Consider the following 106290-nt stretch of genomic DNA (forward strand, 5'->3'; position numbering starts at 1 on the left):
TCGGCGGCTACTGCATGGCGATGTTCCTGAAGCTGGAAGCGTCCAGCGTCGCCAACACCAAGATCCAGTCGACGCCCGGCATCCCGGACTTCATGGACTGGAATCAGCTGACCGCGCTGCCGTTCTTCTGGAAACCGTTCCAGAGCTTCCCGTTCGCGCTCGCCGCGATCATCCTGGTGCCCGCGATCTTCGCCTTCATCATCGGCGCCGCGATGTTCAAGCGCCGAGTCGGCGGCGTCTACTTCGCGATCATCACCCAGGCGATCGCGGCGATCATGACGATTCTGATCGTCGGGCAACAGGGCTACACCGGCGGCATCAACGGCATCACCGACCTGCGCACCTTGCACGGCTGGGACATCCGCACCGATCACGCCAAGTACATCCTCTACTTCGTCGAGGTGTTCTTCCTGTTCGCCGCGATCATGGTGGCGCAGTTCATCCGCCTGACCAAGCTCGGCCGCATCCTGGTTGCGATGCGTGAGCAGGAGGACCGCGTGCGCTTCTCCGGCTACAGCGTCGCCAACTTCAAGATCTTCGCCTTCTGCGCGGCGGCGGTGTTCGCCGCGGTCGGCGGTGCGCTGTTCACGCTTGAGGTCGGGTTCATGTCGCCGTCCTTCGTCGGCATCGTGCCGTCGATCGAGATGGTGATCTACACCGCGGTCGGCGGTCGTCTCTCGATCTTCGGCGCGGTCTATGGCTCGCTCCTCGTCAACTTCGCCAAGACCAGCCTGTCGGAGACTTTCCCGCAGCTCTGGCTGTTCGGCCTGGGTGCTCTGTTCATCGCAGTCGTGCTCGCTTTCCCGAATGGCCTCGCCGGCATCTGGGGCGACTACGTTCAGCCGCGCATCGACCGGCTGCTGGCCTCCCGCACGAAGAAATCCGGCAATGGCGGCCTGGTCGCCGACGGCGCCCCCGCAGAGTGAGGACACAGCGATGCTCATCGGTCATCAGCCCAAGGAATTCCTGCTCGCGGTCGAAGCGCTCACCGTCTCCTTCGACGGCTTCAAGGCGGTCAACGATCTCTCCTTCTACGTCGAGGAGAACGAGATCCGCGTCATCATCGGCCCGAATGGCGCCGGCAAAACCACGGTGCTCGACCTGATCTGCGGCAAGACCAAAGCGACCTCCGGCTCGATCCAGTTCCGCGGCAAGGAGCTGACCAAGCTGCGCGAGAACGAGATCGTCAAGGCCGGTGTCGGCCGCAAATTCCAGACGCCCTCGGTATTCGAGGATCTCAGCGTGTTCGAGAATCTGGAGATCTCGTTCCCGCGCGGCCGCACCGTGTTCGGCTCGCTCGCCTTCAAGCGCGACGCCGTGGTCAAGGACCGTGTCGAGGAGGTCGCCGAGATGATCTTTCTGAAAGATCGCCTCACGACCTCGGCGGCCGAGCTCAGCCACGGCCAGAAGCAGTGGCTCGAGATCGGCATGCTGCTGATCCAGAACCCCGACCTCCTGATGCTCGACGAGCCCGTCGCCGGCATGAGCGTCAGCGAGCGGGCGAAGACCGCCGAGCTGCTCAACCGCATCATCAAGGATCGCTCGGTGCTGGTCATCGAGCACGACATGAAGTTCGTCGAGGACATCGCCCACAAGGTCACGGTGCTGCACCAGGGACAGATCCTGTCCGAAGGCACGATGGACAAGGTCAAGAACGATCCGAAGGTCGTCGAAGTCTATCTGGGGCACTAATCCGATGCTGAGAACCTCACTGCATCCACGCCCTCGCTGCGCCCCCTCCCCGCAAGGGGGAGGGGAGCTTACCGCCATTGCCGCTCGATCGGCCGTCTCACTCCCTCTCGCATAGGAAGACATCCGATGCTCGCAATCTCCGATCTCCATGTCGCCTATGGCCAGAGCGAGGTGCTGCATGGCCTGAACGTCAAGGTCGCGCCCAATGAGATCGTTGCTATCATGGGACGCAACGGCATGGGCAAGACCACGCTGATGAAGTCGCTGATGGGCATCCTGCCGTCCAAGAGCGGCTCCATCGACATGAACGGCACCGAGCTGTCGGGCATGAAGAGCTACGAGCGCGTCGCCAAGGGGCTCGCTTATGTGCCACAGGGCCGCATGATCTTCTCGACCATGACGGTCAAGGAGAACATCGAGACCGGCCTCGTGGTCTCCGGCGAGTCCGAGGTGCCCGGCGACATCTACGAGCTGTTCCCGGTGCTGCTCGAGATGAAGGGCCGCCGCGGCGGCAATCTCTCCGGCGGCCAGCAGCAGCAGCTCGCGATCGCGCGTGCGCTCGCCACCAAGCCGAAGGTGCTGCTGCTCGACGAGCCGACCGAGGGCATCCAGCCGTCGATCATCAAGGAGATGGCGCGCACGCTCAAACGCATTCGCGACGAGAAGGGGCTGTCGATCGTCGTCTCCGAGCAGGTGCTGAGCTTCGCGCTCGATATCGCCGACCGCGTGCTGGTGATCGAGAACGGCGAGATCGTCCGCGACGATCCGCGCGAGTCCGTCGATGCCGCGCAGGTCTCGAAATATCTGTCCGTCTAACCACTCCGTCCAAGCAAAGGTAAAGGGGAGCTCTTGATGCCTGACACATTGATCAAGGTCGATCTGACCAAGTCGGCCTACGAGAACGACAAGGTGCACAACCGCTGGCACCCGGACATTCCGATGGTGGAGTGGGTCAACCCAGGCGACGACTTCATCATCGAGACCTATGACTGGACCGGCGGCTTCATCAAGAACAACGACTCCGCCGACGACGTGCGCGACATCGACCTGTCGATCGTGCATTTCCTCTCCGGCCCGATCGGCGTCAAGGGCGCCGAGCCCGGCGACCTCCTCGTCGTCGACCTGCTCGACGTCGGTCCGCTGAAGGAGAGCCTGTGGGGCTTCAACGGCTTTTTCTCCAAGCAGAATGGCGGCGGCTTCCTGACCGACCACTTCCCGCTGGCGCAGAAGTCGATCTGGGACATCAAGGGCCTCTACACCTCGTCGCGTCACGTGCCCGGCGTCAACTTCGCCGGCCTGATCCATCCCGGCCTGATCGGCTGTCTGCCTGATCCCAAGCTGCTCGCCACCTGGAATGAGCGCGAGACCGCGCTGATCGCCACCAACCCGACCCGCGTGCCGGGCCTTGCCAACCCGCCGTTCGCGCCGACCGCGCATGCCGGCCAGGCCAAGGGCGACGTCAAGGCCAAGATCGGGGCCGAGGGCGCCCGCACCGTGCCGCCGCGCGAGCATGGCGGCAATTGCGACATCAAGGACCTGTCGCGCGGCTCGAAGATCTACTTCCCGGTCTACGTGCCCGGCGGCGGCCTCTCGATGGGCGATCTGCACTTCAGCCAGGGCGACGGCGAGATCACCTTCTGCGGCGCCATCGAGATGGCGGGCTGGCTGCACATCAAGGTCGACATCATCAAGGACGGCGTCGCGAAATACGGCATCAAGAACCCGATCTTCAAGCCGTCGCCGATCACGCCGAACTATCGCGACTACCTGATCTTCGAGGGTATCTCGGTCGACGAGGCCGGCAAGCAGCATTATCTCGACGTCCACATCGCCTATCGGCAGGCCTGTCTCAACGCCATCGAGTACCTGAAGAAGTTTGGCTACTCCGGCGCCCAGGCCTATTCGATCCTCGGAACCGCGCCGGTGCAGGGCCACATCTCCGGCGTCGTCGACGTGCCCAATGCCTGCGCGACCTTGTGGCTGCCGACCGAGATCTTCGACTTCGACGTGATGCCGTCGTCGGCAGGTCCGATCAAGCACATCAAGGGCGATATCCAGATGCCGATCTCGCCGGACAAATAACGGTCTCCCTGTGCGACGGGGTGCGGGACGGCTGCGTCTTTGGCCGCCCCGCATCCGCCGCGCGGGAGGAGATGATGTTGCGCAGGAGACGAGACAATGCCGGTCTATGAATATCTTTGTGATGAATGCGGGCCGTTCACGGATATGCGCCCGATGGCGGAATGTGATGAGCCGCAGGTCTGCCCGCAATGCCAGGACATGGCGCCGCGCGTGATCCTCACCGCGCCCGCCTTCGCCTGCATGCCGGCGGAACGGCGCACGGCGCATGCCACCAACGAGCGCAGCCGCCACGCGCCGCAGGCGGTGGCCGAGTACAAGGCCAAGCACGGGGCGGGTTGCGGCTGCTGCTCGCCGAAGAAGTCGCCGCGGCTGATGACCAAATCCAAGAGCGGCGCCAAGGGCTTTCCGACGGCGCGACCGTGGATGATCAGCCACTGAACGAACGCGAGGGGCGGCGCGTCCGCCCCTCAGCGCGACGCCGGCACCCGGCGCGGTCCGGGGCCCGGCGGCTGGCCGCCGAACTTCGCGCTCATCGCGTTGGCGCCGTCGCTGATGTCGACCAGCGTCTTGCGGCTGTCGTCGATCACCTTGGCGGATTTGCGCCTGAAGCCGTCGACCAGCTCGCGCATCGACTTGATCTGATCGAACAGCTGGCCGGGATTGCCATCCGCGAAGCCAGGAATGGCGCCGTCGATCTTGGTGACCAGGGTATCGAAGCCCTTGAAGATGTCTTCGGCCTTGTCGATCGCGGAGTCGAAGGCTGCGGTCTTGTCCTGCAGCGCGGCGGTCTCGGTCTCGAAGCTCTGCAGCGCGTCCTTGATCGCCGGCGCGTTGCTGACGATGTATTTGTCGATGTTGTGCACCGTCTCGACCATCGTCTCCTGGTCCTTGAGATCGGCTGAAAGCACCGGCACCCCGTCGTGATCCAACGGCACCGGTGGGGCCGTCGGCGCGCCGCCCACCAGCGAGATCGCGGCGATGCCGGTGAGGCCCTGGAACTCGATGCCCGCGGTGGTGTCCTTGCGGATCGGCGCCGACTTGTCGAGCGTGATCATGGCGACGATCTTGCGCGGGCTTTCCAGATTGATCGACAGGATCTGTCCGGCCTGCACGCCGTCGAAATTGACCGGACCGCCCTTGCGCAGGCCCGCCGCCGAGCCGCCGTCGAACACCACGCGCATCGTGCTGCGTTGCTCGGCGATGCGGCGCTTCTGCTTGACCAGGACGCCGCTGATCCCGGCCGCCACGGCCGCGATCGTCAGGGTTCCCACGATGAGATTGATCGCGCGCATTCCGGGTCCGTGGCTGTCTCCGTGCGATTTTAGCGGCTAACGCGTCCGGTTGAAAGCTCAGCGCGCGAGGCCCGGGCGGGACGGGGCGGCGAGGCCCGCCAGCAGCACCGCGAGGATGCCGGTCAGGAAGACGCCGTCGAAGGTCCCGGCGCCGCCGATCGAGGCCACGGGCGCGCCGAGGCTGCCGATCTTGTCGAGGTTCATCAGGTCGGCGCCGACCAGCGTGCCCATCGAGCCGCCGATATAGGCCAATGGCGCAGCGTATTCGCGCGACAGCAGGAAGGCCAGGATCGCGGTGACGACCACGGGTGCGAACACCGGCACGGCGATGCCCACACCCTGCACCGGCGTCGCCATGGCATGGATGATCACGGCGATCACCAGCACAGCGATCGCGGCGCGCAGCCAGAGCTGGTAGCGCAGCACGAGATAGGTCGACATGATCGTCGGGATCACTGCACCGCCGACGTTCACGGCCAGCAGCGTGCCCGGCCATTGATGCACCAGCGGCACGACATATTGCATGCCGAAGAAGTCGATGACCTCGCCGGAGCGCGCCACTTGGCCGGGCAGCATCGTGATCGGGATGTTGAAATAGCTGCCGACCAGCGAGCCGAACAGCAGCAGCATTGCCGTGCCCGAGCTGACGCCGAGCTTCATGTAGGCATAGCGCAGGATGCCGAGCTGGATCAGGACGATCACGACGCCGAACGCCAGCACCAGGATGGCGAAGAAGGCGGGCGTAATCGGCAGATACTGGATCTGGGAATGCATCTCGGAAGCGCTTGGAATGTGAACCTTGCTGAACCCGTGGGATCATCCCACGAGAGCGGCAAGGTGACAAATGGGCATCCGGCGCTTGGTTCCCAAGGGGGCGATGGCTGGCGCGTCCTTCATTGATCGGCGATCAGCGTGGCGTGCAGGACGTAGCGCTCCGGCCCTTGTGTCAGCGCGTCGAACGGCCAGCACGTGGAGAGCACGAGCTCAGGGCGCTCGGTGCCCGGATCGATGCCGGACGCATCGAAGCGCACCACGCTGGTCCCGTCAGCGCGATAGCGGAAGGTCCTGCCGTCGCGCCCGACGACGTCGATCTCGTCGCCGATGCTGACGTCCTTCAGGAAACGGAAGTGCGTGTCGCGATGGGCCGAATAGACGGCGACGCCGGCCTCGCCCGGCTCGGCAGTCCCTTCGACATGCCCGGCGCCGAAGGCCAGTGCCTGGCCGCTGGAGCCGGCCAGCGCAATGGTGGAGACGCCGAGGCGTTTCACCTCGATGCGCGCCACCGGGACGGTGTCGGCCCAGGACCACGGCTTCACTGGCCGGCCAGTCGCGATGGTCTGGCTGAAGGCGCGGTCGAGCAGAACCTGCGCGACGATGGCCTTGGCGTGGATCAGGGCGCCGTGGCTGAACAGGATGAGGCCGACAAGCGCGACTGCGAGCGGGATGATAATTCGTGGCATTCTTCTCTCCTCCGTCATTGCGAGCGAAGCGTAGCAATCCAGAGTCGTCGTGCAGCCCCTGGATTGCTTCGTCGCTTCGCTCCTCGCAATGACGACATTGCTTAGTTGGCAGCTCGTCGCCTCAGTGCGACCAGCCAGATCAGTTCGAGCAGCAGCAGGCCCAGTCCCAGCAGCATGCTGAGCTCCGCGTCGGTCGCCGTCTTCGGCAGCGTGATCGTCGCGGGCGCCGTCGGCACCACGGGCCGCTTCAGCGCGGCAAGCTGGACGTCGCCGTCGGCCTCGGCGCGGCGTTCCTTCTGCGCAGCCGGCATCCGGGCGCGCTCGCCGAACACCTTCTCGAAATCCCAGCCGGCCGGCAGGTTGATCGGCAGCTCGGCGAGCCTGAGCGGCTCGCCGTCGGGGCGGCGCGGGGTCTTGTCGACCGCGACGAGGCTGGTCAGGCGGGTCACCAACTGATGCTCCAGCGCCAGCTTGAGGATTGCGCCGTCGGCTTCCTCCGGTGTCATCTGCCGCATCGTCTTCGCCACCTCGGCATCGCCGATCTTGCGTCGCGCCCACAGCTTCGACAGGCCCTTGCCTTCGGCGGCGCCGGACAGCGGCAGCGTGATGGTCCAGGGCTGGTCGCCGATGCGGCCCTTGAGCTGCAGCGATCCGGCGAGACGATCGATCTTCGCCGCCAGCACCAGTGGCTCGTTGCGATAGACGTCCGGCAGCACGGCGGGCGTGAGGTCGGCGGAGGCTTCCGAGAACGTCGCGGTCAGCCCCGTCACGACCGGATTCTCCAGCTTGGCGAACAGGTCCCGCATCCGCTCCTCGACCTGCTCGACCGAGCCGATATGGGTGAAGGCGCCGCGGCCGAGCTCGGCGGCGCGGCTCATCAGGTAGGTGTTCGGCGCCGAGCCGATGCCGACCATGAAGATGCGCGAGCGGCCGCGCATCGCGGTGATGGTCTCGAACAACTGCTGCTCGTTGCCGATGGCGCCGTCGGTGAGGAACACCACCTGGCGCACGCGGTCTGAGTCGCTGCCATCGTCGGTGAGCGCCGCGCGCATCGCCGGCACCATCTCGGTGCCGCCGCGCGCGTCCAGCGAACTGACGTAGCTGGTGGCGCTGCCGACATGCTCGGCATCGGCGGGGACCGAGGAGGGAAACAGCACCGTCATGGTGTCGTCGAACCGGATGACGTTGAAACGGTCGCCCGGCTGCAGCCGTCCCAGCGCATAGATCAGGCTGGCCTTGGCCTGGCGGATCGAGGTGCCGCCCATCGAGCCGGAATTGTCGATCACGAAGATCACGTCGCGCGGCTGCGGCCGCTGCGTGGTCGTGGCCACCGCCGGCGGCGTCACGAAGGCGAGCAAATAGTCGGCATCGCCGACCTGCTCGTGAAACAGGCCGACCGACGGCATCTTCTCCGACGCCGGCTTCCAGGTCAGCTCGAAATCACGATCGGCCGGCACCACGCCCTCGGCCAAGGTGACGACCCGCGTCTTTGCATCGGGGCTGTCGATCGTCACTTGGTGATGATGGCTCTTGACCTCGCCGACGACGAAGCCCGCCTGCAGCCGCACGGTGATGCGGGTCGGATTGACCGGAGCATCCTTGGCGGGGTCGAGCACCTCAGGCGAGATGCGGTCGCGATCCGGCACCGGATCATTGCTCGCGGCACCCCAGCCATCGCTGCCGGGGCGGAGATCAACGCTCTGCACGATCGGCTTGGGATTGTAGCGCGGCGCGACCACCAGCGGCACGAGGAGCGAGAACTCGCCGGCGACCTGCGCCACCGGCTGCTGATATTCGATCTGCACCAGCACGGTCTCGCCGGGGCCGATATTGGCGAGCGAGTTGGTGAAGATGTTCGGTCGTTCCTGCTCGGTCAGCGCGGCCGTCTTGCCCTCGCGCTTGGCCTGCTCGTAGATCACCTTGGCTTGCTGGCGCGGCTTGATGTCGCCGACCACGATTCGGTCGCCGACGATCATCTTCAAGGTGTCGACCGCGCTGTCCGTCGGCAGCGGATAGACGTAGACCGCCTCCATCCATTGCGAGCTGGTGTTCTTGAACAACTGCGTCACGCGCGCCCGCGCGGTCGGGCCGGAGACGACGATATCGACATCGATGCCAAGCCGCGGCGCCTCGGCATAGCCCGCGTCGGATTTGAACAGCAGCGCGCCGGAGCGGGCGTCGGCCGGCTTGGTCAGCGGGGCCAGCGGGCCTTCGGCCGACCAGCCCGGCGTGATGCTGAGAAACAGCGCGGTGAAGCCGACCAGCGCCACGGCGGCGGCTTGCAGCAGCAGGAACAGCAGCATGGTCACGATCCAGGACCGGACCGGATGGCGGCTGCTGCGGATATCATAGTCGATGGTGTCGCTCATCAGAGGCTCCGCAACGAGAATGGGGCAGGCTGAGATTGAGCGGGTGCCGCTGTCGTCGCGAGCGGAATGGTCGGTCTTGTTCGGCCGTCGCGCGCCCGGCTCCGTCCGGTGGTGCGGGAGGAGGCGGCTGATCTGTCCGGGTTTGTGCTGATTTGTCCGTCTGCTAGAAGGGGGAGTGACGCGGCAGGGGACAGGATGTCGAACCCGGACAACAACGAGCTATCGGACGAGCAGAGCCGGCAGGTGGCCGAGGCCGTTCGCGAGGAGATCGCGCGGCGGCGGATGTCGCGGCAGACACTGGCGGAGCAGGCGAAGCTGAGCCTGTCGACCCTGGAGAAGGCACTCGGCGGCCGCCGCCCGTTCACGCTGGCGACCATTGTTCGGCTCGAGCAGGCGCTCGGCATGTCCTTGCGCAAGGCGCCGAGCATGCCGGCGCCTGTGGCTGCTGCGAACGCCGGCATCGCGCCGGACAGCCTCGGCTCCTATTCGCGCCGCGCGGTCGAATGGATCGAGGGCACCTACGTCACCCTGCGGCCCTCGTTCGGCGACAAGGAGGCGATCTATGCCTACCGCACCGACATCGTGTGGGACGATGCCGCCTCGTCGCTGGTGTTCCGCGAGGGCGCGCGGCTCGATGCCGCCTTCTCGCAGTTCGGCGAGGTCGCCGTGCCCAACCAGTCCGGCTTCGTCTATCTCGTCACCAATCGCCACGGCCAGCACCGCCTGATCACGGTATCGCGCCCGACCATCACCGGCGAGATGTACGGCATCATCACGACGCTGCTGGCAGGGCGCGGCTCGCTGCTCACCCCGATTGCGGCGCCGATCGCACTGCTGCCGCTGCGGAACGTGGCGGAGCCGAGTTTCGGACGGCTCGGGGCCGATGATCCGCATTATGGCCTCTATCGCGAGCACCTGCGCAAGACGATCGAGGAGCCGTTTGCGCTGTTCGTGCAGGGCGTGCCGTGAGTTGTCAGGCACACGGCTAACCACCGTCATTGCGAGGAGCCAACGGGTCCGCGCAAAGCGCGGCCCGATGACAGGCTCCGCGACGAAGCAATCCACAGTCGCGACCTCGGCCCTGGATTGCCGCGCCGCGCTCGCAATGACGGAGCTTATGGGAGCCACCGTGTTTCATCAAACACAGTGTCGTCCCGGCGAACGCCGGGATCCATAACCACAGGGAGAAGTTTGAGGCAGGCGGCGGGTGGTTGGCATCTCGCATCTCACAGCGGCTGCGGAGTATGGGTCCCGGATCGGCGCCGCGATGCGCTGCGCGCGTCGCGGCTTGTCCGGGACGACAGCGGAGGGGGAGGTGAATTCACGGTTCAAACAACCAGGAACGTTCAGAGGCACGGCACATACGCGCACGGTCTCGCTGCCGAAACGGCCCGAGTGATGCGATCAGTTCGTCCCTCGCAAATCGTGCAGAGGGCGCAGGGAATGCCGGGTGAGGGCCTCACCCATGGCCCGCCTGCGAAAAAATGCAGGCGGCAGGTACCACAGGTGCAGCCGACATTCCGGCATTCCCTGCGCGATGGGCTTCACGCTTATACGCAGTCTCCCTGGTGCGCCGAGCTTGTTGGCCACCATGCCGCCGCACTGCTTGCGCATTGCGCGGGAGACACCAGCTTCGGGGTGTCAGGACGCTGCGACTTCACGTCCGCGATCAATCGTTCGTCCGCGCCCTCGTTAAGAAGACGCTGCGATCTCTCGCGGCCATCGCTCCCCGCCTCGCGTGTCGTGACGATCGCGCGCAACGCCCCTCCGCAGTGAGGCGGGATGGAGAGAGATAATCATGAATTCGGTAAAATAGCAAGTGTTGTTTTCGGTTTTCAGAATTCTCGGTGGGGCTGGGGTCCGGGGCCGCGTTAGCAGTCTGCTCCCTCTCCCCGTTCTTCACGGGGAGAGGGAGCGCAGCGCCTTCGGAGCTTCGGGAGTGCTTCATTCGCCTGCAGGTTTGCCCTCAAGCCACGACGTCAAGTGCGCCGCCTCCTACCTACCCTCCGACGTCCGCGCTGATGATATCTCCGAACAGATCCCACTTGCCGCCCTTGAACTGCATCATCTTGAGCTGCTCGATGGGTGCGAAGTCGTTCGGGCCGGTGTTGACCTTGATGCCGGGGATCAGGGTGTCCGGCGCGAAGTCCTTCAGGCTGGCGGCCTGCTTCATGACGTTCTCGCGGGTGAGATTGTCGCCGCACTGCTTCAGGGTCTGCACCATGGTCTGCGCCGCGGCGTAGCCATAGGCGAGGTTGGCGTCGGAGATGTTGGCGCCGGGCATGTATTTGTCGATGAAGGCCATGAACTTCTTCATGCCCTCGTCATCCTTCCACTGCGGGTCCGACGGGTCCTTGAGATAGCCGGCGGAGAGCACGCCCTCGGAGGCTTCGAGGCCCGCCGGCTTCATCACGGCGCCGATCGAGATCGACACGTCGGTCATCAGGTGCATCGGCTTCCATTCCAGCTCGGCGATCTTCTTGATCGCTTGCGCTGCAAATTTCGGCGTGGCGATGTTGACGAACACGTCGGCGCCGGTGCCCTTGACCTTGACGATATGGGCATCGATCGACGGCTCCGAGGTCTCGTAGCTCTCCTCGGCGACGATCATGGTCTTGGCCTTGTCGCCGAGCACCTCCTTGATGCCGAGCAGGTAGTCCTTGCCGAAATCGTCATTGGCATAGAAGATCGCGATCTTCGCGTTCGGCTTCTCCTTCAGGATGTACTTGGCGAAGATCCGCGCCTCGACACGATAGCTGGGCTGGAAGCCCATCGTCCACGGGAATTCCTTCGGCTCGTTCCACTTGCTGGCGCCGGTGGCCAGGAACAGCTGCGGCACCTTCTTGGCGTTGTGATACTTCTGCACCGCGGTCTGCGTCGGCGTGCCCAGCGCGTTGAAGACGAGGAACACCTCGTCGCTCTCGATCAGCTTGCGCACCTGCTCGACGGTCTTCGGCGGGCTGTAGCCGTCGTCATAGGAGATGAAATTGATCTTGCGGCCGTTGATGCCGCCCTGGTCGTTGATCATCTTGAAATAGGCGTCCTCGGTTTTGCCGATGATGCCGTAGGCCGAGGCCGGGCCGCTATAGGCCTCGACATTGCCGATCTTGATCTCGGTGTCGGTGACGCCGGTGTCGTATTTCTTCTGCGCGAGCGCGCTGTGGCTCGCCAGAACGGAGAGTGCGGCGGCGGCCGCGAAAGACAGCAGAGTCCTGGTCGTCATCGGCAACATTCCCTGGGCTTCCTCTGGTTGGTCTTGTGGGTCTTGGTGGTCGGCGACGCGCGATGTCGGCCGCGCATTCGAAATCACGATGCCTGCTGGACCAGATCGACCGCCGATGCGGTCGCAAAGCTCTTGCGCAGGGTCGGCTTGTGGATCTTGCCGGTGGCGTTGCGCGGCAGCGCGTCGACGAAGCGCACCGTCCGCGGGCATTTGAAGCGGGCGAGGTTCGCCTGGCAGTGCGCGAATATCTCTGCCTCGCTCAGGCTGTGGCCGGGCTTGACGGCGATGATCGCCATGCCGGTCTCGCCCCATTGCGGATCGGCGATGCCGATCACGGCGGCCTCCGCCACTGCGCTCAGCTGGTGCAGCACGCTCTCGACCTCGGCCGGATAGACGTTCTCGCCGCCGGAGATGTACATGTCCTTCCAGCGATCGACGATGTAGTAGAAGCCCTCGTCGTCGACGCGGGTCGCATCACCGGTGTGCAGCCAGCCGTCGGTGAAGGAGGAGCGGTTGGCGTCGGGCCGGTTCCAATAGCCGGGCGTGACGTTGGGGCCGCGCACCCAGAGTTCTCCGAGTTCGCCGATAGCGGCATCGCTGCCGTCGGGGCGCACGATGCGCACCTCGGTATGCAGCACCGGCTTGCCGGCTGAGCCGGCCTTGCGCCCGGCATCCTCGCGGTCGAGCGCGAGCACCGCCGGCGAGGTCTCGGTCATGCCATAGCCCTGCTGGAGCGCGACGCCGCGCGCCTCCCATGTGGCGAGCAACGGCACCGGCATCGGCGCGCCACCGACGCCCCCGATCACCAGCCGGCTGAAATCGGCGGTCGCGAACGCCGGATGCTGCGCCATGAACTGATAGATCGCGGGCACGCCGAAGAACACGTTGATGCCGTGCGCAGGATCGCCGATGAGCTGCAGCGCCTGGCCGGGATCGAACGCGCGCATGATCAGCACGGTGGCGCCGACATGCAGCACGGGATTGGTGTAGCAGTTGAGGCCGCCGGTGTGGAACAGCGGCAGCACCGTCAGCAGCACCGAGGACGGCGTGATGTAAGCGGGGCCGCCGAGATTGACGCAATTGTAGAACGTCATGCCGTGGGTGATCATCGCCCCCTTCGGCTGCCCTGTCGTGCCCGACGTGTACATGATGGTCGAGACGTCATCGAGCGTGACCGGCTCGACCGCGGTCAGCGGCTTGGCCGTGGCGATCGCCTGCTCGTAGCTGCCGCCGGGTCCGTAGCGCAGCGCGGTGGCGACGCCGCACAGCCGGCTCACGGCCAGCGCGGTGTCGGCGAGGTCGTCATCATGGATCATGAGTTTCGGCGCGCAATCGCCGACGATGAACTGTAGCTCGGGAACGGTGAGGCGGGTATTGAGCGGCACGAAGATGGCGCCGACGCGGAAGCAGGCGAATTGCACTTCCAGGGTATCGGTGGCATTCAGCGCCAGCACGGTGACGCGGTCGCCCTTGCTGACGCCACACGCGTCGCGGAGATGCCCGGCTAGGCGGGCGACGCGAGCATCGAACTCGGCATAGCTGAAACGCCTGTTGCTGCCGAGATCGACCATGGCGGTCTTGGCCGGCGTCCTCCGCGCATGATGCGCAATCCAGTCGTAATACCGTACTGGCACGCGTTCCCTCCTCGTGTCAGGCGATCTGATGCCGCCTTGACCGTGATTGTGTAGCGCGCTTGTCCGGATCGAACCGCGCGGCATCGTTTTGTCGCGAGTGGGCCGGTGTGTGCATTGCACTGTCTTGCGTCAAGGCGCTGTTGCTGGGTAACAAGAGCGTCCGGGCGGTACGTGATTTCGGCCAGCAGCGCCTCGACGCAAGGCGATCCCCCTGGCGTCCGGCCATTCTGGCGAAGCAGCAACCAGAGCCCGGTGACGATGACGAAAAGTCCGTTCTACACGGCCGAGCACGAGGCCTTCCGCGACGTCGTCAGGCGCTTCGTCGACAAGGAGATCGCGCCGTTCGCGAGCGCGTGGGATGAGGCCGGAGAGTTTCCGCGTGCGCTGTATGCGAAGGCTGCGGAGATCGGCTTGCTGGGGCTCGGCTTCCCCGAGGAGTTCGGCGGCGTCGCGGCCGATCAGTTCATGAAGATCGTGTCGTCGCAGGAGCTGGCGCGCGCCGGCGCCGGCGGCGTCAGCGCCAGCCTGATGAGCCACAGCATCGGCGCACCGCCGATCGCGCGCGCGGCGCGGCCGGAGGTGAGAGCGCGGGTGCTGCCGGAGATTCTCTCAGGGCGAAAGATCTCGGCGCTCGCCATTACTGAGCCGAGCGGCGGCTCGGATGTTGCCAATCTCCGCACCAAGGCGGTCCGCGACGGCGATCACTACGTCGTCAGCGGCGAGAAGACCTTCATCACCTCGGGCATGCGCGCGGACTACATCACCGCCGCGGTGCGCACCGGGGGCCCCGGGCCGGCCGGCGTCAGCCTGCTGCTCATCCCCGGCGACACGCCGGGCCTGACGCGAACCAAGCTGAACAAGATGGGCTGGTGGGCGTCGGATACGGCGACCCTGCATTTCGACGGCTGTCGCGTGCCGGTCGAGAATTTGATCGGCGAGGAGGGGCAGGGCTTCAAGCTGATCATGCACAATTTCAACTCCGAGCGGATGGGCATGGCGGCGAGCTGCACGGCGTTCGCGCGGGTCTGCCTCGACGACGCGATCGCCTATGCGAAGGAGCGCCAGACCTTCGGCAAGCCACTGGCGCAGCACCAGGTGATCCGCCACAAGCTGGTCGACATGGCGCAACGCGTCGCGGCCTCGCAGGCGATGCTGGAAATGCTGGCGTGGCGGCTCGAACAAGGCGACAATCCGGTCGCCGAGATCTGCATGATGAAGAACCAGGCGACGCAGACGATGGCCTACTGCGCTTCCGAGGCGGTGCAGATCTTCGGCGGCGCCGGCTTCATGCGCGGCATTCGCGTCGAGCGGATCTATCGCGAGGTGAAGGTCAATGCGATCGGCGGCGGCACCGAGGAGATCATGAAGGACCTGGCCAGCCGGCAGATGGGATTGTGAGCCGCGCCCTCTGCTCGTCATGCCCGGGCTTGACCCGGGCATCCACGCTGTGCGCCACATCTGAACAACGACGTGGATGGCCGGGACAAGCCCGGCCATGACGTCAAAGAAAAACGACCGGAGCCCGAGGACGAATGCTCTTCACCGCCGACCACGACGAACCGCGCCGCATCCTGCAGAAGTTCATCGCTGCCGAGATCAATCCTCATGTCGACGAATGGGAGGAGGCCGGCATCTTTCCGGCGCATGAGCTGTTCAAGAAGCTCGGCGACCTCGGCTTTCTCGGCCTCAACAAGCCGGTCGAGTACGGCGGCCAGGGGCTGGATTATTCCTACGCGCTGATGATGGCGGAAGAGCTCGGCGCCATCAATTGCGGCGCCATCCCGATGGCGATCGGCGTGCAGACCGACATGGCGACGCCGGCGCTGGCGCGGTTCGGCTCCGACGAGGTGCGCAAGGAATTTCTCGCGCCGGCGATCTCCGGCGACTACGTGGCCTGCATCGGCGTCTCCGAGCCGGGCGCCGGCTCCGACGTCGCCTCGATCAGGACCCAGGCGCGCTCCGATGGCGACGACTACGTCATCAATGGCGGCAAGATGTGGATCACCAACGGCACGCAGGCGGATTTCATCTGCCTGCTCGCCAACACCAGCGATGGCCCGGTTCATCGCAACAAGTCGCTGATCTGCGTGCCGATGAAGAGCAAGGGCGTGCAGGTCGCGCGCAAGCTCGACAAGATGGGCATGCGCTCGTCCGACACCGCGCAGATCTTCTTCGACAATGTCCGCGTGCCCAAGCGCAACCGCGTCGGCGAAGAGGGCATGGGCTTCACCTACCAGATGATGCAGTTCCAGGAGGAGCGGCTGTGGGCCGGCGCCGCCTGCCTGAAGGCGCATGAGGCGATCATCAACGCGACCATCGAGTACACCCGCAACCGGAAAGCCTTCGGCCGCTCGATCCTCGACAACCAGGTCGTCCACTTCCGTCTCGCCGAGCTGCAGACCGAGGTCGAACTGCTGCGCGCGCTGACCTATCAGGCGGCGGAGGCGATGATCGCGGGCGAGGACATGACGCGGCAGGCGACGATGGTGAAACTGAAGACCGGCCGGCTCGGGCGCGAGCTCACCGACGCCTGCCTGCAATATTGGGGCGGCATGGGCTTCATGAACGAGACGCCGGTCAGCCGCGCCTATCGTGATTCGCGGCTGAGCTCGATCGGCGGCGGCGCCGACGAGGTGATGCTGACGATCCTGTGCAAGATGATGGGCACCTTGCCGGGCATGGCCAAAGCGGGGAACGCCTGATGATCACGCTGTATCATTGCGACGGCGCCCGCTCGTTCCGCCCGCTGTGGATGCTGGAGGAGCTTGGAGCTGACTACGAGTTGAAGATGCTGCCGTTCCCGCCGCGGGTGCTGGCGAAGGAGTATCTCGCGATCAATCCGCTGGGGACGATTCCTTATCTGATCGATGGCGAGACGAAGATGACGGAGTCGTCCGGCATCTGTCACTATCTCGGCATCAGGCACGGCCCGACGCCGCTGATGGTCGGGCCTGAGGAGCGCGACTACGGCGCGTTCCTGAACTGGATGTATTTCTCCGACGCGACGCTGACGTTCCCGCAGACGTTGGTATTGCGATACACTCAGCTCGAGCCTGAGGAGCGGCGCTCACCGCAGGTCGCCGCCGACTATGCCAAATGGTTTCTGGGCCGGCTGCGCGCTGTGGAGGCAGCTACGGCCAATGCCGAATTCCTGAGCGGCGGACGTTTCACCGCTGCGGATATCGTGATCGGCTATGCGCTGCGGCTCGCCGACACGCTCGGGCTCGCCAAGGACTTCGGGCCGAATGTGGCCGCCTATTGGGCGCGCCTGCAGCAGCGCGATGGCTACCTCAGGGCGCGCGCCGCCGAGCAGCGTGCAGGCGTCGAGCAGGGCATCAAGCCGCGTGTCAGGCCATGAGTTGCGTACGTCATTCCGGGTTCGATGCTGGCGTATCGCCCCGGAATGACGATCTCTCAAAGCAGTGAGTTAACCGCGACAAAATTCGGCAGTCGTCACCGATGACAGCGGCGCGAATTGCGCTATGGTTCTCGTCCAAAGAAGCGGCCGACAGAGCCGCGCCTCAGGAGGAAGACCATGGATGTGACCCGCCGGGACTCCGGCCATCTCATGCTGATCACGCCCGAGCGCGTCTTCTACGCCGGGCTGCTCGGCCGACCGCGCCAGCGCTGCTCTGGCGCGTTCCATATCTATGTCGCGCTGACCGGCAGCCTGCGGCTGATCCCCGATGGCGGCGAGGCACGCTCCGGCGAGTTGCTCGTCGTGCCGCCGAACAAGCAGCACACGATCGAGAGCGACTATCGTACCGTCATCGTCGTGACGATGGAGCCGGAGAGCGTGCCGATCGGCACCCTCGATCGTTTCGCAGCCAAGGTCGCGCGCGAGGCGGAGGCCTATGCCTGCCGCATCCGTGCCGCCTATGAGGAGCTGGTGCAGCGGCCGCTCTCCGGCGACGTCACCAGCGCGGTGTTCGATCGTCTCTGCTTCGGCGAGGTCCTGCCGCAGCGGACGCTCGATCCACGCGTCGTCAAGGCGATCGGCCTGATCAGCCGCTTCTCCGGCGAGCCCGCCACCGCCGAGAGCTGCGCCGCCGCGGTCGGCTTGTCGACCTCGCGCTTCCTGCATCTGTTCAAGGAGGAGACCGACATCTCCTTCCGCTCGTTCCGCGCCTGGAAGCGCGCGCGGCATCTGCTCAACTATGCCAACCAGGATCTCAACCTCGCGCATCTCGCGCAGGACATCGGCTATCCCGATTCGACGCATTTCAGTCATTCGATCCGCCGCTTTTACGGCCTGAAGCCGCGCGCGATCTTCTCCGGCTCGCGTGATCTCGCGATCTATCGTGCCGGCGAGGCCGCGTTGACCTGATCATGTCCTGCTGCGCGCCGTGTCAGCGCCGCGCGCAGCGGGAACTTCGACAATTCGAGCACGATCAGCGTCGCGATGGCGGCCCCGGCCGTCAGCGCGAGATCGTCGGCGTGCAGCGGGCCGAACTTGAACAGCGCCGCGACCGGCGGCACGGTGAGGCTGGTCGCGAGCACCGCGATGACGATCGCGATCACCAGCAGCAGCACGCGATTCGGCCGCAGCAGCGCGTCGCGCAGCGAGCTTGAGAACGAGCGGTTGACGAAGATCAGGCTGACGATCACCGACACCAGGGTGAAGAACACCAGCGCGCGCAGCTCGTCGTCGGGCAGGCCGTTGCGATGCGCCAACAGCAGCACGCCGCCGGTGGTGATCACGGCGAGAACGCCCTGCAGCGCGCCCCACAGCACCAGCGGGCGCGGCAGCAGTGCTTCCTGCGGATCACGCGGCGGCCGTTGCATGATGTCGTCTTCCTCGGTCTCGGCCTCGAACACCAGCGAGCAGACGGGATCGATGATCATCTCCAGGAACGCGATGTGCACCGGGCCGAGCAGCAGCGGCAGGCCGGTGAGGAGCGGCAGCAAAGCGAGGCCGGCGATCGGGAAATGCACCGCGAGGATGAAGCTCATCGCCTTGCGCAGATTGTCGTAGATCCGCCGGCCCAGCCGGATCGCCTTGACGATCGAGCCGAAATCATCGTCGAGCAGCACGATCGCGGCGGCCTCGCGCGCGACGTCGGTGCCGCGGCCGCCCATGGCAATGCCGATATGCGCGGCCTTCAAGGACGGCGCATCGTTGACGCCGTCGCCGGTCATCGCGACGATCTCGCCATCGGTCTTGAGCGCCGAGACGATGCGCAGCTTCTGCTCCGGCATGATGCGTGCGAACGCGGTCGGCGTGCGCGCGGCCCGCGCCAGTGCGTCGTCGTCGAGATCGGACAGCTCGGCGCCGGTGATGACGCGTTCGGGATCGAGCCCGGCCTGCCGGGCAATCGCAGCTGCCGTGGCCGGATAGTCGCCGGTGATCATCAGCACGCGGATGCCGGCGGAACGGCATTCCGCGACGGCACTCGGCACCTCCGCGCGCAGCGGATCGGCGAAGCCGACCAGGCCGCAGAACGTGGTGGCGAAGCCCTGTTGTGTCTCGGGGAGCGCGCCGCCGCTCCAGCGCGCCTCGGCGACGCCGAGCACGCGCAGGCCTTCGGCGGCGAGCGTCTCGATGCGTGCCTTCAACGCGGCCATCTCGGTATCGTCGAGGCCGCACAGCTTGGCGATCGCTTCAGGCGCGCCCTTGGCCGCGACCATGCTGACACCGTCACGCGACCAGACGTTGGTCATGGCAAGCAGATCGGGCCGCAGGCCGTAGCGCCGTTGCAGGATGGCGCCGGTGGCCGCTCCCGGATCGAGGGCCTGCAGCGCCTTCTCCATCGGGTCGTGCGACTGCGGGTCGCAGGCCAGCACGGCGGTCGTGACGAGATCGCGAACATCCGCCGTCACCGCATGGGGCGATGCCGTGGCGGGTTGCAGCACCGTGCCATCGGCGCGCACCAGCCGCGCCACCATCATGCGGTTCTGCGTCAGGGTGCCGGTCTTGTCGGTACACAGCACGGTGGCGGCGCCGAGCGATTCGATCGCCGCAGCGCGCCGCGTCAGCACGCGTGCCTGCGAGATGCGCCAGGCGCCCATCGCCAGGAACACCGTCAGCACGACCGGGAATTCTTCCGGCAACATCGACATGCCCAACGCGATGCCCGCGAGGAGGCCTTCGAGCCAGCCGCCACGGTACAGCGCATACAGCACGACCGTGATGGCCACGACGATGGCGCCGCCGATCGCGAAAGCCATGACCAGCCGTTGCGTCTGCTGCCGCAGGCGCGGCGTCTCGGTCTCCAGCGCGCTGACCGACTGGCCGATCCTGCCGATCGCGGTGCGCGGCCCCGTCGTCACCACCTCGGCGATGCCGCCGCCGCGCACCACGAGACTGCCGGAGAACACGAACGGCAGATCGTCGCCGCCCGCTGTCGTCGTCGGGTCCATCGCCTCGCCGGCCGCCGGCCGCTTGCGCACCGGCACGGATTCGCCTGAGAGCAGCGATTCATCCGTCAGCAGATCATCGCATTCGCGCAGGACCGCATCCGCTGCAACACGATCGCCTTCGGCCAGCACGATGAGATCGCCACGGACGACCTCGCGGCCGGCAATGCGGATGCGCTCGCCGTCGCGGATCACCAGCGCACGTGGGCTGGAGAGATCGCGCAGCGATTCCAAGACGCGCTCGGTGCGCGCCTCCTGCACGATGGTGATGAACACGGAGGCCGAGGCGAACATGCCGAGCAGCACGGCTTCGGCCATGTCGCCCAATGCGAGATAGATGCCGGCGCCCGCGAGCAGCAGGAGCAGCATCGGTTCCTTCAGCACGTCCGCGATCAGCCGGATGATCGAGCGCGCGCCTGCCTGCGGCAGCTCGTTGAAGCCCTCCGCCTGCAGCCGGCGCGCCGCCTCGGCGGCGCTCAGCCCATTCGGAAAAGTCGGCGCGGGTTGTGTATCGCTTGACATTGCACGCTCGGTGAGGAGGCCGGACAGGAACCGCTTAGCGTCGATGGCAGGTCGCAGGCTTGATGCAAAGCAATAACGGGAAAGCGCCGTTCCAACCAGCGAGTCAACGCAAGCAGATGACGCCGCGACATCATCATATGGGCCGACATCTGCACAGCGCTGCTTGCGCGCAGGCCTTCATCGAACGAGTGCCAGCACTGCCATGAGCGACAAAGCCGTCATCACCTGCGCGCTGAACGGCGTGCTTACCGACCCCAGGCAGCATCACGTGCCGGTCACTCCGGAGGAGATGGCGCGCGAGGCGCGCCGCGCCTATGACGCGGGGGCGGCGATCATGCACATCCATCTGCGCCAGCAGGCGCCGGGCAAGGGCCACCTGCCGTCCTGGGAGGTGAACGTCTCGCGCGAGATCCAGCAGGCGATCCGCGAGGCCTGCCCCGGCGTCATCATCAATCACACCTCGGGCGTGTCGGGCCCAAACTATCAGGGCGCGCTCGACTGCATCCGGGAGACCCGGCCGGAGATCGCGGCCTGCAATGCCGGCTCGCTGAACTACCTCAAAGTCAAGGCCGACAACAGCTGGGCCTGGCCGCCGATGATGTTCGACAATTCGGTGGAGAAGATCGGGGATTATCTCGCCGTCATGAAGGGCGTGAACACGATCCCGGAGTTCGAGTGCTTCGACGTCGGCATCGTGCGCTGCGTCGGCATGTATCGCCAGACCGGCATGTATGCGGGGCCGCTCGAATACAACTTCGTGATGGGCGTGGCCTCGGGCATGCCGGCGGATCCCGAGCTGCTGCCGATCCTGCTCAAGCTGAAGCTGCCGGAGGCGAACTGGCAGGTCACGGCGATCGGCCGTGCCGAGATCTGGCCGCTGCACCAGCGCTGCGCCGAGCTCGGCGGTCATCTGCGCACCGGGCTGGAGGATACGTTCTATCTCGCTGATGGCGCCAAGGTGACCTCGAACGGCCAGCTGATCGAGGCGATCGCCGCCTGCGCACGGCGGGCCGGCCGCGACATCGCGAGCCCCGCCGAGGCGCGGCAGATGTTCGGCACGGTGAACTGAACACCAGTCACCGTCATTCCGGGGCGCGCGTGAGCGCGAACCCGGAATCTCGCAAGGCAATCTCTGGATTCCGGGTTCGCGACTGCGTCGCGCCCCGGAATGACGAGCATGAGGATGAAGATGACCTACCTCGACGCCACCGGCGGCGTAGCCGGGCCGGGCCGCATCGGCCGGGTCGCGATCGGCGATCTCCTGAGGCGTGCCGCGCGCCGGTTCCCGGAACGCGTTGCGATCACCGATGGCAGCCGACAGGTCACCTTCACCGAGCTCGAGCGCGACGCCAACCGGTTCGCGAACTATCTCGTTGCCAAGGGGCTGAAGCCGGGCGAGAAGATCTCCACGGTCTGCAACAATTCGATCGATTTCGTCAAAGCGCTGTTCGGTATCCATCGCGCCGGGCTGGTCTGGGTGCCGATCAACACAATGCTCGGACCAATCGATATGGATTACATCCTCGGCCATGCCGAGGTACGTTTCGCGATCATCGATGACAATCTTTACGCGCAGCCGGAGCGCCGCGCGGTGCTGGAGAAGCGCGGTGTCGCGCTGGTCGCCGTCGACCTCATCGGCACGGCGAAAGCTGCCGGGCTCGCGAGCTTCAATGACCTGATCCAAGGCTGCTCCGACGTCGAGCCGGAGATCGAGATCCACGATCGCGATCTCGCGATGATCATCTACACGTCCGGCACGACGTCGCGGCCGAAGGGCGCGATGCACTGCCATCTCGCTGTCGTCATGGCCGTGATGAGCAATTGCATCGAGATGCAGCTGTCGCGCGACGACGGCATCACCGGGCAGTTTCCGCTGTTCCACTGCGCCGGCCATGTGCTGCTCTTGAGCTATCTCTCGGTCGGCGGCCGCATGGCGCTGATGCGCGGCTTCGATCCGGTCGCCTGCATGGAGGCGATCGTACGCGATCGCCTCACCGTGTTCGTGGGCCTGCCGCTGATGTATCAGGCGATCCTCGATCACCCCAGGCGCAAGGAGTTCGATCTGTCGCATCTGCGCACCTGCCTCTACACCATGGCGCCGATGAGCCGGCCTTTGCTGGAGCGGGCGATCAAGGAGCTGTGCCCGAACTTCGTGCTGACCAGCGGCCAGACCGAGATGTATCCGGCGACGACGATGTCGCGGCCCGAGGTGCAGCTGAACAGGTTCGGCAATTACTGGGGCGAGTCGCTGTTCGTGAACGAGACCGCCATCATGGATGACGCCGGCAATCTGCTGCCTCCGGGCGAGATCGGCGAACTCGTGCATCGCGGACCCAATGTGATGATGGGCTACTACAAGGATCCGAAATCGACCGAGGACGCCCGCAAGTTCGGCTGGCACCATACCGGCGATCTTGCCGTCATCGACAACGGCGAGGTGCTGTTCCTCGACCGTAAGAAGGACATGATCAAGTCCGGCGGCGAGAATGTCGCCTCGGTCAAGATCGAGGAGACCTTGCTGGCGCATCCGGCGGTGCAGAACGCCGCCGTCGTCGGCCTGCCGCATCCGCAATGGGGCGAGGCTGTCTCGGCCTTCGTCAAGCTGAAGCCAGGCGCTGACGCGAGCGAGAGCGAGCTGCTGGAGCATTGCCGCAAATCGCTCGGCGGCTTCCAGGTGCCGAAGCTGGTGCGCGTGCTCGAGGAAATGCCGATGACCGCCACCGGCAAGCTGCGCAAGGTCGAGCTGCGCCAGGCCTATGGCGAGCATTTTGCTGCGAACAGCGCGTGAGTCGTCCGTTGACGTCCGGCGTCATTCCGGGATGGCCCGCGCGACAAACCAGCAAAGCTGGTTTGCGCGGAGGGCCGGCCCCGGAATCCATACTCCCGGTCGTGGTTATGGATTCCGGGCTCGCGCTTCGCGCGCCCGGGAATGACGAATAACGAAGAGATCGTTCGCTTATGGCCATCATCGACAACACCATCTCTCCCACCGGCGCCGCGTTCCAGGCCAACCGTGACGGCATGCTCGGGCTGATCGCGCGGATGCGCGATCTCGAGGCGCGGACGCGCAATGCGTCGGCGGCGGCGAAGGATCGCTTCCATCAGCGCGGCCAGCTGCTGCCGCGCGAGCGGGTGGCGCTGGTGCTCGATCCCGGCGCGCCGTTCCTGGAGCTGTCGACGCTTGCCGGCTACATGTTCGATACGCCGGATCCGGCCAAGAGCGTGCCGGGCGGCGGCGTCATCGCCGGCATCGGCTTCGTCTCCGGCGTGCGCTGCATGGTCTCGGCGAACGACGCCGCCATCGATGCCGGCGCGCTGCAACCCTACGGCCTAGACAAGACCTTGCGGGTGCAGGAGTTGGCGCTGGAGAACAAGCTGCCCTATGTGCAACTGGTCGAGAGCGCCGGCGCCAACCTGTTGCGCTACCGCGTCGAGGACTTCGTCCGCGGCGGCAACATCTTTCGCAACTTGGCGCGGCTGTCGGCGGCGGGCCTGCCCGTGGTCACGGTCACGCACGGCTCGTCGACTGCCGGCGGCGCCTACCAGACCGGCCTGTCGGACTACATCGTCATGGTCCGCGGCCGCACCCGCGCGTTCCTCGCCGGGCCGCCGCTGCTGAAGGCTGCCACCGGCGAGATCGCGACCGAGGAGGAACTCGGCGGCGCCGAGATGCACACCGCGATCTCCGGACTGGGCGACTACCTCGCCGAGGACGACCGCGATGCCCTGCGCATCGCACGCGAGATCATGGGCAAGCTGAACTGGGACCGGCCCTCGCATGTGGCGTCGCCGGCGAAGCCGCCGCGCTATGACCAGGAGGAGCTGCTCGGCATCATGCCGCTCGATCACAAGCGCCCCGTCGACATGCGCCAGGTGATCGCGCGGATCGTCGACGACAGCGACTTCGTCGAGATGTCGCCGAGCTACGGCCCGGCCACCGTCTGCGGCCACGCCCGCATCGAGGGCCAGGCGATCGGCATCGTCACCAACAACGGCCCGCTCGATCCGGCCGGCGCCAACAAGGCGACGCATTTCATCCAGGCCTGCTGCCAGAGCCGCACGCCGATCCTCTATCTCAACAACACCACCGGCTACATGGTCGGCCGCGCCTATGAGGAGGCCGGCATGATCAAGCACGGCTCCAAGATGATCCAGGCGGTGACCTCGGCGACCGTGCCGCAGATCACGATCTATTGCGGCGCCTCATTCGGCGCCGGCAATTACGGCATGTGCGGCCGCGGCTTCCATCCGCGCTTCTGCTTCTCCTGGCCGAACGCCAAGACCGCCGTGATGGGCGGCGAGCAGGCCGCCGAGACGATGGCGATCGTCACCGAGGCCGCCGCGGCGCGCCGCGGCAAGCCGGTGGAGCGCGAGAAGTTGGAGGCGATGAAGGCGCAGATCATCGGCGTGTTCGACAGCCAGATGGACGTGTTCGCGACCTCCGCGCGCGTCCTCGACGACGGCGTCATCGATCCGCGCGACACCCGGGCGGTGCTGTCCGAGGTGCTTTCGATCTGCCGCGAGGCCGAGGCGCGCGAGCCGCAGCGGATGCAGTTCTCGGTGGCCAGGCCATGACCGAAGCCGTGACCGAAGCCATGAGCGGAGAGCAGACGATGTCGCGCAGGCCGTTCCACAAGGTGCTGATCGCCAATCGCGGCGAGATCGCGCTGCGCGTGATGCGCACTGCGCGCCGGCTCGGTTACGGCGTGGTGGCGGTCTATTCCGACGCCGACGCCGGCGCGCCTCATGTGCGGCTCGCCGACCAGGCTGTCCGCATCGGCGCGCCGCCGCCTGCGCAATCCTATCTCGACATTCCCGCGATCATTGTCGCGGCCAAGGCGACCGGCGCGGATGCCGTGCATCCCGGCTACGGCTTCCTCGCGGAGAACGAGGATTTCGCACAGGCCTGCAAGGAGGCCGGTCTCGTCTTCATCGGACCATCGCCCGAAGCGATCCAGGCGATGGGCAACAAGGCCGGTGCCAAGGCGATCATGCAACGCGCCGGCGTGCCCTGCGTGCCCGGCTATCAGGGCGAGGACCAGGGCGACGAGGCGATGCTGCGCGAAGCCCGGCGCATCGGCTTTCCCGTGATGATCAAGGCGGTCGCAGGTGGCGGTGGTCGCGGCATGCGGCTCGTGAGCGATGCCGATGCATTCCCGGATCTGCTGCGCAGCGCGCGCTCGGAGGCCGCTGCGGCGTTCGGAGACGGCACCGTCATCCTGGAGAAGGCGATCGCCAACCCGCGCCACATCGAGATCCAGGTGTTCGGCGACAGCAGTGGCAACGCCGTGCATCTCGGCGAGCGCGACTGCTCGGTGCAGCGGCGGCACCAGAAGCTGATCGAGGAGGCTCCGTCGCCGGCCGTCAACGCGGAGCTGCGCGCGCGCATGGGCGCGGTCGCGGTGCAGGCCGTGAAGGCGCTGGGTTACGAAGGCGCCGGCACCTTGGAATTTCTGCTCGACGGAGATGGCCAGTTCTACTTCATGGAAATGAACACGCGGCTGCAGGTCGAGCATCCCGTCACCGAGGCGCTGACCGGGCTCGACCTCGTCGAATGGCAGCTCCGTGTGGCCGCCGGCGAGCCGCTGCCGCTGCGCCAGGAGCAGATCAGCTTCACCGGCCACGCCATCGAGGTTCGGCTGTGCTCGGAGGACGCCGCGCAGGACTTCATGCCGCAGTCCGGGCGGATGGCGCTGTGGCAGATGCCGGATGCGATTCGTGTCGAGCATGCGCTGGAGTCGGCAGCGGAGGTACCGCCCTATTACGACTCGATGATCGCCAAGCTGATCAGTCACGGCGCGACCCGCGAGGAGGCGCGGGCGAGGCTGATCGCCGGGCTGGAGCAGACGGTTGCGCTGGGTGTCGCAACAAATCAATCGTTCCTGCTGTCATGCCTGCGGCATCCGGCCTTTGCCGCCGGCAAGGCGACCACCGGCTTCATCGCGGCGCATCGTGACGAACTGCGCCCACCTCCGGCGACTGCCGGCGATGTGGCGCTTGCTGCCCTGCTGCTTTCCGTCAGCCATCCGCTTGCGCATCCCGTCCGCCGGGGACGCTCGCTCGCGGCCGCCTTTGCGACGCCGCTTCGCTTCGAACTCGACGGCGAGGTGTGCGACTGCGAGCTGCTGCGCGAACGCGACGGCAGCTACCGCGTGATGCAGGGCGGTGCCGAGCAGCGCTGCGAGATCGTCTGGATGGATGGTGACACGATCCGCATCCGCCGCGCCGACATCATCGACGGCGCCCGCTTCGTGCGCGACGGTGATCGCCTGTTCGTGCAGCATCGTGGCCGGGTGCTGGGGCTGCGTGACCTCACGCTGGCAGCGCCGCACTCCACCGCGGCCGCCGGCGGCGACGGCAAGGTTCGCGCCGCGTTGAACGGCCGCGTCGTCGCGGTGCTGGTCAGGCCGGGCGATCGCGTCGCACTGGGGCAGCCGGTCGTGACGCTGGAAGCGATGAAGATGGAGCATGTCCACACGGCCGGCCTCGCCGGCACGGTGAGCGCGATCGAGGTTGCCGAGGGCGATCAGGTGACGACGGGACGGATCGTGGTGGAGATCGGGGGTGAGTAGCTGGCCGGGGCGCATTGTCGTTGGGCAAGGTCATGAGGCCCTGACACATAGACTTCCCGTGCGGCTGCCCCTCACCCCGACCCTCTCCCGGTAAGAACGGGGCGAGGGAGCGCACCGACTTTGTGGCGAATGGCTCGTGTTGTGTTGACGATCCGAGCCTAAATCATTGAGGCAATCTCTTTCGGCATTGGCGGTGCAACCTCTCCCCGCTCTTTGCGGGGAGAGGTCGGATTGCGCAGCAATCCGGGTGAGGGGCATGGCACTCACATAGCCACGTCGGAGGTTTATCGGAGTCGTAGGTCGACACCACACACAAGCGCCGTCCGCAGCTGCCGCCACGCCTCAGTGCGCTCACTGCGCCACAGCCTCACCGCGGCAGTTGCCGCCGTAGCGTTGCAACCAGCCGCGATGTCTGAAACGGCTTCGATAGCAGCGGGGCGGTGGCGAATTCTTCCGGGCATTGGTCGAGGGAATAGCCGGTGACGGCGACGAAGGGGACGCCGGCAGCGCTGAGCGCGCGCGCGATCGGGGCCGAGGTCTCAAGACCGAGATTGACGTCGAGGACGGCGAGATCGCAGCGGTGACGCTGCAGCAGATGCAGCGCCTTGCTCACCGTGGGCGCCACGCCGACGATGGCAAAGCCTGCTTCCTCGAGCTCGATGGACAGATCGAAGCCGATCATGGGATCGTCCTCGACGATCAGAACGTTGATCTTGTCAGCGACGGGCATAGTTGCTGCTGCGGCTGAGGCGTTGCAGGGGGCACCGCAAGTGCCAGCGTAGTCCAGTTGGTGCGAAGTCGACCTCCACCTCCCCGTCGAGCCCGGCACGGACCATGTCCGAGATCACGCGGCTGCCAAAGCCCCTATGCTCGGGGACAGTGACCGGTGGTCCGCCACTCTCGCGCCAGCTCATGTCGAAATCGTCGCCGTCGCAAGACCAGCTGAGGGCGATCCGTCCTTCGTCGCCCGACAGCGCGCCGTATTTTGCAGCGTTGGTGGCGAGCTCATGCACAGCCATGCCGATCGCCTGAGCGGCCTCCGGCGTCAGCTCGATCTGCGGCCCCGCGATGGCGATGCGGTTGCCGATTAGGTCGCGGAAGGCGCCGAGTTGCGAGCGCACGAGGTCGGCGATCGGAATGAAGCGCCAGTCGTTCTGGATCAGCAGATCCTGGTTGCCAGCGATGGCCTGGAGCCGCTCGAGAAAGCGGTTCAGATCGAGCTGCCGGCCATGCCGCGTCATCTGCCGCGCGATGGCCTGCACCAGCGACAGCATGTTCTTGCTGCGATGATTCACCTCGGCGAGCAGGGTGCGCAGCTGTTCCCGCGTCTGGCGCTTGTCGGTGATGTCGCGCACGATCTTCGACGCGCCGATGATGCGGCCGGCGGAATCACGCACCGGCGAGACCGTCACCGAGACATCGATCAGCGCGCCGTCCTTGCGCAGGCGGACCGTCTCGAAATTGTCGATCATCTCGCCCGACACGACGGTGGCGAGGATGCGGTCCTCCTCGGCCTGGCGCTCCCCGGGAATGATCGTGCGGATCGAGCGGTTGATCATCTCGGCTTCCGAGAAGCCGAAGATGCGCTCGGCGCTCTTGTTCCAGCTGGTGACGGTGCCGTCCAGCGTCTTGCTGACGACGCCGTCCGACGATGAGGCGACGATCGCGGCGAGCATCGCCGCGCTGCGCTGCGCCGCCTTGATCGTGGTGACGTCGCGCATGATCCCGGAAACGCCGATGACCTGGCCGTGCCCGTCACGGATCGGCGAGTAGGTGATGGCGACTTCGATCGGACGGCCGTCCTTGGCCAGCCGCACCGTTTCGAAGCTCTCGACCGGATCGCCGCTGCTGACGCGATCGCGGATCGCCAATGCCTCATGCTTCAGCTCGGCAGGCACGATGTCCAGAATCGACTGTCCGATCATCTCTTCGGCGCTGTAGCCCAACATCCGTTCGCACGCCGTATTCCAGCTGCGAATGATTCCGTCCGTGGTCGTGCCGAAGATCGCGTCGGCCGACGCGTTCACGATCGCGGCGAGATAGGCCGTATCGTCATCGGTCACGTGGGGGGCGCCGGGCATTCCGTGCACGTCGCACGCTCCTTGCTAGCAGTTCGGCAGAGAAGATGCCGCGCACCGGATTACCAACTCGTTTGTGTGCGAATGCAAGTTCTATCTCGTTCGCTGCTTGTTGTTGGCTTTTTCGGCAACGAGGACAAGGAGCCCCGCCGTCGGCACACCGCGACGGGTCGTGCGACGTGCTCCAGCTCACGGCGGCGAGTACACGAAACGTCGACTTGACGGTTTTGTTCCAAAGGATCGCGCGGAAGACGGCGGAGGCTCTCCACGGCGCATCCACGTACCGGGTGCGGCGTACAGGGCCGTCGATCAGCGTGCTCGAGATGCGACCGATCACCTCCCCAGACTGAGGATGTAGCCGGCCAGATCGTTGGCGTCGGCGGCGCTCAGGGGGCTGTTCGCCATCGTGGCGTGCGGAAGCAGCAGAAACTTCACCAGCATCTCCCGGGTCAGGCCTTCCTTGGCGGCGATGGCCATGAACGGCCGGGCGCGACGGAATCGCGGCGTCTCGGCGCCGACCACATGGCACTCGGCGCACCAGCGTTCCGCGAGCCGGCGGCCATGGTCGAGATCATCAGCCGCCGCCGGTGTCAGGGGCAAGAGCAGCAACAGCGATATGGCCAGGAGCGGGCGCACGGCAAGGACTCCTCACAGCGGCTGGTCGTCGTCCGTCGAGGGCTGCTCCTGCAGCGAAACGATGTCGCCGCCGCCCAGTTCCTCTTCCGGGGGCGGGTAGACCCACATGTGGTCGCGGACGTCCCGGACACCCTGCACGCTCTTGGCCGCCACGATCGCCGTGGCCCGTTCCTTGTCATCGTGCACCGCGCCGGTGAGATGCGCGACGCCGTTGCGGACGACGACGTTGAAGCGGCAGTGCTTGCAGGCGGCGTGGTCGAGGGCATCGAGGATGGCGCTGCGGATCGCGTCGTCATCGCGGCTGGGCGCCGGCACGGCGTTGGCGAGATCGGCCAGGGTCTGGACGAAATCCGTGTGCGTCACCATGCCGGCCAGCTGGTCACCATTCATGACCGGCAGCCGCTTGATGCTGCGCTTCTCCATGATCTCGGCGAGTTCGGCCAGGCTGGCATCCGTGCCGACGGTCACCGCAGGCCGGCTCATGATGTCGCCGACCGTGCGGCCGTGGGAATGGACGAAGTCGGCGGCGATGCGGCCGCGCCCGACCAGCAGGTCGAGCCAGCGGCCCTGCTTGCGCTCGGTGCCGAGCTCGGCGCGGCGCAGGAAATCGCCATCGGTGACCATGCCGACAAGCCGGCCGGAGGCGTCGACCACGGGCAGGCCGCCGATGTGGTTGCGCAGCATGATCCGGGCTGCCTCGGCCACCGGGGTCCCCGGCGTCACCGTGATCACGGACCTGGTCATGATTTGATGAGCGCGCATGTCGTGTCTCGCGAAATCGCTGCGGTCGCAATTGACGAAGCATAGCGACGCGCCGCTGCGCGCGCTTGACCAGGATCAACGCCGGCCGCGCCGGCCTACACGATCCGCGAGGTCTTGTTGCCCCAATAGCGGTCGCGCAGCAGGCGCTTGTAGAGTTTGCCGGTCGGCAGCCGCGGCAGCTCCTTCTCGAAATCGATCGAGCGCGGCACCTTCTGCCGCGACAGCGACTGCCGGCAGAACGCGATCAGCTCCTCTTCCAGCGCCGGGCCCGGCGTGATTCCCGGCATCGGCTGGATCACCGCCTTCACCTCCTCGCCGAGATCGGCATTGGGCACGCCGAACACGGCGGCATCAGCGACCTTCGGGTGAGTGATAAGGAGGTTCTCGCATTCCTGCGGATAGATGTTCACTCCGCCGGAGATGATCATGAACGTCGCGCGATCGGTGAGATAGAGATAGCCGTCGGCATCGACATAGCCGACATCGCCGACCGTGCTCATCGTGCCGTCGGCCGAGCGCGCCTCCTTGGTGCGCTCGGGGTCGTTGAAGTACTCGAACGGCGATCCCGTCTTGAACCACACCGTGCCGGCGGTGCCGATGGGACACGGCTGCATGGTCTCGTCGAGGATATGCAGGTCGCCGAACAGCACCTTGCCGACGGTGCCGCGATGCGACAGCCATTGCTCGCTGTCGCAGGCGGTGAAACCGAGGCCTTCGGTGGCGCCGTAATATTCGTGGATGATCGGCCCCCACCATCGGATCATGTCCTCCTTGACCTGCGCGGGGCAGGGCGCGGCGGCGTGGATCGCGACCTCCAGCGAGGACAGGTCGTAGCGACTGCGGATCTCCTGCGGCAGCTTCAGCATGCGCGAGAACATCGTGGGCACGAGCTGGCTATGCGTGATGCCCCATTGCTCGACCAGCTGGAGATAGCGCTCGGGATCGAACGTCTCCATGATGATGACGGTGCCGCCGGAGCGGATGGCGAGGTTGACGGCCGCCTGCGGCGCCGAGTGATAGAGCGGCGCCGGCGACAGGTAGACCATGCCCTCGCGACAGCGCCACAGCTTCTCCAGAAAGTCGAAGATCGGCAGCTGCTGCACCGGCGGCTGCTCCGGCAGCGGACGCAGGATGCCTTTCGGACGTCCTGTCGTGCCGGAGGAATACAGCATCGCGGTGCCGACGCTTTCGTCTTCGACCGGCGTATCCGGCAGGCCCGCCGTGGCCTCTTGCAGGCCTATGATGCGCTCGCTCTCGCCCGGCGCGTCGGCAACGATGCAAAGCTCGATTCCGGGCGCCTCCTTCAGCGCCTCGCGCACGATGTCGAGCTTGGCGGTCGAGGTGATCAGCAGCCGGGACTGGCTGTTGTTGAGGATGTAGGCGAGCTCGCCGGGCGTCAGGTAGGAGTTCACGCAGGTGAAATAGAGCCCGGAGCGTTCGCCGGCGCCGCAGGCTTCGAGATAGCGGCTGTTGTTCTCCATGAAGATCGAATAGTGATCGAGCCGCTTCAGGCCGCGCTTGCGGAACAGATGTGCCAGGCGGTTCGAGCGCGCCTCCAGCTCGCGATACGTCACCGCCTCGCCGGTCGCGGCCATGATGAAGGCGGGCTGCAACGGGCGCAGCCTCGCGTGCCTGCCGGTGTACATGTCTGCTCCTCCCACGGCTGCCGTCCGGCGGAAGCTCGGGTGCACGGGAGGAAGAGAGGGCGAAGCGCGGACGATGCTCGCGTCACGTGCTCAGGCGGTTTCCGTCCCACAGCACCATCCTCGGGGGACGGCAGCTTGTTATTTGCCGGCCAGTCTAGCGGACGGGTTCCACGCTGATCAACCGTCGTCTCCGTCCTTTGGCTGAGGCGGGAAGGGATGGGCGCGGCCGGGGTTCTGGCATAACATGACCAAGGCATTCCAAAGCGAATGACGGCTCAAAACCAAGAAACTCCGGGAGAGATGATATGAAATCGCGCTTGTTGGCCTTTGCTGCTGTCGGTGCGTTGTTCGCGGCAGCGCCGGCCTCGGCACAGGTCAAGATCGGCATTCTCAACGACCAGTCCGGCGTCTATGCCGATTACGGCGGCAAATATTCCGTCGAGGCCGCCAAGATGGCGATCGAGGATTTCGGCGGCGAGGTGCTGGGCCAGAAGGTCGAGCTGGTCACCGCCGACCACCAGAACAAGCCGGATCTCGCGTCGTCCATCGCGCGGCGCTGGTACGACACCGAGGGTGTCGACATGATCACGGAGCTGACGACCTCTTCGGTCGCGCTGGCGGTGCAGGAGCTGTCCGCCGAGAAGAAGAAGATCGACATCGTCGTCGGCGCGGCGACCTCGCGCATCACCGGTGATGCCTGCACGCCCTACGGCTTCCATTGGGCGTTCGACACCCATGCGCTCGCGGTCGGCACCGGCGGCGCGCTGGTCGAAGCCGGCGGCAACACCTGGTTCTTCCTGACCGCGGACTACGCGTTCGGCTATGCGCTGGAAAAGGACACCAGCGACATCGTCACTGCCAAGGGCGGCAAGGTGCTGGGTTCGGTGCGCATTCCCCTGAACTCCTCGGACTTCTCGTCCTTCCTGCTGCAAGCGCAGAGCTCCAAGGCCAAGATCATCGGTCTCGCCAATGCCGGCCTCGACACCACCAACTCGATCAAGCAGGCGGCCGAGTTCGGTATCGTCAAGGGCGGCCAGAAGCTCGCCGGGCTCCTGATGACGCTGGCCGAAGTCAACGGCCTCGGGCTCGAGGCGGCTCAGGGGCTGATCCTGACCGAGGGCTTCTACTGGGACCGCGACGACAAGTCGCGCGCCTTCGGTGAGCGCTTCATGAAGCGCACGGGGCGCATGCCGAGCATGATCCACGCCGGCACCTATTCGGCGACGCTGTCCTATCTCAAGGCGGTGAAGGCGGCAGGCACCAAGGATTCAGACGCCGTGGCCAAGAAGCTGAAGGAGCTGCCGGTCGACGACGCGTTCGCGCAAGGAAAGGTGCAGACCAACGGCCGCATGGTCCACGACATGTACCTGTTCGAGGTCAAGTCGCCGGCCGAATCGAAGAAGCCCTGGGACTACTACAAGCTGCTCGCCACCGTGCCCGGCGACAAGGCGTTCTTCACGCCCAAGGAGAGCGGCTGCCCGCTGACGAAGTAGGCCCGCTCCACAACAGGTGTCGTCCCGGCCTTGCGCCGGGACCCATACCGCGTGATCTGTCACGGGGCACGCTGCGCGTTTAACAGTGGCGTGCGCAACGCCCGCCGGTGGTTATGGGTCCCGGCGCAAGGCCGGGACGACAGCGGAAGTCTGGGTTGTCAGCCGTGCAGCATCCGCCAGAGAATGGCGACGAGTGAGCCGACGAGCAGGGTGGAGGCGGCCAGCGCCTGGATGCCGAAGCCGGGGCCGCGCTTCTCCGCGGCCTTGGCGTAGGAGACCATGTACAGGGCGCGTCCGACGATCCAGACAAGGCCGATCAACGCCGCGATGGCGTCGCTGACATAGATCGCGAACAGCCACAGCGCCGGCAGGAAGATCGGCATCCATTCCAGCGTGTTCACCTGCACGCGATAGGTGCGCTCGAAATCGGCATTGCCGGTCACGGCCGGAGCCTTCACGCCGAAGCGGGCGCGCGCCTTCGCGACGCGGACGGCCATGTAGAAATACAGCATGAGCGCAAGCACAGTGACGAGCGCGGTGAAGTGATACATGCGTGGTCCCCCCTTGTATGCGCTTCTAATACCCCGTCAGCTCCAGATAGCCTACCCCGCTATGGCTGCCCTTGAAGCTGATCGGTCCTTCCCAGTAGGGCACACGGGTGCCCATCCAGGCGTTCGGATTGAGAGGCGCACTGTCGATCGCGATGCCAAGTGCTGATATCTCGACGTGCCAGCCGACCGGCAGCCTGCGCTCGCCGATTGCGACAATGTTCGTCGGCGTCATCGCGATGTCGCCGGGGCCGAGCGGGCGCGCGGCGCCGTCGGCCGTGATCCAGGTGCCCGAGGTGTAGTCGCCATTGCCCTGGCGCATCCGGTACAGCATCAGTTTCTCGCCGCCCGAAAAATGCAGCGCGAACCAGTCCCAGCCGCTCTGGTCGGAGGCCAGCGGCTGGCTGCTCCATTCGCGGTCGAGCCAAGCCATGCCGGTCACCTCGACCGGCTTGTCGTCGAAACTGATGCGCCCGCGCGCGCGGTAGAACGGCTGGCTGTAGTAGTAGGATGCCTGGCCGCGCTCCGACTTGCGGCTGTAGCCGCCGACGCCCTGCAGCACCACCGGACGATCCGCCTCCAAATGCAGCGCATAGGAGAAATCGGCGGCGCTCGCGCTCATGTCGAGCGGCGCCAGCGATTGATCGTCGATCGCTGCCGAGCCGCGCAGCTGCCAATCATCGATCCAGGCCTGGAACGGCTTGGCTTCGACGCCGGCCTGGCCGACGCCGCCACGCGCGAACTTCTCGGTCGAGCGATGGCTGTCGGCGCGGGTGACGGCGGCATGCGCCATCCAGAGCTGCTGATTGTCGAAGCCTTGCGCTTGCGGCCCCGGCCGCGCCGCCGATCGGAACAGCGTCCATTGCAGGCCGTAGGCCCTGCCGCCGGCGTCGCTGAGATTGGCGGTGATGTACCACCATTCGATGCGGAAATCGTCGTGCGGCCCATGGTCGGCCGGGAAGCTGAAGCTCTTGCCCGGCGTCACCGGCGTGAAGCCGTCGGCGTTGTCGGCGAGACCCGCAAAGCCCTGCGCCTGCGCGAGCCGCGGCAGCGCCAGCAGGCCGAGCCCGCCGATCAGGCCGCGCCGCGTGAGGAGGGCTCTAGCGCTCAATGGTGAAGGTCCTGACCAATTGTGCCGGCTGCATCCGCGCCAGCCGCAGCACGGGGAGCAGCGAGGCGATGAGCGCGGCGACGAGCGTGACGATCAACAGCCTTATCAGCTGCAGCGGAAACACGTCGAACGGCAGCCGCCAGCCGAACGCTTTCACATTGACGATTGCGATCAGGCACCACGCCACGACGAGCCCGAGCGGCAGGGCCAGCAGCGCGGTGAGGCCCGCGAGCGACAGGGTCTTCAGCAGCTCGACCTCGGCGAGCCGCCGCCGCGTCAGACCGATCGCCCAGAGCGGCGCAAGCTGCGGCAGCCGTGAATTGGCCAAGGTCAGCAGGCTCGTCAGCAGCGCGATCGCGGCGACGCCCAGCGTGAAGGTGTTGAGCGCGCCGGTCACCGCAAAGGTGCGGTTGAAGATCTGCTTGGATTCCTGCTTCACGGTCGCCTGGTCGATCACGTTGCGGCCGTCGAGCCCGAACTTGTCGGTGAGATCAGCGATCAGCTTGGGGACGTCGGCGGGAGCGGCGCGCACGGCCATCCGTGTGATCGGCGTCGCCGGGAAACGCTGCGTCAGCGCGGCGACGTTGACGGTGACCTGCCCCTTCGGATTGCCGTAGTCGGCATAGATGCCGGCCACCGTGATGCGCCAGTCGCCGGTCGGCGCAGGAATGTCGATGCTGTCACCGAGCGAGAGGTTGAGCCGTCGCGCCAGCTGCTCGCTGACGAAGCCGGCATCGCCGCGCACCAGCTGCTTCCAGGCGTCCGGTCCCGCCTGCAGCAGCGGCCAATGCTCGCGATAGGTGTCGTGATCGGGCAGGCCGAGCACGTCGATCGGCGCACCCGCCAACTGCGTCTCGGCGCGGCCGCCCGGCAGCACGGCCTGCGCCTCGGGCCGCGTCCGCAGCCAGCCTTGAATTTCGCGCGCCTGCGCCTCGTCGGCGGCGCTGATGTAGACGTCGGCCGCAAGCCGGCCGTCGAGCCAGACCAGGAAGGTGCGGCTGAACGTCTCCACCATGGTCGCGACGCCGACATTGACGGCGAGCGCCAGCAGCAGCGCCATCAGCGCCAGCGACAGGCCCGAGATCTGCTGCCGGCTGTCGGCCCAGAACCATTGCGCCAGCGCCGCCCGCGCGCCGCGTTCGCCGAGCCGCAACACGAGCTCGAGAATCGCCGGCAGCAGCAGCGCCGCGCCCAGCATCATCGCCGCGAGCACGCCGAAGCCGGCGAGCAGCGATTGCCCGAGCCACAGCAGCAGGCCGGCGGCGACGAAGAAGGCGAGCGCGACGGCGCTCTGCAGCCGCAGCCAGCGCCTCTGTGCTTCCTGCCACGCATAGGGCTGCGCGGTCGACAGGATCGGCAGCCGCATCGACTTGATCAGGCTGGTCGTGGCGGCCGCCAACGCGCCGGCGACGCTGATCACGAGTCCGGCCAGCCACCATTCCGGACGCAAGCTCAGTTCGCCCGGCACCTGCGCGCCATACAGGCCGCGCAGCGATGCGGCGACGTTGGGCAGCAGCGTCGCTGCGATGACATAGCCGCAGACCAGGCCGACGAACCCGGCGACCAGCGCGAAGGCGATGAGTTCACCGATCAGCACGGCGTTGAGCTGGCGCGCCGACACGCCGCAGGCGCGCAAGGTGCGCAGCACCGGCAGCCGCTGCTCGAAGGCGAGGCCGATGGCGGAGTTGACGATGAACAGGCCGACGACGAAGGACAACAGGCCGAACGCCGTGAGATTGAGATGGAAGCTGTCGGTCAGCCGCTCCAGATCGGTCTCGGCTTCGGGCTGGACCAGTTGCAGCCGGCCGCCGGCGAAGCTCTGCAATGGCTCTCGCGCGCCCGGCGTCTTGCCGACCAGGAGTCGCGAGATCTGGCCGGGCTTGTCGAGCAGCCGCTGCGCGTCGCTGATGTCGACCACGAGCACGCCGGGCGCGAGCTGCTGCTGCGCCATCAGCGGCGGCATCACGGCATCGTTGCTGAGCCGCGGCGTCGCGCCGTCCTTCAATCCGAAGTCCGCCAGCGTCTCCGGTGAAATCAAGGTGCGATGAGGCGGGGTGAGAAACGCCTCGAGCTCGCTGCGCCCGACCATCGGCGCATCGCCCACTTCGCGGGGGATGCTGAACGGCTCGATGCCGAGCAGCCGGATCGCGCGGCCGTCGATCTGCACGCGGCCTTCGACGACCGGCGACACCGGCCAGCCGGCGCGGCGCAGTTGCGCGAACACGCTCTGCGGCAGCATCTTGCCGTCCTTGGCAACCAGCATCGGCGTACGCGCGCCGCCGAAGATCGCGGCGGCGCGATCATAGGAGCTGCGCGCCCGCTGGTTCAGCGCCTGCACGCCGCTCCACAGCGCCGTCGCCGAGATCAGGCCGATCAGCAGGGTCGCGAGTTGCATCGGATGCCGCCGCCAATGGCTGAGCAGCACGGCGAGAATCCACAGCACGCGCCTCATGCGACACGGCCCGCATGCAGATGCACATGGCGGTCGAGCATCGCGGCGAGACGTGCGCTATGCGTCACCATCAGGAAGCCGCAGCCGGTGCGCGCGACGAGATCGCGCGTCAGCGCCATCACCTCGTCGGCGGTGTCCTCGTCGAGATTGCCGGTCGGCTCGTCCGCGAGCAGCAGCGCCGGCTTGATCGCCAGCGCGCGACCGATCGCGACGCGTTGCTGCTGACCACCGGAGAGCTGCTCGGGATAGCGCTTGAGCAGCGGCTTCAACCCGAGCCGCTCCACCAGCTCGGTGTGCCAGGCTGGATCATGCCGCCCGGCGAGCCGCGCCTGGAAGCTGAGATTGTCCTGCACCGACAGGCTCGGCACCAGGTTGAACTGCTGGAACACGAGGCCGAGCCGCTCGCGCCGGATCGCGGCGCGGCCGGCATCGTCGAGCGCACCCACGGCAGCGCCATCGAGCAGGATGTCGCCACCATCAGCGGCGTCGAGACCGGCAATGAGATGCAGCAGCGTGCTCTTGCCGGAGCCGGATTCGCCGGTCAGCGCCACGCGCTCGCCGGGGGCCACGTCGAGGTCGACACCGCGGAGGACTTTGATCGGCTCGCCGCCGGATCGGTAGGATTTGGTGAGATGACGAACGCTGAGCACGAGCATGTCTTGAGGTTGTTGCATCACAACATATCAAGCGCCAACGCGAACAGCACGTGCTCGTTCTTCGCAAAGCTCATGATGTGAAGACCGTTCGCTCGTGATCAGGTTGCGCGCATGTCGCCGTGCAGCCTTGAAGGGCAGATTCTCGCGTTGCAGCAATAACTTAGCCGTCAAGCCGGTTGCCTGCGGAGCCGCATCATGGGTAGCATTGTCGAAACGCCCGAACGATAGAGGCGGATCAAAACAGACGACGGGGAAGGACGATGGCCGCGCCCATGACGCTCACGAGCAAATCCCGCGCAAGCACCACGCCGACGCCGAAGGGCGCCTGGAAGATCACCTTCCTGCTGTTCCTGTTCATGCTGGTGAACTTCGCCGACAAGATCGTCGTCGGGCTCGCCGGCGTCCCGATCATGACCGAGCTCAATCTCACCGCCGAGCAGTTCGGCCTGCTCGGCTCGTCCTTCTTCTTCCTGTTCTCGATCTCCGCCATCGTGGTCGGCTTCGTCGTGAACAAGGTGCCGACCCGCTGGGTGCTGTTGGTGCTGGCGCTGATCTGGGCGGTGGCGCAATTCCCGATGGTCGGCACCATCGGCTTCACCACGCTGCTGATCTGCCGGATCGTCCTCGGCGCCGGTGAAGGGCCCGCGGCGTCGGTCGCCGTCCACGCGGTCTACAAGTGGTTTCCCGACGAGAAGCGGGCGATGCCCACGGCGATCCTCTCGCAGGGCTCTGCCTTCGGCGTGATTCTGGCCGTGCCTGCGCTGAACTTCATCATCGTCAGCTACGGCTGGCACTATGCCTTCGGCGCGCTCGGCGTGGTCGGGCTGATGTGGAGCGCGGCGTGGCTTTGGCTTGGCCGGGAAGGGCCGCTGGCCGAGGTCGAGTCCGCCGCCTTGCGCGAGCAGCGCGTGCCCTATCTGCAGCTGCTGACGTCGCGCACCTTCGTCGGTTGCGTCGCCGCGACCTTCGGCGCCTATTGGGCGCTGTCGCTCGGGCTGACCTGGTTCACGCCATTCCTGGTCAAGGGGCTCGGTTTCTCGCAAGCGCAGGCCGGCTTCATCTCGATTCTGCCCTGGATCTTCGGCGCCTGCGTCGTGCTGACCACGGGCTTCGTGTCACAGATGCTGATGGCGCGCGGCCTCTCCACGCGCATGGCGCGCGGCGTGCTCGGCGCCACGCCGCTCGTGATCGGCGGCGGTCTGATGGCGGCGATGGCGCATGTCGACGGCGCGGCGCCGCGGATCGCGTTGCTGGTGGTCGGATCGGGCTTGTGCGGATCGATCTACGTCGTCTGTCCGCCGATGATCGGTGAGTTCACACCGGTGGCGCAGCGCGGCGCGGTCATGGCGATCTACGGCGCGCTGTACACGCTCGCGGGCATCATTGCGCCGGTCGTGATGGGCAAGATGATCCAGGCCTCGGGCAGCATGGTCGAAGGCTACATGTCCGGCTTCACCATCAACGCGGTGATCATGGTGATCTCCGGCCTGCTCGGCCTGGCACTGCTCTGGCCGAACAGCGAACGCGCCCGCCTGCAGGCGCATCAGGCTGTCGCGCCGGAGTTTGCGTGATAGCGGGGAGCGCAACGCGAGCTGCCGGCACTCTGATCTTCGCGGCTCCAAGCGCCGCATGGCTTTGTCCGATGCGCGCCACACATTCGGTGTCGTCCCGGCCTCGCGCCGGGACCCATAGCCACCATTGGTAGTTTGCTGGGCGAGGTGGGACGGCGTTCGTGCCTAAAGCAACTTCCTGGGGGTATGGGTCCCGGATCGGCGCGCGCGTTGCGCGCTTGTCCGGGACGACACCGAGGATGTCGCTGGCGTCTCAAGGCATGGCGACGACGGCCCTATTGTACGCCAGCCCGCGCCCCCCTCACCAGCCGTCCCGGCCGCGCGCCGGTGGCTTCGCCGTGGCGGCGCGTGACCACGCCGGACACGATCGTCGCCTCATAGCCGTCCACCTCCTGCATCAGCCGGCGGCCACCGACTGGCAGGTCGTAATGCACCTTGGGCGGATGCAGGTGCAGCCGGTCGTAGTCGATGACGTTGATATCAGCCTTGTAGCCGGGAGCGATCAGGCCGCGATCGTCGAGGCCGACGGAGAGTGCGGTCTTGCGCGACTGCGCCGCGACCACGAAGGGGATGGACAGCTTGTCGCCGCGCTTGCGGTCGCGCGTCCAATGCGTCAGCAGATAGGTCGGAAAGCTGGCGTCGCAGATGATGCCGCAATGCGCGCCGCCGTCGCTGAGGCCCGGCACGCTTCTGGGGTCGCGCAGCATCTCGTAGGTGGCGTCGAGATTGCCGTCCGAATAGTTGAGGAACGGCACGTAGAGCATGCCACGCCCGCCCTCCGTGAGCATCGCGTCATAGGCCAGCTCCTCCGGCCGGCAGCCGCGCGCGCGGGCCTGGGAACCGAGCGATTGCTCCGGCGGCTGCTCGTAATCAGGCGGATCGCCGAGCAGGTACATCTTGTCGTAGTTCGGCTTGAAGAAAAGCGGATCGTCGGTCGCGCTGGCCTGCTCGCTGAGGATCGCCGCGCGCACCTGCGGGTCGCGCATCCGCGTGACGCGCTCTGCGAGCGGGAGATGCGCGATCGCCTGGTAGCTCGGATGCGTCTGCAGCGGATTGCGCGACAATTCGAGCCCGAGCAGCAGACCGACCGGGCGCGCCGCGATCTGCGCCGTCACCGACAGGCCGCGCTCAGCAGCCGCGTTGATCTCCGCGAGCGTCTGCCGCCAGCGCTGCGGCGCACGGTCGTTCTGCGTAACCGAGAACGAGATCGGGCACTTCGTCTGCTCGGCGATCCGCAGCATCATCGGCAGGTCTTCGTGGATGGTCGAGATGTCCAGCACGAATTGCAGCACGCTGCGGCCCGCGCCGTGCATCGCGCTTGCGATGGTCGTCAGCTCGTCCTCGCCGGCCTTTAGGGTCGGCGTGTAGTCGCCGGTCGATGTCCGGTGATTGAGCGTGCGCGAGGTGGAAAAGCCGAGTGCGCCGGACTTGACGGCATCGCGTGCTAGCGCGGCCATCGCGCGATTGTCGTCGGCCGTGGCCGGATCGCGCCGCGCGCCGCGCTCGCCCATCACATAGACGCGCAACGCCGCATGCGGCAGCTGCGCGCCGATGTCGAGATCGAAATTGCGCCGGCCCAGCCACTCCATGTAGTCCGGAAAGCTTTCCCATTCCCAGGGAATGCCGGCCTCGAGCACCGGCTCGGGAATGTCCTCGACACCCTCCATCAGCTGGATCAGCCGCTGGTGATCGGCCGGCCGGCACGGCGCGAAACCGACGCCGCAATTGCCCATGATCGCGGTCGTGACGCCGTTCTGCGAGGAGGGCGAGATGTCGTGGCTCCAGGTGACCTGGCCGTCATAATGGGTGTGGACGTCGACGAATCCGGGCGTGACGAGCTTGCCGCGCGCGTCGATTTCCTCGCGGCCGGAGATGGCGACCTTGCCGACCGCGACGATGCGGCCGTCGGCGATCGCGACATCGGCCTCATAGAGCTCGCCGCCCGAACCATCGGCAACGGTCCCGCCGCGAATCACGAGATCAGGCTGCGTCATGGCGTGTCTTCCCCGGATATGTTGTTGTTGGGGGCATCATCGGCCAGCAGGCGATGATGTCAACACGCGGGACGTGAGGGCAGCGTTGCGACAGCAGCCGATGGGAGTAAGCCGCAGCCATCGCGGTGCCGATGACTGCGCCCTCTCCCCTTGTGGGAGAGGGCATGCATGAGGGTTCGGCAAGCTCGGTTGGGTGAGGGGTATGTCTCCACGAGCGCCGCGTTCGGATAGATACCCCTCACCCAACCGAGCAATTGGATGAGCCGGTGATGCCCTCTCCCGCAAGGGGAGAGGGCGCTGCATCTGGCAGCGCTGACGAACTAACAATCGGTTGTCCGTAGGGCGGGCAAAGCGAAGCGTGCCCACCGTTCACGGCGGCGGTCTGAGTGACAATGGTGGGCACGCTTCGCTTTGCCCACCCTACGACGATAACTACGCCGTCTTCTTCTTCGGTTCGGTGAAGAACGCCAGCACGATGGTCAGCAGCATGAACACGACGGACGCGCCGAACACCCAGCGCGGCGCGTTCATGTCCATGATCCAGCCGAACAGCAGCGGGCTGACCACGCCGGCGAAGTTGAAGCCGGTGGAGACGATGCCGAAGGCGCGGCCGGCGGCGCCGGCGGGAGCGGCGTTGCGGACCAGCATGTCGCGCGACGGCGCGATGACGCCGCTCATGAAGCCGGCGGTCAGCATGATCGCGACCAGCAGCACGGGATGCAGGCTGACGAAGGTGATGATCAGCACAAGGACGGCGTTGATCGCGTAGGCGACTGCTGCAACCAGATTGTGATGCCGGATGCGATCGGCGAGCTGGCCGCCGGCGAGCACGCCGACCGCGCTGGCGCCGAGGAAGGCAGTGAGCGCGATGTTGGCGGTCGAGAACGAGATGCCGTAGCCGTTCATGAAGGCGACGACGCCGAAAGAGGAGATGCCGGCGTTGGACAGGCTGAGCAGCATGAAGAACACGGTCAGCAGCATCAGCATCGGCGTCAGCAGGCTCGGCTGCTTGACCCTGGTGCCGTCGGCCTTGGTCTGGTGCGGATGCGGCGGCACCTCCGGCACGTTGCCGACGAGCAGCAGCAGCGCCGCGAGCGGCCCGACGAAGCCGGCCGCGATCAGCGCGCCGGAGCCGCCGACGGTGGTGACCAGCGCCGCCATCACGGCCGGTGCGACCGCGCCGCCGAGATAGCCGGCGAAGGTGTGCACGCCGAACGCACGGCCCATCCGGCTCTCTTCCATATGCGCCGACAGCAGCGCGTAGTCGGAGGGGTGATAGACCGCGTTCGCAAGGCCGAGCAGCACCGCCGAGACGACGAGGCTGGTATAGGTGAGGTAGACGCCGAGCATCGCGAGCGAGAGACCGCCGAGCGTCAGGCCGAGCAGCAGGATGCGGCGCGCGCCGGCGCGGTCGACGAGATAGCCCACCGGGGCCTGGGTCAGCGCCGAGACGACTGCGAACACGGTCAGCGGAAAGCCGAGCTCGATATAGCCGACGCCGAGCTTCTCCTTCAGGTAGGGAAACAGCATCGGCAGCACCAGCATGTGCAGGTGGCTGACCCAATGCGCCAGCGAGACCAGCGCCAAGGTGCGCAGCGAAGAGGCGGCCCGGACCGGAGCGGCGGGGTGTTGCGATGCGGCGAGAACGTCAGCCATGCTCGATCCGTGTGGCTCCGGGCGTCAGTGATGAAACTGGAGAGCGCGTTGCCGGCAAACCGCCGGGACTCCCGCAATGAGGGCGCGCGACACAACGCCACACTATCGGATTGCGGTTCATTGTCCATGAACGCAGGCGCATGGCACCTGCGCGGACGGGCCGGCGGATGGGGCTACGGTGATGCTTAAGCCCGGCCTCCGGCCGTCGTGCATGGTGAGGCTCGGTGGCGCCACATCCAACAGTGTCGTCCCCGCGAAAGCGGGGACCCATAACCACCGTTGCCCGTGGCGAGATGCGATGCCGCTCCAGCGTGCTCAGGCCGTGCCTGCGGTGGTTATGGGTCCCCGCGTTCGCGGGGACGACAGCTGAGATTGACGCAGCTCCTGGGCACGTCGGCCAGCCAAACGAGGCTACTTACCCTCACGACTGCGACGCAAACCCCGGATTGCCGTCGACGCCGGAGAGCGTGACCTTGTTGGTTCCCGTCAGCACCAGCTGGCCGTTGCGCAGGTGGTTGGCGACGACGTCCCACACCGGCTTGCCGTCCTGCGCGTTCATCGAGGCCCAGCCTGCGACCTTGTAGGTCTTGTGGGCCTGCAACGGATGGCCGTCGTCGCGCGTGAGGTCGGTGATGCGGCGGCCGATCGGCTCCGACGGTGCGCAGCGATAGGAGAAGCCCCCGGTGCGGACCATATCGCCGCCCTGCTGCAGATAGGGATCGGCATTGAAAAGGTTGTCGCAGACGTCCTCGAGCACGTTCTTGATGTCGGCGCCGGTCATCCGCTGCACGTAGGTTTCCGGGTAAGTGATCGCGGTCTGCGCCAGCACGTCCTCCAGCATGATCGACTGGCCGGCGAGCACGGAGGGGCCCCAGCGGAAGCCCGGCGACAGCGCGAGCTCGGCATCGAGCTCACGGCGCAGCGCGGCGCAGATCAGGTCGTCGGTGGTGCCTTCGAAATTGCCGCGGCGATACAGCAGCCGGTCGGAGGTCGCGAGCTTCTCGCTCCAGGCCGCGACCTGCGGCTGTTGCGTCTGGTCGATCAGCGCCTGCATCGCCGGATCCGGCTTCAGAAGCTCCGAATAGACCGGCAGCAGCCGGTAGCGCGCATCTGCGATGCGGCCCTTGCCGACGTCGAGATCGAGCACGCCGACGAATTTGCCGTTCGAGCCGGCATTGGTCACCAGCGTCGTGCCCTTGGCGTTGCTGACGGCGACCGGCTGCGGGATCGCGTCATGGGTGTGGCCGCCGAGGATCACGTCGATGCCGGTGACGCGGCTTGCGAGCTTGAGGTCGACATCCATGCCGTTGTGCGACAGCAGGATCACCGCATCGACCTTGTCGGCGCCGCGCAGGGCATCGACCAGCTTCTGCAGCTCCTCCTCGCGGATGCCGAACGTCCAGTCCGGCGTGAAGCGGCGCGGATGGGCGATCGGCACGTAGGGGAAGGCCTGGCCGATGATGGCGATGCGCGCGCCGCCGATCTCCTTGATGGTCGCCGGCTTGAACACCCGGCCCGATCCGCGGTCGAACGCCTTGGCGTCGTTGAACGCGGCCTCCTCGGTCAGGAACACGTTCTGCGCCAGGAACTCGCCCTTGAAACGCGCGAGGTTGGCGCGTAGCGCCTCCTCGCCATAGGTGAATTCCCAATGCCCGGTCATCGCGTCGATGCCGAGCAGATTGGCCGCGCTGACCATGTCGGCGCCGCGCATCGCGTTGGCGAGCCCGGTGCCCTGCCAGAGATCGCCGCCGTCGAGCAGCAGCGAGCGATGGTCGCCGGCATCCGTGCGCAGCTTGTCGATCAGCGTCTTCAGTTGCGCGAAGCCGCCCATCTTGCCGAACCGGCCGGCGAATTTCTCGAACTCGAACGAGGTGAAGGCATAGGCCTCGGCGCTGTCGGGGCGGATGCCGTAACGGTCGAGGAAGGCGCGCTCGACCAGATGCGGCGGCTTGCCCCACATCTCGCCGATGCCGAGATTGACGCTGGGCTCGCGGAAATACACCGGCCGCAGCTGTGCATGCGTGTCCGTGATGTGCAGGATGCGCGCGTTGCCGAACTTCTCGACGTCGTAGAGGCTGACGGTGTCGGCGGCGCGGGCGTCACGCAGCAGCGCCGGCGCGGCGAGCACGACGGCACCTGATGCTTTGAGAAAATCCCGGCGCCGAATCATGCCACGCGTCCTACCGGATCTCCATGTCCTTCCAGCGCTGCTTCTCGCTGGTGGCCTGGACGATCGAGGCCTTGGCGAGCGCCTCGGCCTCCTGCGCCGACTTCAGTGCCTGGTCGAAATTGCCGGACTCCGCCGCCTTCTTCGCAGCATTCAGTGCGGCCTGGGTCACGGTCCATTGGTTGCGCAGACGTCCGGCTTCCTTGTTGGCGCTCTCGGCCGCCGCGAATGCCGTGATGTAGTCGGCTTCCGACGCGGCCCGCGCGGAGCCGGCGCAGACCGCAGACACCATCATGGCGAACACGATCTTTTTCATGACGTTTGTTGTTGCGATATGTCTTGCGACATTTCTCATGGCCGCGCTCCCGGACCTGAAACCGGCAGGCCATTCGACACGTAGGACAGATAGTATTCGAGGTTGCGATACTCGTCCGACTGCGGCTCCAGCGGCACGGCGCGGGTCTGGCTGTTGCAAGTGACGATGCGGCGGCTGATCGTGCCCATGCCGCTCCATTCGGAGCGGTAGATCGGCATCGCGTTGAGAATGCCGAGCGCCGGCGCCAGGATCTCGGCGCGGATGCGCTCGCCCGGGCTCTGCACGTGGCAGCTCGCGCAGGAGAAGTTCAGCTGGCCGCGGCGGGTGTAGAAATACTCCTTGCCCTTCTCATAGGCGTCCAGCGCGCGCGGATCGTCGGGGATCTTGATGTCGAAGCGCTTGCCGCGCGAGGTGAACGCCATGTAGGCGGTCAGCGAGGCCATCTCGTCCTTGACATAGGAATAGGGCGGCTCGCCATTGGCCTCGCGGCAGCGGTTCAGCGCCAGCTCGAGCGTGATGACCTTGCCTTCCTTGTCGTCGAAATAAGGATAGTTCTGCCGGATGCCGACGCCGCCATTGGGAAAGCAGTCGGCATAGGTCTTGCCGTTCTTGAACGGCTTGGCGAACATCTCCTTGCCGGCCTCGAGTGCGAACTCGTAAGGCGGAAACTGCTCCTTCTCCTCCCACTGCCGGCGCATGTCGGCGTTCATCGAATAGGGGCCGTTGACGAAGTCGTCGTACGCCACCTTCGGGAACTTCTTGACGAAGTAGTCCTGGAACGCCTTGGCGTCGGCGGCCGGGTTCGGCTTGTCCGCGGCAACTGCGGATGCGCCCAGACCAAACGCCGCCGTGACTGCGAGGAGCAGGCGCGCCGCGCTCATTGGATCGTCGCCGTCAGGCTGTCGGTCGCGCCCTTGTTGTCGACCCAGCTCACCTTGAGCTCGTCGCCCTTGGCCGCGCCCTTGAAGCCGAACTTGACGTAGGGATCCTTGGAGACCGCGGTGCCCCAATCCGCCAGGAACACGGTCTTGTCCTTGTGGGTGAAGGTGATCTGCTGGATGTAGTGCGCCGGGATGATCTCGCCCTTGGCGTCCTTGACCAGGCCGGTATCCATCGGGTGCTGGATGAGCGTCTGCACCTCGGTGATGTCGCCGTTCAGGATCGCGCGGACGCGAATGCTCGATGCCATGGTCGCTCTCCCCTTAGCCGCCGCAGCCGCCGACGGTGACCTTCACTTCCTTTGTCGCGCTGTAGAGCTTGCCGCCGGATTCGACGAGCGCGATGACGCTGGACGTCTTGGCCATCTTCAGCCGGTTCGCCACCGCCGGCACCGTGCCCTCGGGGATCTTGTAGGATGCCGCGAGCGCGTTCGGGTTCTCGGCGACGATGAAGGAAATCGAGGTGACGTTCGGCAGCGTCGTCGTGACCGCGATCGGCACCACGCCGCCGTTCTCGGCGATCTCCGGCGCGTCGAGCTTGATCTTGTCGGACGCCTCGTGGTCGCGGCCGTACAACGCCTTGATCGCGTCGCCGGCGTTCTTCTGCTTGAAGGCGTCGTCGGGATATTTGTTGTCGTTGGTCGCGGCATAAACCGACGCGGCGTGCAGCACGGCATTGCCGAGGCCGATCAGCGCGACGAGGCCGGCGCCTTTCAGGAACACGCGGCGGTTGGCCAACGGGCCGGACGAGGCAGTCATGAGGGTCTCCAAAACGGAATCAGAGGGTCTGCAGGAAATCGACGATGGCGCTGATTTCCTGCTCGGTCAGGATGCGGTTGCGGCCGAACGGCGGCATCACCGTCAGCGGGTTGCGGACCGTCTCGTCGTTGAGGATCGCGGTCAGCTCGGCACGGTCATACCGGCCTTTGAGGTTCTCCAGCTTCGGCCCGATCGAGCCGGGCAGGTCGCCGCCCTTGATCTCGTGGCAGGTCAGGCAGTTGCCCTTGCCGCGGTCGAAGGCCAGCTTCTGGCCCTCGGCGGCGCCGGACTGGGCCTGGGCGGCTGCCGACATGACAAACGAAGACGCGACAAGCGAAGGCATGGCGAGCGAAAGCCCCAGCGCCAGGGCGGTACGCATGACGGATGTGATCAAGATGAAGTTCCGACGTCTCGGTGATGTCAGCAATATAGGGGCTGCAAAGCATAAAGACCATCGGCTGACAATGCAGCTATGGTGGCCGGCGCAACGCGGTTAACGAGGGCCGTTCAGCGGCGGCCGGGAGAGTTGGAATGGCGGAGTATGTCGTGGAGTTCGGCCGGGATGGCCGGCGCGTGGAACCGGATGGACGGCTGGATGCGGCCGCGTTCCACCGCAACCATCAGCCGATCTGGGCCGTGCTGGCCCGGCTGCTTGACGGCCGCTCCGGCGACGTATTGGAGGCGGGCAGCGGCACCGGCCAGCATGTCGTTCATTTCGCCACGCAGCGGCCCGATCTCATCTGGTGGCCGAGCGATCTCAACGACAATCACCTCGCCAGCATCGCTGCGTGGCGCAAGCACTCGGGGCTGTCCAACATCCGCGACGCCCGGCGCATCGACCTGTCCGATCCGGCCTGGGTCGCCGGGTTCACCGCCGCCGGCGGACCGGCGGAGCTGACTGCGATCTTCTGCGCCAACGTCATCCACATCGCGCCCTGGCCGGTGGCGGAGGGATTGTTCGCCGGCGCCGGGCAGGTGCTGTCACAGGGTGGACTGCTGGTGCTCTACGGCCCGTTCAAGCGCGACGGCAAGCACACCGCCGTCAGCAACGCCGTGTTCGACACCTCGCTGCGCGAGGGCAATCCCGACTGGGGCGTGCGCGACATCACCGATCTCGAAGCGTTGGCCTCGCGCAATGGCCTCGTGTTGCGCGAAACAGTGGAGATGCCCGCCAACAACATGATCCTGGTGTTCGCGCGAGGCGCGTGAGTTTGCGGCGGCTGCGCGTAGGTTTGCGACCCGCCGAGTGAGTTGCCGATGACGCCGCGCCAACCTCCCGTGTCGTCCCGGCCTTGAGCCGGGACCCATAACCACAGGATTCGGTTGTGACGCGAGATCGTCGTGACAATCGTCATCGCCCCAAACTCCTGCCGCGGAGTATGGGTCCCGGCTCAAGGCCGGGACGACGGCGGTGGGTGTGGGGGGCGGACTGCCTGACGGCTGAAGGCCGCTACTCCATCTCCAGCCCCACATGCCGCGCCAGAAACCGCGTGCCCAGCGTGATGAAGCTGGCGCGCTCGCGGTTGTCGGTGCCGTAGCCGTGGCCGCCGGCAGCGGGCTCGTAGAACCAGCTGTCGTAACCCATGGCCTGCAGCTTGGCCGTCATCTTGCGCGCGTGGCCGGGATGCACGCGGTCGTCGCGGCGGGTCGTGGCGATCAGGATCGGCGGATAAGGCTGGCCGGGCTTGGCGGTGTGATAGGCCGAGTAGGTCGAAAGCCAGCCCCAATCCTCGTCCTTGTCTGGATCGCCATATTCGGCGATCCAGCTCGCGCCGGCGAGCAGCTTGGTGTAGCGGCGCATGTCGATCAGCGGGATGGTGCAGAACAGCGCGCCGAAGCGCTCGGGATAGCGCACCAGCATGTTGGTGATCAGGATGCCGCCATTCGAGCCGCCTTGCGCGGCGATGCGCTTCGGCACGGTGACGCCGCGCCGGACGAGATCGGCGGCCACGGCCGCGAAATCATCATGCGCGAGCCGCTTGCCGGCATAGCGGCCGGCATCGTGCCAGGCGGTGCCGAACTCGCCGCCGCCGCGGATGTTGGCCTCGACCAGGCTGCCGCCGCGCTCCAGCCAGAGCTTGCCGAGCGCTGCATTGTAACTGGGGCGAATGGTGTGGCCGAAGCCGCCATAGGCGCTCATATACACCGGCGCGTCGCCGGTGAGCTCGGCCGGGCCGGTCAGCGTGTAGGGAATGCTGGTGCCGTCGACCGAGATCGCCTCGTGCCGGGACACGACATAGCCCTCGGCGGTGAAGGTGCGCGGCGCCCGCTTCAGGATGACCGGCGCGCCGAACCCCTCGATGAGCTGGAGCGACGGCGGCGTCAGCGGATCCTGGACATTGGCGAGCAGGTCGCCATTGCTCTCGGTGTCCTCGATGTCGAGCCGCCAGACGTCCACGGTCGCAATCCCCGGCAATCCCGGCAGCCGCTCGCAATTCCATCCCTGTGGTGATGGCGTCCACAGCTCGAATTGCGGCCGGAGCTCGTCGAGGATCGACAGCACCAGCCGGCCACCGGCCCAATACAGGCCCTGTAGCGCGCGGCGTGGGCCTGGCTCGAACAGGCGAGCGAAATCGCGGGAGCCGGCAAGAAACGCCGACAGCCGGATGCCCAAGACGACATCGGCGGGATAGGTCGTCTCGCCGACCCTCCACGGCTGACGCAGCTTCACGGCCATCCAGTCGCCATCCGCCGTCATCCAGCAATCGGTCGGCAGATCGAGCCTGATGCGCGCGCCCTGGGCATCGCCGAGCCAGAGATGATGGTTGAAGAAGTCGAGCCCTTCGGTGAACCACACCCGCGCCGGCGTCACGCTGCGATCGATTCCGGCGCGCACCCAGACCGACTGGTCGTTCTCGACGGTGAAGATCACCTTCGCTGCCTCGACCGGCTCGCCCCGCCGCCACAGCCGCACCGTGCGTGCATAGCCCGACGGCGTCGCCATGCCCTGGCCGAACGCGCTCGACAGCAGCAGCGTGTTCTGGTCGAGCCAATCGACACTGCCCTTGGCCTCGGTGAGCGTGAAGCCGCCTTCGACGAAGCGCTTCGTTCCGAGATCGAATTCGCGCAGCACCACCGCGTCGCTGCCGCCGCGCGACAGCGACAGGATCGCGCGCTCATGCATCGGCGGCAGGGTCGAGACCCAGTTCAACGCCCAGTCCTCGCCTTCGTCGGCCGCGAGACGGTCGATGTCGAGCAGCACGTCCCATTTCGGCTCCGCTTTGCGGAACTCGTCCAGCCTGGTCCGGCGCCACAACCCGCGCGGATGCGCCGCGTCCTTCCATTGATTGTAGAGGCGACCGCCGCGCCGGCTGACGAACGGGATGTTGTCCGGGCGATCGAAGATCGCGGCCAGGGTGTCGCGATCCCTTTCGAAGCCGGCGCCGCCGAACGCGGCGAGCGTGCGCTGGTTCTGCGCCGCGACGAAGGCGAGCGCGCGCTCACCCTCGATGTCCTCGAGCCACAGATGCGGATCGTCGTCGGGGGCGGCGAGGGTCGGACGATCATCGATTGACATGGCTCAAGCTCCGCAGCCGCCGTTGACGCGAGAATACCACAGGCCGGATTAGCCGGGCCGGCCCGGCCTGTCGAATCACGCATCGCGCATGGCTTGTTTCCGTTGCGGCCGGTTGCCTCGATCGCAGGCATCCCGCAATAGTGCTGCGACTGCAGAGCAATGAGGCCGCGCGGGCACGCGCCGTCCGGATGACCCATGATCGATGTGACCGTGACCGAAGACACTTCCGATGATGCCCGCGCGCGCCGCAACGTCGCCCGCCTCGCCGCCGCGCAGGCGCTGACCGGCGCCAACTCGGCCGTGATCTTCGCCACCGGCGCGATCGTCGGCGTCACCATCGCGCCGAACATCGGGCTCGCGACCGTGCCGATCTCGATGTACGTCGTCGGGCTGGCCGCGGGCACCTTGCCCACGGGCGCGATCTCCCGCCGCTACGGCCGCCGCGTGGCGTTTCTCATGGGCACCGGCTGCGGCGCCGTCACCGGCGTGCTCGGCTGCCTCGCCATCCTGCGCGGCTCGTTCGCGCTGTTCTGCCTCGCGACCTTCCTCGGCGGCCTCTACGGCGCCGTCGCGCAGTCCTACCGTTTCGCGGCCGCCGACGGCGCCAGCGCCGCGTTCCGGCCGAAGGCGGTGTCCTGGGTGATGGCGGGCGGCATCTTCGCCGGCCTGCTCGGTCCGCAGCTCGTGCAATGGACCATGGACGTCTGGCAGCCTTATCTGTTCGCGTTCAGCTACCTGATCCAGGCCGCGGTGGCGCTGATCGCGATGGGCATCGTGGCCGGCGTCGATCTGCCGAAGCCCGCGGCCGCCGATCTGCATGGCGGCCGGCCGCTATCCGAGATCGTGCGCCAGCCACGCTTCATCGCCGCTGCGCTGTGCGGCACCATCGCCTATCCCGTGATGAACCTGGTGATGACCTCGGCGCCGCTCGCGATGCAGATGTGCGGCCTCACCGTGTCGGATTCCAATTTCGGCCTGCAATGGCACATCGTCGCGATGTACGGCCCGAGCTTCTTCACGGGATCGCTGATCGCCCGCTTCGGCGCGCCGGTCATCGTCGCGCTCGGCCTCGGGCTCGAAGCGGTCGCCGCGATCATCGGCCTCTCAGGCCTCACCGCGATGCATTTCTGGGCCACGCTGGTCATGCTCGGCGTCGGCTGGAATTTCGGCTTCGTCGGCGCCTCCGCTTTGGTGCTGGAGACGCATACCTCGGCCGAGCGCAACAAGGTGCAGGCGTTCAACGATTTCCTGATCTTCGGCCTGATGGCGCTGGGCTCGTTCTCGTCCGGCCAGTTGCTCGCCCATTTCGGTTGGTCGGCCGTGAACCTGGTGGTGTTCCCCCCGGTGCTGCTGGGGCTGTGCGTGCTCGCGCTGGTGTGGTCGTCGAAGCGGCGGGTGGCGGCGGATATCGTGGAGCGGGGATAGAAGCCGCGGGTTCGGTGAGCTCCCCTCCCCCTTGCGGGGAGGGGAGTGCACCGGTGTCGTGGCGACAGCGGCGCATCGCAGCTCACGCGCTGGCTACTTCAACTCCGACACCTCGCCCTCCGGCAGATCGAACTCGAACGCGTTCAGCGTCATCGAGACCATCGTGTAGTAGCCGCACAAGCCGATGATCTCGACCAGGCCGCGCTCGCCGAGCGTCGCGATCGCCTCTGCATAGAGCGCATCCGTCAGCCCGTGCCCCTCGTGCAGCGACTTCGCGACGTCGTAGATCATCTGCGCCTTGGGATCGGAAAACTCAGGCGTGCGGCGGTCGCGAATGTCGTCGATGATCTTGATGTCCAGCCCGCCCGCCAGCGCGAGGCGCTTATGCGCGTACCATTCGTAGTGTGCGGTCCAGTGCCGCGCCGTCACCAGGATCGCGATCTCGGAGAGCGCCGCCGGAAACACCGTGTCGTAGCGCAGGAAGGCGCCGAGCCGGGTCGCGTGCCGCGCCATCTCCGGGCTGTTCAGCCAGGCCATCATCGGCGGCGGCGGGGAGCCGCGCTTGCTGGCGATCGACTCGTCGTAGGTCTGGCGCTGGTCGGCGCTCATTTCGCCAGGCGAAAGAAGTTTCAGGCGCATGGTCGTTTCCTCGTATTTTCACGCGGCGGCATCATGACCATAGATCGCCTGATATAGCGAGGGCGCAGCCCGCGGCGGCGACATCGATGTTGAATTCCGGCTAGCGCTGAGGTTAGGTCGTTGCAACGACAGCAAACATGGAAACGCGCGAGGACTGGGCATGGCCGATCTCGACACATTCCGCCGCGAAACGAGGGCTTGGCTCGAGGCGAACTGCCCGCCCGAAATGCGCCGGCCGATGACCTCTGACGAGGACACGTTCTGGGGCGGCCGCAACGCCAAATTCTCTTCCGAGCCGCAGCGCATCTGGTTCGAGCGCATGCGCGACAAGGGTTGGACGGTGCCGCACTGGCCCAGGGAATATGGCGGCGGCGGCCTGGACGGCGAGCAGGCCAAGATCGTGCGCCAGGAGATGGCCGCGATCGGCGCCCGCGCCCCGATCACGTCCTTCGGCATCTCGATGCTCGGACCGGCGCTGCTGAAATACGGCACCGACGAACAGAAGCGCGAGCACCTGCCGAAGATCACCGCCGGTCTCATTCGCTGGTGCCAGGGCTATTCCGAGCCGAATGCCGGCTCCGACCTCGCCTCGCTGCAGACGCGCGCCGAGAGCGACGGCGACGACTACATCATCAACGGCCAGAAGATCTGGACGTCCTACGCCAATTACGCCGACTGGATCTTCTGCCTGGTGCGCACCGATCCCGCGGCGAAGAAGCATGACGGCATCAGCTTCATCCTGTTCGACATGACGTCGAAGGGCGTGTCGACCAAACCGATCCTGTTGATCTCCGGCCGCTCGCCGTTCTGCGAGACGTTCTTCGACAATGTCCGCGTGCCCAAGGCCAATGTGCTCGGCACCGTCAACCGCGGCTGGGACGTCGCGAAATATCTGCTGCAGCACGAGCGCGCGATGATCTCCGGCATGGGCGAGCGCGGCGGCAGCCGTCCGCTCGGCCAGGTCGCGGCCGACAGCGTCGGCAGCGATGCGCAAGGCCGGCTCGACGATGCGCTGCTGCGCGCCGAGATCGCCACCTTCGATGTGGACGAGGCCGCGCTTGCCGCGGCCGCGGAGCGCATGGTCGATCTTGCCAAGGCGGAGCAGGGCCATCCCGCATTCTCGTCGGCGATGAAGTACTACGGCACCGAGCTCAACAAGCGCCGCCACGAGCTGTTGATGTCATCGGGCGGCATTGATGCGCTGGAATGGGAGAGCGAACGCTCAAGCGAAGGCGCGCGTCCCCGCGCCTGGCTGCGCACCAAAGCCAATTCGATCGAAGGCGGCACCTCCGAAGTCATGCTCGGCATCGTTGCCAAGCGCATCCTCGATCTGCCGGGGGCGTAGTCCCGCCCCTCATCCTGAGGAGCGCGCTCTCTTGGCGCGCGTCTCGAAGGATGAGGCCCCACTGGCGGCCTCATGGTTCGAGACGGCGCAAGGGCGCCTCCTCACCATGAGGGTTGAGAGCGACCGGTCAGACGCAGTTTTCAAGGAGTTCGTCACATGCCTCTCCTCCTCACCGAAGAACAATCCATGCTGCGCGATAGCGCGCGCGGGCTGATCAGCGATCACGCGCCGGTCGCTCACTTGCGCAAGCTGCGCGACAGCAGAGACGAAGCCGGCTTCTCGCGCGAGCTCTGGGCGACCTTCGCCGAGATGGGCTTTGCCGGCCTGCTGGTGCCGGAGACGCATGGCGGCTCCGGTCTCGGCGCCGTCGAAGCCGGCGTTGTGATGGAGGAGATCGGCCGCACCTTGATGCCGTCGCCGTTTCTCGCGACGGCGGTGCTGTCGGCTGCCGCGCTGACCCGCGCCGGCTCGGCGGCGCAGCAGTCGGAATATCTGCCAAAGATCGCCGGCGGCGCGCTGCTCGCTGCGCTGGCGCTGGATGAAGGCGCCAAGCATCGGCCGCTGCACACCGCACTTCAGGCCGCGCGATCCGGCAACGGCTTCAAGCTCAACGGCGCCAAGGCGATGGTGGTCGACGGCCACGTCGCCGATCTCCTGCTGGTGGTCGCCCGCAGCGCCGGCGCGGCCGGCGAGCGTGATGGCCTGACGCTGTTCCTGGTCGATCCCAAGGCCAAGGGCATCGCGATCGAGCGCACCATCATGGTCGACGCGCACAACGCCGCGCGCATCACCTTCGACAACGTCGAGGTCACCGCGGATCACGTGCTGGGCGACGTCGATGGCGGCGCGGCCGTGCTCGGCGGCGTGCTCGATCTCGGCCGCGGCGCGGTGGCCTCCGAGATGGTGGGCCTGAGCGAAGAGGTGTTCGGCCGCACGGTCGCGTACCTGAAGGAGCGCAAGCAGTTCGGCAAGGCGATCGGCGAATTCCAGGCGCTGCAGCATCGCGCCGCGCACCTCTACATCGAGATCGAGATCACCCGCGCCGCCGTGCTGAAGGCGCTGCAGGCGCTCGATGCCGATCCCGCGGGCGCGGCTGCTGCCGTTGCCGTAGCGAAAGCCCGCGCCGGCGCCACCGCGACCCGCGCCGTGCAGGAGGGCGTGCAGATGCATGGCGGCATGGGCATGACCGATCAGTTCGACATCGGCTTCTTCATGAAGCGCGCGCGGGTGTGCGAGGAGCTGCTGGGTGATGCGAACTATCACGCGGCGCAGTTGGCGCAGCTGAGGGGATATTGAGTTAGGCTGCGCTCGCGAGACGTCACTCTCTTCGCAGGTCCTGCCCAGCGCCACACCCACGCCGTCGTCCCGGCGAACGCCGGGACCCATAACCAGAGGACGATGTGGTGGGCAGCGCAGGTAGCTCCAGTCTTCGCCAAATTCCGTACGGTGGTTATGGGTCCCGGCTCAAGGCCGGGACGACACCGGACTTGTTGCGCCGCCGTCGGCTTCAAGCAAGATCGAGGTGATGCTGCGACTCGCCCCTCAACGATGACGATCGCCGTCTTCAAGGTCGTAGCTTAGTACGTGACGACAAAGAGCGCGCCGTCATCGACGGCGCGCTCTCGCCTGATCAGTGATGCATCGGCGCCTTGGCCGGCGGCAGCAGCACCTTGTCGATGACGTGGATGACGCCGTTCGAGGCCATCACGTCGGCCTGCACGACATGCGCGTCGTTGACCTGCACGCCGAAGAAGGTGCCGTCGACGTCGACCTTCTGGCCCTGCGCGGTCTTGACGCTGAGTTTCTTGCCGGCGACGTCGCCTGCCTTCACCGCGCCCGGGATCACGTGATACTTCAGGATCGCGGCGAGCTTGGCCTTGTTCTTCGGCTTGAGGAGATCCTCGACGGTGCCCGGCGGCAGCGCGGCGAACGCAGCATCCGTCGGCGCGAACACGGTGAACGGACCCTTGCTCTTCAGCACCGGCACGACACCCGCGGCCTTGGCGGCGGCGACCAGCGTCTTGAACTGGCCCGCGCCAACGGCGGTATCGACGATATCGGCGGCGCGAGCGGCCGTGGCGGACATGGAGAGCGCGCCCAGCATCAACGCGCCGGCAACGAACGAACGGAATCCCAGCGTCATTCGAGTTTTTCCTTGTGAACTGAACTGATGAGTTGGCTGATGCGCAAACAGGATTTGCGGCCCTTGTTCTCCCCTGTGGTCCAGGGTCGCATCGCCCCGACCGGATTGGTCGAGATCGTTACGACCGCCATGATCGGATGGATTTGAAAGCGTGTTCACGAACTCGTGAGCATCGAATGCGGTCCTCCATGTGGATCGCGCAGGGCGCATGAATCCGCTGAACTAATCGCGCGGTATTCGCAGACGCCTGGCCCGTCGTGCCATTTTGTCGCAACCCGACGGGCGTTGTGTCGTCGGGCAAATCAGCTGCACAGTCCCGCTCGTCTTGGCCCACAAGAGGGACGCTTCGCGGTCGTCACGAGTGTCGGGCTGATGATGCGATGGCCGCATCGGATCGCAGCGCGCGTGATCGCGCCGACGAACGTTTCCGATGCGGACGTGAAAGCGCGTGGTCCCGGCATCCCGATGCCGATGCCAAGCCGGCGGGGATGATGATCCCGCCGGTGACGGTGGCTAACAAGCCGGACACCGAGGAGAGCGCGCCATAAGCGTTCACCCATCGCGCAGGGAAGGCCGGGCTGCTCCGGCTGAGCCTGTGGTTCTGCCGCCTGCATTTTTTTTGCAGGCGGACCGCAGGTGCCAGTCGGCACCTGGCCTTCCCTGCGCCCTCGATTTGGAGAGGGTGGAGAATTTTGGCATAGCTCGGGCGCGGATGGCGTCGCGAGAAGGAGATGGCTGCGTGCTTGCAATACTGAAGGTGCAGCAGGCGCGGTGCTCATGAATGTGCCCTCTCCCCCAATGCGAAGCGAAGCTTCGCCAGGGTGGGAGAGGGCTACACGAAAGCCAACTACGAGCTCACTCGGGTGAGGGGTTGGCTCAACACATTCAGGTCCGAGCCCGGGGCAACCCCTCACCCGGTTTCGATGCTGCGCATCGAAACCACCCTCTCCCACAAGGGGAGAGGGTGCACCGAGTTCTGCGTGAAATGGAGCAACGATAGGCGGAGATCGGATGAAGAGAGCCGGTTCCTACCTGATCGGCGGCGCGTACTGAATCCCGCCCGCGTTCCACAGCTGGTTCATGCCGCGCGGGATCTTCAGCTTGGACTCGCTGCCGACGTTGCGCTCGTAGACCTCGCCGTAATTGCCGACGTGGCGGATGACGCGCGCCGCCCAGTCCTTGTTGAGGCCGAGATCCTGGCCGTAGGTACCTTCGTTGCCGACCAGGCGCATCACGTCCGGCTTCTTCGACTTCAGCGCCTCGTCGATGTTCTTGGAGGTGATGCCGAGCTCCTCGGCATTGATCATCGCATACAGCGTCCACTTCACGATCATCATCCAGTCGTCGTCGCGCTGCCGCACCACGGGAGCGAGCGGCTCCTTGGAGATCAGATCGGGCAGGATGTCGTGATCGCCCGGCTTGGTCAGCACCAAGCGAAGGGCGTAGAGCTGCGAGACGTCGGCGGTGAAGGTGTCGCACTTGCCGCTGTCATAGGCCTTGAGGACATCGTCGAGCTTCGGCAGCTTGACCTCTTCGTACTTCATGTTGTTGGCACGGAAGTAGTCCGATACATTGAGCGCGTTGGTCGTCGAATCCTGCACGCAGACCTTGCTGCCGTTGAGGTCGAGCGCGGTCTCGAGCTTGCGCGCGCGCGGCACCATGAAGCCCTGGCCGTCGTAATAGGCGACCGCCGGGAAATACAGATCGTAGTTCTGCTCGCGCGCCATCGACCAGGTGGTGTTGCGCGAGAGGATGTCGACCTTGCGGCTCTGCAGCTCCTTGAAGCGCTCATTGGCGTCGAGCGGCACGAACCTCGCCTTCTTCGGATCGTCGAAGATCGCGGCGGCCACCGCGCGGCAGAAGTCGACGTCGAAGCCGGTCCAGTTGCCCTTGTCGTCGGGAATCGAGAAGCCCGGCAGGCCGGCATTGACGCCGCACAGCACCTCGCCGCGGCGGACGGTGCGCTTCAGGGTGCGGGTGTCGTACATCTCATAGGTGACGGCGAGCGCCGCGACGAGCACAGCAACGGCGAGCCCGATCAGCAGGCCGCCTCGGAAAGTGCGCATGATGAATCTCTTTCGGAAAATGTCAGAACAAAGCGATGGCTGAATGTCCGGCGGCAGGCGCCGCCGTCACAGTTCCGGCTTCTGCCGCACCACGACCTTGGTGCCGACGGGCACGCGATCGAACAGGTCGGCGACATCGGCATTCACCAGGCGGAAGCAGCCGGAGGAAATCTTGCTGCCGATGGTCCAGGGCTGGTTGGTGCCGTGAATGCGGTACACGGTGGTGCCCAGATACATCGCGCGCGCGCCCAAGGGATTGCCGGGACCGCCGGCCATGAAGCGCGGCAGATAAGGCTGGCGCTGGATCATCTCCGGCGGCGGCGTCCAGTCCGGCCACTCCGCCTTCTTGGTGATCGACAGCAGGCCCTGCCACTGGAATCCGTCACGGCCGACGCCGATGCCGTAGCGGATGGCGCGGCCGCCCGGCTGCACCAGATAGAGGTGACGCTCGGCTGTGGAGACGATGATCGTGCCCGGCGGCTCATTGGTGCGGAAATAGACGACCTGCTTGCGCCATTCCGGGTCGAGCTCGTAGCCGTCGTCGGCGACGAGACCGGGCTGGTCACCAGGATCCTCGGACTGGGCGAAGCTGTGCGATGTGGACAGCGCCAGCGCGATGATGGCGCTGGTCGCACACAGCAGGCGACGGAAACTCGGCATTCAAAGCTCTCCTCAACGGACCCCTGCGAAGCTTGCCCGATCAAATCCACCCGCCAAATTTCAGGGGCATATTCGACGCAAAGTCAAGCTGAGCGCGGGTCGTCCGCTGTCATCCGAGCTTCATCCAGAGTCGCAACAGGAAGGCGACGGTCCCGACCGTCGCGACGCCGGCCAGCCACAGCGCCACGAACCAGGCGAGGCGCCTGGCGAGTGGCGCGGGCTCGGGAGCGGCCATCAATGATAGCCGGCGTCGTGGCCGACCTTGCCGCGAAACACCCAATACGCCCAGGCGGTGTAGCCGAGGATCAGCGGCACCAGCACCAGCACGCCGGGCAGCATGATCAGCTGGCTGCGCTCGGGGGCGGCCGCCTGCCAGATCGTGATGCTCTGCGGCACGATGTAGGGATACATGCTGATGCCGAGGCCGGCATAGGACAGGAAGAACAGCGCGAGCGCGAGGACAAACGGCCAGACGTCGTGCTTCTGGGCCAGGTTCTTCATCAGCAGCACGGTGACGCCGATGACGGCGAGCGGCACCGGCGCGGTCAGGACGATCGCCGGCCAACTGAACCAGCGCTGCGCATATTGGATCGTCAGCAGCGGCGTCGCCAGGCTGACGGCGGCGATCGCGAGCAGCATCATGAACAACAGCACCCAGCTGATGCGATAGGCCTTGTCGCGCAGGTCGCCTTCGGTCTTGAGGATCAGCCAGGTCGCGCCGAGCAGCGCGTAGCCTGTCACCAGCGACACGCCGGTGAGGATGGAGAACGGCGTCAGCCAGTCCCACCAGCCGCCGGCATAGTGCCGGCCCTCGACATGCACGCCCTGCAGGATGGCGCCGAGCGCGATGCCTTGCGCCAGCGCCGCGACCCAGGAGCCGCCGGCAAACGCAATGTCCCAGAGATTGCGTTGTGCCCGGGTGCGCCAGCGGAATTCGAAGGCGACGCCGCGGAAGATCAGCCCGACCAGCATTGCAATCAGCGGCGCATACAGGGCAGGCAGCAGGACCGAATAGGCCAGCGGAAACGCCGCCATCAGCCCGCCGCCGCCGAGCACCAGCCAGGTCTCGTTACCGTCCCACACCGGCGCCACGGTGTTGGTGATGACGTCGCGATCATGCTTGCCCGGAAACAGCGGGAAGAGGATGCCGAGGCCGAGATCGAAGCCGTCCATCACGACATAGATGAACACGGCGAGCGCGATGATGAACGCCCAGAGGGTGGCGAGATCGACGGCGACGCTCATGATCCCGCTCCCTGCACGACGCCCGCGGCCGGGGTGACGCCGGCCGTGCGGATCGGCGGTTCGCTGCTCGGCCCCCGCTCGCCGGGATGCGGCGGTTCGGCCATCAGGCGCAGGATATACGCCACGCCGGCGGCGAAGATGATGAAATACACGATGATGAAGGCGAGCAGCGAGGTGCCGACCGCGGGCGCAGCCAGTGGCGAGACGGAATCGGCGGTGCGCAGCAGCCCGTACACGGTGAACGGCTGGCGGCCGGTTTCGGTGGTGATCCAGCCGGCCATGACGGCGATGAATCCCGCCGGTCCCATCGCGATCGCGAAGCGGTGCAGGCCGCGATTGATGTACAGCCTCCCGCGCCAGCGCTCCCACAGGCTGAACAGGCCGAGCGCCAGCATCAGCATTCCCAGCCCGACCATGATGCGGAACGACCAGAAGGTGATCGGCACCGGCGGCCAGTCCTGCCGCGGCACGGTGTCGAGCCCGGCCATCGGCGCGTCGATCTGGTGCTTGAGAATCAGGGAGCCGAATTTGGGAATGCCGAGCGCATATTTCAGCTCGCCCTTCTCCTGGTCGGGCCAGCCGAACAGGTACAGCGGCGCGCCGTCCTTGTGGCTCTCGAAATGGCCTTCCATGGCCATGATCTTCACCGGCTGGTGTTCGAGGGTGTTGAGGCCATGCTGATCACCGACCAGGATCTGGAGCGGGGCCACCAGCGCGGCCATCCACATCGCCATCGAGAACATCACCCGCGGTCCCGGCAGATGCGGATTGCGCAGGAGATGCCAGGCGCCGACCGCGCCGACCACCAGCGAGGTCGTGAGATAGGCCGCCAGCACCATGTGGACGAGACGGTAGGGGAAGGACGGGTTGAAGATCACCTTGAGCCAGTCGACCGAGACGAATTGGCCGTCAGCGTTGACGGCGTAGCCGGCGGGGGTCTGCATCCACGAATTGGCGGAGAGGATCCAGAATGCCGAGATCAGCGTGCCCACGGCGACCATGAGCGTGGCGAGGAAATGCAGCTTCGGGCCGACGCGCTTCAGCCCGAACAGCATGACGCCGAGGAAGCCGGCTTCGAGGAAGAAGGCCGTCAGCACCTCATAGGCCATCAGCGGACCGATCACCGGGCCGACCTTGTCGGAATAGACCGACCAGTTGGTGCCGAACTGGTAGGACATCACGATGCCGGAGACGACGCCCATCGCGAAGGCGATGGCGAAGATCTTGAGCCAGTAATTGAAGACATTCAGGTAGACGTCGCGCCCGGTCCACAGCCACAGCGCCTCGAGCACCGCGAGGTAGGAAGCGAGCCCGATCGAGAAGGCGGGGAAGATGATGTGGAAGGTGACCGTGAAGGCGAACTGCGCGCGCGCCAGCTCCACCGCATCCAAACCGAACATCGGCACCGTCCGTCATTGCGGGGCGCTCTGCCCCTCTCGCGCGGACCATTGCACCGGGACAAGGCGATATCAAATGGTCAAATCGCCCTACGCGGTCCCCACAAAAGACGAAGACCCGGCGGGGGCATCCGCCGGGTCTTCGGAGCAACCTTGGAGGTGGGAATTTGCTCGCTCGAAACCGAGTTCAGCTGGGGGACTGAGGCTCGGTCGATGGGGAAAGTTATAGAGGTCGAAGTTTTCGAGGTGATTTCGCCGATCGTTTCAATTGTTTCATTCAGCGAATTTCGTGCGTCGTCGTCTCGTGGAACCCGCCGGGACACCGGCCCCGACGAGGAAGAATGGCGATCAGGCCGCCAGGCTATGAACGCCGGCGCCGCGCAGCAGTTCCGCGAGATGCTTGCGGGCATAGAACATGCGGGTCTTCACCGTCGACTGCGGGATGCCGATGATCTGGCCGACCTCTTCCACGGACTTCTCGTGGTAGTAGATCAGGGTGATGATCTCGCGATGCGCCGGCGACAGCTTGGCGACGCAGGCGCGCAGGATGGCGCTGGTGGTGGAACGCTCCAACGAGGTCTCCGGCGTATCGGAGTCGTCGGCGATCTCGCGGACCTCGTCCTGATCGATGTCCTCGAAACGGCGCTGGCGCAGCGCGGTCAGCGCCTTGAAGCGGGCGATCGACAGCAGCCAGGTCGACACCTGGGAGCGGCCCTCGAACTGCTTGGCAGTACGCCACACGTCCAGGAACACCTGGCTGACGAGGTCCTCGGCGATCGTGGTGTCGCGGACGATGCGCAGGATGAAGCGATAGACCCGCACATTGTGGCGCGCATAAAGCGTGTGCATCGCGGTGCGATCGCCATCGGAAATGCTCTCCAGGAGCATGTCGTCCGTGGTCGCCTGGGCCGCGATGATGCCCTGGCTGGCTGCGGAATTGATGGCAACGACGTTCTGCATGGCACTCTCCCGTTCCGCCGCCCCCTTGCGGCGCTTCGACGGGTGGGATTGTTACGGAGTGCCCGTTTCGGGACGTCTGCACGAAAACAGGAAAATGGTTTCGTCGGACTGCAGAAATGTTTCGTCGGACCGCACATCGCGAAACACTCGTGGCGGAATTGTGCCTTATTCCAAAATGCGGAACTGAATCAGCGGCAAAGGCGCCTCCGGCCGCTCCGCAAGCCCTGTCGGGAAGGTGGTTCAGGCCTTCTCGCCGGCCGGGGAAAACAGGTACCCGCCGCCACGAATGGTGCGGATCACGGCCGGTTTCGTCGGGTCCGGCTCGATCTTGCGGCGGATGCGCATGATCCTGAGGTCCACCGCGCGGTCGAATGCCTCCGCGTCCCGAGCGTTGGCCAGCTCCAACAGCCGCTCCCGCGACAGCACCCGCTTCGGGTTGGCGGCGAACACCTTCAGCAGTCCGAATTCGGAAGCCGTCAGCGGATGCTCGTTGCCTTCGTCGTCGCGCAGCGCCTGGGCGTCGAGATCGAGCCATTTGGTGCCGAACCGCACCAGCTGCGGGTCCGGGGCCTTGGCCGGGGCCGGCTCAGCGACAGCCGCAGCGGCAGCCTTGGCCGGGACGCTGCGGCGCAGCACCGAGCGGATTCGGGCCATCAATTCGCGCAGCTCGCAGGGCTTGGCGACATAATCGTCGGCACCGAGCTCGAGCCCGACGACACGATCGATCGGGCTGGCGGTCGCCGTCAGCATGATGACGGGAATGTTGGTGCGGCCCTTGAGGTCACGGATGATCGAGAGGCCGTCCTCTTCTGGCATGTTGAGGTCGAGCACGACGAGATCGGCGGGGCCGGTCTCGATGGCGCTGCGCAGGCTCTTGCCGCCGTCGCACAAGGTCACGGTGAAGCCGTGCATCTTGAGGTAATCGCCCACCATCTCGCGGGCGGGGGCCTCGTCGTCGACGATGATGATGTGCTGGCTCTGACTCATGACAACTCGGCCGCCGGCAGTGTGATGGTGAAGGTTGACCCCGATCCCGGCCCATCGCTCCTGGCCGTCACCTCGCCACCATGCATGTCGACGATGCGTTTGACAATCGACAGGCCGAGCCCGGTCGAGCTCTCGCCGGCGGTCGGTTTGGCCGACAGCCGCTGGAAGCGGCCGAACAGACGGCCGAGATCCTCCGGCGACAGACCGGCGCCCTGGTCGGTGATGCCGATGATCGTGTTGTCGCCGTCACCGCCGACCTCGACACTGATGCGGCCGCCGATCGGGCTGTACTTGATGGCGTTGCTGAGCAGATTGTCGATCGCCTCGCGAATGCGGTCGATGTCGCACATGGTGGAGAGCTGCGGCGGCGCCGACACCGCGATGACCTGCTGCTTGTTGAGGGCCAGCGGCTGGTTGGCCTCCACGACCTCGTGGATCAGGGCGGCGACGTCGACCGGCTCACGGCGGATGGTGATGTCGAAGGCGTCAGCCATGGCATCCGAGATCAGATGGTCGACCATCGAGGTCAGCCGCTTGGCGGCATCCCTGATATGTCCGATCTGGCTGGTGATGCCGTCAGCCGAAGCGCCCGTCGCGATCAGCTCGGTCAGCATCTCCGTGCGGCCGAGGATGACGCCGAGTGGGTTCTTCAAATCGTGGGCGACGGTGCCCAAAATCTCGTTCTTGAATCCGTTGGCGCGCTGCAGCCGCAGCCATTGCGCCGATAGCCGCCGGTTGGCCTGCATCAGCGCGCGGGTGCGCTGGGCGACGCGGTCCTCGAGCTGGGTGTTGGCCTCATGCAGCTGCTGATAGAGGATCACATTGTCGAAGGCGATCGACAGGCGGCTGGAGAAGATCTCGACCAGCGAGCGGTCGGTCTCGGACAGCGGCCGCTCGGCCTGCAGCAGCACCACGACCTCGCGGCCGGAGCCGGTCCGCAGATACAGCACCGTCTTGTGGTCGGCGAATTCGTTGCTGCGCTGCCTGAAGGCGGCTTCGACCATGTCGCGCAGGTCGGGATCGAGCGATCGCGAGGTGACGGCGCCGGAGAAGCGGCTGTAGCAGCCGGAGCCGGCCAGCACCGAGAAATCCTCGCTCGGGCTGCCGTCGTCGCGCAGCACGAGAATTCCGGCGCAATCGACATTCAGCAGCGAGGCGATCTGCGTCAGCACGCCCTCGGCGAGCCGCTGCATCGACTTGAAGTCATACAGCGTGGAGGCCGCGTCGATGATGATCTCGAGGCCGCGCCGTGTCTGCACCATCCGCTCGAGCTGCTGATAGCTGCGCAGCGCCGCCGTGAGCGAGGTGAACAGCTTGTCGGCCGTGAGCTCGGTCTTGGCCTTGTAGTCGTTGATGTCGTACTGGACGATGACCCGCCGCTCCGGCGCCTGGCCGGGCTGTCCGGTGCGCAGGATGATGCGGACGGTCTCGTTCTTGATCTCGTTGCGGATGTATTCGACGAGCTCGAGGCCGGCGACATCGGTCTCCATGATGACGTCGAGCAGTACCGCGGCGATGTCGCTATGCTCCCGCATCAAGGTGCGGCCCTCGGCCGCCGAATAGGCCGAGAGGATCTCGAGCCCCTGGCCGTTCAGGCTGTAGTCCGACAGCGCAAAGCGGGTGCCCTCATGCACGGCATGATCGTCGTCGATGACGGCGATCTTCCATTTCCGGGCCGGTTTGGCGTCCTCGTCGAAGCCGGTGTCGTCGATCAGGTGGAGGACATCGTCCTGTTCGGCCATTGCGTCGTTCCGTCACCCATTGCTGTCTCGGTGCCGCCCTTGGCGACCCGTGGCATGATAATCCGAAAGGTGGTGCCTTGTCCCTCGCGGGATTCCAGCATCATGCGGCCGCCGAGCTGCTGCGTCACGAGATTGTAGACGATATGCAGCCCCAATCCCGTCCCGCCTTCGTTGCGCCGCGTCGTAAAGAACGGATCGAAGGCCTGACGCTGCACATCCGGGGTCATGCCGGCGCCGTTATCGGCGAAAATGATCTCGATGTCATCCGCGCCGCGCGCCCGTGCCGTGATCGAGATGGTGCCCGCGCGGCCGTCGGCAAAGGCATGGTTGACGGCATTCAGGAACAGGTTGGTCAGGATCTGGCCGTAGAAGCCGGGATAGCCGTCGATGAAGAGGCCCTCGGGGACATCGACCGCAAGCGTGATCGGGGCGCGCTTGAGCACCGGCTTGAGGCTGGTGATGATCTGGTCGGTGGCCTCGCTCAGCACGAAGGTCCGCCGCTCCGCATGCGAGCGGTCGACGGCGACCTGCTTGAACGACTGGATCAGCTCACCGGCACGCTGCAGATTGGCCACCAGCTGCTCGGAGGCGTCGCGCGAGGAGCGCACGAATTCCTCCAGCTGCGACCGGCGCAGGCCACCTTCGGGCGAGCGCAGCGCCGCCTCGAACATCTCGACCCGGCGCGCGAAGCTGGACGCGACCGTCAGGCTGATGCCGATCGGGTTGTTGACCTCGTGCGCGACGCCGGCGACGAGGCCACCCAGCGCCGCGAGCCGCTCGGCGTCGATGAGATTCCGCTGCGCGGCATTGAGCTCGAGCAGCGCGCTCTCGGCCTTTTCCTTTGCCGTGCGCAATTCGTCCTCGGTCTTGCGCTTGGCGATCGCGTTCTCGCGGAAGGTCTCGACTGCGCGAGCCATCGCGCCGACTTCGTCGCGCGCTTCGGTACCCTGGACCTCGCGGTCGTAGTCGCCCAGCATGATCGCGCGCATCGCGGCCATGATCTGCTGCAGCGGCAGCCGGATCGACAAGGCGATCAGCACACCGGCGGACAGAATGATGCCGAGGAAGATCACCGCGATCGAGAGCACGCGGCGGGAAATGTCGCGCAGCGTCTTGTCGAAGGTGGCCTGCGCCTTCTGCTCATGCTGGCGCATCTTCACCGACAGCCCGTCGATCGCGGCGATGGTTTCGGCCTGGCTGGCGTCGATGGTGTTGCGCAGCAGCTCGGTGCGGTTGGTCAGCTGGTCGGTCAGCTTCGAGAAGCCCGCGCGCAGCGCTGCGGTTCGCGCCGACAATCGCTGCAACGCCATGCGTTGCAGATCATTGTCGGCGAGGCCGGACATCACGGGAATGGTCTTTTCGATCGTCTCGATGTTGCGACGGGCGTCATCCGCGGAGGCGGGGGCCAGCGACAGATAATAGGAATTCGCCGCTACCAGCATCGCCGTGAAGGCTTCGCGCGACTTGCCGAGCGAGGGCCAGATCTCCGCATCGCGATGGCCGGTCGCACCCTCGATCACCGAATAGAGCGCGGCGATGTCGCGGCCGGGGCCGAGCACTTCCTCTTCGTAAGTCTTGGAGATCGTCGCCTGCAGGCCGCGCAACTCGCCGAAGCCGTCGAGGAAGCGGACGGTGACGCGCTCGAGCTCCTCGACCGATCCGGACAGCATCGGGTCGGTCGAAGCACGCGTCGTCAGCGTGCCGAGCACGGCTTCACGCAGCAGCAGGATTTCGGCGAACAGCTCCGGGCTCGGCTGATTGATGTAACGGTGGATCAGGTTCTGCAGCCGGCTGGTCTCGCTTTCCAGGAGCGCCAGCACCTTGTCGGACTCGCGCACCTGGCGGACGTCATCCCAGGCGGTTCCCAGCACCTGAGCGCCGTTCCAGATGAGTGCCGCCAGCACGATCACGACGGCCGAGTTCAGTGCGGCGATCGACAGAATGCGCCAGCGGATCGGCACGGCCCGCAGCACGCGGACGATCCGCGCTCGGCCGAGTGTAGCCAGGCTCAGCGGCCGCCCGACGGATCCGCGCTGCTTGGATCCCGCCACGATCGCTACCTCGAGACCGTGGCAGGGAACCATCCGGCCCGCGGGCCATCGCGCCCCGGCCGAGCTGGATGGTGCGGCGCATCGAACCCCGCCGGGACTCCCAGGGCGAGGCTTGAACGGCACGACAATGGCGAGTGGCATCCGACGCCTGCCACGGCCTGCGTCAGCACCGGCGTGGCGTCCACTCTCGAGCTTGACGAAAGACGGGCGCGGTACACAGGCAACAACTTTCCCCTTGATGATGAGGTCGGCCCGGAAACGAAAAGGTTCAACGCAATCCCAGTCAGGTGCTATAAGGCTATTCTGACGCCAAAGCGATACGCGTCAATGGTTTGCCCCAAAGTTGTTGCAGCCATGGGTTGCTGGGCCATGACGGCGGTCCGATTGCGATTTCAGCCCAGACGAATTCTTTGATCGATTTTGGAGACGGCCCGGTGATGGTCTTCTTGCGTTGCCTTTGGATTGCAGTTCTCGTCTGCGCGGCGTTGCCGGCCCACGCTGCGACCGAGATCATGTGGTGGCATGCGATGTCCGGCGAGCTCGGGCGACAGGTCGACAAGCTTGCCGCCGATTTCAATGCCTCGCAATCCGACTATCGCATCGTGCCGAGCTACAAGGGCAGCTACACGGAGACGGTCACGGCCGCGATCTTCGCGTTCCGCTCGCGCAGCCAGCCGGCCATCGTGCAGGTCAACGAGATCGCCACCGCGACGATGACGGCGGCGAAAGGGGCGATGTATCCGGTCTACGAGCTGATGCGTGACGAGAAGGAGAGCTTTTCGCCCTCGGCCTATCTGCCCGCCGTCACCGGCTACTATGCGGATGCCGACGGCAACATGCTGTCGTTCCCGTTCAACGCATCGACCCCGATCCTCTACTACAACAAGGATCGGTTCCGTGCGGCCGGACTCGATCCCGCCGTTGCGCCGAAGACCTGGCCGGAGCTCGGACAGGCCGCCAAGCGGCTGCGTGACCATGGCATGGCCTGCGGCTTCACCACGTCCTGGCCGTCCTGGGTCAACATCGAGAATTTCTCCGCCTTCCACAATCTGCCGATCGCGACGCGTGCCAACGGCTTCGCCGGGCTCGATGCCGTCCTGACCTTCAACAATCCGCAGGTGACGCGCCACATCGCCCAGCTCGCGGAGTGGCAGAAGAGCAAGGTGTTCGACTATGGCGGTCGCGGGCAGGCCGCCGAGCCGCGCTTCCAGAAAGGGGAGTGCGGGATCTTCATCGGATCTTCGGCGACGCGCGCCGACATCAAGGCGAACTCGAAGTTCGAGATCGGCTACGGGATGATGCCGTATTGGCCTGACGTCGCGGGGGCGCCGCAGAATTCCATCATCGGCGGCGCGACGCTGTGGGTGCTGCGTGACCGTCCTGCGGCCGAGTACAAGGGCGTCGCAAAGTTCTTCGCCTACCTGTCGCGGCCCGACATCCAGGCGGCCTGGCACCAGAACACGGGCTACCTGCCGATTACCCAGGCGGCGTTCGACCTGACCCGCGCGCAGGGCTTCTATGACCGCAATCCGGGAACGGCGATCTCGATCGAGCAGGTGACGCTGCATCCGCCGACGGAAAACTCACGCGGACTGCGGCTCGGCTCTTTCGTGCTGATCCGCGATACCATCGAGGACGAGATGGAGCAGGCGTTCAGCGGCCGCAAGCCGGCGCAGGCGGCGCTCGATGCTGCGGCCGAACGCGGCAATCGCCTGCTGCGGCAATTCGAGCGCGCGAGCCCGGACCGCTGATGGCAGGGTTGCCGGATGTCGCCGATGCCGCGCAGTTGCGGCGCCTGCGTTCTGATTCGGCAAGCTGGCTGCTGGCCGCGTCAGATATCGTCAGGTCCCATGGCTATGGCGCAACGCGGCTCGTGCCGTTCGATGCAGGCACAAATCTGGTCGCCTCGCTCGGCGACCGTGCGATCCTGAAGATCTTTCCTGCTCTCCTGCGTGGTCAGTTCTTGTCCGAGCGGGCGACGCTGCCGGCGGTTTTCCGGCGCCTTGCCGACGTCGCGACGCCCGAATTGCTTCACGAGGGCGAGCGCGACGGGTGGTCCTATCTGATCATGACGCGGCTCGACGGTATTCCTGCATCCGATGTCTGGCCGCAACTGGGGGAGCCTGGCAAGGAGGATCTGCTCCGGCAGCTCGGCCGCCTGATCGCCGATGTGCAGCGTGTGCCGTCGGGCAGTCTGCTGGAGCTCGGCCCGAGCTGGTCCGACTTCCTGCAGACGCAACTCACCGGAGCTCGTGATCGCCATCAACGGCTCGGCCTGCCGCCGCCGCTGCTGGCGCGACTGGATGATCTGCTGCAGGAGGCCGCCGTTCTGCTGCCTCGCAATCCCGATCCGGTCATCCTGACCGGCGAGTACATTCCGGAGAATTTCCTCGTCGCCCGCGACGGTGAGGGCTGGCGCGTGAGCGGGCTGTTCGACTTCGGCGACGTGATGACCGGGTTCGGCGAATACGACCTGCTCGGCCCCAGCGCGTTCATGGCCGCGGGTCATCCCGGACGCGTGCGCGCGTTGTTCGACGGCTACGGCCTCTCGCCTCGGGATATCGCCTGGCAGCTGAAGCGCCGGCTGCTCGCGCTGATGCTGTTGCACCGGGCCAGCGACCCCGTTCGGCACATCTGCATTCCGGACTGGCCGGCCAGAGTCCGCAGCTTCGACGAGCTGCAGGCGCTGATCTGGCCGGATTGAAACGCGGCTCAGCCTTTGGCCTGGATCAGCTTGGCGGCGCGCGCCAGCACGTCCGACACGGCCGCCAGGCCCGATCCACCGCCGGCGCCGCCGCCCCAGCCCGTGAGGTAGCCGCCACCGAGTGCACGAACCTTCGCGAGCGCGCCGGACACCAACGCCCGGCACTGCGTGACCGCCGACAAAGCCTGAGCCTTCGTCGTTGCCGCACGCAGCCCGGCTGCGGCATTGCTGAGCGCCCGGCGCGTCTCAGCTACACCGGGCGCAGTGATCTCGCTGCTCAGCCTGTCGAGCACGTTGGCGATGCAATCATACAATGCCTTTCCCGTGTTGGCGGAGCAGGCCGCGAGACCCCCATTCGCAGACACCGCTGCCGCGGCCATGCCGGCGTCGGCGCGCGCAGGCGTGCCGGCGACAGAGCTGAGCACCAGCAATGCCGCGATCACCGTCAGCAGGTGGAGAGGGGATAATCGTCGCAGAGCGGGCATGTTCGTTTCTCTGCTGCGTCAGCCTTTGCTCTGGATGAGCTGGATCGCGCGCGACAGCACGCTGGAGATCGAGGTCAGGCCAGTGTCACCCCACCCGGGGACATAGCGGTCGCCGGCCGCACGCACCTGTTTCAGGGCTCCCGATATCACCGACTGGCAACGCGCGATTGCAGAGATCGCCTGACTCTTGGAGGTCGCCGCGCGCAAGCCGGCGGCGGCGGTCTGTAACGCGCGCTGCGTTTCCGGCACGTTGGCGGCACCGATGCTGGAGGCCATGCGGTCGAGCACGTCGGCGACGCAGTTGTAGAGGTCCTTGCCCTTGTTGCTGCTGCAGGCCCCGAGACCGCCGACCGCCGTCGTCGACGCTGCATTGAGGATGGCCGACGCCATGACCGGCCGCAGCGGCAGGGAGCCGATGAGCATCGCGAGCGCCAGCGTCGCCATCAGCAGCCAGCGTCGCGGTCGCACCATGGACCTGCCGAGCGCTTCGTCGAAAACATTCCCGATCGTCATATCGTGCCCCTCACATGATGGCTCAGCCGCTCAGCTTCAGCCCTTGCTCTGAACGAGCTGGATCGCGCGCGACAGCACGCCCGAAATCGCGCTCAAGCCGGCATATTCGCCACCGGAGGCGCGCAGCCGTTGGATCACGGCGGATATGGCTGCCTTGCAGCGCGATAGAGCCGAGATGGCCTGCGGCCTCGACGTGGCGGCGCGCAGTCCCTCGGACGCCGCCTGCAATGCGCGATGGGTCTCGGGGACGTTGATGGATGCAATGCGTGAGTTCAGCCGATCGAGGACGTCGGCAACGCAGTTGTAGAGATCCTTGCCCTTGTTGCTGCTGCAGGCATTGAGCCCGCCGACGGCCTCGTTGGACGCCGCGATCAAGGCGCCCGACGCAGCCGCCGGCCGCACGGGCAGGGAGCCAACGAGCATGATCAGCGCCAGCATCGCCATGAAAAGCCAGCGTCCCGGTCGCGTCGCGGACCTGCCGGGCATCGTCTCGGAAATACCGGTGATCGTCATGTCGTCCCCCTGCTTTGCCGCTCAAGGAGCGGCTGATGGCATGATGGCGTTGCCCACGATGAATTCGCATGGCACCGTCATCATCTTCGGGTCACCCTTGAGCGCAAACAGCCTCTCCCAATGTGACTTGCGGCACACGACGCCGCTTGGTGCGTCCTCGACGATGACGACGGCATAGAGCCGGTCGCGCTTCTCGAAGGCCTTGAGGCTGGTGTCGTCGGGAAACGTCTGCAGCAATGTCAGGATGCCGTGGCCGCTGTCGCTGTCGGCGGCGATGCCGGCAATGCCGCTGACCATGCGCGGCTTGCCGTTCTCGATGGAAGCGCTGATGAAAACGCCCTCGACCATCGTGCTGCGCAGGATCTTCTGCTTGATGAAATCGGTACCCAGCTCCGGGCTCGCGCGCAATCTGTTCTTCAACGCAGGGGAGAAGAACAGTTTGTCCGTTCCTCCTCGGAAGACGATGGTCGTACCCTCCGGGCCGCCGGCCAGCAGGTTCTGGAATTCGCGACCGCTCAAGACCTCGGCGGTTGCCGAGGCACTCCACAGCAGGAAACTGATCGACAATATGATGGCAGATCGCGACATCGGGGCGCTGCGAAAAGGAAAGACCGAAGCGGATCATACGTGCCGTCTGCCGTCAATTCGATGATGGTGGTGGGCTGCCGGCGCTTCGGTATAATGCGAACATGCGAACAACATTTTTCCGGCAGCCGGTCCGGCTTCTCCTGTCTCTCGCTTTGTTGCTCGTCTTTCACGGGCTGGCGTCCGGCCTTGCTGCGGAAGCTCCGCGCAAGGCGATACCGGGTTCGGCGCCGCGCGTGGCGCTCGTCATCGGCAATGCCGCCTACGCCCGGCTGAGGCCACTCGACAATCCGGGCAAGGACGCCGACCTGATCGCAGACAAGCTGCGAAAGCTTGGCTTCGAGGTGACCCTGAAGGCCGATCGCGAGCTGAAAGCCATGGGCGAGGATGTCGAGGCGTTTGCGCAGGCGATCAAGCAGCGCGGGCCGGACGTTGTGTCGGTCTTCTACTATGCCGGCCACGGCCTGGAGAGCGATGGCATCAACTACCTGGTGCCGGTGGATGCGGAGATCAAGCGTAAGGCCGACATTGCGGGCCACGCCGTCAGCGTCAAGCGGATCGCGGACCGGCTGTCCTCAGCCGGCAATCGCGTGAACATTCTGATCCTCGATGCGTGCCGCGACAATCCGTTCCCTGAAGGCGCTGCGCCGGCCAGTGCCCTGCTCGGGCTGGCGCCGATGGGGGCGGTCTACGGCGCCTTCATCGCGTCGGCCACCGGCTCCGGCAAGGCCGCCTTCGACGGCGAGAATGGCCACAGCCCCTACACGCTCGCGCTCGCGCAGGCGATCGGCGCTCCCGGCGAAAAGCTGGAGGACGTCTTCAAGAGCGTCCGGCGCCAGGTGCGTCTGGCAACCGCCGAGCAGCAGATCCCCTGGGAGTCGACCTCGATCGAGGCGGACTTCTACTTCGTGCCGCCGGCGCCGCCGCCGAGCCCTGCAGCGCAGCTGTTCGCGGCGGCAACCGAGACGGACAACCCGGCCTTGTTCGAGTTGCTGGTCGACCGCTTTCCCGGGAGTGAGGAGGCCGCGCGGGCGCGTAACGTTCTGGCAAAACGCCAAGCGGCGCGCGCCGATCAGAAGCAGGCAGGGACATCCTCCGCGGCTGAGGTGCTGGCGAGGGCCCGACAGGTCCGAAGCCCGGATGCGTTCGACCTCGTGGCGTCGCTGTTTCCCGATTCGCCCGAAGCGGCCGAGGCCCGCGCTTCAGCGTCTCGGCTCCGCGAAGCGGCCGTGCTGGACAGCGCCGGACCGACATTCGACGGGCGCGAGCTGATTTCCCGCCTGCAGGAGGAGCTGACCCGGCTCGCCTGCGCTGGCGCCCCGGCGAGCGGGGTCTTCGACGCGCCGACGGTGAGCGGCCTGCGGCGGGCGTCACTGCTGACTGATGAGCACTATCTCTGGCATCGGCCGACAATGGCGGCGCTGCGCGCGCTGAGAAAGATCGATACCGTGGACGGTTGCGCGCGCCAAAAGGTCGCGGCGAGCCCGCGGTGCTCACGGATCAACAATGAGGACTTCTGTCCGTAGCGTCGCCGTGATGCCGACAGCGGGGACTGCTGCTCATAAGATAATCAAATCTCGCCATCTGTATGCAATGGGGCGGCGGGCCCACGTCGGCCATTTCTGAAAATAGCGGCATCTTCAAAGGCTTGGCTCCCCAGCGCGGTTTGGCACGAAGCTTGCGAAATCACCTCCTGCCGGTCGTACTCCGTGGGAGCATTTGATGAAGCGTCGCGATTTTCTGAAATCCGTCTCTGGTCTGGCCGCCGGCGCCGCGCTGCCGATGGCGCCGGCGGTGATGTCCTCCGCCAAGGCCGATGCGCGGTCCGAGACGCTGCTGATCGTGTCCGAAGGCGGGCCGAACAATCTCGACATCCATGGCGTCGGCACCAACGTGCCCGGCTACGAGGTGTCCTGGAATTGCTATGACCGCCTGATCGGCCACGAGATGAAGAGCGGCCCGGGCGGCGTGCCGTACTACGACCGCGACAAGTTCAGGCCCGAGCTCGCCGAGGACATGACCATCGGCGACATGTCCGCGACCTTCAAGCTGCGCAAGAACGCCAAATTCCACGACGGTACGCCGGTCACGGCCAAGGACGTCAAATGGTCGCTCGACCGCGCCGTCAGCGTCGGCGGCTTCCCGACCTTTCAGATGAGCGCGGGATCGCTGACCAAGCCGGAGCAGTTCGTCGTCGTCGATGACTACACCGTGCGGGTCGACTTCCTGAAGAAGGACCGCCTGACGATCCCAGACTTGGCCGTCATCGTGCCCTGCGTCGTCAATTCCGAGCTGGTGAAGAAGAACGCAAGCGAGAAGGACCCCTGGGGCCTCGAATACACCAAGCAGCAGACGGCGGGCTCCGGCGCCTACAAGGTGACGAAGTGGACCGCCGGCACCGAAGTCATCATGGAGCGCAATGACGACTGGGTGTGCGGGCCGCTGCCGAAGATCAAGCGGGTGATCTGGCGCATGGTGCCGCAGGCCGGCAACCGCCGCGCGCTGCTGGAGCGCGGCGATGCCGACATCTCCTATGAGCTGCCGAACAAGGACTTCCAGGAGATGAAGTCGAACGGCAAGCACACCGTGATCTCGCTGCCGATCTCGAACGGCATCCAATACATCGGCATGAACGTCACCAAGCCGCCGTTCGACAATCCCAAGGTCAGGCAGGCGCTCGCCTATGCGATGCCGTATCAGAAGATCATCGACGCGGTGATGTTCGGCCTCGCCAACCCCATGTTCGGCGCGCCCGCCGACAAGGCCACGGAAGTCGCATGGCCGCAGCCGACGAAGTACTTCACCGACATGGAGAAGGCCAAGGCGCTGCTGGCCGAGGCCGGCTACGCCCAGGGCTTCGAGACCACGATCTCCTTCGATCTGAACTTCGCGCAGGTCAACGAGCCCTTGTGCGTGCTGGTGCAGGAGAGCCTTGCCCAGCTCGGCATCAAGACCACCATCAACAAGGTGCCCGGCGCCAACTGGCGCACCGAGCTCAACAAGAAGGAGATGCCGCTCTTCACCAACATCTTCTCAGGCTGGCTCGATTACCCCGAATACTTCTTCTACTGGTGCTATCACGGCAACAATTCCGTGTTCAACACGATGAGCTACAAGTCGCCGGAGATGGACAAGCTCATCAACGGCGCCCGCGACGCCGCCGCGACCGGCGACAAGGCGGCGTACGATGCCGACGTGAAGGGGTTCGTCGACCTCGCCTTCGCCGATGTACCGCGCATCCCGCTGTATCAGCCGTTCGTCAACGTCGCGATGCAGAAGAACATCTCCGGCTATCAATACTGGTTCCATCGCCGGCTGGACTATCGCGCGCTGGTGAAGGGATGAGAACGGCGAGTGGCGAATGGGGAGTAGGGGAATGGTGAAAGACGGGGCGGAGCTCAGGCGGGGAAGCCGCTATTCGCCATTCGCTGTTCGCTATTCGCCGGCGCGCCACGCGGAGGGTCCGGCATGATCGCCCTCATCGCCAAGCGCCTCGCCTTCGCTATCCCCTCGCTGATCGGCGTGGTAATCGTCACCTTCCTGCTCACCCGCGCGCTGCCCGGCGATCCCGCTGCGTATTTCGCCGGTCCGGCCGCGACAAAAGAGGCGGTGGAGCAGATCCGCAAGAAGCTCGGCTTCGACAAGCCGCTGGTCGAGCAATTCTTCCGCTACACCGTCGATCTCGCGCATGGCGATCTCGGCAGCTCGCTCACGACGGGGCAACCGGTCGCCACCGAGATCCGCAACCGTCTGCCGGCTTCTGCGGAGCTGACGCTGCTCGGGCTCCTCGTCTCGGTCGCGATCGCGCTGCCGCTCGGCGTGCTCGCGGCGACGCGGCCGGGATCATGGATCGATCACACCTGCCGCGTTGTCACCACGGCAGGCGTCTCGCTGCCGGTGTTCTTTACCGGCCTGGTGCTGGTCTATGTGTTCTACTTCCGGCTCGGCTGGTCGCCGGCGCCGCTCGGCCGGCTCGACGTGTTCTACAGCGCGCCGAACAACGTGACCGGATTCTATCTGATCGACGCGCTGATCGCGGGTGACGGCGAGGCGTTCCGCTCGGCGCTGAGCCAGCTGATCCTGCCGGCGGCGACGCTCGCGATCTTCTCGCTGGCGCCGATCGCGCGCATGACGCGGGCCTCGATGCTTTCGGTGCTGTCGTCGGAGTTCGTCCGCACGGCGCGCGCCTCCGGCCTGTCGCCCTCGACGGTCACGGTGACCTACGCGTTTCGTAACGCGATGCTGCCGGTCATCACGACGCTGTCGATGGTGTTTTCCTTTCTGCTCGGCGCCAACGTGCTGGTGGAGAAGGTGTTCGCCTGGCCGGGCATCGGCTCCTACGCGGTCGAGGCGCTGATCGCCTCCGACTTCGCGCCGGTGCAGGGCTTCGTGCTGACCATGGCCGTGATGTACGTCGTCCTCAACCTCGTCATCGACATTCTCTATGGCGTCATCGACCCCCGTGTGAGGCTGGAAGGATGAGCACTGTCGCGCCGACTCTCGAACCCGCCGCCAACAGCACGTCCGGCGTGATGGCCCTGATCGGGCACACGCGTTATGTGCTCGCCGAAAACAAGGTCACGGGCTTTGCCTTCGGGCTGCTGGTGATCATCCTGTTCGCGGCGATCTTCGGGCCCTGGATCGTGCCGTATGATCCACTGGCCAGCGACACCGCGTCCGCACTGAAGCCGCCCTCGGCGGCGCACTGGTTCGGCACCGACCAGCTCGGCCGCGACATCTTCAGCCGCGTCGTCGTCGCGGCCCGGCTCGACACTTTCATCGCGGTCGCCTCGGTCGCGCTCGTGTTCTTCATGGGCGGGCTCGCGGGCGTCGCCGCCGGCTTCTTCGGCGGTTGGACCGACCGCATCGTCGGCCGTATCGCCGATACCATCATGGCGTTCCCTCTGTTCGTGCTGGCCATGGGCATCGTCGCCGCGCTCGGTAACACCGTGCAGAACATCATCATCGCCACCGCGATCGTGAACTTCCCGTTGTATGCCCGCGTCGCGCGGGCGGAAGCCAATGTCCGCCGCAATGCCGGCTTCGTGCAGGCCGCGCGGCTCTCGGGCAACAGCGAGCTGCGCATCCTGCTCGGCCACATCCTGCCCAACATCATGCCGATCATGATCGTGCAGATGTCGCTGACCATGGGCTACGCGATCCTCAATGCCGCCGGCCTGTCCTTCATCGGCCTCGGCGTCCGGCCGCCGACGGCGGAATGGGGCATCATGGTCGCCGAGGGCGCGTCCTTCATGGTGTCGGGCGAATGGTGGATCGCGCTGTTTCCCGGCCTCGCGCTGATGATCGCCGTGTTCTGCTTCAACCTGCTCGGCGACGGCCTGCGCGACATCGTCGATCCGCAGCGCAGGACGTGAGGCGATGGACGCGAGCTGCGCGGCTGGATCCTCCTTAACCTCTCCCGGCTTGCGGGGGCGCGACGAGCTGCGCTCGCGCTGTGAGGTCGGATTGCATCGGAGATGCAATCCGGGTGAGGGGGTACAGGTCTCTCAACACGCATCACTGGGTGTGGCAGCCCCTCACGCCAGCCCTCTCAGCGCGAGCGCAGCTCGTCGCGTCCCTGTAAGAACGGGGAGAGGGAGCGCACCAGACATGCGGAGCCGTTCATGACCGCCCAGCCGCTGCTCGACGTTCGCGATCTCACCGTCGAATTTTCCACCAGGCGCGGCATCGTCAAGGCGGTGCAGCATGTCGACATCTCCGTCGCCAAGGGCGAGACGCTGGCGATCGTCGGCGAGTCCGGCTCGGGCAAGTCGGTGACGTCCTACGCGGTCATGCGCATCCTCGATCGCGCTGGCCGTATCGCCGAGGGCTCGGTGATGTTCTCCGGCGTCGACGTCAAGGCGGCCGAGGAAAGCACGATGCGCGACCTCCGCGGGCGCGAGATTTCGATGATCTTCCAGAATCCACGCGCGGCGCTCAACCCGATCCGCAAGGTCGGCCAGCAGATCGAGGACGTGCTGAAGCAGCACGCGCAGGCCGCTGCCAGCGATCGCGCCGAGAAGGCGATCGCCGCGCTGGAGCAGGTCAAGATCGCGCGCCCGCGCGAGCGCTATCACGCCTATCCGTTCGAACTGTCCGGCGGCATGTGCCAGCGCGTGGTCATCGCACTGGCGCTCGCCTGCAATCCGCAGCTCCTGATCGCGGACGAGCCGACCACGGGTCTCGACGTCACCACGCAGAAGGCGGTGATGGATCTCGTCGTCGAGCTGACCAAGAGCCGGGGCATGTCGACGATCCTGATCACGCATGATCTGGGTCTGGCGGCCGCCTATTGCGACCGCGTCGTCGTCATGGAGAAGGGCCGGGTGGTCGAGACCGCCAAGGCCGCCGACATCTTCGCCAACCCGCAGCATCCGTATACGCGCAAGTTGATGCGCGCGACGCCGCGGCTCGGCGTCTCGCTGCGTGAGTTGCTGCCGGAGGAGGAGGCGTCTGCATCAACTCACACAGCTTCCGTCATGGCCGGGCTTGACCCGGCCATCCATCCGCTCGCGCAAGAGTCGTCCGGGAAGATGGACCCCCGGGTCAAGCCCGGGGGTGACGAGCGGAGGGGGGACGACGAGCGGAGTGCGAGCAGCAGCAGGCCACTTCTCCTCGTCGACAAGCTCGTCAAGGAATATCCTCGCCAGGGCGCCTCCGCGACCTTGTCGAAACTGTTCGGCCGCAAGCCGGCGATCGAACCCGAGATGTTTCGCGCCGTCGACGGCATCAGCTTCACGGTCGGCCATGGCGAGAGCGTCGGCCTCGTCGGCGAGTCCGGCTGCGGCAAGTCGACGACGTCGATGATGGTGATGCGTCTGCTCGACCAGACCTCGGGCCGCATCAGCTTCGACGGCGAGGAGATCGGCAACATCCTGCCGCAGGCGTTCGCGCGGCTGCCGCTGCGCAGCCACATCCAGATGGTGTTCCAGGATCCGACCGACAGCCTCAACCCGCGCTTCACGGCGGCGCGCGCCATCGCCGATCCGATCCTGCAGCTCGGCGAGATCAGAGGCCGTAACGCGCTGCGTGCGCGCTGCGAGGAGCTCGCGACCATGGTCGGCCTGCCGCTGAACCTGCTCGACCGTTTTCCGCACCAATTGTCGGGCGGCCAGAAGGCCCGCGTCGGCATCGCGCGCGCCATTGCGCTGCACCCGAAGCTCGTCATCCTCGATGAGCCGACGGCCGCGCTGGATGTCTCGGTGCAGGCGGTCGTGCTCAACCTGCTGCAGGACCTCAAGCAGAAATTGGGCATGAGCTATCTGTTCGTGTCGCATGATTTGAACGTGGTGCGGCTGTTGTGCGATCGTGTGATCGTGATGCGGTCGGGTCGAATCGTCGAGGAGGGCACGTCCGAACGTGTGCTAGGTGATCCACAGGACGCCTATACGCGTGAGCTGCTGACGGCGATTCCGCATCCGCCGCTACCGGCGCATTGAGGAGGAGATGCATGGCCGAGCCATCGCATGAGGACTGGGACGACTACATCGACGCCGTCGGGCGCGCGCTTGGCCTGCCCATCGAGGAGGCCTGGCGTCCGGCCATCCGTGCCAATCTCGCAGTCTCGCTGAAAATGGCGAAGCTGGTCGATGAATTTTCCCTTCCTGACGAAGCCGAGCCCGCCAGTGTCTTCACCGCTTGATCCCGCCGACCAGACCGCCGGTGCCATTGCCGCCGCGGTTGCCGCCGGCAAGCTCTCCGCCGTCGAGGCCACCGATGCCGTGCTGGCGCGGATCGCCGCACGCGATGGTGTGCTCAATGCGTTTACCGACGTCACCGCCGAGCGTGCGCGTGCGAAAGCGCGCGCCGTGGACGCGGACATCGCCGCCGGCAAGCCGGCCGGTCCGCTCGCCGGCGTGCCGTTCGCGGTGAAGAATCTGTTCGATGTCGAAGGGCTGCCGACGCGCGCAGGCTCCAAGATCAATCGTGACCGCGCACCTGCGGCGCGCGACGCCACGCTGATCGAGCGCATGGAGGCCGCCGGCGCCGTTCTCATCGGCGCGCTCAACATGGGCGAATACGCCTATGACTTCACCGGCGAGAACGTGCACGACGGTCCGTCGCGCAATCCGCATGATCCGACGCGGATGAGCGGCGGCTCGTCGGGCGGCTCGGGCAGCGCCGTCGGCGGCGGCCTAGTGCCGATCGCGCTCGGCTCCGACACCAACGGTTCGATCCGCGTGCCCTCGTCATTCTGCGGCATCTTCGGGCTGAAGCCGACCTATGGCCGGCTGTCGCGCGCGCGCTCGTTCCCGTTCGTGATGAGCCTCGACCACCTCGGTCCGTTCGCACGCTCGGTCGAGGATCTCGCGCTCGCTTACGATGTCATGCAAGGACCTGACGCAGGTGATGCCGCGTGCACGACGCGCGCGCCGGAGCCGGTCTCCGCAATGCTGTCGCAAGGGCTCGACGGCCTGCGCATCGCGATCGCCGGCGGTCACTTTCAGAAGAACCTGTTTCCTGAAGCGGCCGAAGCCGTCAGCCGCGTCGTCGCCGCTTTGAAGGTGACGCAGGTCATCGACGTGCCGGAAGCCGCGCGCGCCCGCGCCGCGGCTTATGTCATCAGCACGACCGAAGGTGCTTCGCTGCATCTCGATCGCCTGCGCACGCGTCCGCAGGATTTCGATCCCGCTGTGCGCGATCGCCTCATCGCAGGTGCGATGATTCCGGCGCCGATGGTCGACCGCGCGCAGAAATTCCGCCGCTGGTACCGCTCGCGCGTGCTCGACATCTTCAAGTCCGTCGACGTGCTGATCGCGCCTGCGACACCGTGCATCGCGCCGAAGCTCGGACAGGCGACGTTCGTGCTCGACGGCGTAGAGCTGCCGGTGCGCGCGAATATCGGCATTCACACCCAGCCGATCTCGTTCATCGGACTTCCCGTCGTCGCCGTTCCGATTCCGTTGGAGCCGATGCCCATCGGCGTGCAGATCATCGCCGCGCCCTGGTGCGAACACGTCGCATTGCGTGTGGCCCACGCCTTGCAACAGCTTGGCGTCGCCGCTGCGCCGGCCCCGAGAGGAGTTCTGGAGAATGGAAGTCGATCTGCCTGACGTCGTTGCGGAGGTGACCGCGCAGTTCCAGCGTTATGAACAGGCGCTGGTCAGCAACGACGTCGCCGTGCTCGATGAGCTGTTCAAGCAGGACTCGCGCACGCTGCGCTACGGCATCGGCGAGAATCTCTATGGCTATAGCGAGATCGCGGCGTTTCGCTCCGCACGCTCGCCGGTCGGACTGATGCGGCGCACCGCACGCACCGTGATCACGGCCTATGGCCGCGACACCGCGGTCGCCTCGACGCTGTTCTACCGCGACAGCGCACCGGGCAAGGTCGGACGTCAGATGCAGACCTGGGTCCGGTTTCCCGAGGGCTGGAGAATCGTTGCCGCCCATGTCAGCGTCATCGACGAAGCAAAGGGCGGCTGAGGCATGAGTCTGGACGATCTTCCGCCGCGGACGCATCAGCGGCTCCCGCGCGATTCCGAGATGCCGCGCAGCGATCGTGCACCACCCGCCGTGGCGAAGATCACGCGCGCGGAGGAATTGCGGCTCCAGCTCGCCGACGACATCGTGCGCGGCGCGTTGGCGCCCGGCGCTTCTTTGGACGAGACCGAGATTGCCAAGCGCTTCAACGTGTCGCGCACGCCGGTGCGCGAGGCGCTGCGCCAGCTCGCGGCATCCGGACTGATCGAGGCGCGCGCGCATCGCGGCGCGGTGGTGGCGCGGCCCTCGGTCGACCGCCTCACCGGCATGTTCGAGGCGATGGCCGAGCTCGAAGGCCTCTGCGCCGGCCTCGCCGCGCAGCGCATGACGCCGGTCGAGCGGCAACGGCTGGAGGCCATTCACGAGGAGTTGCGCAATCTCAGCCACGCCGGCAATCCCGAGCGTTTCCACGAGGTGAACGAGCGCTTCCACAACGCGATCTACGCCGGCGCGCACAACGCCTACATCGCCGAGATCACCCTGGCGACGCGGGTCCGCGTGCAGCCGTTCCGCCGCGCCCAGTTCCGCAATCTCGGCCGCCTCGCCAAGTCGCACGCCGAGCACGACCGCGTCGTCGTTGCCATCCTGCGCGGTGACAAGGCCGGCGCGGCCAATGCCATGAAGGCTCACATCGAGCTGGTGCGCGGCGAGTATGAGATCTACGCGGTGTCGGTGTAGATGGAGCCGCCGCCCGTAGGGACGGCAAAGCGGCCGCCGTCAGGCGGCAGCGTCCCCACCGTGGTACGGCGGGCGGATCAGCCGGCGGCACGGCGCCACTGCTGTCTCATTGTGCGATAGGGCTCGGATGCGCCTTTGCCCACCCTACGTTCTCGAACGAGGTCAGGTCTTCCGCGCCATGTAGGCGCGCCAGCCGCCGAACTCCGAGATGTCGCGCGCGCCATCGAGCGCGGCCGGCTCGACGAGGAAGCCCTTGGCGCTGCGGCCGTCAGCCAACCGGATCGTGCCGATCGACAGCGGCGGCGGGATGAGGTTGACGAACTTTCCGAAACTCGCGGCCGACAGCGCCCAGAGCTCCACCGCCATTGCGGTGCCCTTGCCGTCCTCGATACGCAGCATGCCAGGCTTCGGCGGCGTCGTCGACAGCGCATAGAGCTTGTAGTCCGGCGCGGTCGATGCCGCCTCCAGCAGCCGGCCGCCGAGACCAGTCAGCTCGTGATTCAGCGCCATGCCGGAGAGATGCGCACCGACCACGACGATGGCGATCTCGTCGCCATGCAGCGCGGGTGACACCGGCGCGAGCGGCGGCTGCGCGATCGATTTCGCGCCGACCGGCAGCGCCGTGTCGGCATGGAACGCGCGGCCGAGGCTGGCGAGGGCGGCGTCGCGTCCGGCGGGCGCCAGCAGCGTGATTCCGAACGGAATGCCGTCGCTACGCATCGCGGCCGGCACCGCCAGTCCGCACATGTCGAGCAGGTTGACGAAGTTGGTGTAGGTGCCGAGCCGGCTGTTGAGCAGGATCGGGTCGGCCAGCACCTCGGCGGTCGTGTAGGCGGTCGGCGCCGTCGGCAACACCATCGCATCGATCTCGCCAAAAGTGCGCTCGGCCACCTTGCGCAGCGCCTGCAGGCGATACAGCGCCGCGAACGCATCTGCCGCGCTGCCGCGCGCGCCGCCGATGGTGATCTCGCGCGTCACCGGATGGATGGCGTCGGGATCCGACGCCAGCAGATCGCGGATGACGAGGTAGCGTTCGGCGACCCACGGGCCTTCATAGAGCAGCCGCGCCGTCTCGTAGAACGGCTCGAGGTCGAACTCGACGAGCTCCGCGCCGAGCTTGACGAAGCGCGCGACGGCGGCGCCGTAGGCCGCCTCCGCCGCCTTGTCGCCGAAGAAGATCAGTTGTCCAGAGCGGGGAATGCCGAGCTTCACCCCCTTGGGAAACGCGGTCACCGCCTCCAATGGCCGGTCGCGCGAAAATGCATCGAGCGGATCGGGCGCGGCCATCACCGAAAGTGCGGCGACGGCATCATCGACCGTGAGCGAGAACACAGAGATGCAGTCGAGCGTGCGGCACGCCGGCACCAGCCCCGCCGTCGAGATCATGCCGAGGCTCGGCTTAAGCCCGACGATGTTGTTGAGCATGGCCGGCACGCGGCCGGAGCCCGCGGTATCCGTCCCGAGCGACAACGGCACGAGACCGGCCGAGACCGCGACCGCCGAGCCCGAGCTCGATCCGCCCGGCACGAGATCGCCGTGAACCGGATTCTTCGGGATGCCGTAGGGCGAGCGCACGCCCACCAGGCCGGTGGCGAATTGGTCGAGATTCGTCTTGCCGATGACGATGGCTCCGGCCGCGCGCAGCCGTGCCACGGCGGTCGAATCCCGCGTCGGCGTGGAGGCGAAGGCCGGGCAGGCGGCCGTGGTCGGCAGGCCCGCGACGTCGATATTGTCTTTGACCGCGATCGGCACGCCGTACAGCGGCAGGGCCGCGGGATCCTTGCCCGCGAGCGCCTCGGCCTCGGCGAGCGCATCCGCTTCGTCGCGCAGGCTGATGAAGATGGCGGAGTCGCCGTGCGCGCGGATCCGGTCGAACGTCCGCGCGACCGTCTGCTTCGGCGTCATCAGGCCGGCACGGTGGGCGGCAACGATCTCGGCGACGGTCTCAGTCACGCGGCGCTCCGGATCTGTCCTGAGCCTGATGTCTGGGGTGCCATGTCGTCGTGCTCCGCTTCGCCGATCTGCTGCTGGTGTAGCAAGGCACGTGCCATTGTGTACACGATAGCTGCCCGGCGCTGTGACCGAAAAATATTGCATATCAGAGGCTTGGGCCGCGATTTGCCCCGTGTTGCGGGAGTTGGGCGTCAAACTGCTCAGCATTTTGCCTGATTTGTAGGCAGGCGAGATAGCGGCTGGCGACGCAAGCAAGGCCGATGACCGCTGGACGTCTCCTCTCACCATTGCCTGCGCCAAAGCGTCGTCGGTCGGGGCCGTCGAACCAGGGCTGAGGTCGAGGTTGCGAACGGCAAAGGTGTCGAGTTGCGACGAGCTGCGCGCGCCCCGAAGACGGCAGCCGGATTTATGGTTGCCAGAGCAACTAATCTATGGAACGATGGTCTCGTGAAAAATGAAGGCGCAGGATGGCTTGCGCTCTGCATGGGATGGAAACGCTATGCGCAGCCTGCTTGCCGCGGGCGCGGCCGTTTGCGCGCGCGCGAGCACGTGGTCTCTTCGACTTGGTCAGCCGTTCCGCGGAGCGCGTTGCCTGGCCTCAGCTCGCGCCGGTGACGGCGTCGAGATTGTCGTGGATGCGGCGCAGCAGCGTGATCAGAACTTCCTGCTCGTCCTTGTCGAGACACGCCAGGAGTCGCCGCTCACGCTCGAACGCGGCGATGATGACCTTGTCGTGCGTCGCGCGCCCCTTCGCCGTCAGCGAGATCGAATGGCTGCGGCCATCCTCCGGATCGTTGCGGATCGCGATCAGGCCGCGGCTCTTCATCAGCGCCAAGGTGCGGCTGACCGGGCCCTTGTCGAAGCCGATCACGCTGCAGATGCGCGAGGCCGGAATACCCGGCTCGATCGCCAGCAGCGACATGATCCGCCATTCCGTGACGTTGACGCCGAAATTGCGCTGATAGAACGCGGTGGCGCTGTTCGACAGCTTGTTGGCTATGAAGGTGATGAAGGCCGGCACATAGCGGTCGAGATCGAGCGTGAGGCCGTGGGCCCGATCTTGGGCCTCAGGCTCGCGCGGCGGTGCTTTGCGCGGCGTTCCCTTGGTCTCGCTCATGATCCCCAGCATCCATGCATCGCCACTCATACGGATACGAAAAGCCGCATGACAAGGTCAAACTTCGGGAGGGCCGCGTGAACCCAACAAATCATTCCCAGAATTCCGGCGTAGCGCCGGGCATCCCGCATCTCGCGATCGATCCGTTCTCCTACGACTTCTTCGACGATCCCTATCCGGCGCACCAGGAGATGCGCGAGGCCGGTCCCGTCGTCTATCTCGATCAGTGGAACGTCTACGGCGTCGCCCGCTACGCCGAGGTCTACGCCGTCTTCAACGATCCCCAGACCTTCTGTTCCAGCCGCGGCGTGGGCCTGAGCGACTTCGCCAAGGAGAAGCCGTGGCGGCCGCCGAGCCTGATCCTCGAGGCCGATCCGCCGGCGCATACGCGGACACGCGCGGTGCTGAGCAAGGTACTGTCGCCCGCGGTCATGAAGCGGCTGCGCGACGGCTTCATGGTCGCGGCCGAAGCCAAGATCGACGAGCTGTTGGCGCGCGGGTCGTTCGACGCGATCCCTCATCTCGCCGAGGCCTATCCGCTGTCTGTGTTTCCCGACGCCCTCGGGTTGCAGGCCGCGGGGCGCGAGCATCTCATTCCCTATGCGAGCCTCGTCTTCAACGCGTTCGGTCCGCCGAACGAGCTGCGCCAGCAAGCGATCGAACGCTCGGCGCCGCATCAGGCCTATGTCACCGCGCAATGCCAGCGCGACAACCTGACGCCCGGCGGCTTCGGCGCCTGCATCCATGCCTTCAGCGATACCGGTGAGATCACGCCGGCCGAAGCACCTTTGCTGGTGCGCTCGCTGTTGTCCGCCGGGCTCGACACGACCGTTTATGGCATCGGTGCTGCGGTCTACTGCCTCGCGCGCTTCCCCGATCAATGGGCGCGGCTGCGCGACGATCCTTCGCTCGCCCGCAACGCGTTCGAGGAGGCGGTGCGGTTCGAGAGTCCGGTGCAGACCTTTTTCCGCACCACGACCGTTGACGTCGAACTCGGCGGCGTCGTCATCCCCGAGGGCGAGAAGGTGCTGATGTTCTTGGGGGCCGCCAATCGCGATCCGCGCCGCTGGGAGCAGCCGGACAGCTACGACATCACGCGAAAAGTCTCCGGCCATGTCGGCTTCGGCTCGGGCATCCACATGTGCGTCGGCCAGCTCGTCGCCCGGCTCGAAGGCGAGGCGGTGCTGACCGCGCTCGCGCGCAAGGTCGGCGCCATCACGATGAGCGGCGAGCCGACGCGCCGCTACAACAATACGCTGCGCGGACTCGAGAGCCTGCCGGTCACATTCACTCCAGCCTGAGCGCGCCATGACAACGATCACCTTCATTCATCACGACAACCGCAGCCAAAGCGTGGAGGCGGCGGACGGCGACAGCCTCATGCTCGCTGCGCTCACCCACGGCGTCGACGGCATCACCGCCGAATGCGGCGGCAACGCCGTCTGCGCCACCTGCCACGTCTATGTCGACGAGGCCTGGACGGCGAAGCTCGATCCGGTTTCCGACGACGAGGATGCGCTGCTCGACGGGACCGCCGCCGAACGGCTGCCGAACAGCCGGCTGTCCTGCCAGATCAAGGTGCAGCCGGCGCTGGCCGGGCTGGTGGTGCGCATCCCGGACAAGCAGAGCTGACGGCTTCGACGACAATCAGAACAAGAACGACACGGGGAGGAATTTCATGAGAAAGCTCAATACAAGCGTCATCGCGATCGCCACGTCGCTCGGTTTCGCCGCCACGGCGTCCGCCGGCGAGATCTCCGACAATGTCGTGCGCGTCGGCGTGCTCAACGACATCTCCGGCATCTTCCAGGACACCAACGGCATGGGCTCGGTCGAGGCCGCGCGCATGGCTGCGGAGGATTTCAACGGCGGGGCTAAGGGCATCAAGGTCGAGATCGTCTATGCCGACCACCAGAACAAGGCCGACGTCGGCTCGGCCATCGCGCGAAAATGGCTCGATGTCGACAAGGTCGATGCCATCGTCGACGTGCCGAATTCGGCCGTGGGCCTGACCATCAACGAGCTCTTGCGCAACAGCCGGATGACGTTCCTGGCCTCATCCACCGCAAGCTCCGATCTCACCGGCAAGGCCTGCTCGCCGAACACCATTCAATGGGTCAACGATGCCTGGGCGACCGGCAACACCACGGCCGCCGCGATGATGGGCCGCGGCGGCAAGGACTGGTACTTCATCACGGTCAACTACGCGCTGGGACAGGGCATCGAGGCCGAGGCTACCAACTACATCGAGAAGCATGGCGGCAAGGTGCTTGGCTCGGCCAAGCATCCGCTGGGGACCACCGACTTCGCCTCGTTCCTGCTGCAGGCACAGGGCTCCAAGGCCAAGGTGATCGGGCTCGCCAATGCCGGCGGCGACACCATCAACGCGGTCAAGCAGGCCGCCGAGTTCGGCATTCAGCAGGGCGGCCAGTCGCTGGTCGCGTTCCTGCTGTTCATCAACGACATCCACGGCATGGGCCTGAAGGCGGCGCAGGGCCTGCAACTGCTCGAAGCCTTCTATTGGGACATGGACGACGACACCCGCGCCTTCGCCAAACGCTTCGCGGCGCGTCCCGGCATGAACGGCAAGATGCCGAGCGGCAACCAGGCCGGCGTCTACGCCTCCACGCTCGCCTATCTCAACGCGGTCGCGGCGACCGGCAGTGACGACGCCAAGGACGTCGTGCCGCAGATGAAGACGGTGAAGGGCAAGGACCGGCTGTTCGGCGACGTCACCATCCGCGCCGACGGCCGCGTGGTGCATCCGATGTATCTGTTCGAGGTGAAGAAGCCCGAGGAGTCGAAGTACCCTTACGACTATTATCGCTTGGTCTCGACGATCCCGGCCGAGCAGGCGTTTCGGCCGATGGCTGACGGTGGTTGCGCGCTGGTGAAGTAACGCCGTCCGGGTGATACGCACGAGCGCGAGCGGGCGGTGTCACATTGACACGGCCCGCTTGTGCTGTGCTGCGGTATCGTTAACAGGCACTATAGTTCTTGCCTTTGCCCGTTTCCGGGAATTATGGTGCATGGGTCGATGGTGCGCGGAATGTCATTCGCGCGATGGCGTGCTGCGGCGAAACGCCGCCGCTCGCCGTGCTGCTGCGCGCCGGTTAAGAAACAACGATAAGAACTGACCGTGATCAGGGGAGGGACGACCATGAAGACGAGCTTCTGGCTGGCAGGCGCGGCGGCGCTGCTGTTTTCGAGCACGGCCTTTGCCGGCGACACCATCAAGATCGGCTTCGTCTCGACGTTCAGCGGCCCGACCGCCGTGATCGGCAACGACATGCGCAACTCGTTCGAGCTCGCGCTGGACCATCTCGGCCGCAAGATGGACGGCAAGCCGGTCGAGGTGATCTACGAGGACGACCAGCAGAAGCCTGACGTGGGCAAGCAGAAGACCGAGAAGCTGGTGCAGTCCGACAAGGTCGATTTCATCGTCGGCTACATCTGGTCGAACGTGCTGCTGGCCTCGCTGAAGACCGCGGTCGACTCACAGACCTTCCTGGTCTCCGCCAATGCCGGCCCGTCGCAGCTCGCCGGCGAATTGTGCTCGCCTTACGTGTTCTCGACCTCCTGGCAGAACGACCAGACGCCCGCCGCCATGGGCCTCTATATGAACCAGAAGGGCGTCAAGTCGGTGTTCCTGATCGGCCCGAACTATGCGGCCGGCAAGGACATGCTGGCGGGCGTCAAGAGCACCTTCAAGGGCCAGGTCGTCGGCGAGGAATACACGGTCTGGCCGAGCCAGCTCGACTTCTCCGCCGAACTCTCCAAGGCGCGCGCCTCCGGCGCCGAGTCGATCTTCGTGTTCTATCCGGGCGCTGCCGGCGTGCAGTTCCTCAATCAATACGCGCAGGCCGGCCTCAAGGAGAAGATGCCGCTCTACACCGCCTTCACCGTCGACGAATTGTCGCTGCCGCTGCAGAAGGACAATGCGATCGGCGTTCCCGGCGCCCAGGAATGGGTCAACGACCTGCCGAACGAGCAGAACAAGACCTTCGTTGCCGACTACCGCAAGAAGTACACCGGCCTGCGTCCGACCTATTACGGCGCTCAGGCCTATGACGCGGCGCAGCTGATCAATAGCGCGGTGGTCGCGGTCAAGGGCGACACCTCCAAGAAGGACGCGATGAAGGCCGAGATGGAGAAGGCCAACTTCAAGTCGCTGCGCGGCGCGTTCAAGTTCGGCAACAACCACATCCCGATCCAGAGCTTCTACCTCCAGGACGTGGTCAAGGACGCCGACGGCCAGCTCTCGCTCAAGACGGTGGCCACGATCGTCGAGAACGACCAGGACCGCTTCCACGACAAGTGCCCGATGAAATGAGCGGAAAGAATCCAGGCCGGGCGCGGACCGGCCTGGAATTTGCTTGAAGCTTAAAACATCTTCGTCCTAAGATCGGGGGCGGACATGGCGGCAGCGCCTGCAACGGTTCTGCCGCCGTCTTTTTGAGCGTGAAGTGAGGGGCATGCTTCTCGTCGTCGAACAATTCCTGAACGGGCTGCAGTTCGGACTGCTGCTGTTCCTGCTGGCTGCCGGCCTCACGCTGGTGTTCGGCATCATGGACCTCGTCAATCTGGCCCATGGCTCGCTCTACATGATGGGCGCCTATTTCGCTGCGACCTTCGTGGCCTGGACCGGCAGCTTCGTGCTCGGCGGCGTCCTGGCGCTGGGTGCCACGCTTCTGCTCGGCATAGTGCTCGAATTCACGGCACTGCGCCATCTCTATGGGCGCGACCACCTCGACCACGTGCTGGCGACCTTCGGCCTGATCCTGTTCTTCAACGAAGCGGTCAGGCTGATCTGGGGTCCCGCAGGCCTCGCGCTGCCGCTGCCGTCCTGGCTCGCCTTTCCGGTCACGATCCTGCCGGGCATCCAATATCCAGCCTATCGCCTCGCGATCATCGTCGTGGCTCTGCTGGTCGCGCTGCTGCTCTATCTCGGCGTGATGCGCACGCGGATCGGCATGCTGATCCGCGCTGGCGCCTCCAACCGCGAAATGATCGGCGCGCTCGGCATCAACATCAAGCTGCTCTACACATTGGTGTTCGGCCTCGGCGCCGCGCTCGCCGGCCTCGCCGGGCTGATGCAGGCGCCGATCCTCACCGTGCAGATCGGCATGGGCGAGAACATCCTGATCCTCGCCTTCGTCGTCATCGTGATCGGCGGCATCGGCTCGATCCGCGGCGCCTTCATCGCCGCGATCATGATCGGCCTGATCGACACCATGGGCCGCGCCTTCCTGCCCAATCTGCTGCGCCAGGTGCTGAACTCCGCGTCGGCCTCCACCGCGGCGCCGGCGCTGTCCTCGATGCTGATCTATCTCCTGATGGCGATCGTGCTGGTGGCGCGGCCTGAAGGTCTGTTTCCGGCCAACCGCAGATGAAATTCTCACTCAACGTCTCAAGCCTCGTCGCTGCGCTCGTCGTGGCCGGCCTCGTGCTGCTGCCGGTCTACTCGAACCTGAGCGGCAACATCTTCATTCTCACGCTGTTCACGCGCATCGTGATCCTGGCGCTCGCGGCGGTCAGCCTGAATTTGCTGATGGGCTATGGCGGCATGATGAGCTTCGGCCATGCCGCCTATCTCGGCATCGGCGGCTACGCCGTCGGCATCCTGGCGCAGGAGGGCATCGGCTCCGGCTGGGCACAGTTCGCCGTCGCGATCGCGGTGTCGGCGCTGTATGCGCTCGTGATCGGCGCGCTCTCGCTGCGCACGCGCGGCGTCTACTTCATCATGATCACCTTGGCCTTTGCACAGATGGCCTATTACGTCGCCTCGGGCCTCGCCCGCTACGGCGGCGATGACGGTCTCACCGTCTACAAGCGCAGCGATTTCGGCGGCCTGATCTATCTCGGCAACCGCGTGCAGTTCTATTATCTCTGCCTGTTCTGCCTACTCGCCGTCGTCGCGCTGGTCTGGCGCATCGTCAATTCGCGCTTCGGGCTGGTGCTGCAGGGCCTGCGCTCCAACGAGCAGCGCATGCAGGCGATCGGCTTTCCGTCGAAGCGCTACAAGCTCGCCTGCTTCGCCATCGCCGGCATGCTGTGCGGACTGTCAGGGGCGCTGCTCGCCAACAACACCGATTTCGTCAGCCCGGCCGTGATGTACTGGACCCGCTCCGGCGACCTGATGGTGATGGTGATCCTCGGCGGCATGGGCACCCTGATGGGTCCGGTCGTCGGCTCCGTGGTGTTCCTGGTGCTGGAGGAGGTGCTGTCGCAGCTCACCGAATATTGGGCGCTGATCATGGGGCCGCTGTTGCTCCTGATCGTGCTGTTCGGCCGCGGCGGCATCATGGGCATGCTCGGGAGGTTGAACCGTGGCTGAACCGCTGCTTCGCGTCGACAATCTCGTGCGCCGCTTCGGCGGCATCATCGCGACAGATCACGTCTGCCTGGATGTCTCCAAGGGCGAGATCCACGCCATCATCGGCCCGAACGGCGCCGGCAAGACCACGCTGATCAGCCAGCTCACCGGTCATCTCGCGCCGCATGGCGGACGCATCTTCCTCGGCGGACGCGACATCTCGCACTTCCCGGCCTACAAGCGGAGCGCGCTGGGGCTCGCGCGCTCCTTCCAGATCACCTCGCTGCTGACCGACTTCACCGCGGCCGACAATGTCGCGCTCGCGGCCCAGGCCCATGACGGCCGGCATTCGTTCCGCTTCTTCGCCAATGCGCGCAAGGACAAGCCGCTGCGCGATGCCGCGCGTGCCGCGCTGGAGCGCGTCGGCCTCGGCCATCGCGCCGACGTGCTGGTGTCGCGGCTCAGCCATGGCGAGCAGCGCGAGCTGGAGCTCGCCGTCGCGCTCGCGACCAAGCCGCAGATCCTGCTGCTCGACGAGCCGATGGCCGGCCTCGGCGTGACGGAATCCCAGCGCATGGTGAAGCTGCTCGCCGAGCTGCGCAACGAGGTCTCCATCGTGCTGGTCGAGCACGACATGGAAGCGGTGTTCGCGCTCGCCGATCGCATCTCCGTGCTGGTCTATGGCCGCATCATCGCTTCGGGCAAGCCGGACGAGATCCGGCAGAACGAGGAGGTCAAGCGCGCCTATCTCGGTGATCAGCACGTGGTGGTCGGCCATGGTTGATCAGGGGACAAGCGCCATGCTGCTGGAGGTCGATGGCATCGAGACCTGCTACGGTCTGAGCCAGGTTCTGTTCGGGTTGTCCCTGGCGATCCGTCCCGGCGAGATGGTCTCGCTGATGGGCCGCAACGGCATGGGCAAGACCACCACGATCCGCTCGATCATGGGCCTGACCCAGGCGCGTGCCGGCCAGATCCGCTTCAGCGGCCACGAAACCCGCAAGCTGCCGTCCTACCGGATCGCGCAACTCGGCATCGGCCTGGTGCCGGAGGGACGGCAGATCTTCCCGAACCTCACCGTCACCGAGAATCTCGTGGCCGCCTCGACCAACCGGCTCGGCGCGTCCGATCCATGGACGCTCGACAAGATCCACGCGCTGTTTCCGCGGCTCGCCGAGCGCGGCGGCAACATGGGCAATCAGCTCTCCGGCGGCGAGCAGCAGATGCTGGCGATCGGCCGGGCGCTGATGACCAATCCGAAACTGCTCATCCTCGACGAGGCGACCGAAGGCCTGGCGCCGCTGATCCGCGAGGAGATATGGAACTGTCTGTCGCTCTTGAAGTCGCGCGGGCAGTCGATCCTGGTGATCGACAAGAACGTCGAGCATCTCACCCGCATCTGCGACCGCCACTACATCATCGAGCGCGGCCGCACGGTGTGGCACGGCACGTCGGAGCAACTGATGGCCGAGCCGGCGCTGCAGCACCGCTATCTCGGGATTTGATGCCAGCGCGCTGTCGGCTATAACGCCGTGGACCCGGATTGACTCACATCAAGATGGTGTGCCGCGCGATGCGTAGATTTGGCAGTGATACTGACATGCGCCGATTTTTCGCATTGAGGCGCAGCTCGGATGGGACTATCGTCACAGGTAGTAGTTTGTTTTGCCTTTTATCAAAGGTTGAGCAAATGCGTACGCCTCATATCCGCCTCGAAGCACCGAAGAAGGCCGCGGCGAGTCTGCGCGGTTTCTGGTCTGAGCATTCCGACCTCGAGACCGCGTTGTGTCTCGCTTTCATGTTGATCGTCGCGTTCGTCGTCAAGCTGACGCCGCCAACCTAGGCGCCGTCGATCACCGCACTCGCGCTCAGCGATCGAACGGAATGTACTTCTGGTACTCCTTCGGCACCCGGCTGCGATAGCGCGAGGGCACCTTGCCGCTGCGCAGGGAGTCCTCGACTTCCTGCCGGGTGGTCTTCGTTCGCTTCTTCTTTTTTGTCCCCGCCGCGTCGGCCGCGGGCTTCGTCTCGGCCGGTTTTTCGGCGGCGGACGCCGGTGCTGAAGCGGGGGTTGCCGTTGCGGGAGAGGGATTCGGCGTCGGGGAGGGCGTGGCGGCCGGCGCGGGCTGGGCTGGCGTATCCGCCGCGGGTGCGCTTTGCGCGAGCGCCGTTGCGGACATCAGGCCAACAGCCAGCAGGCTTGCCGCTGCGATCCCGGACAGCTTGATCATGACGAAGAGACTCCAAACCACGGTCACGTTTGTGCCGGCCTGATGAGGTCTCCGGCGTGCGCCAACCGGTTCATGCTTTCGATGCATGGCCGTTGCCCCCGCCATCAGCCTATCGCCCAAGATGAATTCGGACTGCCAGCTTTTTGAGCACAGGCTGCCGTGCGATCCGTTGAATCGCAAGCATTTTCCTCTGGCACGCGGCTTGCTCACCCCATTGCTCAGAGTTGGCAGCTAGGGTTCCGGTTCTCGATCGAGAATGCTGGTCCGAGAGCAGCCGCCAGGGGAGAGCCCTGGTGCACGGCGGGATAAAAACCCGGGAGACCTCAGTGGCCGCGCTTGGCAGGCTCGAGGTTGTTTTTGCCAGTCCGCAGGTCACAAAACCGATGAGGGACTGGATATGGGAAAAGCACGAAATCTGTTTGTTGCCCTGCTCGCGGCATCCACGCTGGCGACCGCTTCGCTGTCGCCGGCTCTCGCCGAGAAGAAGAAGGAATTCAACATCGCCTGGACGATCTATGTCGGCTGGATGCCGTGGCCCTATGCCGCGGAATCCGGGATCGTCAAGAAATGGGCCGACAAATACGGCATCTCGATCAAGGTCACGCAGATCAACGACTACGTCGAGTCGATCAATCAGTACACCGCCGGCAAGTTCGACGGCGTGACCGTCACCAACATGGATGCGCTGACGATTCCCGCCGCCGGTGGCGTCGACACGTCGGCCATCATCATGGGCGACTACTCCAACGGTAATGACGGCGTGGTGCTGAAGAAGGGCAAGACGCTGGCCGACATCAAGGGCCAGAAGGTCAATCTCGTCGAGCTGTCGGTGTCGCATTATCTGCTGGCGCGCGGGCTTGAAACCGTGAAGCTCTCCGAGAAGAGCATCAAGACGGTCAACACCTCGGACGCCGATATCGTCGCCGCCGCGAAGTCGCCGGACACGACGGCCGTGGTCACCTGGAATCCGCAGCTGCTCGAAGTGAAGGCCGAGCCGGGCGCGAGCCTGGTGTTCGACTCCAGCAAGATCCCCGGCGAGATCGAGGATCTGCTGGTCGTCAACAGCGCGACGCTGAAGGATAATCCCGAGCTCGGCAAGGCGCTGACCGGCATCTGGTACGAGACCATCGCGCTGATGAAGGACCAGAGCGAGAAGGGCAAGGCTGCGCGCGAGGCGATGGCGAAGCTATCCGGCACCGATCTCGCGGGCTTCGAGACCCAGCTCAAGACCACCTTCATGTATTACGAGCCGAAGGACGCGCTCGCCTTCATGACGGGGCCGGAGCTGCCGAAGATCATGGACCATGTCCGCACCTTCTGCTTCGACCACAATCTGCTCGGCGAGAACGTCAAGTCGAAGGATGCGGTCGGGATCTCCACGCCGTCGAAGGCCTTGGGCTCCACGACGAACGTGAAGCTGCGCTTCGACCCCACCTACATGAAGATGGCGGCCGACGGGAAGCTGTGACGTTGGGTCTGCTGAGCAACCAGCATCTCCCCTCGTCCTGAGGAGCTTGCGCAGCAAGCGTCTCGAAGGAGAAGGCCCCAGTTCGGGCCTCATGGTTCGAGACGGCGCTTTCGCGCCTCCTCACCATGAGGGTCAAAAGCCGAAGGCGGCACTGCACACCGACCATGAACACGCCGAGAGGCGTGTTCATGGAGAGGTTCAGCTCTGAAGCCGGCGCTAGACGTTGATCATGGGAGTGTCGCAATGCCGCGTGCGATGAACGTCGTTCCGAACCGGGGCAGCCGGCTGCTGCTGGCGTTGCTGCCGTTCCTGCTGATCGCGCTGATCTACGTGGTCGGCTCGGCGCAGCGGCGCGCTGACAATCCGGACGACAAGCTGCTGCCGCCGGTCTCGGAAATGGTCGCAACGTCGAAGCGGCTCGCGACCGAGCCGGATCGCCGCTCGGGCGACTACGTGTTGTGGGCCGACACGGCGGCGAGCCTGCAACGGCTCGCCCTCGGGCTCGGCATTTCCGCCGTCATCGGCCTCACGCTCGGCCTCGCCATCGGATTGCTTCCGATCGCCGGCGCGGGCTTCGGCACCTTGGTCGCGGTATTGTCCATGATCCCGCCGATGGCGGTGCTGCCGGTGCTGTTCATCGTGTTCGGCCTCGGCGAATTGTCCAAGGTCGTGCTGATCGTCATCGGCGTCACGCCGACCCTGGTGCGCGATCTCTCGCTGGAAGTGCAGAACATGCCGCGCGAGCAGCTGATCAAGGCGCAGACATTGGGCGGCTCGACCTGGCAGGTCGCGATCCGCGTGGTGCTGCCGCAGATCATGCCGCGGCTGATCCAGGGGCTGCGGCTGATGATCGGGCCGGCCTTCTTGTTCCTGATCTCGGCGGAGGCGATCGCCTCGGACGTCGGGCTTGGCTATCGCATCTTTCTCGTCCGCCGCTATCTGTCGATGGACGTGATCCTGCCCTACGTCGTCTGGATCACCTTGCTCGCCTACGTCTTCGACTATGCGCTCGTCTGGTTCGGCCGGCGCGCGTTTCCCTGGGCCTATGCGCAAGGGAGTCGCTGATGAGCACGCTGTCCTTCCGCAACGTCTGGGTCGAGTACGGCAACCAGTTCGTGCTCGAGCGCATCAATCTCGAGATCGCCTCCGGCACGTTCCTGTCGATCGTCGGTCCCTCCGGGGCCGGCAAGAGCACGTTCCTGCGCCTGATCCTCGGCCAGGAGAAGCCGAGCCAGGGCGCGGTGCTGCTCGACGGCCAGCCGTTTCCAGCGGAGCCCGGTCCCGACCGCGGCATCGTGTTCCAGCGCTACTCGGTGTTTCCGCATCTGACCGTGCTGGGCAACGTGCTGCTCGGCTATGAGATGACTGCTAGTCCTCTCACGGCGCGTCTGTTCGGCACGGCGCGCAAGGAGGCGATCGAGAAGAGCCGCGCGCTGATCGAGGCCGTCGGTCTCGGACCTCACGCCGACAAATATCCGAGCGCGCTGTCCGGAGGCATGCAGCAACGGCTGGCAATCGCTCAGGCGCTGGCGAAACAGCCGCGCGTGCTCTTGCTCGACGAGCCCTTTGGCGCGCTCGACCCGGGCACCCGCGCGCAGATGCATGCGCTGATCAAGCCGCTGTGGCGCGAGCACAAGATGACCATCGTGATGGTCACCCATGACATCAAGGAGGCGTTCGGCCTCGCGACGCGGCTGATCGCGCTCGACCGCCCGCGCAAGGATCCGCAGGCGCCGGAGCGGTTCGGAGCGCGCATCACCTACGATCTCGATCTCACCCGCGACAGCGCGGTGCCCGTGCTCGGCTTCATCCGCGCCAGCGTCCACGTGGCGCAATAGCAAAACCCAGAAGAAACGAAGGAGAACTCCATGTCATTCCCCGCCATGCGGCGCACGCGCCGTGCCGGATTGCAGCCGCGGCGCCAGGCCCTGCGCCGTCACCATCCGGACTTCGACAAGATGGCCACCCAGGGCTGGCAGGCGCTGGAGGCCGAGGGCAAGCTGCCGACCAATGGCTGGCGCAAGGAGCGGCAATGGGCGCTCGACATGGGCCTGCCCGGCGCCGACACCCTGACCGATCGCGACATCCCGACCTTTGCACGCGGCGAGCTGCCGCATTTCGCGGGCATCAACACCTTCATGAAGGCGCCCTATGTCGAGAACGTGCGTGACGTCGGCAAATACGATGCCGCCGTGATCGGCATCCCCTTTGATTCCGGCACCACCTATCGTCCCGGCACCCGCTTCGGGCCGCAGGGCATCCGCCGCATCTCCGCGCTCTACACGCCCTACAACTACGAGCTCGGCGTCGACCTGCGCGAGCAGATGACCCTGTGCGATGCCGGCGACGTCTTCACCATCCCCGCCAATCTGGAGAAAAGTTTCGACCAGATCAGCCGCGGCGTGGCGCATGTGGCCTCGTCCGGCGCGCTGCCGATCATGCTCGGCGGCGACCATTCGATCGGCTTCCCCTGCGTGCGCGGCATCGCGCAATGCACCGACAAGCGCATCGGCATCATCCATTTCGATCGCCACATCGACATCCAGGAGAAGGATCTCGACGAGCGCATGCACACCACGCCCTGGTACTGGGCGACCAATCTGCCGAACGTCTCGCCGACCAACCTGGTGCAGCTCGGCATCGGCGGCTGGCAGGTCCCGCGCGAGGGCGTCGAGGTCGCGCGCAAGCGCAACACCAACGTGCTGACGATCGCCGACATCGAGAAGATCGGCCTGGAGAAGACCGCCGAGATCGCGCTGGAGCTGGCATGGAAGGATGCCGACGCCGTCTACATCTCGTTCGACGTCGACTCCATCGATTGCGGCTTCGTGCCCGGCACCGGCTGGCCGGAGCCCGGCGGCTTCCTGCCGCGCGAGGCCTTGAAGCTGCTTGGCCTCGTCGCCGCCGAGGGCCTGTGCGGGCTCGAGGTCGTCGAGGTCTCGCCGCCCTACGATACGTCTGATATCACCGCGCTGATCGGCGTCCGCGTCGTCGTCGAGGCGCTGGGCTCGATGGTCGCGCATGGCAAGCTCGGCAGCCACAAGCACATCATCAACAAGCCGGTCAGCTTCTGAGGCCCGCGATGCGACATCATCACCACCATCACGGCCATCATCATCACGATCACCACCACGATCACGGTCATGATCATCACCATGATCACGACCATCCGCCGCATGGCCCCGGCCACAACCATCCGCATGGCGGCCGCTCTCCGGTCCAGTGGCAGACGCCGCATCAGCCGGAGGGCGCCAAACCCGCGCCGGTGGTCGAGCCCGATCTCGACAAGGTCGAGGCCGCCTTCGTCGACGGCTTCATCGCCGCGCCCGACCCGACCAGCTTCCTGCGGCTGGCCCGGGTCCCGTTCGAGATCCTGCGCGACGGCGAGAGCCTGAAGCTGCTGCGCGTCGAGATCGATGCGCTCACCGACGTCGGCAGCCTGACCCCGCATCTCGGCGGCAGCACCTTCCGCTACGATCCCTTGCCGTCGAACTTCATCTCCCGCCGGCGCCGCCTGCGCTTCATCTATTTCGACGGCGCCGGCCTGACGCCACTGACTTACGCGGAGCTGCGGGAGATCGAGACCGAGCGCTGATCCTCTCCGTCATCTCGTTCCACACGGCCGGCCCGCTTGCGCGAGGCCGGCCGTTGTCGTTGGATCATCTCTCAATCAGGGGGCGAACCGGCTGGGGAGAGAACGATGGCAGACGGGCATGGGCAGGAGACCGGCGCGGACTTCGTGGCGCGCACGCTGAACGACGCGCTGCGCTGGAGCGGCCGGGGGCAGAAGTGGTGGAGCTTCGCCAACCACGGCTCCACTGTCTGCGTCGTTGTGTTCAGTGCAACGGCCGCGGTGCTGTCGCAGACCAGCAGCGCCATCGTCGGCTTTGATCCAAAGACCGTCGCGACGGTGCTGTCGCTCTGCGTCACGATCATTTCGACGGTGCAATCCAAGCTCGGCTTCGAGCGCAAATGGGTCGCCAACCGGCTGACTCACAGCGCGCTCAACGGCCTGCTGCTCGATGAGAAAACCGGCGCCGACGTGCAGGACACCAAGGATAAGCTGAAGACGATTTTGGAGGCTCACGATCGCGCCATCGCCGCAACCGGCGGTTAGCTCACCCGCGCGCGAACATCCGCGCTTCGTTGGCGATGACCGGCTTCACCGCCTCGCCGAGCCGCGCGGCCGCCGCGTCCACTGACAGTCCCGCGGTGTCCACCACCGCATTGGCCCGCGCGTAGAGCGGCTCGCGGCTTGCCAGGATGTTGCGCAGCTCGGCCATTGCCGAGCGGTCGTCGGCCATCGGGCGGAGGTCGCCCTGCTTGCGCACGCGCCCCATGTGCTCCTCGGGCTCGGCCTTCAGCCAGATCGTGTAGAACGCATTCAGGATGAGATCGAAGGTCACCGGCTCGGAGACGATGCCGCCGCCGGTTGCCAGCACCATCAGCTCCTTCCGTGCCAGCAGCTCCACCAGCGCGGCCTGCTCCATGCGGCGAAAGCCTTCCTGGCCGTAGAGCGCGATGATCTCGGCGACCGACAAGCCGTTCTGCCGCTCGATCTCCTTGTTGAGCTCGACGAAGCTCCAGCCGATGCGTTCGGCGAGCATCCGGCCCAGCGTCGACTTGCCGGCGCCGCGCAGGCCGATCAGCGCAATCCCCGAGAACGCGCGGCGCAGCGGCGCCGAGCCGCCGCCGGCGAGCAGCTCCTTGACCTGCGCGATCTGGCTCGGGCTCGCCTTCTTCAGGAGATCGCGGATGACCGGCCAGTCCGGCGACGGCTCGCCGCCGGGAATGATGTCGTCGAGCGGTGCGTTGATGGCGTTGGCGATGCGGCGCAGCAGCACGATCGATACGTTGCCCTTGCCGCTCTCGAGCTGGGCGATGTAGCGCTCGGAAATCCCGGAGACCTCGGCCAGCACCTTGCGCGACATGCCTGCGAGGCCGCGCATCCGCCGCACCCGCTGCCCCAGCTGGTCGAGGAAATCGGTCTCGGCCGCCGACTGGCCGGCATCATCCCTGGCAGCGTCGTTCTCTGGCGCCATGTCCCTCTGACTTCTTTTGAAGCGGAAACATAATGCCGAGAAGGATTGACAGCAAGCGATGTTGGTGGCCTTCTATGAATTATAATTCAAAAATCCGGGGAGAATGCCGTGAAGTCGTACAATGCGGTGTCGTGGCTGCTCGACCGCAATGTCGAGGCGGGCCGCGGCGACAAGCTCGCCTACACGGACACGATCTCCGAGCTGACCTATCGCGGGCTGCAACAGCAGACCTGCCGCGTTGCGAACATGCTGCGCCGCCTCGGCGTCCGCCGCGAGGAACGCGTGGCGATGATCATGCTCGACACGGTGGATTTCCCCGCGGTGTTTCTAGGCAGCATGCGCGCCGGCATCGTCCCGGTGCCGCTCAATACGCTGCTGACCTCGGAGCAATATGCCTACGTGCTGGCCGATTGCCGCGCCCGCGTGCTGTTCGTCTCCGAGGCGCTGTATCCGGCGGTGAAGGACATCGTCGGGCGGATGTCCGATCTGGACTGCGTGGTCGTCTCCGGCGGCAACGCGTTCGGCCACAAGCTGCTGTCGGAAGAGCTCGCGCGCGAGAGCGATCAGTTCGAGACCGTCGCGACGCATGAGGACGAGCCGGCGTTCTGGCTGTATTCGTCCGGCTCCACCGGCATGCCCAAGGGCGTCCGCCATCTCCACGGCAACCTTGCCGCCACAGCTGAGACCTACGCCAAGCAGGTGCTCGGCATCCGCGAAGACGATGTCTGCCTGTCCGCTGCAAAATTGTTCTTCGCCTATGGTCTCGGCAACGCGCTGACCTTCCCGCTGTCGGTCGGCGCCACCACCATCCTCAACTCCGAGCGCCCGACGCCGGCGCTGATGTTCAAGCTGCTCAACCGCTACAACCCGACCATCTTCTACGGCGTACCGACCCTGTTCGCCGCCATGCTGCACGATGAATCGCTGCGTCACGAGAAGGCCGGCTCCGCTTTGCGTATCTGCACCTCGGCCGGCGAGGCGCTGCCGGAATCGGTCGGCAATGCCTGGAGGGCGCGCTTCGGTGTCGACATTCTCGACGGCGTCGGCTCGACCGAGCTGTTGCACATCTTCCTGTCGAACGCGCCCGGTGACATCAAATACGGTTCCTCCGGCCGTCCCGTGCCGGGGTATCAGGTCCGTCTCGTCAACGAGGCCGGTGAGGGCGTTCCGGACGGCGAAGTCGGCGAGATGCTGGTGCATGCGCCCTCGGCCGGTGAGGGCTACTGGAATCAGCGCCACAAGACCCGCTCGACCTTCGAGGGCTACTGGACGCGCACCGGCGACAAATATGTCCGCGACGCCGAGGGCCGGTACACCTTCTGCGGCCGCTCCGACGACATGTTCAAGGTCTCCGGCATCTGGGTGTCGCCGTTCGAGGTCGAGAGCGCGCTGATCACGCATCCATCTGTGCTGGAAGCCGCTGTCGTGCCGGAGTCCGATCCGGAAGGATTGCTGAAGCCGAAAGCCTATGTCGTGCTGCGCCCGAGCGTCGATCGCTCGACCCTGCATGATCAGCTGAAGGATCACGTCAAGCAGAAGATCGGCCCGTGGAAATATCCGCGCTGGATCGAAGTGGTGGAGTCCTTGCCGAAAACCGCAACCGGCAAGATCCAGCGCTTCAAGCTGCGCGAGGGGACTAATTAGTAATTGGTTCGGCGCGGCATGGCATCGCCGCCAGGAGATGGACCCCATCTCTCGCCCAGTCGGCAGTGCGCTCCCTCTCCCCGTTCTTCACGGGGAGAGGGGTGGGGTGAGGGGCAGCCGCACGAGTGGTGTAAGTGCTGAGACCTGTACCCCCTCACCCGGATTGCATCTGGCGATGCAATCCGACCTCTCCCCGCAAGCGGGGCGAGGTACACCGCGCGCGCCGCAAGGACGTCGGATAACACTTTTTTCAGCGCGGAGATCGCGATGACCCTGGCTGCATCTGGCTTCCTCACCATCGACTCCGTCCAGCTCGAATATCGTCTCATCGGCCCGCAGCCGTCGGACGCCCCGTGCATCGTGCTGCTGCATGAAGGCCTCGGCTCGGTCGGCCTGTGGGGCGACTTTCCCGACAAGCTCCAGCAGGCGACCGGTGCCTCCGTGTTCGCCTATTCCCGCGCCGGCTACGGCGCCTCCAGCCCCGTCACGCTGCCGCGCCCGCTCGACTACATGCAGCGCGAGGCGAACGACGTGCTGCCGAAGCTGCTCGATGCGATCGGCTTCCAGCGCGGCATCCTCGTCGGCCATTCCGACGGTGCGTCGATCGCCGCGATCTATGCCGGCAGCCATGCCGATCATCGCCTCCAAGGCCTCGTGCTGATCGCGCCGCATGTCGTCGTCGAGGATGTGTCGGTGTCGTCGATCGCCGCCATCAAGACCGCCTACGAGACGACAGAGCTGCGCGCCAAGCTCGCGCGCTGGCACAAGGACGTCGACAACGCGTTTGATGGTTGGAACGGCGCCTGGCTCGATCCAGCGTTCCGGACCTGGGACATCACCGCCGACCTCGCCTACATCCGCGTCCCCGTCGCCGTGATCCAGGGCGTCGACGACCAGTACGGCACCGTCCGCCAGGTCGAGATCATCCAGGAGGAGTGCTACTGCCCGGTCGAAGTGACGATGCTGCTCCGGACCGGCCATTCCCCGCATCGCGAGGCGCCCGAGGCCAGCTTGCGGGTCATTGCCGAGTTCGCGGCGGCGATCCTGCCGGGGCGCCCATCACAAACATGAAATAAAATGCATGTTTCGGCTTTTCGCCGTAGACGTCTGCCAGAACATGCACTATTTTACATCTCAACGATAAGCACTCCAACGAAGGGTGACTCATGGCCGGGGAAGACCGCGTACTCGCGGGAGGCAAGACGTTCATCGATTTCCAGACCGATCCCTCCCGCTACAAGCATTGGAAGCTCTCGATCGACGGCGACGTGGCGACACTCGCCATGGACGTCGACGAGAATGGCGGCCTGTTCGAGGGCTACCAGCTCAAGCTCAATTCGTATGATCTCGGCGTCGACATCGAGCTCGCCGACGCCGTGCAGCGGCTGCGCTTCGAGCATCCCGAGGTCAAGGTCGTGGTGTTGCGCTCGGCCAAGCCGCGCGTGTTCTGCGCCGGCGCCAACATCCGCATGCTCGCGGGCGCCACCCATGCGCACAAGGTGAACTTCTGCAAGTTCACCAACGAGACCCGCAACGGCTTCGAGGACTCGTCCGAGAATTCCGGCCAGCGCTTCATCACCGTGGTGAACGGCACCGCGGCCGGTGGCGGTTATGAGCTCGCGCTCGCTACCGATCACATCATCCTCGCCGACGACGGCTCGTCCTCGGTGTCGCTGCCGGAGGTGCCCCTGCTCGCGGTTCTGCCGGGCACCGGCGGGCTCACCCGCGTCGTCGACAAGCGCAAGGTACGCCGCGATCGTGCGGACGCGTTCTGCACGACGGAAGAGGGCGTCAAGGGCAAGCGCGCCGTGCAATGGCGCCTGGTTGACGAGATCGCCCCGAACTCCAAGGTCGATGCCAAGGTCGCCGAGCGCGCCAAGGAGTTCGCGGCAGCCTCCAAGCGCAACGGCAGCGGCAAGGGCGTGCAGCTCACGCCGCTCAAGCGCGTGATCGACGCCTCGAGCGTCCGCTACGGCTTCGTCAATGTTGACATCGATCGCGCCTCCCGCATCGCCACCATCACGATCTCAGCGCCGGAAGCCGCGCCGCCGGCCGACATCGACGGCGTGATCGGGCAGGGCGCTTCGTTCTGGCCGCTGCAGGTCGCGCGCGAGCTCGACGACGCCATCCTGCATCTGCGCATCAACGAACTCGGCATCGCGATGCTGGTGTTCAAGTCGCAGGGCGAGAACTCCCAGGTCCTGGCCTACGACGCGTTCCTCGAAGCCCACAAGGCGCATTGGCTGGTCAACGAGATCAGGCACTATTGGAAGCGCGTGCTCAAGCGCATCGACGTCACGTCGCGCACGCTGGTGACCCTGGTCGAGCCCGGCTCCTGCTTCGCGGGCACCTTGGCCGAACTCGTGTTCGCCTCGGACCGCTCCTACATGCTGATCGGCACCATCCAGGGCGACAACCGCCCGGCGCCGGCGATCGAATTGTCGGCGATGAATTTCGGCCCGTATCCGATGAGCCACGGCCTGACCCGGCTGCAGTCGCGCTTCCTCGACGATCCCAATGGACTCGAGCGCGTGCACGCGCAGGTCGGCAAGCCGCTCGAGGCCGACGAAGCCGAGGAGCTCGGCCTCGTCACCTTCGCGCTGGATGACATCGACTGGGAGGACGAGATCCGCGTCTTCCTCGAGGAGCGCGCGAGCTTCTCTCCCGACAGCCTCACCGGTCTCGAAGCCAATCTGCGCTTCGCCGGTCCCGAGACGATGGAGTCGAAGATCTTCGCGCGCCTTACCGCGTGGCAGAACTGGATCTTCCAGCGCCCCAACGCGGTCGGCGAGGAGGGCGCACTCCGGCGCTACGGCACCGGCGAGCGGCCGCAATACGACATGACGCGCGTTTAATTCTCATCCGTCATGGCCGGGCTTGACCCGGCCATCCACGAGCGACGCAGCTCGAACGAATTCAGGGAGGCACGCCATGAACATGAACATCATGAACGTCGACTACTCGACCAAGATTCCCAACAATGTGAATCTCGCCGAGGATCGTCAGGTCCTCAAGGCGCTGGAAGGCTGGCATCCCGGCTATGTCGACTGGTGGAACGACATGGGCCCGGAGGGCTTCCAGCAGTCGCTGGTTTACTTGCGCACGGCCTATTCGGTCGATCCGCGCGGCTGGGCCAAGTTCGACTACGTCAAGATGCCCGACTATCGTTGGGGCATCCTGCTGGCTCCGCAGGAAGAAGACCGCAAGATCCCGTTCGGCGAGCATTACGGCGAGCCGGCGTGGCAGGAGGTCCCCGGTGAATATCGCGCGCTGATGCGCCGCCTGATCGTGATCCAGGGCGACACCGAGCCGGCCTCGGTGGAGCAGCAGCGCCATCTCGGCAAGACCGCGCCGTCGCTCTACGACATGCGCAACCTGTTCCAGGTCAACGTCGA

Annotated in this window: 94 protein-coding genes, 1 pseudogene and 1 riboswitch (1 of these 96 cut by a window edge); of the genes and pseudogenes, 51 read left to right on the forward strand and 44 right to left on the reverse strand. The window is 65.9% G+C overall.

The window, feature by feature from the left end:
• The 5 genes from urtC to NLR35_RS26680 form a co-directional block, all read left to right on the forward strand.
• Positions 1–926 carry the 3' portion of an urea ABC transporter permease subunit UrtC gene (gene urtC / locus NLR35_RS26660; RefSeq protein WP_257169511.1) on the forward strand. It extends 211 nt beyond the left edge of the window, so only the last 926 of its 1137 coding nucleotides appear in the window; its start codon lies beyond the left edge, outside the window; its stop codon occupies positions 924–926.
• A 10-nt stretch (positions 927–936) separates the two neighbouring features.
• A complete protein-coding gene (gene urtD, locus NLR35_RS26665; RefSeq protein WP_257169512.1) occupies positions 937–1692 on the forward strand; it encodes an urea ABC transporter ATP-binding protein UrtD in 756 nt (251 codons plus the stop codon).
• A gap of 126 nt (positions 1693–1818) precedes the next feature.
• On the forward strand, positions 1819–2508 hold the full coding sequence (gene urtE / locus NLR35_RS26670) for an urea ABC transporter ATP-binding subunit UrtE (RefSeq protein ID WP_257169513.1): 690 nt from the start codon (positions 1819–1821) through the stop codon (positions 2506–2508).
• Positions 2509–2544: 36 nt separating this feature from the next.
• Positions 2545–3774 carry a formamidase gene (fmdA, locus tag NLR35_RS26675; protein WP_257169514.1) on the forward strand — a complete coding sequence of 410 codons (1230 nt, stop codon included), beginning with the start codon at positions 2545–2547 and terminating at the stop codon, positions 3772–3774.
• Positions 3775–3870: 96 nt separating this feature from the next.
• Positions 3871–4212, forward strand: a complete 342-nt coding sequence (locus NLR35_RS26680) for a zinc ribbon domain-containing protein (protein WP_257169515.1) — start codon at positions 3871–3873, stop codon at positions 4210–4212.
• Positions 4213–4241: 29 nt separating this feature from the next.
• Here NLR35_RS26680 and NLR35_RS26685 read toward each other — a convergent pair whose 3' ends face one another.
• The 4 genes from NLR35_RS26685 to NLR35_RS26700 form a co-directional block, all read right to left on the reverse strand.
• Positions 4242–5066, reverse strand: a complete 825-nt coding sequence (locus NLR35_RS26685; protein WP_257169516.1) for an MlaD family protein — start codon at positions 5064–5066, stop codon at positions 4242–4244.
• Positions 5067–5123: 57 nt separating this feature from the next.
• A complete protein-coding gene (locus NLR35_RS26690; RefSeq protein ID WP_257169517.1) occupies positions 5124–5840 on the reverse strand; it encodes a DUF1614 domain-containing protein in 717 nt (238 codons plus the stop codon).
• A 119-nt stretch (positions 5841–5959) separates the two neighbouring features.
• The gene (locus tag NLR35_RS26695) at positions 5960–6526 is read right to left on the reverse strand and encodes a class GN sortase (RefSeq protein ID WP_257169518.1); all 567 of its coding nucleotides are present in this window, start codon (positions 6524–6526) and stop codon (positions 5960–5962) included.
• A 101-nt stretch (positions 6527–6627) separates the two neighbouring features.
• Positions 6628–8895 carry a marine proteobacterial sortase target protein gene (locus tag NLR35_RS26700; protein ID WP_257169519.1) on the reverse strand — a complete coding sequence of 756 codons (2268 nt, stop codon included), beginning with the start codon at positions 8893–8895 and terminating at the stop codon, positions 6628–6630.
• Between the two features lie 195 nt (positions 8896–9090).
• Between NLR35_RS26700 and NLR35_RS26705 the strand changes: the two genes are divergently transcribed.
• A complete protein-coding gene (locus NLR35_RS26705; RefSeq protein WP_257169520.1) occupies positions 9091–9864 on the forward strand; it encodes a helix-turn-helix transcriptional regulator in 774 nt (257 codons plus the stop codon).
• Positions 9865–10894: 1030 nt separating this feature from the next.
• Here NLR35_RS26705 and NLR35_RS26710 read toward each other — a convergent pair.
• Positions 10895–12127 carry an ABC transporter substrate-binding protein gene (locus NLR35_RS26710; RefSeq protein WP_257169521.1) on the reverse strand — a complete coding sequence of 411 codons (1233 nt, stop codon included), beginning with the start codon at positions 12125–12127 and terminating at the stop codon, positions 10895–10897.
• 74 nt (positions 12128–12201) lie between these two features.
• Positions 12202–13752 carry a long-chain fatty acid--CoA ligase gene (locus NLR35_RS26715; protein WP_257169522.1) on the reverse strand — a complete coding sequence of 517 codons (1551 nt, stop codon included), beginning with the start codon at positions 13750–13752 and terminating at the stop codon, positions 12202–12204.
• 258 nt (positions 13753–14010) lie between these two features.
• Between NLR35_RS26715 and NLR35_RS26720 the strand changes: the two genes are divergently transcribed.
• The 4 genes from NLR35_RS26720 to NLR35_RS26735 all read left to right on the forward strand — a co-directional run bounded on the left by NLR35_RS26720 (position 14011) and on the right by NLR35_RS26735 (position 18079).
• Entirely contained in the window at positions 14011–15150 is a 1140-nt protein-coding gene (locus NLR35_RS26720; protein ID WP_257169523.1) for an acyl-CoA dehydrogenase family protein, read from the forward strand.
• Between the two features lie 134 nt (positions 15151–15284).
• Positions 15285–16454: an acyl-CoA dehydrogenase family protein gene (locus tag NLR35_RS26725; protein ID WP_257169524.1), complete on the forward strand. Its 1170-nt coding sequence runs from the start codon at positions 15285–15287 to the stop codon at positions 16452–16454.
• Complete coding sequence (locus tag NLR35_RS26730) at positions 16454–17110, forward strand: glutathione S-transferase family protein (protein WP_257169525.1); 657 nt, start codon at positions 16454–16456, stop codon at positions 17108–17110. The genes NLR35_RS26725 and NLR35_RS26730 overlap by 1 nt, the downstream gene beginning before the upstream one ends.
• A 177-nt stretch (positions 17111–17287) precedes the next feature.
• Positions 17288–18079, forward strand: coding sequence for a helix-turn-helix domain-containing protein (locus NLR35_RS26735; protein ID WP_257169526.1), 792 nt, complete (start codon positions 17288–17290; stop codon positions 18077–18079).
• Here NLR35_RS26735 and NLR35_RS26740 read toward each other — a convergent pair.
• Positions 18049–20631 carry a cation-translocating P-type ATPase gene (locus NLR35_RS26740; protein ID WP_257169527.1) on the reverse strand — a complete coding sequence of 861 codons (2583 nt, stop codon included), beginning with the start codon at positions 20629–20631 and terminating at the stop codon, positions 18049–18051. The two genes, NLR35_RS26735 and NLR35_RS26740, sit on opposite strands and share 31 nt — an antisense overlap.
• 202 nt (positions 20632–20833) lie before the next feature.
• On the opposite strand from NLR35_RS26740, the gene NLR35_RS26745 reads away from it, so the two are divergent.
• The 4 genes from NLR35_RS26745 (at position 20834) to NLR35_RS26760 (ending at position 27203) form a co-directional block, all read left to right on the forward strand.
• On the forward strand, positions 20834–21700 hold the full coding sequence (locus NLR35_RS26745; RefSeq protein ID WP_257169528.1) for a 3-keto-5-aminohexanoate cleavage protein: 867 nt from the start codon (positions 20834–20836) through the stop codon (positions 21698–21700).
• 120 nt (positions 21701–21820) lie between these two features.
• Positions 21821–23419 carry an AMP-binding protein gene (locus tag NLR35_RS26750; protein WP_257169596.1) on the forward strand — a complete coding sequence of 533 codons (1599 nt, stop codon included), beginning with the start codon at positions 21821–21823 and terminating at the stop codon, positions 23417–23419.
• A 170-nt stretch (positions 23420–23589) separates the two neighbouring features.
• The gene (locus tag NLR35_RS26755; RefSeq protein WP_257169529.1) at positions 23590–25206 is read left to right on the forward strand and encodes an acyl-CoA carboxylase subunit beta; all 1617 of its coding nucleotides are present in this window, start codon (positions 23590–23592) and stop codon (positions 25204–25206) included.
• Between the two features lie 38 nt (positions 25207–25244).
• Entirely contained in the window at positions 25245–27203 is a 1959-nt protein-coding gene (locus tag NLR35_RS26760; protein ID WP_257169597.1) for an acetyl-CoA carboxylase biotin carboxylase subunit, read from the forward strand.
• A 367-nt stretch (positions 27204–27570) separates the two neighbouring features.
• Here NLR35_RS26760 and NLR35_RS26765 read toward each other — a convergent pair whose 3' ends face one another.
• From NLR35_RS26765 to NLR35_RS26785, 5 genes are all read right to left on the reverse strand, one after another.
• Complete coding sequence (locus tag NLR35_RS26765) at positions 27571–27933, reverse strand: response regulator (protein WP_257169530.1); 363 nt, start codon at positions 27931–27933, stop codon at positions 27571–27573.
• Complete coding sequence (locus tag NLR35_RS26770) at positions 27920–29293, reverse strand: PAS domain S-box protein (protein ID WP_257169531.1); 1374 nt, start codon at positions 29291–29293, stop codon at positions 27920–27922. Before NLR35_RS26770 ends, NLR35_RS26765 begins: the two co-directional genes overlap by 14 nt.
• A gap of 321 nt (positions 29294–29614) precedes the next feature.
• Positions 29615–29917, reverse strand: a complete 303-nt coding sequence (locus NLR35_RS26775) for a cytochrome c (RefSeq protein ID WP_257169532.1) — start codon at positions 29915–29917, stop codon at positions 29615–29617.
• Positions 29918–29929: 12 nt separating this feature from the next.
• On the reverse strand, positions 29930–30679 hold the full coding sequence (locus NLR35_RS26780) for a CBS domain-containing protein (protein WP_257169533.1): 750 nt from the start codon (positions 30677–30679) through the stop codon (positions 29930–29932).
• Between the two features lie 95 nt (positions 30680–30774).
• Positions 30775–32325: an AMP-binding protein gene (locus NLR35_RS26785; RefSeq protein ID WP_257169534.1), complete on the reverse strand. Its 1551-nt coding sequence runs from the start codon at positions 32323–32325 to the stop codon at positions 30775–30777.
• Between the two features lie 305 nt (positions 32326–32630).
• On the opposite strand from NLR35_RS26785, the gene NLR35_RS26790 reads away from it, so the two are divergent.
• The gene (locus NLR35_RS26790) at positions 32631–33818 is read left to right on the forward strand and encodes an ABC transporter substrate-binding protein (protein WP_257169535.1); all 1188 of its coding nucleotides are present in this window, start codon (positions 32631–32633) and stop codon (positions 33816–33818) included.
• A 158-nt stretch (positions 33819–33976) separates the two neighbouring features.
• On the opposite strand, the gene NLR35_RS26795 is transcribed toward NLR35_RS26790, so the two are convergent.
• The 4 genes from NLR35_RS26795 to NLR35_RS26810 are packed head-to-tail and all read right to left on the reverse strand — an operon-like array spanning position 33977 to position 38585.
• Positions 33977–34369 (reverse strand): MAPEG family protein, encoded by a 393-nt coding sequence (locus NLR35_RS26795; RefSeq protein WP_257169536.1) that lies wholly within the window; start codon positions 34367–34369, stop codon positions 33977–33979.
• 25 nt (positions 34370–34394) lie between these two features.
• A complete protein-coding gene (locus NLR35_RS26800) occupies positions 34395–35477 on the reverse strand; it encodes a lipocalin-like domain-containing protein (protein ID WP_257169537.1) in 1083 nt (360 codons plus the stop codon).
• Entirely contained in the window at positions 35467–37929 is a 2463-nt protein-coding gene (locus NLR35_RS26805) for an FtsX-like permease family protein (RefSeq protein ID WP_257169538.1), read from the reverse strand. Before NLR35_RS26805 ends, NLR35_RS26800 begins: the two co-directional genes overlap by 11 nt.
• A complete protein-coding gene (locus NLR35_RS26810; RefSeq protein ID WP_257169598.1) occupies positions 37926–38585 on the reverse strand; it encodes an ABC transporter ATP-binding protein in 660 nt (219 codons plus the stop codon). The genes NLR35_RS26805 and NLR35_RS26810 overlap by 4 nt, the downstream gene beginning before the upstream one ends.
• A 260-nt stretch (positions 38586–38845) precedes the next feature.
• Between NLR35_RS26810 and NLR35_RS26815 the strand changes: the two genes are divergently transcribed.
• Positions 38846–40156 (forward strand): MFS transporter, encoded by a 1311-nt coding sequence (locus NLR35_RS26815; RefSeq protein WP_257169539.1) that lies wholly within the window; start codon positions 38846–38848, stop codon positions 40154–40156.
• A 275-nt stretch (positions 40157–40431) separates the two neighbouring features.
• Here the strand turns inward: NLR35_RS26815 and NLR35_RS26820 are convergent, their stop codons facing one another.
• From NLR35_RS26820 to soxX, 8 genes are all read right to left on the reverse strand, one after another.
• A complete protein-coding gene (locus tag NLR35_RS26820; protein WP_257169540.1) occupies positions 40432–42150 on the reverse strand; it encodes an amidohydrolase family protein in 1719 nt (572 codons plus the stop codon).
• A 432-nt stretch (positions 42151–42582) separates the two neighbouring features.
• Entirely contained in the window at positions 42583–43806 is a 1224-nt protein-coding gene (locus NLR35_RS26825; RefSeq protein WP_257169541.1) for an MFS transporter, read from the reverse strand.
• Positions 43807–44227: 421 nt separating this feature from the next.
• A complete protein-coding gene (gene soxB, locus NLR35_RS26830) occupies positions 44228–45976 on the reverse strand; it encodes a thiosulfohydrolase SoxB (RefSeq protein ID WP_257169542.1) in 1749 nt (582 codons plus the stop codon).
• Between the two features lie 10 nt (positions 45977–45986).
• Positions 45987–46289: a hypothetical protein gene (locus tag NLR35_RS26835; protein ID WP_257169543.1), complete on the reverse strand. Its 303-nt coding sequence runs from the start codon at positions 46287–46289 to the stop codon at positions 45987–45989.
• A gap of 35 nt (positions 46290–46324) precedes the next feature.
• Positions 46325–47170 carry a sulfur oxidation c-type cytochrome SoxA gene (gene soxA / locus NLR35_RS26840; protein WP_257169544.1) on the reverse strand — a complete coding sequence of 282 codons (846 nt, stop codon included), beginning with the start codon at positions 47168–47170 and terminating at the stop codon, positions 46325–46327.
• Positions 47167–47478: a thiosulfate oxidation carrier complex protein SoxZ gene (gene soxZ, locus NLR35_RS26845; protein WP_257169545.1), complete on the reverse strand. Its 312-nt coding sequence runs from the start codon at positions 47476–47478 to the stop codon at positions 47167–47169. The genes soxA and soxZ overlap by 4 nt, the downstream gene beginning before the upstream one ends.
• Before the next feature lie 13 nt (positions 47479–47491).
• A complete protein-coding gene (soxY, locus tag NLR35_RS26850) occupies positions 47492–47986 on the reverse strand; it encodes a thiosulfate oxidation carrier protein SoxY (protein ID WP_257169546.1) in 495 nt (164 codons plus the stop codon).
• A 19-nt stretch (positions 47987–48005) separates the two neighbouring features.
• Positions 48006–48299, reverse strand: a complete 294-nt coding sequence (gene soxX / locus NLR35_RS26855) for a sulfur oxidation c-type cytochrome SoxX (protein WP_257169599.1) — start codon at positions 48297–48299, stop codon at positions 48006–48008.
• Positions 48300–48517: 218 nt separating this feature from the next.
• Between soxX and NLR35_RS26860 the strand changes: the two genes are divergently transcribed.
• Complete coding sequence (locus NLR35_RS26860; RefSeq protein WP_257169547.1) at positions 48518–49195, forward strand: class I SAM-dependent methyltransferase; 678 nt, start codon at positions 48518–48520, stop codon at positions 49193–49195.
• A 241-nt stretch (positions 49196–49436) separates the two neighbouring features.
• Here NLR35_RS26860 and NLR35_RS26865 read toward each other — a convergent pair whose 3' ends face one another.
• A complete protein-coding gene (locus tag NLR35_RS26865; RefSeq protein WP_257169548.1) occupies positions 49437–51503 on the reverse strand; it encodes a prolyl oligopeptidase family protein in 2067 nt (688 codons plus the stop codon).
• Between the two features lie 195 nt (positions 51504–51698).
• On the opposite strand from NLR35_RS26865, the gene NLR35_RS26870 reads away from it, so the two are divergent.
• Positions 51699–52928, forward strand: a complete 1230-nt coding sequence (locus tag NLR35_RS26870) for an MFS transporter (RefSeq protein WP_257169549.1) — start codon at positions 51699–51701, stop codon at positions 52926–52928.
• A 93-nt stretch (positions 52929–53021) separates the two neighbouring features.
• Here the strand turns inward: NLR35_RS26870 and NLR35_RS26875 are convergent, their stop codons facing one another.
• The gene (locus NLR35_RS26875) at positions 53022–53567 is read right to left on the reverse strand and encodes a carboxymuconolactone decarboxylase family protein (protein ID WP_257169550.1); all 546 of its coding nucleotides are present in this window, start codon (positions 53565–53567) and stop codon (positions 53022–53024) included.
• Positions 53568–53727: 160 nt separating this feature from the next.
• Between NLR35_RS26875 and NLR35_RS26880 the strand changes: the two genes are divergently transcribed.
• Entirely contained in the window at positions 53728–54912 is a 1185-nt protein-coding gene (locus NLR35_RS26880) for an acyl-CoA dehydrogenase family protein (protein WP_257169551.1), read from the forward strand.
• A gap of 156 nt (positions 54913–55068) precedes the next feature.
• Positions 55069–56208, forward strand: coding sequence for an acyl-CoA dehydrogenase family protein (locus NLR35_RS26885; RefSeq protein ID WP_257169552.1), 1140 nt, complete (start codon positions 55069–55071; stop codon positions 56206–56208).
• A gap of 334 nt (positions 56209–56542) precedes the next feature.
• On the opposite strand, the gene NLR35_RS26890 is transcribed toward NLR35_RS26885, so the two are convergent.
• Positions 56543–56998, reverse strand: a complete 456-nt coding sequence (locus NLR35_RS26890) for a fasciclin domain-containing protein (protein ID WP_257169600.1) — start codon at positions 56996–56998, stop codon at positions 56543–56545.
• Positions 56999–57435: 437 nt separating this feature from the next.
• Here NLR35_RS26890 and NLR35_RS26895 point away from each other — a divergent pair, with 437 nt between their 5' ends.
• Positions 57436–57603, forward strand: a complete 168-nt coding sequence (locus NLR35_RS26895; protein WP_257169553.1) for a hypothetical protein — start codon at positions 57436–57438, stop codon at positions 57601–57603.
• 480 nt (positions 57604–58083) lie between these two features.
• Here the strand turns inward: NLR35_RS26895 and NLR35_RS26900 are convergent, their stop codons facing one another.
• The 9 genes from NLR35_RS26900 to NLR35_RS26940 form a co-directional block, all read right to left on the reverse strand.
• Positions 58084–59121: an amino acid ABC transporter substrate-binding protein gene (locus NLR35_RS26900; protein WP_257169554.1), complete on the reverse strand. Its 1038-nt coding sequence runs from the start codon at positions 59119–59121 to the stop codon at positions 58084–58086.
• 66 nt (positions 59122–59187) lie between these two features.
• Complete coding sequence (locus NLR35_RS26905; RefSeq protein ID WP_257169555.1) at positions 59188–59781, reverse strand: L,D-transpeptidase; 594 nt, start codon at positions 59779–59781, stop codon at positions 59188–59190.
• Between the two features lie 109 nt (positions 59782–59890).
• Positions 59891–60016 carry a DUF2474 family protein gene (locus tag NLR35_RS26910; RefSeq protein ID WP_257169556.1) on the reverse strand — a complete coding sequence of 42 codons (126 nt, stop codon included), beginning with the start codon at positions 60014–60016 and terminating at the stop codon, positions 59891–59893.
• Positions 60016–61026: a cytochrome d ubiquinol oxidase subunit II gene (gene cydB / locus NLR35_RS26915; protein WP_257169557.1), complete on the reverse strand. Its 1011-nt coding sequence runs from the start codon at positions 61024–61026 to the stop codon at positions 60016–60018. The genes NLR35_RS26910 and cydB overlap by 1 nt, the downstream gene beginning before the upstream one ends.
• On the reverse strand, positions 61023–62426 hold the full coding sequence (locus NLR35_RS26920) for a cytochrome ubiquinol oxidase subunit I (RefSeq protein WP_257169558.1): 1404 nt from the start codon (positions 62424–62426) through the stop codon (positions 61023–61025). The genes cydB and NLR35_RS26920 overlap by 4 nt, the downstream gene beginning before the upstream one ends.
• Before the next feature lie 345 nt (positions 62427–62771).
• Positions 62772–63383 (reverse strand): sigma-70 family RNA polymerase sigma factor, encoded by a 612-nt coding sequence (locus NLR35_RS26925; RefSeq protein ID WP_015663786.1) that lies wholly within the window; start codon positions 63381–63383, stop codon positions 62772–62774.
• Between the two features lie 240 nt (positions 63384–63623).
• On the reverse strand, positions 63624–64370 hold the full coding sequence (locus NLR35_RS26930; RefSeq protein ID WP_257169559.1) for a response regulator: 747 nt from the start codon (positions 64368–64370) through the stop codon (positions 63624–63626).
• Positions 64367–66112 (reverse strand): DUF3369 domain-containing protein, encoded by a 1746-nt coding sequence (locus tag NLR35_RS26935; RefSeq protein ID WP_257169560.1) that lies wholly within the window; start codon positions 66110–66112, stop codon positions 64367–64369. Before NLR35_RS26935 ends, NLR35_RS26930 begins: the two co-directional genes overlap by 4 nt.
• The gene (locus tag NLR35_RS26940) at positions 66082–68016 is read right to left on the reverse strand and encodes a HAMP domain-containing sensor histidine kinase (RefSeq protein ID WP_257169601.1); all 1935 of its coding nucleotides are present in this window, start codon (positions 68014–68016) and stop codon (positions 66082–66084) included. Before NLR35_RS26940 ends, NLR35_RS26935 begins: the two co-directional genes overlap by 31 nt.
• Positions 68017–68600: 584 nt before the next feature.
• Here NLR35_RS26940 and ugpB point away from each other — a divergent pair.
• The gene (ugpB, locus tag NLR35_RS26945) at positions 68601–69914 is read left to right on the forward strand and encodes a sn-glycerol-3-phosphate ABC transporter substrate-binding protein UgpB (protein ID WP_257169561.1); all 1314 of its coding nucleotides are present in this window, start codon (positions 68601–68603) and stop codon (positions 69912–69914) included.
• Positions 69914–70867: a phosphotransferase gene (locus NLR35_RS26950; protein ID WP_257169562.1), complete on the forward strand. Its 954-nt coding sequence runs from the start codon at positions 69914–69916 to the stop codon at positions 70865–70867. Before ugpB ends, NLR35_RS26950 begins: the two co-directional genes overlap by 1 nt.
• 8 nt (positions 70868–70875) lie before the next feature.
• Here the strand turns inward: NLR35_RS26950 and NLR35_RS26955 are convergent, their stop codons facing one another.
• The 4 genes from NLR35_RS26955 to NLR35_RS26970 all read right to left on the reverse strand — a co-directional run bounded on the left by NLR35_RS26955 (position 70876) and on the right by NLR35_RS26970 (position 72966).
• Positions 70876–71352, reverse strand: a complete 477-nt coding sequence (locus NLR35_RS26955; RefSeq protein ID WP_257169563.1) for a hypothetical protein — start codon at positions 71350–71352, stop codon at positions 70876–70878.
• An 18-nt stretch (positions 71353–71370) separates the two neighbouring features.
• Complete coding sequence (locus NLR35_RS26960; protein WP_257169564.1) at positions 71371–71796, reverse strand: hypothetical protein; 426 nt, start codon at positions 71794–71796, stop codon at positions 71371–71373.
• A gap of 105 nt (positions 71797–71901) precedes the next feature.
• Positions 71902–72378, reverse strand: a complete 477-nt coding sequence (locus NLR35_RS26965) for a hypothetical protein (RefSeq protein WP_257169565.1) — start codon at positions 72376–72378, stop codon at positions 71902–71904.
• Positions 72379–72399: 21 nt separating this feature from the next.
• The gene (locus tag NLR35_RS26970; protein ID WP_257169566.1) at positions 72400–72966 is read right to left on the reverse strand and encodes a hypothetical protein; all 567 of its coding nucleotides are present in this window, start codon (positions 72964–72966) and stop codon (positions 72400–72402) included.
• 233 nt (positions 72967–73199) lie between these two features.
• Between NLR35_RS26970 and NLR35_RS26975 the strand changes: the two genes are divergently transcribed.
• From NLR35_RS26975 to NLR35_RS27015, 9 genes are all read left to right on the forward strand, one after another.
• A complete protein-coding gene (locus NLR35_RS26975) occupies positions 73200–74489 on the forward strand; it encodes a caspase family protein (RefSeq protein ID WP_257169567.1) in 1290 nt (429 codons plus the stop codon).
• A gap of 196 nt (positions 74490–74685) precedes the next feature.
• The gene (locus NLR35_RS26980) at positions 74686–76308 is read left to right on the forward strand and encodes an ABC transporter substrate-binding protein (protein WP_257169568.1); all 1623 of its coding nucleotides are present in this window, start codon (positions 74686–74688) and stop codon (positions 76306–76308) included.
• Between the two features lie 123 nt (positions 76309–76431).
• Positions 76432–77445 carry an ABC transporter permease gene (locus NLR35_RS26985; protein ID WP_257169569.1) on the forward strand — a complete coding sequence of 338 codons (1014 nt, stop codon included), beginning with the start codon at positions 76432–76434 and terminating at the stop codon, positions 77443–77445.
• Positions 77442–78338, forward strand: coding sequence for an ABC transporter permease (locus tag NLR35_RS26990; protein ID WP_257169570.1), 897 nt, complete (start codon positions 77442–77444; stop codon positions 78336–78338). The genes NLR35_RS26985 and NLR35_RS26990 overlap by 4 nt, the downstream gene beginning before the upstream one ends.
• 249 nt (positions 78339–78587) lie before the next feature.
• On the forward strand, positions 78588–80402 hold the full coding sequence (locus NLR35_RS26995; RefSeq protein WP_257169571.1) for an ABC transporter ATP-binding protein: 1815 nt from the start codon (positions 78588–78590) through the stop codon (positions 80400–80402).
• An 11-nt stretch (positions 80403–80413) separates the two neighbouring features.
• Positions 80414–80605 carry a DUF4089 domain-containing protein gene (locus NLR35_RS27000; RefSeq protein WP_257169572.1) on the forward strand — a complete coding sequence of 64 codons (192 nt, stop codon included), beginning with the start codon at positions 80414–80416 and terminating at the stop codon, positions 80603–80605.
• A complete protein-coding gene (locus NLR35_RS27005; RefSeq protein WP_257169573.1) occupies positions 80589–82016 on the forward strand; it encodes an AtzE family amidohydrolase in 1428 nt (475 codons plus the stop codon). Before NLR35_RS27000 ends, NLR35_RS27005 begins: the two co-directional genes overlap by 17 nt.
• The gene (gene hpxZ, locus NLR35_RS27010; protein ID WP_257169574.1) at positions 81997–82389 is read left to right on the forward strand and encodes an oxalurate catabolism protein HpxZ; all 393 of its coding nucleotides are present in this window, start codon (positions 81997–81999) and stop codon (positions 82387–82389) included. Before NLR35_RS27005 ends, hpxZ begins: the two co-directional genes overlap by 20 nt.
• Positions 82390–82392: 3 nt before the next feature.
• On the forward strand, positions 82393–83124 hold the full coding sequence (locus tag NLR35_RS27015) for a GntR family transcriptional regulator (RefSeq protein ID WP_257169575.1): 732 nt from the start codon (positions 82393–82395) through the stop codon (positions 83122–83124).
• Positions 83125–83286: 162 nt separating this feature from the next.
• Here NLR35_RS27015 and atzF read toward each other — a convergent pair whose 3' ends face one another.
• Both atzF and NLR35_RS27025 read right to left on the reverse strand, forming a co-directional pair.
• The gene (gene atzF, locus NLR35_RS27020; protein ID WP_257169576.1) at positions 83287–85077 is read right to left on the reverse strand and encodes an allophanate hydrolase; all 1791 of its coding nucleotides are present in this window, start codon (positions 85075–85077) and stop codon (positions 83287–83289) included.
• Between the two features lie 598 nt (positions 85078–85675).
• Positions 85676–86194, reverse strand: a complete 519-nt coding sequence (locus NLR35_RS27025; RefSeq protein WP_257169577.1) for a MarR family winged helix-turn-helix transcriptional regulator — start codon at positions 86192–86194, stop codon at positions 85676–85678.
• Positions 86195–86271: 77 nt separating this feature from the next.
• On the opposite strand from NLR35_RS27025, the gene NLR35_RS27030 reads away from it, so the two are divergent.
• The 9 genes from NLR35_RS27030 (at position 86272) to NLR35_RS27070 (ending at position 94353) form a co-directional block, all read left to right on the forward strand.
• Complete coding sequence (locus NLR35_RS27030) at positions 86272–87495, forward strand: cytochrome P450 (RefSeq protein WP_257169578.1); 1224 nt, start codon at positions 86272–86274, stop codon at positions 87493–87495.
• 7 nt (positions 87496–87502) lie between these two features.
• On the forward strand, positions 87503–87826 hold the full coding sequence (locus NLR35_RS27035) for a (2Fe-2S)-binding protein (protein WP_257169579.1): 324 nt from the start codon (positions 87503–87505) through the stop codon (positions 87824–87826).
• A 46-nt stretch (positions 87827–87872) separates the two neighbouring features.
• Positions 87873–89093, forward strand: coding sequence for an ABC transporter substrate-binding protein (locus NLR35_RS27040; protein WP_257169580.1), 1221 nt, complete (start codon positions 87873–87875; stop codon positions 89091–89093).
• A 261-nt stretch (positions 89094–89354) separates the two neighbouring features.
• Positions 89355–90527: an ABC transporter substrate-binding protein gene (locus NLR35_RS27045; RefSeq protein ID WP_257169581.1), complete on the forward strand. Its 1173-nt coding sequence runs from the start codon at positions 89355–89357 to the stop codon at positions 90525–90527.
• 142 nt (positions 90528–90669) lie between these two features.
• A complete protein-coding gene (locus tag NLR35_RS27050; RefSeq protein WP_257169582.1) occupies positions 90670–91587 on the forward strand; it encodes a branched-chain amino acid ABC transporter permease in 918 nt (305 codons plus the stop codon).
• Positions 91584–92531 carry a branched-chain amino acid ABC transporter permease gene (locus tag NLR35_RS27055; RefSeq protein WP_257169583.1) on the forward strand — a complete coding sequence of 316 codons (948 nt, stop codon included), beginning with the start codon at positions 91584–91586 and terminating at the stop codon, positions 92529–92531. Before NLR35_RS27050 ends, NLR35_RS27055 begins: the two co-directional genes overlap by 4 nt.
• Complete coding sequence (locus NLR35_RS27060) at positions 92524–93294, forward strand: ABC transporter ATP-binding protein (protein ID WP_257169584.1); 771 nt, start codon at positions 92524–92526, stop codon at positions 93292–93294. Before NLR35_RS27055 ends, NLR35_RS27060 begins: the two co-directional genes overlap by 8 nt.
• 16 nt (positions 93295–93310) lie before the next feature.
• On the forward strand, positions 93311–94015 hold the full coding sequence (locus tag NLR35_RS27065) for an ABC transporter ATP-binding protein (protein ID WP_257169585.1): 705 nt from the start codon (positions 93311–93313) through the stop codon (positions 94013–94015).
• 185 nt (positions 94016–94200) lie between these two features.
• On the forward strand, positions 94201–94353 hold the full coding sequence (locus NLR35_RS27070; RefSeq protein WP_257169586.1) for a transporter: 153 nt from the start codon (positions 94201–94203) through the stop codon (positions 94351–94353).
• Positions 94354–94378: 25 nt separating this feature from the next.
• Here the strand turns inward: NLR35_RS27070 and NLR35_RS27075 are convergent, their stop codons facing one another.
• Positions 94379–94741 carry a hypothetical protein gene (locus NLR35_RS27075; RefSeq protein ID WP_257169587.1) on the reverse strand — a complete coding sequence of 121 codons (363 nt, stop codon included), beginning with the start codon at positions 94739–94741 and terminating at the stop codon, positions 94379–94381.
• 220 nt (positions 94742–94961) lie between these two features.
• Positions 94962–95063: riboswitch (guanidine-I (ykkC/yxkD leader) on the forward strand.
• 75 nt (positions 95064–95138) lie between these two features.
• On the opposite strand from NLR35_RS27075, the gene NLR35_RS27080 reads away from it, so the two are divergent.
• From NLR35_RS27080 to NLR35_RS27105, 6 genes are all read left to right on the forward strand, one after another.
• A complete protein-coding gene (locus tag NLR35_RS27080) occupies positions 95139–96209 on the forward strand; it encodes a putative urea ABC transporter substrate-binding protein (RefSeq protein WP_257169588.1) in 1071 nt (356 codons plus the stop codon).
• Between the two features lie 243 nt (positions 96210–96452).
• Positions 96453–97274, forward strand: coding sequence for an ABC transporter permease (locus tag NLR35_RS27085; RefSeq protein WP_257169589.1), 822 nt, complete (start codon positions 96453–96455; stop codon positions 97272–97274).
• Positions 97274–98047 (forward strand): ABC transporter ATP-binding protein, encoded by a 774-nt coding sequence (locus NLR35_RS27090; protein ID WP_257169590.1) that lies wholly within the window; start codon positions 97274–97276, stop codon positions 98045–98047. Before NLR35_RS27085 ends, NLR35_RS27090 begins: the two co-directional genes overlap by 1 nt.
• Before the next feature lie 30 nt (positions 98048–98077).
• On the forward strand, positions 98078–99283 hold the full coding sequence (locus NLR35_RS27095) for an agmatinase family protein (protein WP_257169591.1): 1206 nt from the start codon (positions 98078–98080) through the stop codon (positions 99281–99283).
• 191 nt (positions 99284–99474) lie between these two features.
• Positions 99475–99804, forward strand: a complete 330-nt coding sequence (locus NLR35_RS27100) for a hypothetical protein (protein ID WP_257169602.1) — start codon at positions 99475–99477, stop codon at positions 99802–99804.
• 105 nt (positions 99805–99909) lie between these two features.
• A complete protein-coding gene (locus NLR35_RS27105; RefSeq protein WP_257169592.1) occupies positions 99910–100326 on the forward strand; it encodes a DUF4231 domain-containing protein in 417 nt (138 codons plus the stop codon).
• 1 nt (position 100327) lies between these two features.
• On the opposite strand, the gene NLR35_RS27110 is transcribed toward NLR35_RS27105, so the two are convergent.
• A complete protein-coding gene (locus NLR35_RS27110; RefSeq protein WP_257169593.1) occupies positions 100328–101251 on the reverse strand; it encodes a helix-turn-helix transcriptional regulator in 924 nt (307 codons plus the stop codon).
• A 126-nt stretch (positions 101252–101377) separates the two neighbouring features.
• On the opposite strand from NLR35_RS27110, the gene NLR35_RS27115 reads away from it, so the two are divergent.
• The 4 genes and pseudogenes from NLR35_RS27115 to NLR35_RS27130 all read left to right on the forward strand — a co-directional run.
• Complete coding sequence (locus tag NLR35_RS27115; RefSeq protein ID WP_257169603.1) at positions 101378–102895, forward strand: benzoate-CoA ligase family protein; 1518 nt, start codon at positions 101378–101380, stop codon at positions 102893–102895.
• Between the two features lie 267 nt (positions 102896–103162).
• Positions 103163–103966, forward strand: coding sequence for an alpha/beta fold hydrolase (locus NLR35_RS27120; RefSeq protein WP_257169594.1), 804 nt, complete (start codon positions 103163–103165; stop codon positions 103964–103966).
• 95 nt (positions 103967–104061) lie between these two features.
• The gene (boxC, locus tag NLR35_RS27125; protein WP_257169595.1) at positions 104062–105750 is read left to right on the forward strand and encodes a 2,3-epoxybenzoyl-CoA dihydrolase; all 1689 of its coding nucleotides are present in this window, start codon (positions 104062–104064) and stop codon (positions 105748–105750) included.
• A gap of 76 nt (positions 105751–105826) precedes the next feature.
• Positions 105827–106290, forward strand: a pseudogene (locus NLR35_RS27130) (benzoyl-CoA 2,3-epoxidase subunit BoxB); the annotation flags it as partial.

Source organism: Bradyrhizobium sp. SRS-191 (assembly GCF_024586915.1).
Taxonomy (GTDB): Bacteria; Pseudomonadota; Alphaproteobacteria; order Rhizobiales; family Xanthobacteraceae; genus Bradyrhizobium.

Bases quoted from the DNA above. Each gene is read 5' to 3' on its own strand.
- NLR35_RS26785 (WP_257169534.1), bottom strand. From the start codon at position 32,325: ATGTACACCGGCAGGCACGCGAGGCTGCGCCCGTTGCAGCCCGCCTTC.
- NLR35_RS26680 (WP_257169515.1), top strand. From the start codon at position 3,871: ATGCCGGTCTATGAATATCTTTGTGATGAATGCGGGCCGTTCACGGAT.
- NLR35_RS27080 (WP_257169588.1), top strand. From the start codon at position 95,139: ATGGGAAAAGCACGAAATCTGTTTGTTGCCCTGCTCGCGGCATCCACG.
- NLR35_RS26950 (WP_257169562.1), top strand. From the start codon at position 69,914: ATGGCAGGGTTGCCGGATGTCGCCGATGCCGCGCAGTTGCGGCGCCTG.
- NLR35_RS26700 (WP_257169519.1), bottom strand. From the start codon at position 8,895: ATGAGCGACACCATCGACTATGATATCCGCAGCAGCCGCCATCCGGTC.
- boxC (WP_257169595.1), top strand. From the start codon at position 104,062: ATGGCCGGGGAAGACCGCGTACTCGCGGGAGGCAAGACGTTCATCGAT.
- NLR35_RS27050 (WP_257169582.1), top strand. From the start codon at position 90,670: ATGCTTCTCGTCGTCGAACAATTCCTGAACGGGCTGCAGTTCGGACTG.
- soxZ (WP_257169545.1), bottom strand. From the start codon at position 47,478: ATGGCATCGAGCATTCGCGTCCGCGCGATCCTGAACGGCGACATCACC.
- NLR35_RS26980 (WP_257169568.1), top strand. From the start codon at position 74,686: ATGAAGCGTCGCGATTTTCTGAAATCCGTCTCTGGTCTGGCCGCCGGC.
- NLR35_RS26740 (WP_257169527.1), bottom strand. From the start codon at position 20,631: ATGTCAAGCGATACACAACCCGCGCCGACTTTTCCGAATGGGCTGAGC.
- NLR35_RS26965 (WP_257169565.1), bottom strand. From the start codon at position 72,378: ATGACGATCACCGGTATTTCCGAGACGATGCCCGGCAGGTCCGCGACG.
- NLR35_RS27040 (WP_257169580.1), top strand. From the start codon at position 87,873: ATGAGAAAGCTCAATACAAGCGTCATCGCGATCGCCACGTCGCTCGGT.
- NLR35_RS26910 (WP_257169556.1), bottom strand. From the start codon at position 60,016: ATGGCCGCTCCCGAGCCCGCGCCACTCGCCAGGCGCCTCGCCTGGTTC.
- NLR35_RS27075 (WP_257169587.1), bottom strand. From the start codon at position 94,741: ATGATCAAGCTGTCCGGGATCGCAGCGGCAAGCCTGCTGGCTGTTGGC.
- cydB (WP_257169557.1), bottom strand. From the start codon at position 61,026: ATGAGCGTCGCCGTCGATCTCGCCACCCTCTGGGCGTTCATCATCGCG.
- NLR35_RS26730 (WP_257169525.1), top strand. From the start codon at position 16,454: ATGATCACGCTGTATCATTGCGACGGCGCCCGCTCGTTCCGCCCGCTG.
- NLR35_RS27120 (WP_257169594.1), top strand. From the start codon at position 103,163: ATGACCCTGGCTGCATCTGGCTTCCTCACCATCGACTCCGTCCAGCTC.
- NLR35_RS27035 (WP_257169579.1), top strand. From the start codon at position 87,503: ATGACAACGATCACCTTCATTCATCACGACAACCGCAGCCAAAGCGTG.
- NLR35_RS26820 (WP_257169540.1), bottom strand. From the start codon at position 42,150: ATGACGCAGCCTGATCTCGTGATTCGCGGCGGGACCGTTGCCGATGGT.
- NLR35_RS26735 (WP_257169526.1), top strand. From the start codon at position 17,288: ATGGATGTGACCCGCCGGGACTCCGGCCATCTCATGCTGATCACGCCC.
- NLR35_RS26905 (WP_257169555.1), bottom strand. From the start codon at position 59,781: ATGCCGAGTTTCCGTCGCCTGCTGTGTGCGACCAGCGCCATCATCGCG.
- NLR35_RS26725 (WP_257169524.1), top strand. From the start codon at position 15,285: ATGCTCTTCACCGCCGACCACGACGAACCGCGCCGCATCCTGCAGAAG.
- NLR35_RS26925 (WP_015663786.1), bottom strand. From the start codon at position 63,383: ATGCAGAACGTCGTTGCCATCAATTCCGCAGCCAGCCAGGGCATCATC.
- NLR35_RS27090 (WP_257169590.1), top strand. From the start codon at position 97,274: ATGAGCACGCTGTCCTTCCGCAACGTCTGGGTCGAGTACGGCAACCAG.
- NLR35_RS27055 (WP_257169583.1), top strand. From the start codon at position 91,584: ATGAAATTCTCACTCAACGTCTCAAGCCTCGTCGCTGCGCTCGTCGTG.
- NLR35_RS26810 (WP_257169598.1), bottom strand. From the start codon at position 38,585: ATGCTCGTGCTCAGCGTTCGTCATCTCACCAAATCCTACCGATCCGGC.
- NLR35_RS26780 (WP_257169533.1), bottom strand. From the start codon at position 30,679: ATGCGCGCTCATCAAATCATGACCAGGTCCGTGATCACGGTGACGCCG.
- ugpB (WP_257169561.1), top strand. From the start codon at position 68,601: ATGGTCTTCTTGCGTTGCCTTTGGATTGCAGTTCTCGTCTGCGCGGCG.
- NLR35_RS26875 (WP_257169550.1), bottom strand. From the start codon at position 53,567: ATGCGCCTGAAACTTCTTTCGCCTGGCGAAATGAGCGCCGACCAGCGC.
- NLR35_RS26890 (WP_257169600.1), bottom strand. From the start codon at position 56,998: ATGTCCGCCACGGCCGCTCGCGCCGCCGATATCGTCGATACCGCCGTT.
- NLR35_RS26860 (WP_257169547.1), top strand. From the start codon at position 48,518: ATGGCGGAGTATGTCGTGGAGTTCGGCCGGGATGGCCGGCGCGTGGAA.
- NLR35_RS26990 (WP_257169570.1), top strand. From the start codon at position 77,442: ATGAGCACTGTCGCGCCGACTCTCGAACCCGCCGCCAACAGCACGTCC.
- NLR35_RS26960 (WP_257169564.1), bottom strand. From the start codon at position 71,796: ATGGCGACGCTGGCGCTCGCGATGCTCATCGGCTCCCTGCCGCTGCGG.
- NLR35_RS26710 (WP_257169521.1), bottom strand. From the start codon at position 12,127: ATGTTGCCGATGACGACCAGGACTCTGCTGTCTTTCGCGGCCGCCGCC.
- NLR35_RS26815 (WP_257169539.1), top strand. From the start codon at position 38,846: ATGGCCGCGCCCATGACGCTCACGAGCAAATCCCGCGCAAGCACCACG.
- NLR35_RS26870 (WP_257169549.1), top strand. From the start codon at position 51,699: ATGATCGATGTGACCGTGACCGAAGACACTTCCGATGATGCCCGCGCG.
- hpxZ (WP_257169574.1), top strand. From the start codon at position 81,997: ATGGAAGTCGATCTGCCTGACGTCGTTGCGGAGGTGACCGCGCAGTTC.
- NLR35_RS26920 (WP_257169558.1), bottom strand. From the start codon at position 62,426: ATGTTCGGTTTGGATGCGGTGGAGCTGGCGCGCGCGCAGTTCGCCTTC.
- NLR35_RS26995 (WP_257169571.1), top strand. From the start codon at position 78,588: ATGACCGCCCAGCCGCTGCTCGACGTTCGCGATCTCACCGTCGAATTT.
- fmdA (WP_257169514.1), top strand. From the start codon at position 2,545: ATGCCTGACACATTGATCAAGGTCGATCTGACCAAGTCGGCCTACGAG.
- NLR35_RS26900 (WP_257169554.1), bottom strand. From the start codon at position 59,121: ATGCGCACTTTCCGAGGCGGCCTGCTGATCGGGCTCGCCGTTGCTGTG.
- NLR35_RS26755 (WP_257169529.1), top strand. From the start codon at position 23,590: ATGGCCATCATCGACAACACCATCTCTCCCACCGGCGCCGCGTTCCAG.
- NLR35_RS26970 (WP_257169566.1), bottom strand. From the start codon at position 72,966: ATGTCGCGATCTGCCATCATATTGTCGATCAGTTTCCTGCTGTGGAGT.
- NLR35_RS26930 (WP_257169559.1), bottom strand. From the start codon at position 64,370: ATGAGTCAGAGCCAGCACATCATCATCGTCGACGACGAGGCCCCCGCC.
- NLR35_RS27070 (WP_257169586.1), top strand. From the start codon at position 94,201: ATGCGTACGCCTCATATCCGCCTCGAAGCACCGAAGAAGGCCGCGGCG.
- NLR35_RS26880 (WP_257169551.1), top strand. From the start codon at position 53,728: ATGGCCGATCTCGACACATTCCGCCGCGAAACGAGGGCTTGGCTCGAG.
- soxX (WP_257169599.1), bottom strand. From the start codon at position 48,299: ATGTCGGCAGCCGCCCAGGCCCAGTCCGGCGCCGCCGAGGGCCAGAAG.
- NLR35_RS27095 (WP_257169591.1), top strand. From the start codon at position 98,078: ATGTCATTCCCCGCCATGCGGCGCACGCGCCGTGCCGGATTGCAGCCG.
- soxB (WP_257169542.1), bottom strand. From the start codon at position 45,976: ATGATTCGGCGCCGGGATTTTCTCAAAGCATCAGGTGCCGTCGTGCTC.
- urtE (WP_257169513.1), top strand. From the start codon at position 1,819: ATGCTCGCAATCTCCGATCTCCATGTCGCCTATGGCCAGAGCGAGGTG.
- NLR35_RS26805 (WP_257169538.1), bottom strand. From the start codon at position 37,929: ATGAGGCGCGTGCTGTGGATTCTCGCCGTGCTGCTCAGCCATTGGCGG.
- NLR35_RS26985 (WP_257169569.1), top strand. From the start codon at position 76,432: ATGATCGCCCTCATCGCCAAGCGCCTCGCCTTCGCTATCCCCTCGCTG.
- NLR35_RS26835 (WP_257169543.1), bottom strand. From the start codon at position 46,289: ATGAAAAAGATCGTGTTCGCCATGATGGTGTCTGCGGTCTGCGCCGGC.
- NLR35_RS26720 (WP_257169523.1), top strand. From the start codon at position 14,011: ATGACGAAAAGTCCGTTCTACACGGCCGAGCACGAGGCCTTCCGCGAC.
- NLR35_RS26935 (WP_257169560.1), bottom strand. From the start codon at position 66,112: ATGGCCGAACAGGACGATGTCCTCCACCTGATCGACGACACCGGCTTC.
- NLR35_RS26955 (WP_257169563.1), bottom strand. From the start codon at position 71,352: ATGCCCGCTCTGCGACGATTATCCCCTCTCCACCTGCTGACGGTGATC.
- NLR35_RS26760 (WP_257169597.1), top strand. From the start codon at position 25,245: ATGTCGCGCAGGCCGTTCCACAAGGTGCTGATCGCCAATCGCGGCGAG.
- NLR35_RS27110 (WP_257169593.1), bottom strand. From the start codon at position 101,251: ATGGCGCCAGAGAACGACGCTGCCAGGGATGATGCCGGCCAGTCGGCG.
- NLR35_RS27105 (WP_257169592.1), top strand. From the start codon at position 99,910: ATGGCAGACGGGCATGGGCAGGAGACCGGCGCGGACTTCGTGGCGCGC.
- NLR35_RS26705 (WP_257169520.1), top strand. From the start codon at position 9,091: ATGTCGAACCCGGACAACAACGAGCTATCGGACGAGCAGAGCCGGCAG.
- NLR35_RS26695 (WP_257169518.1), bottom strand. From the start codon at position 6,526: ATGCCACGAATTATCATCCCGCTCGCAGTCGCGCTTGTCGGCCTCATC.
- NLR35_RS27015 (WP_257169575.1), top strand. From the start codon at position 82,393: ATGAGTCTGGACGATCTTCCGCCGCGGACGCATCAGCGGCTCCCGCGC.
- NLR35_RS27025 (WP_257169577.1), bottom strand. From the start codon at position 86,194: ATGAGCGAGACCAAGGGAACGCCGCGCAAAGCACCGCCGCGCGAGCCT.
- NLR35_RS27000 (WP_257169572.1), top strand. From the start codon at position 80,414: ATGGCCGAGCCATCGCATGAGGACTGGGACGACTACATCGACGCCGTC.
- NLR35_RS26825 (WP_257169541.1), bottom strand. From the start codon at position 43,806: ATGGCTGACGTTCTCGCCGCATCGCAACACCCCGCCGCTCCGGTCCGG.
- soxA (WP_257169544.1), bottom strand. From the start codon at position 47,170: ATGAGCGCGGCGCGCCTGCTCCTCGCAGTCACGGCGGCGTTTGGTCTG.
- NLR35_RS26745 (WP_257169528.1), top strand. From the start codon at position 20,834: ATGAGCGACAAAGCCGTCATCACCTGCGCGCTGAACGGCGTGCTTACC.
- NLR35_RS26885 (WP_257169552.1), top strand. From the start codon at position 55,069: ATGCCTCTCCTCCTCACCGAAGAACAATCCATGCTGCGCGATAGCGCG.
- NLR35_RS27045 (WP_257169581.1), top strand. From the start codon at position 89,355: ATGAAGACGAGCTTCTGGCTGGCAGGCGCGGCGGCGCTGCTGTTTTCG.
- NLR35_RS26685 (WP_257169516.1), bottom strand. From the start codon at position 5,066: ATGCGCGCGATCAATCTCATCGTGGGAACCCTGACGATCGCGGCCGTG.
- NLR35_RS26690 (WP_257169517.1), bottom strand. From the start codon at position 5,840: ATGCATTCCCAGATCCAGTATCTGCCGATTACGCCCGCCTTCTTCGCC.
- NLR35_RS26765 (WP_257169530.1), bottom strand. From the start codon at position 27,933: ATGCCCGTCGCTGACAAGATCAACGTTCTGATCGTCGAGGACGATCCC.
- NLR35_RS27065 (WP_257169585.1), top strand. From the start codon at position 93,311: ATGCTGCTGGAGGTCGATGGCATCGAGACCTGCTACGGTCTGAGCCAG.
- NLR35_RS27085 (WP_257169589.1), top strand. From the start codon at position 96,453: ATGCCGCGTGCGATGAACGTCGTTCCGAACCGGGGCAGCCGGCTGCTG.
- NLR35_RS26795 (WP_257169536.1), bottom strand. From the start codon at position 34,369: ATGTATCACTTCACCGCGCTCGTCACTGTGCTTGCGCTCATGCTGTAT.
- NLR35_RS26790 (WP_257169535.1), top strand. From the start codon at position 32,631: ATGAAATCGCGCTTGTTGGCCTTTGCTGCTGTCGGTGCGTTGTTCGCG.
- NLR35_RS26750 (WP_257169596.1), top strand. From the start codon at position 21,821: ATGACCTACCTCGACGCCACCGGCGGCGTAGCCGGGCCGGGCCGCATC.
- soxY (WP_257169546.1), bottom strand. From the start codon at position 47,986: ATGACTGCCTCGTCCGGCCCGTTGGCCAACCGCCGCGTGTTCCTGAAA.
- NLR35_RS26865 (WP_257169548.1), bottom strand. From the start codon at position 51,503: ATGTCAATCGATGATCGTCCGACCCTCGCCGCCCCCGACGACGATCCG.
- NLR35_RS26895 (WP_257169553.1), top strand. From the start codon at position 57,436: ATGGCCGCATCGGATCGCAGCGCGCGTGATCGCGCCGACGAACGTTTC.
- urtD (WP_257169512.1), top strand. From the start codon at position 937: ATGCTCATCGGTCATCAGCCCAAGGAATTCCTGCTCGCGGTCGAAGCG.